Source organism: Arboricoccus pini, assembly GCF_900187945.1.
Taxonomy (GTDB): Bacteria; Pseudomonadota; Alphaproteobacteria; order Geminicoccales; family Geminicoccaceae; genus Arboricoccus; species Arboricoccus pini.
Genome location: NZ_FYEH01000001.1, coordinates 451,731 through 567,073, shown reverse-complemented (window position 1 = coordinate 567,073; position 115,343 = coordinate 451,731). Strand labels below are relative to the sequence as shown.

Here is a 115,343-nt window from a genome sequence, read left to right as displayed (position 1 = left end):
GTGGCGCGGGACAACCGGGCTGAGTTGAACCGGCTGGCGGACAAGCTGGCGTCGGAAGCGGAGCGGATGGGTACGGGCCTTGGTCCGAACGCCTTGCCGGCGTTGCGCCTGGAGGCGGTGGCGCGAGGTGTGGCGCGGTACTGGCACGAGCGGCCGGCGGAGAGCATGCAGGCGGCGATACGCTTGCAGGGTGCGAGGAAGATCGGCCGCTACGGGACCGGCCCGCCCTCGTGATGGTGGCCGGGTAAGACTCATTCCTCACCCGCACCAACAACCCCGCACCAACCCGGGTCCAGGGGGCGGTGCCCCCTGGCCGCCGGAGGCATCCTCATCCAAACCGCCCTCAATGCGATGCGAGAGGTTTCTTTGGGCTGGTTGTCGTTTCGGGCTGTGCCGGGGCTATCGTCTGTTCGAGCAGGCTATTGGCTGCTGCGAGGGCCGCTTCGGTGATTCGGGCGCCGGCCAGCATGCGGGCGATTTCGGCTGGTCGCTCGGCCGGGGCGAGGGTGCGGACGAGGACGCGCACGTTGCCGTCGACGAGGTTTTCCTTGGCGACGGTCAGGTGCAGGCCGCCGCGAGCCGCCACCTGGGGGGCGTGGGTGACGACCAGGATCTGGCGCTCCTCCGCCAACCGGCTGAGCCGCTGGCCAACGGCGTCGGCGACGGCACCGCCGATGCCGGCATCGACCTCGTCGAAGATCATGGTCGGCGCGGTGCCGAGCTTGGCCAGGACGACCTTGAGCGCCAGCATGATGCGGGAGAGTTCGCCGCCCGAGGCGATCTTGCCCAGAGGTCCGAATGGCGAGCCAGGATTGGTACTGATCTCGAAGGCGACGCGCTCGAGGCCGGCCGGCCCGATATCGGCGGGCTCCAGCGGCAGGAGGGCCACCTTGAAGCGGGTGCGTTCGAGTTTCAACGGCGCGAGTTCGGCCATGACGGCCTGGGCCAGGCGTTCGGCGGCCTGTGCGCGGCCCTGACTGAGGTGCCGAGCCAGATCGAGATAGGTGGCCTCGCGTTCGGCCACGAGACGATCCGCCGCCAGGAGCTCCTCGCTGCCATGGTCGATGCCGGCGAGGAGCGCTTGCGTCTTGGCCAGCAATGCCGGCAGTTCGTCGGCCGCGACGCGGTGCTTGCGCGCGGCATCGCGCAACGCGAAGAGGCGCCCTTCCACCGCGTCCAGCGTGTCGCCGCCGTCCTCGGCTTCGCGGACCACGGCCTCGAGCTCGGCTTCGGCCTCGTCCAGCTCCACCAGAGCGCGAGCCAGGGCGGCGGCGGCCCCCTCGAGCGAGGTCTCCGGCTCCATCTGGCGCTCGAGGCGTCGAAGGGCTGTGGTCAGGCGCTCGCGCGCGCCGCCATTGCCGACCAGCAGTGCTTGGGCTTCTGCAAGGCCACCCATGAGCTTCTCGCGATTCATCAATTTCTGGCGCCGCTCGGCCAGTTCGCCTTCCTCGCCCGGCACGGCGGCAAGATCGGCCAGCTCGGCCTCGCGATGACGAAGATAATCCTCCTCCTGGCGGGCGGCGACGAGCAGGGCGTGCTGGCGCGCCCGATCCGCCGCCGCTTCCTGCCAGGCCCCATAGGCGGCCTCGGTTCGGCGTACCAGCGCCTCCTGACCGGCGAAGGCATCGAGCAGCCAGCGCTGTCGGTTGCCCGAAGCCAGCTCGTGCTGGTCGTTCTGGCCGTGCACCTCGATGAGCGAATGGCCCAGCCGGCGGAGAAACTGGGTCGAGACCGGCTCGTCATTGACGAAGGCGCGGCTGCGTCCGTCAGCGGTGAGGATCCGCCGCAGCACCACCTGCCCCTCGCTCGCGGCTTCCTCCTGGCCCTGCTCCTTGAGCGCTTCCCAGAGCGGATGGTCGACGGGCGGCTCGAAGGCCGCGGTGACCACGCCCTGGCTGGTTCCAGGGCGGACCAGCGCCCGGTCGGCCCGCCCCCCCAACGCCAAGCCCAGCGCGTCGAGGACGATGGACTTGCCGGCGCCGGTTTCGCCCGTGAGCACGCAAAGGCCAGCGCCGAAGGAAAGATCCAGCCGATCGATCAGGACGATGTCACGGATCGAGAGGCCTCTCAGCATGCGCAGCCTCGGCCGGTCGGCAAGGGCGGCGCGATGAATGCAAGCCTGATGCGGTCCCTCATGGACCAGAGATGGTATGCCCGGGCCGGATCAGAAGATCCGGCTGAGCCACGAGCCCTGGTCGCGCTTGGGTTCAAGATTCTGTCCCTGGAGGAGGCTATAGGCACGCTCGTACCAGACCGTCTCGGGGAAATTGTAGCCGAGCACGGCCGCGGCGTTCTGGGCTTCATTGCGGACACCCAAGGCCAGATAGCATTCGACCAGACGCATCAACGCCTCGGGCACCTGCGTCGTCGTCTGATAGCCCTCGAGGACGGCGCGAAAACGGTTGATGGCCGCCACGTACTCGCCGCGATCCTGATAATAGCGCCCGATCGCCATCTCCTTGCCGGCAAGATGATCTTCCGTCAGATCGACCTTGAGCTTGGCATCGCGGGCATAATCAGAATCGGGGAAGCGGCGAATGAGCTCATTGAAGGCATCCCGAGCCTTCTGCGTCATTTCCTGGTCGCGCCGGACGTCCGAGATCCGCTCGTAATAATCGACGCCGATGAGATAATAGGCGTAATCCACGTCCGGGGCGCCCGGATGCAGGTCGATATAGCGCTGGGCCGCATCGACCGAGGCATCGTAATCGTTGGCCTCGTAATAGGCATAGGCCGACATCAGCTGGGCGCGGGTGGCCCATTCCGAATAAGGATGCTGCCGGTCCACTTCCTCGAACGCAGATGCCGCCGCAGCATAATTGCCCTGCTGCAGCTGATCTTGCGCCTTGTTGTAGAGGTCATCGACGGGTTGCTCGATATAGGGCGCCTCCTTTTTCGTACAACCGGCCACCGCAAGCGTCAGGACGAGGAGCGAAGCCGCGATCCTCCCGCGCGTGCCGTTCCAGCCGTTGCGCTTCGCGTCCCGCCTTGCCGGGCGCACCGTTTCGCCGACGATGGCGGACCTTGCGTCCGCCCTCAAACGTTCAATCATGAATAGTTCACTTGCCCCCATCTGGCGCCGGGCTTTGCCTTACCTTGCCGCCGACCATACTCAAGACGACGGATCGCCGCCATACGGGCATCGCCATCGATGCGTTATGCCTCGTCCTCGATCGCGCGCAGAAGAGGTCGCCATTCGGCCCTAATCTGCTCGCCTTGCAAGGATGCCCGGCCGGCTTGTGGATCGAAAACGGTGAGGCCTTGCGTCGCAAGCTCCGCATAAAGCGCCCGATCCGCCAACCTTGCCACCGCCGGCATGCCGATTTCGCCCAGGAACATCTCCAGCCGCTGCGTTGCCCGATTGCGGCTGCGCAGCCGGTTCGCCACCAGGAGCACGCCCTTCTTACCCTTGCGGATCGGCTTAATCTCGTCCAGCCGGCGCACGAAACGTCGCGTGCTACCCTCGTCGAAGATCGAGGGGAGGACCGGCACGATGACGATGTCTGCCTGGGCAATCAGCAGTTCGACCTCCTTCATGCGGAGATTGGCCGGTGCATCGATCACCAGGCGCTGCACACCCGACGACTCGTCGCTCACCGATTTGCGCCAGTCCAGCGCCTGGATGGCGGCCGCTTCGGCGGGCCGCAATTTCAGCCATTCGAGGCTGGATTGCTGCCGGTCGACGTCGGCCAGCGCCGTCGCGAGGCCGCCGCGGGCGAAGGCACCCGCCAGATTGGTCGCGATCGTGGTCTTGCCACAGCCACCCTTCAGATTCGTGACCAGCACACGGATCAAGAACGAGCCTCCCGCCAGAAGGGCGTCGTCTGCCTGAAGGCGCGCCAATTGATACTCGCTCGCCGCTTGTGGCCGTCCGCCGCGGCCGCGTGCCAGCCGACGACGATGCCGGCACCGATCGCCGCATGGCGAGCGCCGGGACCGTCCCGCCGCCCAGCGAGCGAAAGGGCCAACCCCGCCGCTACCGCCACGTCGTTCAGATGGCCGAGTTCGTCTTGAAAATCGGCCAGTTTGCGCGCGAAAGCCCGCATCTGCTCAGACTCGAAGAGACCGCCAAAATATTCGACGCCGTAGCGCAGCTTCTTCAAGGTCTTGCGCATCTCGTGACGCGACTCATCGCCCAGATGATCGAAATGCCGGCCGCGCTTCAACAAACGCCGATAGCGCTTTTCCAGCGTCTCCACGGCAAAGCCACCAAGCGGCGTCGCGAAAACGGCTGGATCGCCGCCCTCCTCGCGCCATTTGGCCAGCTCGACCCAGAGCGCGAAGCCCAGCGCCATCTCGGCATAGCGATCACCTTTGAGTGTCGCGCGAACCTGATCATAAGCCTTACCGCGGGCCTCGGCCGTCAGTGCCTGGAGGGTAGCCAAAGGCACTTTGCCCGGCTCGCCGGAATCGATCGACGCCAGCATGTCTTTGTCGAACACGTCGAGATCGCGCGCAGGGCCCAGCCTACCGATCAACCAGCGGAATTCCTCGTTCCAACGCTGTGCCGCCGCTTGGCCGATCGCCGGCTGGAAGATCGTCAGGGCGGAACGTAGCCGACGCAGGGCGACGCGCATCTGATGCACGCCTTCGGGATCACGGCCAATTTCGGCCGACTGCTCGTTGTCGAGCAAATGGCTAAGGGCGCTGCGAAAGATTCGCCGCATGCCCTCCTCCACCTGCATGTCCTGGTCAAGCTCAGGGCTGCCAGCCTTGCGGGGACCGGGTGTCAGACCAGCGACCAGGCCATAGCCCCTGCCCGCTTTCGAGACCGTCTCAATCGCCAGCGGGGCTACACCGCGTAGGGCGTCAGCCAACTCGTAGAGGGCCTGAGAGCTGCCTTCCTTGAGCTCCAGCTCCAGCTCACTAAAGACCTGGCGTCGGCCCTTGCCGACGATGCTGCCGTTGTCGAAGGCGACCTCGATCACGGCACCCCGCCCAGCCTGGTCGGTCCAGTCAAGCAAGGTACGAGAGCGCTCGACCACCGACTCGAAGAGCGCTTCCAGTTCCTCGGGAAGAACCACACCCACCCGATCGAGCAGAGTCCCGTCGCCGAAGGCCTTGAGGTCGGGTCTTGCTTCCTTAAGATCGACTTCCCATTCCGGCCGATCTTTCGCGATCGAGCTTGTGATCGCCTCGCCCTTGACGGTCTGGATCAGGCGGCGGCCGTCCTTGCGGATCCTGAGCGCCAGACCCTGCTGCGCCAGCCGAAAATCCGGCGTATCGAAATAGATACTCTTGAGCTTGCCCCGCTTGAGTGGCGTACGGCTATGGCGCGTCAGCAATTCGCAGGTGGCAAGGCTCGCCATGCCGGCCTCGGTCGACCGCAGCTTCAGCTCGACTTCCAGAGGCGGCTCCGGCAAAGGCGAATCCGGCGACATCGACCCTTTATCCGTTGCGACAGAGAGGCTCGCCTCTCTCTCGGTCTAAGGCGGGTGCCAAAACCACACGGGGCCTGGCCGATAGCCATGGCCCTTCTATCGCCGGGAAGTGCAGCGAACGCAAGGCGACTTGCTCATGACCGAGATTCCTCGTGAACCAAGGCGGCCCGGGCAAAGGGCAGGATCGCGCACATCAGGACGAGCGGGAGGCGCCTTCGCGCGCCCGAGTAGAAAGACGAAAGGGACGGACCCCTCCGGCCCGTCCCTCAACGTTCTCTATAGCCTCTTTTGCGACGCTAATCAGACCGACATGCGTTCGCGCTTCAGGAAGGCCGGCATGTCATCCTCGTCGCGCTCGGAAGCGGGATTGAGCACGGAAGACTTGACGGTTGCCTCGCTCGGCTCCTCGGCGGACTGTGCCGCCGCTGCTGCGCCGCGCGAGAAGGCCAGGCCCTTCATGCGATCGAACAGATTGGGTGCGCGCTCGCTGCTCTCGTGCCGACGGTTGTCACCGCCGACAGGCTGCGGCACGAAGCTCGGCAGACCCGAGGAGGAGGGCTCAGCCGGCAACTCGGCCGGCGCCTGCTGGCGCAAGGTCGAAGCCAGGCCCGGATTAGCGGCAGCCGGCCGCTGCGCCGAAACGGGAGCCGGCTGCGGGCTGACCGCGCGGGCGTTGAAGCGGAACGTCGGCATCGGCGCCGCCTCCGGCATGTTCGGCGTCTGGGCGGCCTGAGGGTAGGCCAGTTCGACGGCCTCGGGCACGTGGGCATCGATGCCGGTCGCCACCACCGAGACGCGCATACTGCCCTCGAGCGAACTGTCGAAGGTCGAGCCGAAGATGATATTGGCGTCCTGGTCGACTTCCTCGCGGATACGATTGGCCGCCGCATCGACCTCGTAGAGGGTCATGTCGCTGCCGCCGGTGATATTGATGAGGACGCCACGGGCACCCTGCATCGATACCTCGTCCAAAAGCGGGTTCGAGATGGCGGCTTCGGCAGCGTCGATGGCGCGGCGATCGCCGTCGGCCTCGCCCGTGCCCATCATGGCCTTGCCCATCTCGCTCATCACGGTGCGGATATCGGCGAAGTCCAGGTTGATCAGACCCGGCATGATCATGAGGTCGGTAACGCCACGCACGCCCATGTGCAGGACCTGATCGGCCATCTTGAAGGCCTCGGCGAACGTTGTCCGCTCATTGGCCATGCGGAAGAGATTCTGGTTCGGAATGACGATCAGCGTGTCGACATATTTCTGCAGCTCGCTGAGGCCGCTCTCGGCCAGGCGCATCCGGTGCGAGCCCTCGAACTGGAAGGGCTTGGTGACGACCGCCACGGTAAGGATGCCCTGCTCACGAACGGCGCGCGCGATCACCGGTGCCGCACCGGTGCCGGTGCCACCGCCCATGCCGGCGGTGATGAAGACCATGTGGCTGCCCTGGAGCTGCTCCAAGATCTCGTCCAGCGCCTCCTCGGCTGCAGCGCGGCCGACCTCGGGACGCGCGCCGGCCCCAAGGCCGTGCGTCAGCGTCACACCAAGCTGCACCTTGCGCTCGGGCAGGCAGTTCGCCAGCGCCTGCGCGTCGGTGTTGCAGGCCATGAACTCCACGCCTTCGAGATGCGAGGTGATCATGTTGTTCAGGGCATTACCACCAGCGCCACCAACACCGACGACGGTGATCCGCGGCTTCAGCTCGTGGGTCATGGGAATCGAGAGGTTGATCGTCATCCTGTCTTCTCCTCCGTCCGCTCTAATGGCGTCCGCTTATGCGCTTATGGCGCGTCCTGCAGATATGGCCGCCCCGGCCTGGACCAACGAACACGCAAGCTCGCTTGGGACCAAGAACCCGGCGGGGCTCGCGTCGCTCGTCAAACAACGCCGTGGGGCAAGCACGGCGCAGGACCTGTCGTGGCCGGATGAATCCCCGGCTCCCGACTATAGAAAATCTCCGACTGTCCCGTTTCAGCAACCGTCAAAGACCCTTTAGGGAGCGGCACCTTGACGAAAACTGGACGAGTGCCGCGCTTCTGCAACAATCGACGCCCCCGCCAACGCGGGGTTCTCCTTGCTGCATAACCGAATTTCATCGGAATGGCAGGGGCAAAGATGAGCAGCACAGAAAAAAACTCGCGGAATTTACGCGATATTTTATCTAAACTTTCGATCTTTGGTTTCTGCGCAGCGGCTGCTGCTAGAAATTCTGCCGCAGCCACTCCCTCAGCCGGGCGATGCCATGGGTGATGGTCGGCTGGTCGTCGACCTCCCACCAATTGACAGCCGGAGTCTCGCTGGTCTTGAGCATGAGGCCGCCCGCCGAGGCCGCACAGCAGGGACTTTCGCCATTGCCGCCGGGCTCGCCCAGCGTGGTCGGTCGCCCCACCCTAGCCTCGATGCCGAACAGCTCCTCGCATAGCTCCGTCATGCCGTCGATCTGGGCGGCACCGCCAGTGAGGACCATTGTCTTAGCGGTGCAGCCGCCCAGCATCGCATGCGCCTTGTCCATCCGCCCCATGAGCTCGCGGAGAATATCCTCCATGCGCGAACGGATGATGAACGTGAGCCGCGTACGCGAGACCTCGCCCGAGGGCTCGTCATCGCGATCGCCCTGCATGGGATACTCGATGCGGACATTATCGTCGGAGGCCCGCCACGCTACCGAGCCGTGCAGGTTCATCACCCGCTCCGCCGCCCGGCGGCTGGTCGAAAGACCATAGGCGATGTCACCGACGATCCGATCCCCCGCCTTGGCTATACGGTCCAGCCAGATGAGCCGGCCCTGCGCGAAGAACGCCATCTGGGTCGTGCCGGCACCGATATCGAGGACGACGCAGCCGCGATCCAGCTCCTCGTCGCCGGCGGCACCAAGGGCCGCCGCGTAGGAGGAGGCTACGAGCGAGGTCACATCGACGTGACAGCGCTCGATACAGTTGACGAGGTTGCGAATGGGGGCGGCGTCCGCCACCACGGCATGCGCCAGGATCTCCAGCACCTGGCCCGAGATGCCACGCACGTCGCGTAGTGGCCGGCCGCCATCGATGGCCATCTCGACCGGCACCAAGTGCAGGACGACGAAGTCCGGATCGGTCAGTTCCTCTCGCACACGCTGCAAGGCGGTGCGGACATCTTCGGCGGTGGCCGCCCGACCGTTCAAGGGACGCTCGACCCGGACATGCACCGAGCGGGGCCGGCCGCCACCGACGACGGCCGTGACCTCGCGGATCTGCTCGCCGGTGAACTGCTCGGCCTCGTGCAGCACCGCCCGGATCGAATCCTCGACTGCGTCGGCATCGATCACCTCGCCGGCCTTGATGCCATCGGCGATCTGATAGCCCCTGCCCATGACCTCGAGGCCGCGGCCGCGCGTCGGACGGGCGATATAGCAACAGATCTTGCTGGTGCCGATGTCGAGCACCGTCACGGGCTCGCCCCGCGCCCGGCTGGCCTTGGCTTCGACCTTGCGGCGTCCGGCTGTAAGGATGCTCATGTGCCACGCTTCTCCGCGGCCGCCATGATCGGGGCGGCGTTCGTTTCTTTCTCGTCGCTCTTGAGATGCACGGCGGTCCAGCTCGGACTGCGCATGTCGATCGAATCCACAGCCCTGGCCAGGATCTTGTTACGCCGCTCATAGTCGGCCAGGCGGTGCCAGGCGGTGGCAAAATCATGCTCAGGCAGCCTGACCTCGATCCTACCGTCCAGGAAGATGTTCCAGCGCCGCTGGCCGACCCGGCCGGCTGCCGTGACACGTGCGGCCAGATCGGGCTCGGACTTGAGCACGTCCAAGAGGTCGGCCGCCGCCGCCGGGGCACCCTCGCCATGCAGGAGGGTAAGGTCGAGGAAGGGCCGCAGATCCTTGACCGGCAGGACTTCGCCGTCGCTCGAGACCACCTTGGTCTCCTGGCCGTCGAACCAGAGGGCCACGGCATTATATTCCTCGATATGGACGAAGATCGTCGAGGGCAGCAAGCGCTTGACGGTCGCGCTGTGCACCCAGGGCAGATGCTCGACCTGCTCGCGCAGCGCCTCCGTATCGAGAAGAACGATGCTCTTGCCGATGACGGGCTGGATCACCGCCGCCAGCGCCTCGGCATTGGTCGAATGGCGGCCCTCGGAATAGGCATCTTGGACAGAGAGCCCGAGTTTGGCGCTCAGCACCTCGCCACCATCGCGCAAGCCACCCTGCAGCTTGGCCAACACCCCCTCGTCGATCGCAACGTAACCGCCGCCTGCGACGATGCCGACGGCCGCCAGGACAATCCCAAAGGTGCGCAGCCGCTTCACCCAACGCGGTGTGGGCTTTTGCCGCTCGGGCACCCGGTTCTCGCGGACCACCGATCTGACGGGTTCCTCGACCGGCGGCGCGCTCGGACGCATCAATGGTCGCATCGGGCTTCCTTCACCAAACGATCAACGAGCTCGTCGAAGTCGATACCGCGATAGGCCGCCTGCTCCGGGACCAGCGAGAGTGGCGTCATGCCAGGCTGCGTATTGGCCTCGAGGAGCGAAAGCCCTTCCTCAGCCAAGCTTGGATCATAGCGGAAGTCACAGCGGGCGACGCCCCGGCAGCCCAGCGCGTCATAGGCCCGCTGCGACCAGTCCTGGACCAGGGCCTCGATCGCCGGCGGGATCTCGGCTGGAACGACGTGATAGGCAAAGCCCTCGGTATATTTGGCGCGATAATCGTAGAATCCGTCCTTGGGGACGATCTCGGTCACGGCCAAGGGCTCGCGGTCGAGCACGCCGCAGGTGAGCTCGCGGCCGGCAATGAAGCGCTCGACCCGGACCCGCTTGGCGAGATCGAGGGCGTTGCGGCTGAAGATCGGCCGCGTGTCGCCGTCGGGCAGGATGAACACGCCAACGCTCGAGCCCTCGGCCGCCGGCTTGACGACGAAGGGCGCATCGATCCGTGGACCCGCGCGGCCAAGTTCCTCGAGCGTCGTTTCGTAGCCCTCGGGCGTACCTATCCCCGCCTGGCGGAACAGCCGGATTGCCATAGTCTTGTCCATGGCCACGGCGGAAGCCAGGACGCCCGAATGCGTATAGGGAATGCCCATGATATCGAGGACGGCCTGGATCCGCCCGTCCTCGCCGAACGCGCCATGCAGGGCGTTGAAGCAGACATCCGGCTTCAGCGCGGCCAGGACCGCCATGACGTCACGCCCGACATCGATGCGGGTCACCTCATAGCCCCTGCGTTCGAGGGCATCGGCGCAGGCCTTGCCGGAAGCCAGCGATACCTCCCGCTCGGACGACCAGCCACCAAGGAGGACAGCCACGTGCGGCTTCCTGGCACTCATGCGGGAACTCCCTCGTCGATCAGGCCCTGCAGGGCCGGCAGCTCAGTACCGACGCGCACAATCTCCCAGGCCAGAAGAATGCCGCTGGTCGCGAAGACCTTGGCGCGCACTTCCTTGCCCAACGCCTCCATTTCAGCCGAGCTCGCCGCCCCGGTATTGACAAGAAAATTGCAATGCTTGTCCGAGACCATGGCCTTGCCACGTCGCAGACCTCTGCAGCCGGCCTTGTCGATCAGCTCCCAGGCGCGCCTGCCCTCGGGATTATTACCGTCCGGCCCCGTCTTGGGGGGATTCTTGAAGGTGCTGCCGCCCGTGGCCACCCTTTGCGGCTGCGTGGCCTCGCGCGCTGTCCGGATCTCGTTCATCCGCTGCGTGATCCGCCCCTGGTCGCCCGCCACCAGGTCGAAGCAGGCCCTGAGCACGATCCAGTCCGCCGGCAATTCGCTATGCCGGTAGCTAAAGCCCAGCTCCGCCGGCTTGACCCGATGCACCTTGCCGCTCCGGTCCATGGCCTCGACCCAGAGCAGCCGCTCCGCCGTCTCACTGCCAAAGCAGCCCGCATTCATCCTGATCGCACCGCCGATCGTCCCCGGGATGCCGTTCATGAATTCCAGGCCCGACAGGCCCGCGCGCGAGGCCACCTGAGCGGTACGCTGATCCAGCGCCCCGGCCCCGACGATGACGACATGATCGTCGATGATCACCTGCGCCATTACGCCGCCCAGTCGCACGATCACGGCATCGAGGCCGCCATCGCGGACCAGAAGGTTCGAGCCCACGCCCAGGGGCATGACCGGAACCTCGGGCCCGAGTTCGTGCAGGAGCAGGGTAAGGTCCGCATCGTCGGCGGGATTGGCCACCACCGAGGCCGGCCCGCCCACGCGCATCCAGGTGAGCGGACCCAGCGGTACGCCGCGCCTGAGCGAGCCGCGAAAGGACGGCAATTCCTCAGCGATGTTGCTGCTGCTTTTCAAGGTCAGTGGATCGACGAGCGCCGGGCCAGCATTCACCGCCTGGGTCATGGGCCCTCTCCTTTGGCACAGCGCATCAGGCGGCCCCCTCCCGGCGACGGCGCGCCTCGAGCTCGGCCGGCAGCGCGTTCGCCCACTGGCTGATCGAGCCCGCCCCCAGGAAGACGACATAGTCGCCCATCCGCGCCATGCCGTCGACGAGGGCCGCCAACTCCTCCGGCCCCTCGATCTGCAGGACCTCGCGCTGGCCATGCTGCTTCAAGCCGGCCACGAGTGCCGCCGCATCGACGCCAGGGATCGGCGCCTCGCCCGCTGGATAGACCGGGGCCACGATGACGGCATCGGCATTGATGAAGGCCGTGCAGAATTCGTCGAAGAGATCGCGCAGACGCGTATAGCGATGGGGCTGCACCACGGCCAGGACCCGCCCCTTGGCAGCCCTTCGCGCCGTATCCAGGACGGCCTTGATCTCGACCGGATGATGACCGTAATCGTCGATGATCGCGATGCCGTCGACGAGGCCGGTCCGGGTAAAGCGCCGCCTGACGCCCTCGAGGCCCGCCAGTGCCTTGCGCATCGGCAATTCACCGATGCCAAGCTCGCGCCCGACGGCGATGGCGGCCAGCGCGTTGGCGACATTGTGCCGGCCGGGAAGGGCCAGGCGCATGCCCTCCAGCCGCCGTTGGATGCGGCCCTCGCGGTCGCGGAAGGTGATGTCGAAAACCATGGCGCCATCGTCGAAGACGGGCTCTGAGGCCTGAATGTCGGCCTGCGGACTGAAGCCATAGGTGACGACGCGCCGATCGGTGATCCGCGCCATCAGCGCCTGCACTTCCGGATGGTCGATGCAGAGCACCCCTAGGCCATAGAAGGGCAGCCGCTCGATGAAGGTCTGGTAGGCGTCCCGCACCGCATCGAAGGAAGCCCAGTAATCCATGTGCTCGGGATCGATATTGGTAACGACACCGATGGTCGCCGGCAGCCGCAGGAAACTGCCGTCGCTCTCGTCGCTCTCGACCACCATCCAGTCGCCCTTACCCAGGCGCGCATTGGTGCCCCAGGCATTGATGATGCCGCCATTGACGACCGTCGGGTCCCGTCCGGCCGCGTCCAGGACGGCCGCCACCATGGCCGTCGTCGTCGTCTTGCCATGCGTGCCGCTGACCGCGACGCCGCGCTTGAAGCGCATGAGCTCGCCCAGCATGTCCGCGCGACGCACGACCGGCAGACGCAATTGCCGCGCTCGCTCCAGCTCGGGATTGCCGGGCTTGATGGCCGTGGAGACGACGACGACCCCGGCCTCGCTCAAATTCTCCGCCTGCTGGCCGATCTTGACCTCGATGCCGAGCTGCCGCAGCCGCTGCACGTTGGCGTTCTCGCTCGCATCCGACCCTTGCACGCGATAGCCCAGCGAGACCAGGATCTCGGCGATCCCGCTCATGCCGATGCCGCCAATGCCGATGAAATGGATCGGGCCGATCTCGAGCGGCATGAAGCTCATGAGTGGCTATTCCTGATGGTTGGGGCCGAGGAGGAGCGAATGGCGGGCTCGGCAACGCCCGCCAGGACGGCGTCCGCTAGGCGGGCGGCGGCATCGGTCCAAGCGATGCCGGCCGACGCCCGGCGCATGGCATCGAGCCGCAGGGGTTGAGCGATCAACATGGCCAACATCTCAGCCAGACGCTCGGGCGTGGCCTCGCTCTGCGGCAGGCGCAGGGCCGCCTCGGCCCTCTCGAGCTCGACGGCATTGGCATCCTGGTGATTGTCCGCGGCAAAGGGATAGGGAATGAGGATCGCGGGCTTCCCCAGCATCAAGAGCTCGGCCACCGTCGAGGCGCCCGAGCGGCAAAGCAACATGTCGGCTCCGGCCATCCGGGCCGGCACATCGTTGAAAAAAGCGGCCAGCTCGGCTGCGAAACCCATCTGCGCATAGGCCGCACGCACGCGCTCCAGATCCTCCGGCCGGCATTGTTGCTGGAGCCTTAATCGCTGACGCAGCGCATCGGGCAGAAGTGCAATGGCCGCCGGCAGCACGTCGCTAAAGACTCGGGCCCCCTGACTTCCACCCAGAACGAGCAGACCGAAACCCGTCTTGGGCTCGAGGGACGTTGGCCTGCCGAAGCCTGGGCGCACGGGGTTGCCGGTGACGCGGACACGATCACCCTTCGGCGCCGCCCGCGTCTGCGCGAAGCTAAGCGCCACGATCCGGGCCACCTTGGCGATCATCCGGTTGGCGCGGCCAAAGACAGCGTTCTGCTCGTGGACGAGAAGCGGCGTGCGCGTCAGGGCCGCCGCCAGAGCTGCGGGTACGGAGGCATAGCCGCCAAAGGTGGCTGCCGCATCGGGCCTGACCTCGGACCAGAGTCGGCGCGCCTGCCTTGCGCCGCGCATCAAGCGCCAGGTCCCCTTTAGTTTCTGCAAGAGGCTGCCGCTTGGGCTGGCAGCCTCGACGATCCGGCATTCCCAGCCATCCGGCCCGTCGGTACCGACATAGCGGGCACCCCGCCTGTCGGTCAGGATGACGACACGGCAGCCGCGCTCGCGCAGTTCCGCCGCGACGGCCAGCGCCGGAAACATGTGGCCGCCCGTGCCGCCGGCGGCAACGACGATGGTTGGCGAAGCACTCATCCGGGCGTTCCGAGCTTGGCCCCTTTGCGGGTCAGCGCCAGCAGCATGCCCATCCCAATAGCCAGGGCAAGCATCGAGGACCCACCGTAGCTGACAAAGGGCAGAGTCATGCCCTTCGTCGGCATCAGGTTGAGATTGACCGCCATATTGATCAAAGCCTGGCTGGCGAAGACGACGATCAGCCCGGTCGCCGCCAGTTGGCAGAAGCGATCGGGCGCTTCGGTCGCCCGGTTAAGGCCGCGAATCAGCATGAAGGCAAAGAGCGAGACCAGCATAAGGCAGGCAAGAATGCCGAATTCCTCGGCCGTGGCGGCAAAGACGAAGTCGGTATGGGCGTCGGGCAAGGTGAACTTGACGAGGCCCTCCCCTGGCCCACGGCCGAAAAGGCCACCCGAGGCTACGGCACGGAGCGCCTTCTCCACCTGATAGCCGGTCGAGTTCGGATCAAGGAAGCTGACAACGCGATCATGGAAATGCGCGAAGATATGGAAGGCCGAATAGAGCCCGAGCACGGCCGCACCGCCGATGCCGACGAAGATGAACCAGGGCAGCCCGGCCACGAAGAGCTGAGATGAAAAGACGATCACGGTAAGGGCCGTCATGCCGAGATCGGGCTGGCTCAGCAGAAAAAGGAGGACGAATGCGACCGGCATGGCCGCCAGGACGAAGCCCAGGAAGCCCGGCTTGCGGCTCAAGATGAAGGCGCTGACGACTACCAGTGCCGGCTTGACGAACTCCGATGGCTGGACGGGCGTGCCCAGCACCGAGATCCAACGCCTGGCTCCCTTGATCTCGGTGGCCATGATCGGCGTTACCGCCAGCATCAGGCCGAAGATCACGAACATGCCGATCGCCAGCCTGAGAACGCCGCGCGGCGCCAGCAGCGAGGTACAAAAGAGCAGCCCGATCGCCGGCAGGAGAAAGAGGATGTGCCGGATGATGAAGTGATCATGCGGCAACCTGAGCGTCGCTGCCACGGGCGGGCTGGCCGCGAAGACGACGATGATGCCGACCAAAGCCAGGACGCCCAGGCCAGAGAGCATCACACGGTCGACGGTCCACCACCAGGTGGAGACGACCGACCGATCGGTACGGGCAAAGCGCATCATGTGACGATCTCCCGGACTTCAGCCCTGGTGCCAAGGTCAAGTGCCAGCTCACGAAAGCGCTCACCGCGCGCCTCGTAGCTCGTGAATTGATCGAACGAGGCGCAGGCGGGCGCCAGGAGGATCGTTGCCTCCAGGCCCGACGAGCGCGCATCGTCGAAGGCGGCGGCCAGCGCCCGCTCCAGGGTGCCGGCCGACGTGGTCGGGATTTTGCCCTGGAAGGCCGCGATCATCTCGGCTGCCGCATCGCCGATGAAATATCCGTGCCGAACATTGGCGAGGTAGGGATCGAGGCTGGCAAAGCCGCCGGGCTTCGCCTTGCCACCCGCGATCCAGAAGATGTTTTCGAACGCGGCCAGGCTCCTGGTCGCCGAATCCGGATTGGTGGCCTTGCTGTCATTGACGAGGCAGAGATTGCGGAAGCGGCGCACTTCTTCCATCCGGTGCGGCAGCCCCTTGAAGCTCGCAAAGCCCTGGACGAACCGCTCGGGCGGCAATCCCAGCCCCCGCAATGCCGCATAGGCCGCAGCGGCATTCTGCCAGTTATGCGTGCCGCGCAGGGAGGGGATTCCCGCAAGGTCGGCCACGGGCTCGTATCCGATCGTAGGATCGTTGATCTGTCCCGCCTGCACGAAGATTTCATCGCCCGCGGGTTCTCCCACACGCACGCGCATGAGCCTCGGGCTGGACTGCGCCCGGTCATTGGCGAGCTTGGCCGAAATCGCATCGTCGACGGCAACGACAGCGATGTCACCTTCGCCCTGGTTCATGAAGATCCGCTTCTTGGCCGCCAGATAGCCTTCGATGGACCCGTGCCGATCCAAATGGTCGGGCGTCAGGTTCAGCCAGACGGCAACCTTGGGCCGAAAGCGGCTGATGAGGTCGAGCTGGAAGGAGGAGAGCTCGAGGACAAAGGGCTGGCCCGGTGCGGGGCTGAGTTCGAAGACAGCCTTGCCAATATTGCCGCCCAGGAGGGATGGCAGGCCAGCCTCTTCGAGGAGGTGATGGATGAGCGCGCTGGTTGTCGATTTACCGTTGGTGCCGGTGACTCCGATGATCGGTCCCGTTTCGTGCGTCCGGCAAAAGAGCTCGACATCGCCCACGATCTCGACACCGGCCGCCCTCGCCGCCTCGAACACCGGGTGTGGGGCCGGATGGGTAAAGGGTATGCCCGGGCTAGCCACGAGGAGGCTCAACGAGGAGATGTCAGCCAAGGCACCCTGGCGCGCGCCCAGACCGACGGCAGTTGCCAGGGCAGATGGCCGATCGTCGAAAGCCACGGGCTGGGCCCCAGCCTCGACAAGCGCCCTGACTACGGCAATGCCACTCCGCGCTAGGCCGATAACGCCGACCGGCCGGCCCTGCCAGGCAGCAAGAGCGGGGCTGGCGCTCATCGCAGTTTCAACGTCGAAAGACCGACAATGGCCAGGATCATGGCCAAGATCCAAAAGCGGATGACGATGGTGGGTTCCTTCCAACCCTTCTTCTCGAAATGATGGTGAAGTGGCGCCATGCGGAAAACGCGCTTGCCGGTCAGCTTGAAGGAGGCAACCTGAACGATGACCGAAACCGCCTCGAGAACGAAGAGGCCGCCTATGATGGCCAGCACCAGCTCGTGCTTGACGATAATGGCGATGGCACCAAGCGCACCGCCGGCCGAGAGCGAGCCTGTATCGCCCATGAAGACCATGGCGGGTGGCGCGTTGAACCAGAGAAAGCCCAGGGAGGCCCCGGCCATGGCGCCGCAAAAAACGGCGAGCTCGCCCGTTCCCGGCACATAAGGAATAGCCAGATACGCGGCGAAGATCGCGTTGCCAACCAGGTAGGCGATTAGCGCGAAGCAGCCGGTGGCTATCAGAACCGGGACGATGGCCAGGCCATCCAGCCCGTCGGTCAGGTTGACGGCGTTGGAGGAGCCCATCATCACGAAGGTGGCGTAGAGCGGAAAGAAATAGCCCAGCGGGATCAGGACTTCCTTGAGGACTGGCACTGCAATGCCCGTCGCCAGGGGGCCCGGCGTCATCAGCATGACGGCGATCGCGGCGACGAGGCCGATCACCGCCTGCCCCAGAAGCTTCAGCCGGCCTGATAAACCGCCCGTGTGCCGCTTGGTCACCTTGAGCCAGTCATCGGCAAACCCCAGGCCGCCGTAGCCCAGCGTCACGAAAAGGACGATCCAGACATAGCCGTTCCTCAGATCGGCCCAAAGAAGGGTCGAGACCGCGAGCGCCGCCAAGATCATCATCCCACCCATGGTGGGCGTGCCTTGCTTGGTAAGCAGATGCGATTCCGGCCCGTCCAGGCGGATCGGCTGACCACCGCGCTGGACCGTGCGCAGCCAGCGGATCAAAGGCGGGCCGATCAAAAAACTCAGGAACAGGGCCGTCATGACGGCGCCGCCGGTCCTGAACGTCAGATAGCGAAAGAGGTTGAAGAAGGTGACGTGCTCTGCCATCGGCAGGAGGAAATAAGGCAGCATCAGGCGACCTCCTCCTTCCCGGCGAGTGCATCGACAATCAACTTCATTCGGCTGCCGAGCGAGCCCTTGACCAGGACCGTGTCGCCGGGCTGGAGCACCGCCTCCACCGGATCAACGAGTTCTTTTGCGGTCGGGCGGTAAGCGCCGCGCCGATCGGTCGGCAGGGCATCGAAGAGGTGGCGCATCAAGGGTCCGGCTAGAAAGACGAGGTCGACATGCGCCTCGCTGAGTAAGGGGGCGAGCCCGGCATGCAGGTCGGGTGCGCTGGCGCCCAGCTCCAGCATGTCGCCGAGCACGGCGATCCTCCGGCCCGGGCGCTGGCCCAGGACGTCGATCGCCGCCTGCATGGAGGTCGGATTGGCGTTGTAGCTTTCATCGAGGAGGAGGGCCATGCCACCCTTCACCTTGATGGGTCGCCGTTGGCCGCGACCGCCGGGCGGCTGAAACTCGGCCAGGGCCAGGGCCGCGGCCTCGACGTCGCCACCCAGGGCGTCGACGGCTGCCAGGACGGCCAGGGCATTCTGCGCCCAATGCCGGCCCGGGGCACCCAGGGCAAAGCGCAGCGACCTATCCTTATGGCTCAGTTCGACATGCGAGCCCTCGGCCGTTGGCTCGAAGGCGAGCAAGCGCCAGTCGGCCGCCTCGTGGCTGCCGAAGCTGACGATATCGGCACCGTTCTCGCGGGCCGCCCGGGCCAGCCGGTCGAACTGCACATCGTCCCGGGGCAGCACGGCCACGCCGCCTTGCTCCAGCCCCGCGAAGATCTCGGCCTTGGCATCGGCGATCTTCTCGAGCGTGCCGAAATATTCGAGATGAGCCGGTGCGATGCGGGTGATGATCGCCACGTGCGGGCGCACCATGCGCGTAAGCGCGCTGATCTCACCCGCGTGGTTCATGCCGAGCTCGAAGACACCAAAGCGCGTGGCCTTGGGCATCCGCGCCAAGGAGAGCGGCACGCCCCAGTGATTATTATAAGAGGCGATGCTCGCATGCGTCCGGTCCTGGGCGGCCAGCACATGCCGCAGGGCTTCCTTGGTGCCGGTCTTGCCCACGCTGCCGGTGACGGCCACGATGCGCGCATCGGTCCTGGCCCGCGCCGTCACGCCCAGCGCTTCCAGCCCCTTCAGCGTGTCTTGCACGACGAGGCGAGGCGCGCCGGCGGGCAGGCCCTCCTCGCGCGCGACCATGACGACGGCACCGGCCTGGCTGGCCTCGGGGGCGAAGGCATGGCCGTCGCGATTTTCGCCGGCCAGCGCCACGAAGAGCGTCTTCTCGCCGAGCGCCCGGGTGTCGATCGACACTGCTTGGACCGACCAGTGGCCCAAGACCTTGCCGCCCGTGGCGGCCTCGGCCTCGACAGCGGTCCAAAGCGGCGTCATGCGGGCACTCCGTCGGCCATCGCCACGGCCTCGCGCGCCACCATCTCGTCATCGAACGGGTAGACAGTCCCAGCGATCGTCTGGCCGCGCTCATGGCCCTTGCCGGCAATGACCAGAAGGTCGTCCGGCCCAAGGTCGGCCACCGCCTGGAAGATCGCCTGGCGACGATCACCCGCATCGATGCCGCCGGGGCAGCCCGCCAGCACCGCCTGGCGGATGGCAGCCGGATCCTCGCTGCGCGGATTGTCGTCGGTCACATAGACCCGGTCGGCCAGCCGCGCCGCCGCCGCGCCCATCAAAGCCCGCTTGCCCGGATCACGGTCGCCGCCCGCGCCGAAGACGACGAACAGCCTACCGCGCGTGTGCAGCCGCAGCGCCTCCAGCACTCGCTCCAGGGCATCTGAAGTATGAGCGTAATCGACGAAGACCGGGGCGCCATGCGCGCGCGCGGCCACGCGCTCGACACGCCCATGGGCGCCTTTGACGGCCGGCAGCACGGCCTGGATGCGATCGAGCTCGATGCCAGCTGCCAGCATCAGCCCCACGGCGGCCAGGAGATTATGCGCCTGGAAGCCGCCGACGAGGCTGCTTTCGATCGTCACGGTCCGCCCCAGCGCCGTGAAGGACAAAAGCTGGCCGTGGGCTGTCGGTGCTTGATGGACGAGCTTGAGGGCGCCGGCCTTGTGGCCAAAGTCCATGACCTCGAGCCCGCGCGCGCGCGCGATCGCCGAGAGCGGCTCGAACTCCGGGATGTCGGCATTGAGCACAGCCACGCCCGTCCGCGGCAGCAAGTCCCGGAAAAGGCGCGCCTTGGCCGTGAAATAGGCCTCGAAATCGCCGTGATAGTCGAAATGATCGCGCGTCAAATTGGTAAAGGCAGCGGCGCGCAGACGCACGCCGTCCAGTCGATACTGGTCGAGCGCATGGCTGGAAGCCTCCATGGCCGCCAGCGTCACGCCGTCATCGGCCAACCGCTGCAGGATCCGGTGGATGGCGATGGGTCCGGGCGTCGTCAGGCCCAAGGTCTCGTCGATTCCAGGCGCCTGCACGCCCAAGGTCCCGATCGAGGCGGCGGCGATGCCCAGCGATTGACCGATCTGCCGCACGAAGCTGGCAATGGAAGATTTGCCGTTCGTACCGGTGACCGCAACCATCGTCGCCGGCTGGCGCCCGTAGAAACGGGCGGCGATCTGTGCCAGCGCCAAGCGCACGTTCGCCGCCTCGAGAATGGGCAGGTCGTCCGTGTCGTTGGCGGGGGCCTGGCGCAGGACCGCCACAGCACCGGCCGCGCGCGCCGCCGCGATGAAGCCGGCGCCATCCGCCTTGACGCCCGGCACGGCCGCGAACAGGTCGCCTGCCTTGACCTCGCGCGAATCCGCGGCCAGCCCGTCGATCCGCACGGAGCCGTCGCCGATCAACCGAACGGCTTCAGTCTTCAGCTCCGACAGCAGCAAGCTTCGTGCCCTCCACACTCTTGAGGCCAATGCCGCGCGTCTGCGGGAATTTGTCCTGATAGCTCAATATGGTGTCTGGCGCCGATGGCGGCACGCCCAAAAGCGGAGCGATCCGGCTGATGATGTTACTCACGGCCGGAGCCGCCACCCAGGCCCCCGCTTTGTAGCCGTAGGTGCTCTTGTCGCCCTTGGGCTCATCCTCGTTAACCATGACGAGATAGCGGGGGTTATCGATCGGCAAGGCCGCCAGGAACGAGGCGAAGACCTTGTTGTGGTCATAGCCCTTGTGCCCAAGGATCGCCTTGTCGGCCGTGCCCGTCTTGCCGCCCAGGAGATAACCGTCGACCTGGCCACGCGTGCCCGTGCCCTTGGCGACCGTCAGATACATGATCGAGCGCAAGTCCGCGGCCGTCTTCTCTTGAATGAAACGCTCCGGCGTCGGCATGTCGCCCGGATCACGCCTGAGAAGGGTGACCGGCACATGCGTGCCGTCGCCGGCCAGACCGGCCACAGCACCCAGATATTGCAAGGGCGGCATCGAGATGCCGTGCCCGAAGGAGACGGTGGCCGTCGTGATATCAGGCCAGCGATGCGGCCGCATGGGCTTGGCGACCTCGGGAATCTCCAAAGGCAGCTTATCGTAGAAGCCCAGCTTGCGCAGGAAGGAGTCGAGCGCCGGACCGCCGCCGGCCGCAAAGGCCATCCTGGCCGTGCCGATGTTGGAGGAATACATAAAGATCTCGGGCACCGACATGACCCGGTTCTTGGCGTGGTCGTCGCCAATCCTGAAACGCCCGATCTGCAGCTTGCCGGTCGCATCGAACGTGCTTCGCAAGGTCACCTTGCCCGTGTCGAGCGACATGGCGTGACTGACGACCTTGAAGAGCGATCCCAATTCGTAGGAGCCGCCGCTGCAGCGATTACGACGCTGCTCCGGCCCGGCGGCATTGGGATAATTGAGGTCGTAATCAGGCATGCTGACCATGGCCAGCACCTCGCCGGTCACCCGGTCGAGCACGATGCCGCAGCCACCGATAGGACGGAACTGGGCCATCGCCTTGCCCAGTTCGTCGGCAACGATCTCCTGCACCCGCAGGTCGATGCTGAGGCGGACCGGCACGTCGGGGTCGATGGAGCCCACCATATTATGGTCGATCCCGTACTCGATCCCGGCCAAGCCTTTATTGTCGATGTCGACGAAGCCCACGATATGGCTGGCCGAGCGACCTTTGGGATAGACACGGTGCTCGGCTTCCTTAAAGCCGATGCCCGGAATGCCCAGTTGAAGGACCGCCTCCTCTTCCTTTGGCGAGACCTGATGCTTGATCCAGGTAAAGCGCCTGGCCTTGTCCAGTCGATCCTGCAACTCGGCCGCTGTGGTGCCCGAGAGCACCTTGGCCAGCGCCTTGGCCGCAGCCGCATGATCGGGGATGAGCAAGGGATCGCCAAAGACCGATGGCAGCCGCAGGTCCGTCGCCAGCAGGACCCCGTTGCGATCGACGATATCGGGACGGCGATGATCCGCACCCTCCGCCTCGTCGCTGGCCTCAGCCGAGCTGATGGCCGGCTGCGGCGGCAGCATGTCGACCAGGCGCAGCGCCACGCTCACAAAGGCAAGTCCGAACCCGAAACCCAATATCTTGAGCCGTCGTCTTCCTTTCAGAAGACTGGGATTCGACTTCAGACCCAAAAGGTCCAGCGAAGGGCTCATCGAGCCTACTCCTCCTCCAACAACAACCTAGCAAGCCGCCCGCCAGTTTATCAGGGCAAATTATTCTGGCGTGGCGGGGATCCGGCCCACATCGGAGCCGGCGACGATTTTTGCGGCGCTACCGTCGTGGCACTGCGCCGCGCGGTCGCCTGGGCAATACGAGCGGCCAGGGCGGCTTGCGCCGCCTTCGTGGCCTTGGCGGCTTCAGCGGCTCGGCTCGAGGCCGACGACTCCGCCTTGGCGGAGGCCGGCACCAACTTTGAGGGTGTCGCCGATGCCACCTGCTCCCTCTCGGGCTGTGCCGGCGGCGCCTGCGTGCTCGAAGATTCCGCCGACGCAGGTGGGGCATCTTCCTGGCCGATCGCACCGGCGTCTCTTGCCACATAGCCGACCGAAGCCGGCTTGAAGCGAAGCTCCACCGTCTCGCCTCCCGGCAGGGTGACGGGGACAGCCCGGTCGGCGAAAGCCACCTGGCTGTCTAAGGCGATGGCCGATATCTGCGTCATGGCCTTGGTCGATGCCGGCACCATGCCAAGCTGCGCTGCCTGCATCGCCAGCCGCTCAGGCCGCGTCAGATAGGCGTAATCGGCCCGGAGCGTCTGCAAGCGCCACTTCTGCTGCTCGATCTCACGGCTGGTCGAGACGATCTGCCGATCGATCGTGCGAACCGTCCCCTTGAACTCGAAGACGACGACCGCGCATGCGAGGGCGGCCATCCCGGTGAAGATGGTCAAACGCCAGCTCATGCGGCCATCCTCCAGCGAGCATCTCGCCCCAATGGGCCATCCTCCGTTGCGTCGTCCGCCTGGCGAATGGCGACGCGCAGCTTGGCCGAGCGCGCGCGGGGGTTGGTCGCGGTCTCGCCTGCGGCTGCCACCGTCACGCCACGCTTTGCCCAGGCAAAGACGGGCCGCCGCTGTGTAACCGGCGGCAAATGGCGCGAGCGCCCGGTCACCTTGCCACCGGCCTCGTCGACGAAGCGCTTGACGATCCTGTCCTCACCCGAGTGGAACGTGACGAGAACGAGCCGGCCGCCTGGCTTCAAAAGTCCGGCCGCCGCCTTGAGCAACCGCTCAAGCTCGCCCAGCTCGTCATTCACAGCAATCCGCAAGGCCTGGAAAGCCTGCGTCGCCGGATCGATCCTGGCTCCCTTGCGTCCCCCCTTGGCGCGACCGACGACGTCGCGAAGCTGACTCGTCGTCAAGATCGGGTCTTCCGCCTGCCGCCTCAGGATGGCGCGCGAGACGCGGCCAGCTTGCGGCTCGTCGCCATAAAGCCTGAGGATGCGCGCCAGCTCCGCCTGCTCGATATCGGCCAGGAGCTCGGCCGCAGTACGCGAATGGCGATCCATCCGCATGTCGAGCGGCCCCTCGTGGGAGAAGGCAAAGCCGCGCTCGGCCTGGTCGAGCTGAAAGGACGAGACGCCCAGATCGGCCACGATGGCGTCGATGGAGGGAACCGTCGGATCGAGCAGGCCTGCCTGGAGAAGAAGATCCGGCAAGTCGCCAAAGCAGCCCTCGAGCATCTTGAAGGACGATGATTGCCCCTCGAGCACCCGCCCCCGCGCAACCGCATCCGGATCCCGGTCGACGCCGATCACGCTGCAGTCAGCCGCCTGGAGAAACGCGCGGGCATAGCCGCCGCCGCCAAAGGTCGCATCGACGATCCGCGCACCGGCCGCAGGCTGCACGGCCGCGACGACCTCCGCCAGAAGAACCGGCAGGTGACCGATCGATGCAGGGCGCGTCTTATCCACAGGCGGCTTTTTCCTTAAGGGCAAGAACTTCCGCGGATCATACCGCCGGGAGCCCGAGAGCAAGTTCGGACAATCAACGTTCGATCTGCCTTAACGACCATCGCCCATATCGCGATATAGGCGAATTATCCGGCTCGATCTCTACCAAAAGTTTCTAGTCTACAGCCACGACCAAAGAAAAATACCATAAGGGCGGTTGATCACTGTGTTCCGTTTGCATCGGCGGGCCAAAATTGTCCATGTGCAATCGACATCCCAAACCCGCCACAGCGCCAAGCCCGCTGCCAATTCAGCGCCGCCGGCGCGAGCCGTGGAACTCGATGCCGCAAGCTTGACCGAAGCTTAGCAAACTTCTTCAAGCGCTTGAAGCATATTGGAAAACAAAGTTACACGCCTTTTGTGGGTAACTTTGTTGGTAAAATGGTGGGTAGCGCTGGATAAGGGCGGCGGGAGGCAGCCTGTAAGCCGGGTTCTGTCCCTGCCGATTAAGATTCCGCCATGGAAATCCCAACAGGCGATGGATGGCCATTCCTCTAGGGCGCCCGTTGCCGGACGCCTCGCGCGACCTACCCGAACGACCGGCCCGTGGACAGGCTGCGACATCAAGATGTCGCCATCGTTCCTATTCGGTCTTGCTCCCGGTGGGGTTTACCATGCCGGCATCGTTGCCGACGCCGCGGTGCGCTCTTACCGCACCCTTTCGCCCTTGCCCGCAGCCGGCCCCTTGCGGAACAGGCCCGGCGGGTGGTCTGCTTTCTGTGGCACTTTCCCTGGGGTCGCCCCCGCCGGGCGTTACCCGGCACCGTGTCCATGTGGAGCCCGGACTTTCCTCCCCCGCCCCCGTCGCCGGGGACGGCAGCGGCCATCCGGCTGCCTCTCGCCTGCGCGCTTCCTAAAGGCTAGCGGGGCTCGCCGCAAGCCACACGCGAGACAGCATCGGCCACGGCAGCCAGCCGTTCGAGCGTGGATTCGTCCGCCTGGCCGTCGACAGCGTATGGATGCCAGTGGCGCTGAAAGGCCACCAGCGCGGTACGCAGCGATACCGGATCGTGGGGCCGCCTATAGCCGATCGCCGCCAGGAGGTCGGCCACGTCTCCCCTTGCTCCGTCACCGGCCCCGACCTCCGGCCAGAGGCCGATGCCCGCGCGAGCCAGTACCTGCCAGTCGAACAATTCCCCCGGATCTTCCTTGCGGTCCGGCGCGATGTCGCTATGCGCCAGCACGCGGTCCGGTCTGATATGGAAGCGCGCAACCAGGTCGTCCAGCAGGGTCCGAAGGCGCCTCATCTGGACGTCAGGAAAAGGCCGATAGCCGAATTCATGGCCGGGATTGACGATCTCGATACCGATGGAAACATCGTTTAACCGCTCCTGGCCCTGCCAGTAGCTGACGCCCGCATGCCAGGCACGCTCGGTCTCGGCGACGAGGCGAAAGAGGCGGCCATCCTCTTCGAGCAAGAAATGCGCGCTGACTTTGGCGACAGGATCGCGCAGCCGCGCCAGCGCCTCGGCTCCGCTCGGCATGCCGGTATAATGAAGAACGATCATGTCGATACGTCCCTGCTCGCGTGCGTCCCAGTTCGGCGAGGGGGCCTCGATCATGAGCATCGGCGTTCAGAACCGATCGAGCAGCCGGTTATAATACTCGAGTTCTTCTGAGGGCCGGCTGCGCTCGCCCGAGCGGCGATAGAGCTGCTCCAGGACCTCCCGTGCCCGTCCGGCGCCGTTATCCTCCGGTACGGCCGCACCCTGCGGGTCATTACCGCCATTATTGTATTGCGCCCGCCCGAGAGGATCCCGGCCCTGCTGTCCTGGCATCATCGACGCGCCGGCATTGGGCTTGCCCTTGCCCGGCTGGTTGCCGGCCTGCTGCTGCAGTTGCTGCATCATGGCCTGACCGCCCTGCTCCATAAGGTCGAGCGCCTGCGACTGGGACTCGGCGGCATCGCCGGGCATGCCTCCCTTCAGATTGTCGCGGGCGTCGCGCATCTGCATCTCAGCCTGGCCAAGTGCACGCGGGATCTCCGTACCCTGCTCCCCCATACGGCGCATCAGCTCGCCCAGGGCACGGCGCAACGCCTCCTGCTCGGCAGCCGACCGGCCCGTCTGCTGCTGCTCATTGCGCTGACCGTCACGGCCGGCTTGCGCCTGTCGATCCGGCTGAGCACTCTGCTGCCCCTCCATCTGCTGGCTGTCCTGATCCTCCTCGTCCTCGTCCAGTTGCTCCTCTTCCTGCTGCTGACGGCGCTGCATGTCGAAGCTGCGATCCATCAATTGCTGCTGCATCTTGATCATCTTCTGCAAATCGGAGAGCGACTTTTCCTGGTCGCTCGGCGGCTGCGGCTGACCGTTCTGCGCCTGCAGGTTCTCCAGCATCTCCTGGAGCTGCGAGAGCATCTCCTTGGCCTGATCCTTGGCACCCCCGCGCATCATCTGCCTGGCCTGGTCCAGCATCTTTTGCAGATCCTGCCGGTCGACGGCTTGCGCCTCGCCCTGCTGACGCATCTGCTCAAGCTGCTGGCGCTGCTCGGGCGTCATGTTCTGCGCTTGCTCCGTGGCCTTTTTCTGCAACTCGTCCAGATAGCGGTCCATCGTCTGCTGGAGTTGCTCGGCCAGCTCATTCAGTTCCTTGTCATCGGCATTCTGGTCGAGGGCTTGCTGCAGCTTCTCCTGCAAGGCGCGCATCTCTCTCTCGGCGCTGGAAAGTCCGCCATCTTCGATGAAGAGGGCAAGTTCCCAGAGCAGGCCGATCACCGCCTGGCGCTCCTCGAGGGTCCCGGCCTCGGCCACGCGACGCCCAGTGACGTGAAGGCTGAGCGGGACGCCCGGCCCCAGCGTTTGCGCCAGTTCCGAGGCACCGAGATCGGAGAGCTTGGCCGCCACTTCCTCCTGGCTCCCCGGATCGGCGACGAGGCGCTTGCGCTCGGCGATCACCGCACGCGCCAAAGGATGACGGAAGGAGCGTTCCGGCAGGACCAGATCGATGGTCTCGCTGCGCCCGGCCTGTCCTTTGCCGTCGGTCGCCTCCAGCGTCAGACGCATCGGCAGACCCGCTCGGGGATGGGCGGTAAGGTCGAGATAGGCGGCATTCTTGGCCTGCATCGGCTGGGCGGACAGCTTGGCCAACGGAAAATGCTCGACCGCCTGGGCATCGTCTGGCGGACTCATGTCGAGTTGGATCGTCGCCAAGCCGTAATCGTCGCTGGCGTCATATTGCAGATGCATGACACCTCGGGCGGTGGCGACGGGCTTGCCGTCGAAGGCGATCTTGGGCGGCTGATCGCCGATCACACGCATGTCCCAGGCGCGAATCTGCTGACCATCGGCAAGCCTGATTGCGAGCCGGCCCGGCGCGTCCAGCGCCTGGCGAAGCTCGACGCTGCCGTCGCCCAGCTGTTCCACCTTTAAAGGTTTGTCGCCCAGCGTGATCCTCAACCCCTCGGCCAAGTCGGTCGGCAAGTGATGGACCTGAAGCAGGATCTGACTGCCTGTCGGCATCTCTAGGGCGTCGAGCCCCGCCGTCTGCTCTGCCAGCAGCGGCGGCCGGCGGGTGTAATCGGGGGGCGTCACCCAGAGGCTGACGGCCGGATCGAGATGCGGCACGACCGACGTTTGCCAGGGCCGCAACGCGGCCGTCAGACGCGAGAGGTAATCGCCGTGGGCACTGACCAGCGCAACGACGAGAAGAAGGAGCGCCAGAACGCGGAAGGCGAAGGGATCGCGGCTCGGCATCGGCGATCGCGGGGCTGCTAGCCGAACCTGCTCAAGCGAGGCCACCAGACGACGACGATGCGCCCGCCAGAGCGCTGCCGTCGTCGGATCGGCGGCCTCGTCCTCCGGCAACTGGTCACCCAGCGCCCGCAGGGCCTGATGCCTAAGCTGACTGTCGCGCTCGAGCCGGCCTAGCCCATCATCGACCGTCGCGGCCGTCCAACGGCTGGAGCCATGCCAAAGCGCGACGAGGAACGCCACCAGGAACAGGACCAGCAGAAGCGCATGAATGAGGCTGGGCAGCCCGCTGAAGATATCGAGCCAGGCAAAGACGAGAAAACCGATGGCAACGCCCAGGGCTGGCCAATAAGCGGGATAGATGCGCTCGAAGCTTACGAACAGTCGGGCCAGACGCAGCCGCAGACGAAAGCCCAGTCGCCGGCGCGGGTCGGTATCCTGCATCTGCGGCATCGGCTCCTGACTCCGCCTGGATCCCCCCTTAAGCGGGCCCGCTCAAGAGGGAGGATGGGGCAGCCAGTCGGGGATCCTGTCGTCGGCGAACTGTTCCTCGACCGGGCGCATCGCCTTGACGATAGCATAATCGGGGCCATCGATCAGCACCTCTGCCGCGCTGCTTCGCGAATTATAATCCGACATCATGACTGCCCCGTAGGCACCAGCCGATGTCAAGGCCACAAGATCGCCACTTTCCAGGGGCGGCAAGGCGTAGGCGCGGCCGAAAATGTCGCTCGATTCACAGATCGGCCCGACCACGTCGACGAGTTGGTCCGCCGCGCCGTCCTGCCGCCTGACCGGCAAGATCGCATGCCTGGCGCCATACATCGCTGGGCGCAACAGCGTGTTCATGCCTGCATCGAGAACGAGGAAATGCCGCTCCTCGGCCATCTTGGGGTAAAGGACACCCGCAACGAGGATGCCAGCCTCGGCAACCAGCCAGCGACCGGGCTCGAGCACGAGCTCGGCATCAAGATCGCCCAGCACATCGCGGAGCATCAAACCATAGGCCACCGGATCTAGCGGCGTCTCGTCATTGTAGCGGACCCCCAGGCCGCCCCCCAGGTCGAGCCGCTCCAGCGGCACGCCCGATCCCTTGAGCTCGCGATAGACGCCTGCCGCGCGGGCGAAGGCGGCGGCAAAGGGCTCGAGCTCGGTGATCTGCGAGCCGATATGCAGATGCAGCCCGACCGGCTGGATGCCGGGCAGCCGCATGGCCTCCCCGAGCACCTGGCCCGCCTCCTGGTAGGCAACGCCGAACTTATCGCCCTTGCGGCCGGTGGAGATCTTGTCGTGCGCGCCGGCACCGATGTCGGGATTGATCCTGAGTGCCACCGGCGCCACCCGCCCCATCGCCGCAGCGATACCGGCGATGCGCCGCATTTCCTCGACCGATTCGACGTTGAACTGCAAGATGCCCAACTGGAGGGCGCGACGGATCTCGTCGTCGCCCTTGCCGACACCAGCATAGACGATCCGGCCGGGCGCCACGCCCGCTTGGTGCGCACGGGCGATCTCGCCCCAGGAGACCGTGTCCGCCCCCGCTCCCTCGGCCGCCAGCGTGCGGATGACGGCCAGGTTATGGTTCGCCTTCACGGCATAGCAGATACGCGCGCGCAGCCCGGTCAGCGCTGCCGCCAGGCTCCGATAGCGCGCCCGCATGGCCGCTGCCGAATAGATATAGACCGGCGTTCCGGCCGCAGCCGCGATCTCGTCGACCGGCACATCCTCGGCGTGGAGGAGGCCCGCTCTGTAATGAAAGAAAGTCATGGCCGACGCGGGCTCGCTTCCTGGAACGAAGAAGGGGTTAGAAGGTCGAGCCGCCGCCCGAAGAGGGCACGTTCGCTTCGGTATTGGGGATATCGCCACCGCGATAACGGCCGCCATCGGGATAGCGCACCATCGAGCTGCGGCCGCAGGCCGCAAGGCCGCCCGTGGCCGCGCCGAGGAGCAGCCAGCGTTGCAAGAGGGCGCGGCGCGAGGACTGCCTCGAGTTGCGCGTCTCCGCCGCCGGCTCCGGTCGCCACATGAGCCTCATGGACCTTCCTCCAGATAAAGCCGACGGGCTGCGGCCACGGCCTTTGCCACGTTCTCCGGCGCGGTGCCACCCATGCTGACCCGACTAGCGACCGACTGGTCCACGCCCAATACCTGCTGGACCGACGCATCGATCCTGGCATCGATCGCTTGCAGCTCCGCCACCGTCAGGTCCTCAAGCCCGACGCCTCGGCCTTCCGCCAACTTCACGGCCGAGGCGGCCACGCCGTGGGCCTCGCGAAACGGGACGTTCTTCGCGCGTACCAGCCAGTCAGCTAAATCGGTAGCCGTCGTATAGCCGACGTTGGCCGCCGCGCGCATGCGCGCGGCATCGACGCGCATGCCGGCAATCATCGCCGCCGAAGCCGAGACGCAGAGCTCCAGGGTATCGACGGCATCGAAGACACCCTCTTTGTCTTCCTGCATGTCCTTGGAATAGGTGAGCGGCAGCCCCTTCAGCATGACGAGCAAAGCCTGCAGATGGCCGATGATGCGGCCAGCCTTGCCACGCACCAGCTCGGCCGCATCCGGATTGCGCTTTTGCGGCATGATCGAACTGCCGCTGGTGAAAGCCTCGGCCATCTTGATGAAGCCGAACTGGAAGGTCGACCAGAGTACCAGCTCTTCCGCCAACCTTGAGAGATGGATGGCGCAGATCGAGGCCGACGCCAGATAGTCGAGCGCGAAGTCGCGATCCGAGACGGCGTCGATCGAATTGCGCATGGGGGCATCGAAGCCAAGCTCTGCTGCCGTCATCTCCCGATCGATGGGAAAGCTGGTGCCGGCCAGCGCCGCCGCTCCAAGCGGGCTCTGGTTCATCCGCCGCCTGGCATCGGCAAAGCGCGAGCGATCGCGCCCGAACATCTCGACATAGGCCAGCAAATGATGCCCGAACGTTACGGGCTGGGCAGCCTGGAGATGGGTAAAGCCCGGCATGACCGTGCCCGCATGGATCGCAGCCTGATCCAAAAGGGCCGCTTGAAGCGATCGCAGCAGGTCCTGAGCACGATCGAAGGCCTTGCGCGTCCAAAGCCGCATGTCGGTCGCGACCTGATCGTTGCGCGAACGGCCCGTGTGCAGCCGACGGCCCGCCTCGCCCACCTTCTCGGTGAGGCGCTGCTCGATGTTGAAATGGATATCCTCGAGCGCCCGCTCGAACGAGAAGGCGCCCCTGGCGATCTCCTCGCCGATCTCGCCAAGGCCGGCATGAATGGCCACCTTGTCGGCCTCGCTGATAATTCCCTGCCTGGCCAGCATGCGACTATGCGCCAGCGAACCCTCGATATCTTCGGCCCAGAGGCGCTTGTCGAAGTCGATCGAGGCGTTAATTTGCTCCATCAACGGTGCCGGGTCGACGTCGAAATGTGCGCCCCAGAGACGTCGGGCACCGCTGGTGCCGCCTTGTGGCGCCGCCGTCCCCTTCCTCTCGTCCGAAGAGCCCATCATGTCCCGCTTTCTCATCAAGGCCGCAGCCTTGGCCATTGCCATTCAGTGGGGCGCCACGACCGGTGTCCTGGCCCAGGAGGCCGCACCCCTTGCGATCGGCCCTGCCGCCACGCGCGCATCCCTCCCGGCTCTACCCTTCAAGCGCCTCGACGGCAATCCGGCCAGCCTCGCGGATTACAAGGGCAAGGTCGTGGTCCTCAATCTCTGGGCGACATGGTGCGCACCCTGCAAGAAAGAGATGCCAAGCCTGGCCAGGCTGCAGGCCGGCTTCCCCAAGGACCATCTCGTCGTCCTGGCGGCATCGGTCGATCGCGGCGACGACAGCAAGGTCGAGAATTTCGTCGATGCGGCAGGCCTTACTGATCTGGAGATCCTGCGGGATGCCAAGATGGCCGTACCACGCGAACTGACCCTGCCCGGCATCCCGGCTACACTGATCATCGACAAGGAGGGACGCGAGGCCGCGCGCATCCTGGGCGACCGGGACTGGGACGCGGCTCCGACGATCGCCACCTTAAAGGCCCTCGTCGACGAGGCTCCGCCCGGCTGATCGAGAGGCTCCCGACGCCGCTCGGCCTAGCGCCGCCACAGTCAGACGACGTCGCTCGTCAGCGCGAAGGGAATGAACGCCTTGGGCAGTGCATCTGGATGCCTGCGCTGCGCTGCCTGGAGATAATCACTGCTTTGCATCTCCATCAGTCGGCTTACCGTTCGTTCGAACTCGAAAGCCCCCTCGCCCTCGAGATAGAGTTCGGCCGGGGCGGCCGCCATGCTCATGACCAGGACGACCTTCCGCTCGTAGAGCGCGTCGACAAGGGTCATAAGGCGCCTTGCCTCATTCCGCCGGGCAGGGCTCAAGAGCGGCACGTTTTCGATGACGATGGCGGCAAAGCGCTCGGTTAGTGCCAGATAATCGGCTGCTCCCAAGGGACGATCGCAAAGCTCCTTGAACTCGAAGGCCGCAACTGCACCGGCTGCGCGCGCGACGTCGAGAACGCGGCCTCCCACCGGCAGCTGGAGCGGTGCTGCCGGCTTCCCGTCGGCCAGCTTCGCGAATATCTCCTCGATCTTGCCAGCGGCGGCGGCATCAAGCGGGCTTACGAAGATCGGCAGGTCGGGGATTTTCTCGAGCCGATAGTCGAACGGCCCGTTCAAGGAGAGCACGTCGACCTTGCTTAGGAGGAGGTCGATGAAAGGCAGGAAGCGGTCGCGGTTGAGGCCATTTTCGTAGAGACGCTGGGGCGGCCAGTTGGAGGTCGCGACGACGACCACACCTGCTGCGAACAAGCCCTCGAACAGACGCGCGAGGATCATGGCATCGGCGATGTTGACGACGTGGAACTCGTCGAAGCAAAGGAGCCTCGCCTCCTTGGCGATCTCCCGCGCCAAACGCTGTAGCGGCTGCTCGCCTTCCTTGCCGCGCAGGGCCGTGAGACGGCGCTGCACTTCCAGCATGAATTCGTGGAAATGCACGCGGCGCGAGGCTTTAACGTCGGCGGCGGCGAAGAACAGATCCATCAGCATCGATTTGCCGCGCCCGACATCGCCGTGGATGTAGAGTCCGCGCGGTGCTGACGGCGACGGGGAGGGGCGGCCGCCCACCAGCCGCTTCAGCCATCCACCGCCCGAGGCTGGCGCCGGCTCCTGCGCGACCGTGGCCAGCGCCTCGACCAGGGCGTCCAGGCGTTCTGCCGCCGCCATTTGCTGCGCATCGGCAAGGAGATCGCCCTTCTCAACGCGACGGCGTACTTCTTCGACGATCGTCATAGAGAATGAATACCGGCTGCTAGATCTCTGAAGGCCCCGGCGACTCGAGCGGGAATATGAGTTGTACCTTCGTGCCCGCCTCGCTGGATGCGATGTCGATCGTGGCCTCGATCGACCCCGCCATCGTGCGAACGATGCGAGTTCCCATTCCGCTGCCCCGAGCCGGCGCATCTGGGGAATAGCCCACCCCCTCGTCTTCCACCACCAGCCGCAGCGCCTCATCAGCCATGCGATCGAGCGTGACACGGATGGCGCCCGCTTCGCCCTGCGGATAGGCATATTTGGCAGCGTTCGTGACCAGCTCGCTGACAATGACGCCAAGCGAAATCGCCATGTCCGTAGGAAGACGGATCGGCATGATGCTCGAAGTAACGCTCTGAGTCTCCAGAGAGGCGGCCAGTTCCTCCACAAGGGGTCCTAGATAATCCGCCGCATCGACGAAGCGGACATCGCCCGAGCTATAGAGCCGCTTGTGCACCTGCGCGATCGCCAGGATTCGATGCTCGGTCTCCTGAAGGACGTGATGCGCGGCTGGGTCCGCGACGCCGGACGCCTGCAGCCGGACCAGGGACGAGACCAGTTGCAAGCTGTTGGCGACGCGATGATTGACCTCGCTCAGCAATGCCTCGGCGCGATCCCGTGCCTCGCGAACGGCCTGTTGAGCTGCCTCGTGAGCACGCCGAAACGCACTCTGCTGGATGGCCAGATCGATGGCGCGACGCAAAAGCGGCAGGAAATTACCACCGACATCCTTGATGACATAATCGACGGCGCCGGCCTTGAGCGCAGCCACGGCGATCCTCGCCTCATCGCTGCCGGTAAGATAGATGGCCGGTGGCGGATCCGCGAAATCCTTGAGCACCTCCAGCGTAGCGATGCCGTCCTGATTGGGCATGATGTGATCGAGGACGATGACGTCGAACGCCTGCTCTTTGATCAGTCGCATGCCTTCAAGGGCGTCGCCGACGGCGATGACTTCGCAATGATGACGCTGCAGATCCTTGGTAACCAGACGACGCAGGCCCTCGTCATCGTCGATGAATAGGACGCGCCGTACCTGTCCGGCATAGCTATCGATCATGAAGGTTCAGGCACCTGGATCACCGAGATAAAGAGGCCGAGCTGCCGGATTGCCTGGCTGAAAGCCTCGTACTCGACGGGTTTGGTGATGTAGACGTTACACCCGAGGTCATAGCATCGCTGGATCTCGAGCTTGTCGTCCGTGGTCGTCAGGACGATCACCGGCGCCCGCTTCAAATTATCGTCGTTCTTCAACCGCACCAGAATGTCGGTGCCGTTCATGTCGGGCAGATTGAGGTCGAGCAGGACGAGGACCGGTCGGGAGGCATCGTTGCCTACCCCAAAGAGGTACGAAAGTGCCGAGGTGCCGTCGACGAAATGCTCGACCGGATTATATACGCCAGCACGTCGGATATTCTTCATGATGAGTCGGGCATGACCTTCGTCGTCCTCGACCATGACGATGGTAACGGCCGCTGGATTGATGGCGCTCATGAGGTGGTTCCCTCTTGTGTTGGCATGATTTTCGGCAGGATCAGCGTAAACTTGGTTCCCTCGCCAAACCGCGACTCCAGTCGAATATCACCCCCCAGTCGCCGTACCGCCGCACGCACGAATGCTAGCCCCAGGCCCTCGCCGGGCTTGTCCTGCGTCCCGGCACGACGAAAAAGCTCGAACACACGCTCATTATCCTTGGCCTCAATACCACGTCCATTGTCGGCGACAGTCAGTTCGACGACGTCGCCGGCGTCTATTCCCGACAAGGTGATACGTCCAGGCCGAGTATTGTCCAGATACTTGACGGCGTTGTCGAGAAGATTGCCGACGATCTGCTCGAACGTCAGCCTGTCGGTCACAATCTTAGGAAGCGCACCTTCGATGGTGGCGGTGGCGCCGGCGGCATCGAGCTGGAATTGCAGGCTCTGGATCGCGTTGGTGAATACTTCAGCCGTGTCCAGCGATTCGGGCGTCAGCACCCGCCTTCCGTCGCGCGACAGGCGCAAGATCGCATTGATCAGCCGGTCCATCTTGCCCGTCGCCGACCTGATAAAGGCGATGGCCTCTGGCATCTCCTCCTCGATCACCTGCTTCGCCTCGGGATCGACCAGTGAGGACGCCTCAGCCTCGATCACCGCCATCTGGCGCTGCAAGGCCGCAAGTCCGGCATTAAGCTCACTCGTGAAGCCCATGACGTTGACGAGCGGCGAGCGCAGATCATGGCTGACGATATAGGCAAAGCGCTGGATTTCCTCGTTCGCGGCCCGCAGATCGAAAGTTCGCTTGTCGACGATGCCGGCTAGGCTGGCATTCAAGCGTGTAAGATCGCTGCGGGCCCTCTCGAGCGTGCTCGTGTCGCGCCGCACGATGTAGATGGCAGCCCCCGCCAGGCCCACCAGCAAGACCGCTGCGAGAAGATTGCCCCAAATCAGCCATTGGCCGCTGCTTCTCGAACTGCGACTGAGCGCGGAGAGCTGCTGATCCTCGGCAGTGATCATGTCAGCGACTTTCTTACGGATCGCATCCATGAGTTGCATGCCGCGGTTCGAACGGATAGCGGCCACGGCTTGCTCGAGGTCGCCCCTGCGGCGCATATCGACACCGGCGGCCAATCCGTTCAACTTGGCATCGATCGCCTTCTCGAGTTCCGCTTCCCTGGCCTTTTGATCGGGAATATCAGCCACGATGGCCTGGAGGGTTCCTCGTGCCGCAGGCAAAGCATCAATCGCCTCGGAGTAGGGACGCAGATAGTCCGGATCGCCAGTGATGATGTAGCCGCGCTGACCCGTCTCGGCATCCTGCATGAGACGTAAAACAAGCCAGATTTGCGTCTTGCGTTGCTCCATTCGCTCAACGCTGCCAGTGCTCTGACTATATTGTCCGACAATCCAAACGGTGGCAGTAACGATAGCTAGAAGGGCAGCGCAGCCGATGACCATGACGACAGCGTTGGTGGCGAACCGCGGCAGGACCAGCCCAGCAAGGCTGTAGGTCCGCGCCCGTGCCCGATCAAACCGAATAGCGGCACTACCGCTGTTCCGCGCAACACCGCTCAATCTTTCCTCCGGTTCGGCCGCCGATTGGCCCGAGCCTCCCCCGAGCCTTCAGAACAAATCTAAGCACGAACACGGGCTGATGGCGATATACGCCCGTCGCCCCCACTCCCCTTCGATGTCGATTCTCGCTTTGTGTCGAAATCGACACAGACATTGGGCATACTTGTTAGAAGAGTATGGTCAAGCAAACTGTCAGGCACATCTCTGCAAGCCAGCGAATCCCCGCCCCCCCGCCACGCGAGGTCTATTGGCAACGATGTCGGATGCACGCGAGCCAAAGCCGGCCGGCAGCATCTTCGACCGTGACATCGATCGCGATGCCAGGCGCATATCGATTGACTGGGGTCGCGCCTTCGTCTCGGCAAGCCGACATTTCGTCCTTGAGGAAGGCCCGGTGATCGCCGGCTATCTGGCCTTCACTTGTGTCTTTGCGATTTTCCCTTTCCTCATCTTCCTCCTTTCGCTCGCAGGCTTCATCGGCCAATCTCAAGCCGCCAGCGAATCGATCCAGATCGGCCTCGGCCTCGTGCCTCCCGAGGTGCAGGACGTCTTGCGCCCGACCATCATGCAGATCATGTCCGGCACCACGCCCGGCCTCATGACGGTCGGCATCGCGGTCGCCCTCTGGGCGGCCTCCTCCGGAGTCGAAGCTGCGCGGCACGCACTGGACAAAGCCTATGGCTCGCTTGCCAATCAGCGCAATTTCATCGTGCTCCGGCTGCAAAGCATCGCCATCACCATCGTGGGCTCGGTGCTCGTCCTCGTGGCGGTCCTCGTCCTGGTGGCCGCTCCCTTCATCCGCTCGCTGCTGGAGTGGGCGAACACTCAAAATTTCTTCTATTCCGACCTGACGACATTCACGCGTTTCGCGCTTGGCCTCAGCATCATGATCAGTGTCACCCTGGCCATGCATCTGATCCTGCCAGCCGCCCGGCTCAGGCTGTCCGACGTTTGGCCGGGGGCCATCGGCTCGGTCCTGATCTGGGCGATCTCGGTCAGCCTCTACTCGCTCTATCTCCGCAACCTGGCACGCTATAATCTGACCTATGGGAGCCTTGGCGGGATTGTTCTAACCCTTTTCTTTTTCTACGTTTCCGGCGCCATCTTCATCTTCGGCGCGCAATTGAATGGGGCCATCAGGCGCCAACGCCTGCGTGCCGCCGGCCTGATTCCCCTGGGCAACGACGGCAAAACGCTCGATCGATCGCCCTGAACCACAAACCAAGATGCCGGCTCACGTAGCCCGCGCACATTCAACCCGGACTTGATAGCCGAAGCCTATGCCCGATACGATGACACAATCTCAAGCACAGATCCCAAGCGGGACGCTGATGGCCGGCAAGCGCGGGCTGATCATGGGGATCGCCAATGAGCGCTCGCTCGCCTGGGGCATTGCCCAACAGGTCCATGCACAGGGCGCGGAGCTGGCGATCACCTATCAGGGCGAGGCACTGAAGAAGCGGGTCGGCCCCCTGGCCGAGCGGGTCGCCGCAGCGCATCTTTTGCCTGCCGACGTGACCGATCCCGCAAGCCTGGATGCCCTTTTCGCCGATCTCGAGGCAAAATGGGGCCGGCTCGACTTCCTGGTCCACGCGATCGGATTCACCGACAAGGAAGCGCTACGCGGGCGCTATCTCGAGGTCACGGCCGAGACGTTCAAGATGACGATGCACGTCTCGGCCTTCTCCTTCACCGATCTCGCCCGCCGGGCCGAACCGCTCATGACCGATGGCGGCAGCCTCCTGACGCTGACCTATGCGGGGGCCGAGCGCGTCATGCCGCACTATAACGTCATGGGCGTGGCCAAGGCAGCGCTCGAGGCCTCCGTCAAATACCTGGCGGTAGACCTGGGCCAGAGCCGGATTCGCGTGAACGGAATCTCGGCCGGCCCGGTCAAGACGCTGGCAGCGTCCGGCATCGGCGATTTCCGCTATATTCTCAAATGGAACGAGTTGAACGCACCGCTCAGGCGCAATACTACCATTGAGGACGTGGGCGGGGCAGCGCTCTATCTCCTCTCCGATCTTGGTGCTGGCACCACGGGCGAGATCCTGCATGTCGACAGTGGCTACAATGTCGTCGGCATGAAGGCGATCGATGCGCCGGACATCGCGCTTGCCAAGGACTGACCCTTGCGGCCGACTTGGGTCTGCCCTACCACCCCCGCCGATTTCAACGGCAGCAACCTGGTAATTCAAGCATGGCCGGCTCGAGCTTCGGCACTCTCTTTCGCTTCACCACCTGGGGAGAAAGCCACGGGCCGGCCATCGGCGTCGTTGTCGATGGCGTTCCCTCGCTGATCGAGCTCGGCGCAGACGACATCCAGCTCTGGCTCGACCGCCGCAAGCCCGGTCAGTCCAAGTTCACGACCCAGCGCCAGGAGCCCGACAAGGTCGAGATCCTCTCGGGCGTGTTCGAGGGGCAGACGACCGGCACGCCGATCTCGTTGCTGATCCGCAACGAGGATCAGCGCTCGCGCGATTATGGCCAGATCAAGGACAGCTACCGGCCGGGCCATGCCGACATTACCTACGAGGCGAAATACGGAATCCGCGACTACCGGGGCGGCGGCCGATCCTCGGCCCGCGAGACGGCGTCACGCGTGGCTGCGGGCGCCATCGCCCGCAAGATCCTCGGCCCGGAGGTGGCAATCCGCGGCTATCTGATCCAGATCGGCCAGGATCGGATCGACCCCCTTCGCTTCGACCCGCACGAGATCGAACGCAATCCCTTCTGGTGCCCGGACGCCGCTGCAGCGGCGCGCTGGGAAGAACAGCTTCTGGAGATTCGCAAGGCGGGATCGTCGGTCGGTGCCGTAATCGAAGTGGTCGCCGAGGGCGTTCCGGCCGGCTGGGGCGAGCCCATCTACGACAAGCTCGACGCCGACCTCGCCAAGGCCATGATGAGCATCAATGCCGTCAAGGGTGTCGAGATCGGCGACGGCTTTGCTGCCGCCGGCCTGCGCGGCGAGGACAATGCCGACGAGATCCGTATGGGCAATGACGGCCCGCGATTTCTCTCCAATCATGCGGGCGGCATCCTGGGCGGCATTTCCAGCGGTCAACCCATCGTCTGCCGCTTCGCCGTGAAGCCCACCAGCTCGATCCTGACGCCCAGGCGCAGCATCAATCGCGATGGCGACGAAATCGAGGTTGCAACCAAAGGCCGCCACGATCCCTGCGTGGGCATCCGTGCCGTGCCGGTGGGCGAGGCCATGATGGCTATCGTCCTGGCCGACCACCTACTCCGGCACCGTGGCGTCTACGCCCGCGGCTGAGAGATCTGGCAGCCTTAGGGCTGAATCGGCGCGCTGCTCGCCAGAAGCGCCTGCCATTTGTCGATATCGGGTTTGCTGGCCGCACGGGCCTCGCCGAGCTTTGCCTGATCGAGAACGGCACCGGGCGGGCAATTGGGCGGGTCCATCGCAGCCAGCGTCGTGCGCAGCCGCTCTTCCATGACGCCCACCGCCAAAAGCGCCTTCGATGCCGCCTGACGCTGCGCCTCGGTCGGCTGCTGCGGCGGACCTTCGACGACATTCTGCCTGACGGGAGCCTCGCGCCCATAGCCCATATAGGCCAGCGCCGCGCAGACGAGGACCAGCAACCCGGTCACGCCCAGGAAGGCAATGCCGCCTTTGCGCGACGCCTGTCTTCTTTCGCCTTCCGCCATCGCCGGTCCACCTGCTTTAGCCCTGTTCTAGCGCGGCTTAGCCATCTTCTGGCAGCCACACGCGCAAACTCAAGCAAAGCTTCACTCAAACCCGTCTTGCTTTCAATGGGCTGGTCTGCTGGCATAGCTCGGCATCGCTGTCGGCCGTGTCCGTCGGACAGCGATGTGGAACGGACGACCAGCGTCCGCACCAGCCAGATAAGGCCATCTCTCCCGGTGGTCGATGGCGATGACCGAGGAACGATGGCGCAGGACGGACCCGAGGACAGTGAACTAGAGCAACTGCGGACGCTCGATCGTCCGGTCGTCCAGAGCCATGGGCGGTTGGCCGCTTTGCTGCGTGGCCGTCTCGGTGAAGCCGATGCGGCACTGCTCGGCGTTCCCGTCTTCGATGCCGCGGGGCGGATCACCGGCTGGAGCGGCAGTGATGGCCGCCCGCTTCGTTCGCTCTCCGATCTGCCCGCCGCCACGCGGGCCGATCTTCAGGGCAAGGCCGCTGTCGCCATCCGCAACATCGATGCCCTGGCCGACAAGCTGGACGAGCAAGGCGATGCCGGCCGGGTCGCCGCGCACATGCTGCGCTCGGCCCTGGTTACCCCAACCGGGGTCGCCGCATTGACGACGGACGGGGTCAATCCAGTGCTGACCTATTGGGGGCATGCGCGCCCCGGGCAGCCACGCCCCGACCCGCTGCCCGCGGCCATGGTGCCGGTGTCGCAAGCCTCGGCCAGCAGCGCCCCGACGGCCGCCGAGGCGGCGGTGGAAACCGTAGCCGCGACGGAAGATGAAACCGCCGCCGCACCGGCGAGCAAGCCATCGGCGCCGACGACGCACGTGTCGGGCCGAGGCGTTCCCGCCTGGGCCTGGACCCTCCCACTTCTCCTCATCCTGCTGGCGGGCTGGCTCGGCTGGCGCGCCTTCGCCCCCCTGGAGCCAGTGACGGTCGACCTCGTCAAGCCCGGTCCGTCGGCCACCGATCCGTCGCTGGCGCCACTGGCTCGACTGGAAGCGCTGCGGCAGGCCCTGCTCGCGACAAAGCCTGTAAGCGATCGGTTTCTTCAGGCCTGCGTGGCACCACCGCCGCCGGCCGCCTCGGTGCAGACGCCACCGCCCGAGCAGACGCCGGTCAAGCCCGAGCCGCAAAAAGTCGAGCCGCCGAAATCGCCGCCGCCGGCCCCGAAGCCGCCCGAGGAACCATCGAAGCCGCGCGAGGAGAAGCCACGTCCGGTCGAGCCGGCGCGGCCGGCGCCCCCTAAGGCGCAGCCCGCTCCCCCGCCTCCGGCCACGCCACCCAAATCGTCAACCGCGGCAGCCTGCAATCCGCCTTGGAAGCCCGAGGACCCGCCGCGCGTCGTCTTCGTCCTCGACGGCTCCGGCAGCATGAGCGAGGACCTGCCGGGTGGCGGCAGCTCGAAGATCGGCGCCGCCAAGAGCTCGATCAGCCGCGTCGTCGACCATCTCCACCCCTCGATCCGGACGGGCATGGTCTCGTTCAGCGACTGCAATGCGACGCAGCGCACACCGCTCTACAGCTCGGCCCAGCGGCCGACCCTGATCGGGCAGGTGCAAGGTGTGCAGCCCACGGGCGGCACCTCGCTCGCCGCCTCGATCACCCGTGCCGGGAATGCCGTCGTCTCGACCGCCAACCTCCCCTCGACGATCGTCGTTGTGAGCGATGGCGAGGATACCTGCGGACGCAATCCCTGTGAGGCCGCTGCCGCCATCCGCGCAGCCCATCCAAACGTGACGATCAATGTCATTGATCTTGCCAATGACAGCGCCGGGCAATCAGCATTGAGCTGTGTCGCCAGCCGCGGTGGCGGCCGCGTGTTCACGCCGCAGACAGCCAGCCAGATGCAGGTTCAAGCACAGCAGGCGAGCGGCTATCCCGACGCCAGCAGCTGCAAGTAGGATAAAGAGGCGCGCATGCGACAGGGCGACATTCTTCTGGAAGGCAGCGCTTCTGGTTATCAACCACTGGGCGCATTCGGCCAACCGGTACACCAATCCTATGTTCAGCTGCGGGCGGCCATCGAACGGAAGCTTGGTCCCCGCTATGCGAATTTCTTCGCCCGCCCCCAGACCGACGAACGCAGCCAGACGATCCGATGGGTGGCGCCCATAGCAGGCAAGGCCGTGAGTTGGCGAGATCTCTCGCCTGCCGAGCAGGCCGACCGAGCGCTGGATCTGCAGATCATGCGGGCCGAGTTCGAACGCTATCGCCAGGAATTGCTGCGCGAGGCGACGCCCTCGGCCAATGGCCGACCGAGTGGCGGCCAAGCCTTTGCCGCCGTGCTCGAGCAGGCGCTCAAGACGCCCAACGATGCGCATCTCCATTTCGTCGACGACCAGCCGGTCGCCACCTTTTGGGGCTTCAGCGAACCTGGGCAAAAGCCCTTCGAGCCACTTGGCTTGGCGCCAGCGGCGGCCCGATCGACCGAACCACCCCCGGCCTCGCCTGAGCCCCCGCTTGTGCCGCCGGTGGCCGAGCCAACGCGGAGACGCTGGTGGTCGTGGCTACTCTGGCCGCTGCTCCTGCTCCTGTTGCTGCTGCTCCTCCTCTTTCTCTTCTGGCCACGCGATACCGAGATTGCCGGCTGGAAGCCGCCGGTTACGTTGCAGTCGGTGCTGCATCCAAAGGAACCGGAGCGAAGCTTCCGGACGATCGATGGCCGTATCGTCAAGGAACGGGGGGGCCTCTTCTACGATACGAACGGCCGACTCGTGGACCGTGGCCAGGTCGTGCTCGATGGCAACGCTGCCGGCACAAGCGCGGACAAGGGCGCAGTCACGCCGGGCAGTGCCCCTTCGGGCGACGACGCAAAGGGCGATCGAGCACCGTCTCCCAAGGACGCGGGTGAAAAGGGCGATGGCCAACAGCCGACAACCCCGAAACCAGACGCCAAGACGCAGGATCAGCCGAACGGCCAGCAGGACAAGCAAGACAAACAGGATCAAAACGGGGCTGGCACGCCGCCCAATCCGGCGACACAGCCACCTAAACCCGAGACGGGGCAAAACGGCAGCCCGCCCGACGGCACAAAACCTGGGGAGGACGCCAACGCGCCAGCCGGTCCGCCTTTGTCGATCCCGAGCGATGCCGCTGCCGGCGCCGGGACTGGTCCTGCCGACTTCCTTGCAGGCCAATGGCGAAGCCAGAGCGGGCTGGTCGACCAGGACACAGGGGCGAAACTCAACCAGACCTATCAGTTCGACAAATCCGGAAATGGGCGTTCGGTCGTGCGGCGGTCCAACGGCATGGAGTGCAGCGCGCCGGCGCGCGCGCTCATGGAAAACGGCAAGCTGCAGGTACAGGAACTGGACAATCTCCGCTGCCCTGACGGGCAGGCCTTCGAAAAATCGACCACGACCTGCACCCGCGATGCGAGCGGCCAGACCGCCTGCATGGGTGCCAATGCCGGAGGAACGGGCTACGAGGTGAAGATTGACCGCGCGAGACCATGAGGTTACCCCCAGGCCTCGCAGGAAAAGCGCGCATGGCGCCAGACGCCATGCCAAGGGAGTGACGGCATGAGCCTTGGACAGGTCATCAAGTGTCCGCCGGTCGTCTGGCTGGTGCCGCAAAGCGGCGTGCAGTTCATCGATCTGGGCTTCACGATGGCCCGCTCCAAGGAACTGCCGACCCAATGGTCGTTCTATGACGACCCAGCAAGCCATCCCTCGCCTCTCCTCGTCGCCCGCGGCGATGCCCCACCCTCCGGCCGTGTCACCTACGAGGTCGACTGGCGCCGCGTCGTCGAGACGCTGGACCGGGTCTGGGTCCCCTTGCCAATGTTCCGCCGCGAGAAGGCGGGCGGTCATGAGCAGGGGCCGATCAACTGGGCGCGCGCCTATCTGGCCCGGCTGAACGAGCCCGACCAGGACGGCTATGACCATCGCCTCGTCATTGCCTTCGACACCGATCTCGCGCCGCGTTCGGCCGATACGGCCTATCTGGCGCCCGCCCCCGAGGATGCGCAGCGCGGGGCGGAATTCTCGCTGGCGGCCAATCCGGAGAAGCTTTCCTGGTTTGCCCAGCAGAACTGGGTGACGGCATGGTGCCGGAGCGCCTTTACCGACATGATCCAGCGGGAAGAGCGCGCCCGGAGCCGGATCGAACCCGTGCTTACCGAGGCCATGATAGCCGAGCGGCTGGAAGGCCCGCGCGAGGACGTGGCGCGCTATCTGGCTCTCATCGACCTGATTGACGCTCTGAAGATCCTGCCGAGCTTCCGCTTCGTCGACCGCTACACCCGGCCTCTGGCCACGCCGATCGACGTCGATCTTGTCCTCGATGTCGGCAACTCGCGAACCTGCGGTCTCCTGATCGAGACCCACCCCGATCAGCTGAGCGCCGACGTGACGCAAGCCGTCAAGCTCGCCATGCGCGACCTCTCGCAGCCCGAGAACGTCGATACGCTCCCCTTCGACAGCCGCCTCGAATTCAACAAAGCGAGCTTTGGCGCCGACGACATCTCGTTCCTCTCGGGTCGCTCCGATGCCTTTTCCTGGCCAACGGTGGCCCGGGTCGGCACCGAGGCCCAGCGCCTTTCAAGTCAGAGGCGCGGCAGCGAGGGCGCCACCGGCATGTCGAGCCCGAAGCGCTATCTCTGGGACGAGGATGCAAGGCGGGACGGCTGGCGCTTCAACGGGCCGATAGGCAAGCCTGACCAGTCGGGCTATGCCACGGGCGTGGAGTTCACCACGCTCATCAACGATTTGGGCGAGCCGCTCTACAGCGTGCCGGAAGGTGTTCCCGCGCATGACGATGCGCGCTTCCCGTCGATCAGGGCACTCTATGCCCGCAGCCATTTGATGACGATCGCACTCTCGGAGATCTTCCTCCACACCTTCTCGATGATGAACGCGCCGGCCCATCGCCTGCGCCGCCGCAATGCCGACCTGCCGCGCCGGCTGCGGCGCATCATCATGACGATGCCAACCGCCATGCCGCTGGCCGAGCGGCAGATCCTGCGCAAGCGGGCAACGGCGGCCCGCGATCTCGTCTTTCTCTGCCTCGGCCTGGCCCGCATCGAGCCGCGCGGCACGGACGGCAGCGGCGAGGTGGTCGCTGTCGAAGGGGCGACCCTACCAGACATCGTTATCGAGTGGGACGAAGCCAGCGCCACTCAGGCAGCCTATCTCTACAGTCAGATCGGCATAGCCTATCAGGGCGACGCACGGAGCTTCTTTTCCCGCTCCCGGCTGCCAGTGAACCGCGCCGACCCGGAGGCCGGCAACTCGTTTCGCCTGGCCACCCTCGATATCGGCGGCGGGACGACGGATCTCGTCGTGACCGCCTACCGGGTGGAGGGGCAAGGCGCCAACGTCACGCTTTTCCCCGAGCAGGTCCTCCGCGAGGGAATCAGCGTGGCGGGCGACGACGTCGTCTTCCAGATCGTCCTCGACCACGTGCTGGAGCCGATCCGCAAAGCGCTGAACGCGCTTGGGCTCGGTCCCCGCACCGACTATCTGATGCATCGGCTCTTCGGCGGCGACCGCGGCGATATGGACGTCGAGGAACAGCTTCGCCGGCAGCAATTCGCCGCCCATATCGGCGCGCCGATCGCGCTCAAGATGATCGAGGCCTACGAGAACTGGGATCCTCTCTCGGGCGAGGATCGGCTTGAGCCGCTCAGCCTCGATTCGGTCTTCGGCCACGGTCTGAACAAGAGCCTCGTCGCGGCTATCGATGGCGAGATCCGCAAGCACGGCGCGCCCGATTTCAGTCTCGCGTCGGTAAGCTTTCCCGTCGACCTCAAGGATATCGACCGCACGGCGCGCAGCGTCCTGATCGACGTCCTGCAGGCCTTCGCGGAGCTCGTCCGCCGCTCGGAGGCCGATCTTCTCATTCTCTCGGGACGGCCCTCCCGCCTGCCCGCGGCCTTCGGTCTCCTGGCTGAAACCAGCGCTCTGCCGCCGCACCGCATCGTGCCGCTGCACGAGTTTCGGGTCGGCCCCTGGTATCCTTTTCGCGATTTCGAATCGCGGATCGCCGATCCCAAGACAACGGCAGCTGTCGGCGCCATGATCTGCCTTCTGGGCGAGGGCCGCCTGCGCGACTTCAATTATCGCTCGGATCACCTGCGGCCGCGCTCGACCGCACGCTATTTCGGCAAGCTCGACACCGACAATCGGCTGCGCGAGGACAATGTCATCTATCGCGAGCTCGACCTCGACAACCCGGACTACGAACTGCCGGAGACGGGCTTCGAGTTCCGCGGCCCCTTGACCCTGGGCTTTCGCCAATTCGGTGTCGACTGGTGGCCGGGCTCGCGGCTCTACTGGCTGGACTACGCCACACCCGAGGCTGCGGCCACGCTCAATCCGCGAACGCCGCTCAAGGTCGAGATGCAAAGGGCCAAGGGCCGCGAGAGCAAGGAAATCGTCGATGCGTTCACGATCCGCCGCATTGAGGACGCGCAAGGCCGCACGATCAGCAGCAATCAGTTACGCCTGCGATTGCAGACGATCGACAATGCCCAGGGCTACTGGCTCGATTCCGGCATTCTCTTGAAGAGCTAGCGAGCAAAGGAACGCCGGATGAGCGAGCCCGACATGGCGGACCTGACGACGGCCGTCAACGACCTCGAACAAGGTGCTGCCGACGCCAAGCTCTGGATCGAGCAGGTCAGCACGCACGCAGCCAGCGTGGCCAACCAGGCCGACAGCGTCACCGACGCCACGAGGCGCGCTCGCTTGGCCGCAAGACGTCTCGCCAGCGCCGCTGCCCGCAATAACTGCGTGGGCGTCTTCGGGCCCAGCCAAGCCGGCAAGTCCTATCTCGTCTCGGCCCTGGCGCGCCCCCAGGGTGAGCGCCTGGACATCGTCTTCGGCAGCGAGACCAGGGATTTCCTGCGGGAGATCAATCCGCCGGGCGATCGCGAATCGACCGGCCTCGTCACCCGCTTCACCATTCGCCAGGATGGGAGCGACCCAGCCCACCCGGTCATGTTGAGGCTCCTTACCGAGACCGATCTCGTCAAGATTCTGGCCAACAGCTTCTTTCTCGACTTCGACCCGAACAATATGACGATCGAGCAGCCGGACGAGGCGGCCATCCGCGCTGCCGTCAAGGCAGCCGAAGCGGCCGCGGGTCCGAACACGCTACCCCATCTGGACGACGTCGTCCTCTTCGATCTCGCCGACTATTTCCAGCGCAATTTTGGCTCGCGCATCGGCGCGTTCACCCGGGCCGACTACTGGCAGGGCCTGATCCGTACGGCAGGTCGGCTCGGTCTCCGCCAGCGGGCAGAGCTCTTTGCCCTCCTTTGGGGCAAGCAGGAAGCCTTTACCGAACTCTTCTTCAGCCTGGCCACGGCCCTGGATCAGGTGGGTCAGGCACCGGACGCACGCGCTGCCCTTGGCGGGCTTATCCCGCGCGAGATCGGCTCGCAGCCCAACAGCATCATCGACGTGGCGGTACTCGGCCGGCTTGGTTCGGAGGCCGACCGCAACGATACGATCGAGATCGTACCGATCGACAAGCAGGGTCGCGCGCAGGCGACCACGAACCTGCCGCGCGCCACGTTGACGGCGCTGATCGCCGAGGTCAGCCTCGTCATCGCCAAGCAGCCCTGGCCCTTCTTCGAGCATACCGACCTGCTGGATTTCCCCGGCGCCCGCTCAAGGCTCAAGCTCACCGCCCTGCCGCAGGATCAGAGCGACCGCCAGGCCCAGACGCGCGAGCTCTTCCTGCGCGGCAAGATCGCTTATCTGTTCCAGCGCTACACGGACGAGCTCGAACTCACCTCGATGCTGCTCTGCATGCCGCCCAGCGTCGCCGAGGTTAAGGATCTGGCCGGCATGGTCCGCAACTGGATCGCCGCCACGCACGGCGCGACACCGGAACGCCGCCGACAAGTCAAGAACGCGCTCTTCCTGGTCCTGACCAAGCACGATCTCGAATTTCTCGAAAAGGGTGGCGAGACAGCCGAATCCCGCGCCGGCAAATGGGACCGGCGCCTGCACGCCTCGCTTTTGGAACTCTACGGCAAGGATGGCTGGCCGTCCGACTGGGACGGCAAGCCTTTCGCCAACACACTTTTCCTGCGTAATCCCGGCCTCAAGCAGGTCCATCTCATGGACTATGTGGATGCCCGCACACTTGAGGAAAAAGGTCCGGCCCAAGCCTCGGCGGACCTCATTGCGGACTACCGTGCGGCCTTCATGAACTCACCCGAGGTCGACAAGCATTTCGCCCGCAAGGCAGAGGTATGGGATGCGGCGATGTCGCCCAACGATGGCGGCGTGGCCTTTCTCGTCCAGCGGCTGGGTGAAGTTCTGGATCCGAACCTCAAACGCCGCCAGGCGACCGAGCGCCTCCTGGAGGCCGCCACCGCGCTGGAGCGGCCACTGCGCAGCTTCTATCATGCCGATGGCGATGCCGGACGGCAGCAGCGCGATGAAGCCTTGCAGCGTGTCCGGCGCGAATTGCATGCCGCGCTGCGCGAACATGATTTCAAGGCGCTCGCGCATTTTCTCCATCGCCTGATGCTGGCCGATGCCGACATCAGAGGCGTCTTTCACAACGTGGCGGCACTCAGGGAGGACGAACTCGATGCGCCGCCAGCCGTGGGCGACACGGCCGATGCCGGCAAAGCCCCCCCCGTCGTCGACGATCCATGGGGGGCCGATCCCTGGGCCGCCGCACCGGCCACACCCGCCGCTGCCTCGGCGCCAGAGCGTCGACGCGTCGAGCGGCCGGATGTCTTTGCCACCCGCATCCTCAATCTCTGGGCGGCTCATTTGCGTGAGCTGCAGCAGAACGAGACGGCCTTGGCCAAGATGCACCTGCCAGCGCCCCTCGTCGGCCAGATCGTCGATGAGCTGCTGGTCGGTGCTGGACGCGTCGGACTGGATCGCCAGATCGCCGATGACGTGAGGCGGGAGACCCTCTCGATCGGTGCCCGCTGGGTCGATGCGGCCGATCGGGTCATCGAGATCGCCACCTTCCAGATCAATGATTTCGTCGCTTATCTGGGATATGGTGATCTAGCGCCCGAAGCGCGGCCGGGTTTTCCCGAGGCGCCGCAGGAACGCCAGCGCCCCGTCTTCTCGCTGGCCTCGCTCCGGCAGCCGGGTCGGGAACTGGGCGCGCAGCGTGAGCGCATGGACATTGCCTTCTTCGTCGACTGGGGCGTGGCTCTGCGCCAATTCGGCAATGACAATGTCGGTCACGCGGCCGGTCGTGACATCAGCGATGCCGAGAACCAGACGCTGGGCCAGGTCCTCAAGCGGATCGATCCGACGTCCCTGGCGCGTCTCGCCAGTTGATCAGATAAGAAGAGCGAGGAGCATCAATGCCGACCCGGGTCGAACAGACCGCTGCCATGGAAGCTGGCTACGTCCGGCTCACCTGCCTGCAGCCCTTGGATCTCGATCCGGCGACGCTCGAGATCGGCATGGCGCGGCTGGACCGCGGTACGCCGCATTTCCTCGATCCCCTTGCCCGGAGCGAGCCGCACTGGGTGGCGGGAGAACGCTGGTTCAAGCCCGGCAATGCGCGACTTGAAGGCAAATCCCTGACCTTTGAGATGGGGCCGGCGCTGACTTGGCGACTGAAGCCGCATACCGCCTATCTGCTCCACCTGCGTGACGCATCGGGCAATCGCGTCGAAGACAGGCTGGCGTGGCTGCCCCTGCGCCTGCCATCGACGCCGCCCGACCCCCAACCTGCCGATCCGCCAGCTGAAACGAAGCCAGAGCCCGCGAGCAGCCCGACCTCCGAGCCCGACGATCTGTCGAGTTTCGCCGACATGGCAGCAGTCCTGCCCGAGCCCGTTGCCGCCCCCCCGCCGGAGCCACCGCCGGAACGGCGGGCCCCTATGCCGCCCGTCACGACGACCGGCCGATCCTATGTGCTGCCATTGCTCCTCGCGTTGCTCGTGCTGCTGGCGGCCGGCGGGGGGGCCTATTGGTGGTTCTTCATGCGCGGCAAGGGCGAAGTGGAACAGGCAGCGACACAACCCCCGCCGGTTGCTGCCGATAGCGTGCCGCTCACGCTGGATGGTGCGCGTGGCTATATCAGCCAGAAAAAGCCCAATGGCGAGGATGCCGCTCGCGAGGCGAAGCGCTTTGCCGACGCCGGTCAGGCCGACGCTGCCTTCCTCCTTTATCGTCGGGCCGCCCAAGAAGGTGACGTTCCCTCGATGCTGACGATAGCGCGCATGTACGATCCGCAATCCTTCAAGCCCGGCCAGGGTCCGGTGGCCAAGGCCGATCCCGACGAGGCAAGCACCTGGTATGAGAAAGCGGCTGACAAGGGCAACGCCGAGGCGATGCAGCGCCTGGGCACGCTCTTGAAGGATCCCCAGATCACGCGCCCCGATGCTGCGGAGCGAGCCACCTACTGGGCCCAAAAAGCGGCCGACGCCGCCAAGGCACAGGCGCCAGGCGCGAACGGAGCGGCCCCTTGATGCGACACCTGGCACTCTGCTTTTGCATGACTTTTTTCTTTGTCCTCGGAGGCACGCACACCTCAGTAGCGCAGACAAAAACGCCGCTTCTCATCCCGGGCAAGACGACGCTCTTTGAGCGGGTCCTGACCCGCCCGGGTGCCAAGCTGGCTGCCACGGCCGGTGCGCCCGGCACGGAGGCGATCCCGGCCTTCACGCCCCTTTTCGTCTATGCCCGGACTCCCGGCGCGAACGGTCAGCCGGGCTTTCTCCAGGTGGGTACCGACGCCAAGGGCAAGATTACGGGTTTTATCGCCGAGGATGCGACGATTCCCTGGCAGCACGCCCTGGTCCTAGCCTTCACCGAGCGGGCCAATCGTGACCGGGTGCTCTTCTTCAAGGACCAACAACCACTTCTCGATTGGCTGAACGACAAGGACGTGGCCGCCAAGGCCGCAGAGGCTCGCCAGGAGATCGACAGCGGCAAGCTGCCACCCGCATCGCCCATCGTCTCGATCGAGCCCGAGGTGCCGGTCGATTTCGAGAAGAATTTTTATATGCTGCCAATCCTGGAAGCGCAGAATCGCCGTCTGGCAACAGGCTTCCAGGTGCGCACCGTCAAGGTGGCGAGCGTCACCAAGAATGCCGATGCGGCACCGGTCGAGCAGCTTCGACGACGGGTCAATCCCTCGGCACTCGAGAACTTCCGCGCCGGCGTCGTCTTCGTCATCGATGCCTCGTCGTCGATGCAGCCTTATATCGACCGCACGCGCGAGGCGATGGACGGCGTCCTGAAGCAGGTCGAGCAGGCCGGCCTCGCGGACAAGGTCCGCTTCGGGCTCGTCGCCTATCGGGACGATCCGACCAAGGTCAAGGGGATGGAGTATCTCACTAAGACCTTCGCCGATCCCAACAGCATCAGGAGCGACAAGGACTTCGAGACCGCCACGCAGGATGTGAAGGCCTCGAAGGATTCGACCCGCGCCTACGCCGAGGACGGCTATGCCGGCATCGACAAGGCGCTTAGCGGCGTCGACTGGAAAGGCTTTGGTGCCCGCTTCATCGTCATGATCACCGATGCGAGCTCGCGCGAGGGCAACTCGCCGCTCTCCAGCACCAAGATGAACACCGATCAGATCCGCCAACTGGCGCAATCCCAGGGCACGGCGATCTATACCTTGCATCTCAAGACAGCTTCGGGGGCAAAGGATCACGCGACGGCCGAGGCGCAATACAAGTCCTTGACCCAATATCCGGGTGTGGGCTCGCTTTATTATCCTGTCGAGGCCGGCAATCCCGACGCCTTCAAGTCGACGGTGCAACAGCTGGCCGAAGCGCTGGTCAAGCAGGTAGCGGACGCGCAAAAGGCGATCGCTCAACCTGGCGACGAACCGGCCCCCGCCGCGAAGACGAGCAAAGGGGCGCCCACCATCGACCAGAGTGCCTCCCAGGTCGGTCGCGCCATGGCGCTCGCCTATCTGGGTCGCGAGGCTGGTGCCGAGGCACCCTCGATGTTCGAAGCCTGGGCGTCGGATCGCGACTTCGCGCACCCGGACATCGCCCCCTTCTCGGTACGCGTGCTCTTGACCAAGAACCAGCTCTCCGATCTGCAGCGCACGTTGCAGACTACAGTTGATGCCCTGGAGGCAGCACAGGTCGACCCTGGCGACCTCTTCAACCAGTTGCGCAGTGCCGCGGCCGCTGTCGGTCGCGACCCCTCCAAGATCGGCCAGGGACAGGCCAAGAACCTGGAGGCCACGGGCCTAATGGGCGAATATCTGGACGGACTACCCTTCGAGAGCCAGATCATGACGCTCAGCCAGGATGACTGGACAGCCATGAGTGTGGGCGAGCAGCAGGCCATCATCGACGGCATCAATTCAAAGATTCGCCTCTACCAACGCTATCACGACGACACCACGCACTGGGTCGCATTGAATCCCGGCGACGATCCGGGCGACACCGTGTTCCCTGTTCCGCTCGAGTCGCTCCCCTGACGACCCGGCCGGCGGCCTTGCTCACCCTCGACGACGTCGCGCTCCGGCGGGACGCCAGCTTCGAACTCGTCGTGCGACATTTCGCGGTGGCACCGGGCGAGGCGGTGGCCATCGTCGGGCAAAGCGGCTCGGGCAAGAGTACCTGCCTCGACATCATGGCGGGAATCCTCAAGCCCGACCGCGCCCAGCGCTTTACTTTTCATCATGCAGAGGATGCGCCGATCTCCCTGGCCGATCTGTGGCAGCGACACGATCGCGGCGGGCTGCGCAACTGGCGAGCCCGCCATCTCGGCTATGTGCTGCAGACCGGTGGCCTCGTACCCTTCCTCTCCCTGGCCGATAATGTCGGCCTTCCCCTCCGGCTCCTGGGGCGGCGCGAGCCCGGGCGCGTGCAAGAGCTGTTGCAAGCCCTGGGCCTGGACGGCCTGGGGCGGCGCAAGCCCCGCCATGTTTCGATCGGACAACGCCAGCGTGCCGCCCTGGCCCGTGCTCTGGCCGCCCGCCCGGCGCTCCTGCTGGCCGACGAGCCCACCGCCTCGCTTGACCGCGATAGTGCCGAGACAGTCATGGGGCTCCTGACAAGCGCCGCGCGCCGCGAGAACGCCGCCCTTGTCATGGTGACGCATGATCGCGACCTCGCCGTCCGTCATGGATTGCGCATCGCGACCTGCGCCTCCGGCGGCGCGCTTGGCCTCTCCGTTCTCGACGATCGCGAGACCAACTGATGCTCCGCCCCTTCCAGATTCTCAAGCTCGCGCTGGCGGACCTCCTGGACGAGTGGCCCGTCTCGCTCGCCGCCTGCCTGGCCATCACAGCCGTCGTCGCGCCGATGCTGGTCATTCTGGGGTTGCGCGAGGGCATTGTCGGGCAGATCTTCGCGAGCCTGCGCGCCGACCCGGCGATCCGCCTCGTCACCCTCGATGCCACGGGCTCGGCCCGCTTCGACGATTACTGGTTCACGACCCACCGGGCCTGGCCCGAAGTGGGCTTCCTCCACCCTGCTACACGCTTTGCGGCAGCCCAAGGCGCCGTTGCGAAGGAGGACGATGCCACCCACGAGGAGCGGGCCAGCCTCCTCCCCTCCGACGTCGGCGATCCGGTTTTTCCACCGTCCTCACCGTCCCTGGCCGACCCCTTCGCGGTCAAGCTCTCGGCCGATCTGGCGGATCGATTGGGTGTCGCCAAGGGAGATCGGCTGCGACTGGTCGTCGAACGGCAGGTCGCCGGCGGCCGACTCGAGCCCATCGTCTTGACGCTGACGACGACCGAGATCGCGCCCTCCGCCAGCTTTGGCGGCCGCGCCGTCTTTGCCCGCTTCGACCTCTTGATGGCCATCGAGGATTTTCGCGACGGTTTTACCGTTCCTCTCCTTAATGTGACGACGGGCCAACCCGCGACGCCCCGCAGCTATTATCCGAATTTCCGTCTCTATGCCCGCGATCTGCAAAGCGTGGAGCCGCTGGTCCAGAAGCTTCGCGCCGAGGGACTGAGCGTCTCCGCGCAGACGGCAAGGATCGCCTCGGCCATCAATCTCGATACCAATCTGACTTCGGTCGTTCAGGCTTTGGCGATCCTTGGCATTCTCGGCCTGGGCGGCGGATTGGCGGCGATCCAGTGGAGCATGGCGGCCCGCAAGCGGCGCACGATAGCGCTCTTTGGCCTCATGGGCTTTCCTCGAAGCTGGCTCATCGGCTTTCCGACTGCGCAGGCGCTCCTGGTCGGCCTGGCGGGAGGGGCTCTGACGATCGTTGCGGCCCTGGCGTTCGCCTATTGGATCAACGCGCATCTCGCCGCCAGCCTGGGGGCCGCTGGTCGCGCCTGCGTGCTGACGCCCGGCTTGATGGGCGGCTGCCTGCTCGTCATTCTGACGCTCTCGATCCTGCCGGCCTTACGCATCGGCTGGAAATTCGCAACCCTGGAGCCGGCCCATGAAATCCGCGAGGCTTAGCACCTGCCTGGCCTTGATCCTGGCGTTCTCGTCCATCGCCAGGGCAGCGGACACGCCAACCTGGCCTGAGCGCTACGTCAATAACAAGCCTGACAAAGACGATCTCATTCTGCCCATGCCTTGCGGCGGAAGTATGGCCTTTCGCAAGGTGGCCATCCCCAGCAGTGGCGTGCTCGACGACTACAAGGTGACGCTGGGCGACCATGACGATGCCCGCGCCTATATCGAGAACGCGCACGTGGCCTATATCAGTGCGCCCTTCACCGACCCAAAGGAGAAATCGGAGCGTTACTATTACCTGGGCAAATACGAGGTCACCGCCCTGCAATATGCCGCCATGAGCGGTGGAGCCTGCCCTAAGGTCGACGATGATGGCTGGCTCCCTGCGGTCAACGTCACCTGGGCCGAGGCCGCGTCCATGGCAGAGCATTATTCGGACTGGCTACTCAAGAATGCAGCGGCGAAGCTGCCCAAGGTGGATGGCGCGTCGGCTTTCACACGCCTGCCGACCGAGGCCGAATGGGAATATGCGGCACGCGGTGGCATGTCGGTCTCGCAAAGCGACTTTCAGGCGCGATTGCCGCCGATGAACGGACCGCCGTCCGGCTATATCTGGTACGGGGCGTCCGAATCCTCCAACCGTCAACTCAACGTCACCGGCCTCTTGAAGCCCAATCCGCTCGGGCTCTACGACATGCTTGGCAATGTGGCGGAATTGACCATGGACCCGTTCCGTCTCGATCGTGTCGGCCGGCCACATGGACGTGCGGGCGGCTTCGTCAAGCGTGGCGGCGATTACCGGACGCCGCTCGAACAAATCAGCTCCGGCTCACGCGAAGAATTCAGCCCAACCGATCAGAAAGGCTCCAGGCGCGAGCCGACGACCGGCTTCAGGCTGGCCCTGGTGGCCCCCTCGCTGACCAGCCGGGCCGAACTGCAACAGGTGCAGGCGGATTGGACCAAGCTTGCACAGACGCCACCCGAACAGGAGGATCTCGGCCGCGACCAGGCCGATCCCGTGGCCGAGGCCAAGACCCTGGCCGAGCACGCCGACAATCCCGAGATGAAACGGCGGCTCTCGAACCTCGCCCAGGTGATCGAAACCAACATCGCCACGCGTAACGAGGAGCGCGAGCGGGCCGCGCGCGAGGCGCTGCGCTCAGCCGTATTCGGTGGACGCCGGTTCGCCCAGCATTTTGCCGCCCTCGATCGATGCACGAAACTCCTGGCCCTCTCCGACGATGCCAAGGCCCGTTACAAGGATGCGTGCGATCGCGAAAATCAGGACTACGCCTTCGACAGCAATGCATATATCGAGTTGATCACACGTGTATCAGCCGAGTATCCAACAACAATTCTAAAGGCGCAGAGCGACGTTCTGGTAAGCGAATTGAACGGCCTCGGGCTGAAGGATGCGGCCGCCACTGTCGGCCGCGTGCGGGACGATGTCGAAGTGGTTCGTAATAAGGGGTCGGACGCCAAGGCGACGATCATCAACGGCTGGCGGGCGGCAATAAAATGAACCCAGGGGCGACGATGACAGGGACAGACAAGGCGCAAGGCGGGCGCAAGGGATTAGCCCTGCTCCTATGCGCAGCGCTCTTCTTGACTGGCTGTGCTTCCACCGGCGTCTCTGACAGCCCGACCGATACGTCGGCCAGCGATCCCACGCTGACCCCTGCCGAGCGCGCGCTGCGCGAACAGTCGAACTCCTATACGGCCGTCGTCGCCGGTGGTGCCGGTGTAGGCGCCGCCATTGGCTGCGGCGTGGGCGCGGGCGTCTCTCTCCTGGGCGCTTTCCTGGGATCGGGCCGCAATGGCAATCCCCTTGGCAACGCGGCGATCCTCTGTGCTGCCGGTGCGGTGGCGGGCGGCATCCTTGGCGGCATCGACGGCTACAATACCGCCAAGGAGCGCGGCGATCAGCAAGGTCAACTAGCGGCGATCCAGAAAACCACGGACCAGCTCAAAGCCGACAATGCCAAGCTCGAGGATTCGATCCGCACGGCGCGGACCGTCATCGACCAGACGCGAGACCGGCTGAGCAAGGCGCAGGCGCAATACAAACGCAATGAGATAACGGCAGCACAGCTTGCGCGTGAGAATAGCCGCGCGCAGGCTAATGTGGCTGCCCTTGATACGTTGATTCAAGGCGCGCAGCAGCAAAGGGACCAGGCGGTGGCCGCCGCCAAGACGATGCAGTCCAGCGGGCCGCAGGCGACGGCTGCCCTCGATACCGAGATCGCGAACAACGCGGCCAAGCTGACCGAATTGCAAAAGCAGCGCGACCTGCTGGCGCAGGATATCGCTGTCGGCCGTATCGGCTAAGGGCGACGCATGGACAACGCGACTTTCGCCCGTGTGGCATAAGCAATCCAGGAGGCCAGATTTGAAGAAGACCACCATTGTTATGCTCGCGGCGCTGATCCTTCTGGACGGCTGTGCCTATTTCGATGCGAAAAACGACGTTAACGCCAACCGCGCGCGGATTCAGACGGCGAAGGATGCCCAGCAAGCCGAAGAGGATAGGCGTGCCGGCTTGCAGGCCGAGCAAGAAGACGTGATGAACGCGCAGACGCAGGTTAGCTCCGATCTCAACACGGAGTTGGCCAAGCTCGACGCGCAGCAGGCAAAGCTGGCTCGACTTCGCGCCTCGTCCCAGGCTTCCAAGCGAAAGGCCGGGCTATTGCAGAACCGGCTGAACGAGTTGAAAGCCGATTACAGCGATACATCGATGCAACTGCAGACCAGCCAGGCAGCGAATGATCCAGCCGCCGTCGCCGCACGTCAGTCACAGCTGCGCCAGCTCAAGCAACAGATCGACGCCGCCGCCAGGGAGGTCGACGCCCTCACCAACTGATGCGGCCTCCACGGCAGGGGTAGACAAAGGCAGTGGGGGCTGGCTAACCCGTCCGCCCTCTACCTCGACTACACCTGGACGCTCTTATGACAGCCGCCTGCGGTCTCGATTTCGGGACATCGAACACGACGCTGGGTCTTGCGACAGCCTCGCTCCCCCAGATGACGGCGCTGGACGAAGGCGAGACGACGCTGCCAAGCGCACTCTTCTTCGATTTCGAGGCACATCGTCGACTCTTCGGCCAAGCTGCGATCCAGGCCTATGTGAGCGGCACCGACGGCCGGTTCATGCGGGGCCTGAAATCCGTCCTCGGCACCAGCCTGATCGACGAGGAGACCGAACTCGGTGCCGGCCGCATCGGCTTTCGTGACCTGATTGCGATCTTCATCGGCGAGGTGAAACGGAGGGGCGAAGCTGCGAGCGGCCGCAGCTTGACCCATGTGGTGCATGGCCGCCCCGTTCACTTCGTGGATGGTGATGAGGAAGGCGATCGGCGGGCCGAGAGTGCGCTGCGTGAGATCGCTCAAGCAGTCGGGTTTAAAGAGATATCCTTCCAGCTCGAGCCGATCGCGGCGGCACTCGACTACGAGGCCAGCGCGGTGGTCGACGAGGAACTGGCGATCGTCGCCGATATCGGCGGCGGCACGTCCGACTTCACCGTCATCCGCCTGTCTCCCGTCCGTCGCGAGCTACCGGATCGCACCAGCGACGTCCTGGCCAGCACCGGCGTGCGGATGGGCGGCACGGATGTCGATCGCCATTTGTCGCTCGAGGCGATCATGCCGCATCTGGGCTATCGCAGCCCGATGCGCCGACCGGGTCTCAAAGCGCCGGCGCAACTCTTTACCGATCTTGCCACCTGGTCCCGGGTCAACCTGCTCTACAACCGAAAGGTCGTGAACCGGGTCCACGAGCTAGTCCGCGACTCGGCCGCCCCCCACTTGCTGGCACGACTTCTGAAGGTCCTGGAAACCCGGCGCGGCCACACCTTGGCGATCGAGAGCGAACAGGCAAAGATCCAGCTGACGACCAACGATCGCGCATCGATCGATCTCAGCTGGCTCGAACCCGGCCTCCAAGCCGCCGCCGATCGCTGCCTTCTTGAGACCGTGACCGCGACGATGAGCGAGCGGATCGGCAATTCACTACGCACCTGCCTGAGCCAGGCGGCGATTTCACCCGACGCGATCAACGCCGTCTTTTTGACCGGTGGCTCCACGCTGCTGCCGACGGTGCGTGCTGCCATTCTGCAGTATTTACCTGCCGCCCGCGTGGTCGATGGCGACCGTTTCGGGTCGGTCGGCCAGGGGCTGACCCTCGAAGCGTTACGTCGCTACGGCTGTTGACCCGAGGCCCAACGACGGTTCGGCACCGGCACCTAAACTTCCACGATCTTACCCAGTAAGGCCGGTCGGCTAGCGCCCGTAACGCCGGGCAGGTTGGCAGGCACGCCATCGACCCTGGCCGAGGCTAGGAGCGCAAAGGCAATCGCCTCCTTCATGTCCCCATCCAGACCCAAGCGGTCGGTCGTGCCGACATCGACGCCCGGCAACGCTGCGGCCAGTTCCGCCATCATGACCGGATTACGGGCGCCACCGCCGCTGACCAGGACACGGCCGATCGACATGGTCGGCAGCACGAAATCCCGGATTGCCACGACGACGGCCTCGACAGTGAAGCGGGTGACGGTACGAAACAGATCATACCAAGCCTGCGGGCCGTCCGGAGCCACTGCCTGCAGCAGCCGATCGACGAAGCTCGCACCGAACTGCTCGCGGCCTGCCGAACGGGGTGGAGGGGCGACCAGAAAGGGATCCCGCATGAGATGGGCGAGGAGTTGGCGATCGACCGCGCCCCGCGCCGCGAACTGGCCGTCCCAGTCGATCGGCTGCGGGCCGCCCTGCAGATCGGCGGTAAACCGCTTGGCCAGTTCATCCAGGATCATGTTGCCAGGCCCGCAATCGAAGCCCACCACGGCGAGCCTCTCGGCACAGGCGGCCGGGATGGCGGTAAGGTTCGAGATGCCGCCAATATTGAGCGCCACGACGCCCATCTCGGGCTCTTGCAAGAGCCACTGGTCGACGATGGGCACGAGCGGCGCGCCACAGCCGCCCACAGCGACGTCGCCCTGGCGGAAATCGGCGATCACCGGGCAGCCCAGTCTTGCCGCCAGATAGGAAGGCTCGCCGATCTGCAGCGTCGTGACGCCATGCTCATGATAGATGGTCTGGCCATGCACGCCGATCAGGTCGAGGTTGAGGCCATGCGCAAGCGCGAGCTGATCCAGCTCGACCGCGTACCAAAGCCCTAGATCGCGAGCGACGCGGGCCATCTCGGCCGCACTCATCTGACCTTGCGGCTCAAGACGCCGGCGCAGATCCTTAGGCATCGCTACCGCCGCCTGGGCCAGCATCTCGAAGCGACGCGGCACACCGGATGGCACGCGCAGGATCGCCATGTCGAGGCCATCCAGCGACGTGCCGGTCATCAATCCGGCCACAATCCGCTCGGGCTTGCAGACGATCTCCGCCAATCGCAGCGGCCTGTCTAAACGCTCCATGCCCTAACTCTCGCTCAGCCTCTCAAGACGAGACGCCGCATAGCCGACGCTGTCCCAGCCCGCCAGCCAGCATGCCGGCCACGACATAGACGCCCGCGATCAACAGCATGGTCAAGCCGAAGGCATGGCCGACATCCTCGGGTCGCATCGCCGGTCCCCATGCCGTGAAGAAGAAGCCGCCGATCAGGGCAACGCTGCAGGCGGCACTGACCTGCAGTGTCGAGTTGAAGACGCCGCCGACGAGGCCCGCGAAGGCTGGATCGATGCGTTCGACCACGACCCGCATCATGGTCGGAATCGTGATGCCCATACCCAGGCCGAGGCCAAAGAGCGACATCACGAACGGAATGGCCGGCGGTGCGGCCGGCGCCGCCGAAAGAACGGTGGCGGCCATGGCCGCGGTGGAGACCGCCATCAAGCCGTAGCCTATGGAAGGCCCATGGCCTCCAGCCTGCCGCGCCACGAGGCCGGTCACGAAGGGGCCGATGAAATTGCCAAGGCAAAAGGGCAGGATCATGAGGCCCGCTTGCATGGTCGTCTGCGCCAGACCGACCTGGCAGTAGATGGCCACGGTCAGGAAGAACGTCGCCAGCGCATAGATGAGCGCCACGGCACCCAGGGCCCGCAGCAATCCAGGCGAGGCGAAGATGGCAAGCGGCACCAGCGGCTCGCCGCCTTTGAGCGCCAGCCTGATCTCGTAGCGACGGAACATCTCGACCAGAAAGGGGGTGGCCGCGAGCATGGCGATGGACCAAAGCGGCCAGCCCCGATCGCGGCCCTCGGTCAACGGAATGACGAAGGCCAGCAGGGCAAGGGAGGACAGGACGACGCCGACGATGTCGAGTGTCGGACTGGGTCCCTTCCGGGTCTCGCGCAAGAATGGAATGGCCGTGGCAGCAGCGACCAGGGCCACTGGAAGATTGATGAGGAAGATGACGCGCCAGCCGAGACCGCCCAGATCGAGCGCCACCAGAACACCGCCCGCCAATTGGCCGACAACGCTGGCCAGGCCAAGCGTGGCACCATAGATCATCAATGCTTGGACGCGCTCATGCGGCGGGAACAGCGCATGAATCGATGCCAGCGCCTGGGGCGCCATGGCAGCGGCGCTCAAGGCCTGCAGCGTCCGCCCGAGGATCAGCATGTCGGTCGAGGTCGCGAGGCCGCAAAAGCCCGATGCCAGGGCAAATCCGCCAAGGCCCAGGAGGAAAACCGACTTACGACCGTAAATATCGCCGAGCCGCCCGCCCGTGATGAGGAAGGAGGCATAGATCACGGCATAGCCCGAGATCACGAGCTGCGTGTCGGCAGAGCTCGCCCCTAGTCCTTTTTGGATCGAGGGGAGCGCCAGGTTGACGATGAAAAAATCCAATGGACCTAAAAAGGCGCCCGTCAACAGAATGGCCAAGGCGAACCATCGCCTAGAATCGGCTTGAGCCGTCAATTCAGGGCGTGCCGCCGCCATGATTTCCCCCAAAATGGAACGTTCGTTCCCAAATATCTAGTCCAGCGCCCGCATAGCCAGCACCACGACCTCGTCGATGGCGGCTTCGTCCGGGCCAGTCTTGCCCAGCACGCGAAGTCCCTGCACGACCGTTAATAAAAATCGCGCCACCGCCCGCTCATCGAGATCACAAGAAATTTCCCCGTTTGCCTGCCCACGAATGATAGCGGCCGCGAACAGATCCTGGATGCGGCGGAACATCCGGCCGATCACGGCGTCGATTTCGGGATCCTGCGGCACCATCTCCATGGCCGCGGTTGTAAGGATGCAGCCTCTGCGCCCCCGCCAACTGACGCACCGTCGCCCATAGCCGGCCAAGGCGCCCCGGATCGCTTCCTTGACCGGGCCCGGCTGAACCAGCGCCTGCGCCAATCGGTGCTGCGATTGCAGCGTGTAATGCTCGAGCGCCTGCATAAAGAGATCACGCTTGTCGGCAAAGGCCTTATAAAGGCTGCCGCGCGCCAGTCCCGTCGCTTCGGTGAGGTGCTGCACCGACGTGCCGTGATAGCCATGCAGCGCAAACGTCTCGACGGCGCGCTCGATCGCCGTATCGAAATCGAAACCGCGCGGCCGTCCGGGCCCGGACCGGGCAGCCGCTCTCCGGGAGACAAGTTCCTCTGACATGCGGTTATTTTGGAAACGTTCAGTTCCAAATACAAGCGCAAAGTTCGCATACCGAGAACGATATGGGCATCAGCGTCCGATCAGCTCGAACTCCTCGGGCGCATGATCGGCTGGGGCGGCGGTGGCTTCATCGCGGAGCATGGCTAAGACGTCGCGCGCCAGTGTCAGGCGGATCGGGCGACGCGCCCTCAAACTGGCACGATCGAGGGCCGTGACGAGGAGGCGCACGGCTGGGAACGAGCGTTCCATACGGCTCACAAGGTAATCTACAACGCCCGGGTCCACGCGCAGCTGTCGATCAGCGAATTGCTTGATCAGAAGCGCTGCCAAGAGGGCATCGCAAGGCGGATCGATGCGCACGTGCCAAGCCGTTCTGAGGCGTGATCGAAGATCGGGAAGCCGGATCGGCCACTCGGCAAGCGGTCGACTGCCAGTCAGGAGAAGATGGCCTTGCCGCTCCGCCAAGGCGTTATAGAGATGAAAGAGGGTCGCCTCGTCCGTGATGTCATCGGCGCCGTCCACGACCGCGGCCTGCCGCCGGCCCAGGCGACCCAATGGACCGGCCGCCTCCCAAAGATCTGCCGCGCCCAGGATGACGGCGCCTGCCCGTTTTGCCCAGATACGCGCCAGATGGGTTTTGCCAGCGCCTTCGGGGCCTGCCAGCAGCAGCGCCGTCGCCGGCCAGTCAGGCCAGACCAGGATGGCATTCAGCGCTTCGCGATTGGATGCGGCTGGCAGAAAGTCGGCGAGCTCACTGCCTTCGAGATGCGGCAAGTCCAGCGCCAACTGGTCAGCATCGATCTTCACGAGCGGACCGAGCCGGCTACTGGCGTCAGGACGACACCAAGATAGACCACTGCAGAAACAGCGGTCATGGCCGCGACAGCGGGGACCAGAATCTGAGCCGGCAACGCCGTGATCCAACCAGCTTGCGCCATCAGGGCCGCCATCGCCAAGGCGAACTGAAGGAAGGTCGAGAGCTTGCCAACGACGAGCGGCCGCACCTTGCGCCGGTCATCCTTCAGATTGACGAAAAGACCTCCCGACAGAATGGCTAGATCACGCGACATGACCGCAATGAACAGCCAGAACGGCAAAGCGCCCTGGACGGCAAGGAAACCGTAGAGACCGTTGACCAAGAGCTTGTCGGCCAGTGGATCCAGCGTGGCGCCGAGCCGGCTCTGGCTGGCAAAGCGCCTAGCGATGAAGCCATCCAGCCCGTCGCTTGCAGCGGCCGCCACGAATAGCAACAAGCCAAGCACAAAGTGGCCATCATGTATCGCGTAAAGCAAGGGCGGCACGATGCCGATCCGTGCCAGCGTCAGGAAGTTGGCGACATAGAAGGGCAGCAGTGACAGAAAACCGGAACGCGTTCGTTCTAAAGTGCTCCCGGGTTCGCCACACCCGCTCGTTGCAATCGCCATTGCCCATTCTCCGAGAGCAGCTCGAAGCCGCGCCCGTTCAAGTTGCTCTGCAACGTGCCCACGTCGCCGGCATAAGTCAGCGTGATCTGCGCTTGCGAGCGCGAGAAGCTGTTGACCTGGACCGCTTTCACCTCGTGCACATCACCGAGGCCGCGCTTTATTTGCACCCAGGAGGCCAGATCGACAAGCGGCACCAGGACACTCATGGACTGAGTGGGTCCGGCGGCGACGGCAACCGCCGGCTTACCTGCGTCACGGAGCGCGCTTACCACCGCATTGGCAGCGGCGGCCATGGCATCGTCGCCAGCCGGCACTTGCAGATCGGTATCGCCACGCAGCGCGCCGCCCATGATATTCTGCAGGCTGACAGCGGTTGGTGCACCGCTAGCATCGGTCTTGAGGATGGCCAGGACAACGTTGCTGACCTGATAGCGCGTCCGTAGCTTGCCAAAAGCATCGGCGTCCTTTGCCTGCGCCTGCGCAGGCGTCAGGTCGGCGAGGTCCTCAGCATCGCTCAGCGGAAGATTGAGCTTGAGTCTGGGATCACTGGCCGCCGCTGTCCCGAGCGCACCTCGCCAGACATCGGCATCGAACCAGAGCGCAAGGCCGTTATCCCCGCTCATCGCCGGTACGATCAGCGTCGGCTGCGTCTGATGCACCACAGAAATATTGTTGCGGCTCATGATGTCGCGCACCCGCGCGGGGACGTAGGCGACGTTGAGCGTGCCCTTGTAGCTCTTTGCCCCGACCTGTTCGCTCGCGATCTCGTAGCTCTGCACGACCCTGTCGATCGGAACGCTATCTAGCGAGGGCGGCTGTCCCCCGTTCGAGAGGCGACCGATCAGGATCTGCAAACCCCGCCGCTCGGCATCGGCGATGGCCTGATCGCGGGCTGCGACCGCGTCAGCCGCATCGGCCGACATCGCAATGTTCTGAACCGAGTAGTCATCCTGTTGCGCCAAAGCCGGCAATGGAATCAAAGCGTAGGCGACGCAGGCCATGAGCAAGCCGCCAAGCAACGCTCCGCCCGCGGCCAGCCCATGCCTCCGGGCGTCGCCGCCAGTGAATGGCGTCCGAAACCCGTAGCGCATTGCAATACCCCTCAGCTTCATCGTACTTCGGCCCTGAAGACTCTATAGACGGCTTGGCACATGGCCGGACGCCCGAACATTAACGTCCTAGGAAAGATGCAACGCTCGTGACCGATCGACAAGGCAAGCCCCGGAACGACCGCTATCGCGAGTCAGGGGTGGACATCGACTCCGGCAATGCGTTCGTCAAGCGTATCAAGCCGCTCGCCGCAGCGACCAACCGACCCGGCGTGGGTGGCGGTCTCGGCGGTTTCGGCGCACTCTTCGATCTGAAAGCGGCGGGCTTCATCGATCCCATGCTCGTGGCGACGACGGATGGCGTCGGCACCAAGCTGCTCGTGGCCGAACAGGCTGGCGATCTCTCAGGTGTGGGCATCGATCTCGTGGCCATGTGCGTCAACGATCTGATCGTCCAGGGCGCCACCCCCCTCTTCTTCCTCGACTATTATGCGACCGGCCGCCTGGATCTCGAGGCCGCAACCTCGGTCGTTGCAGGGGTTGCCGAGGGCTGCCGACAGGCAGGCTGCGCCCTGGTTGGCGGCGAGACAGCCGAAATGCCCGGCCTCTATGCGCCCGGCCAATGTGACGTCGCCGGATTTGCCGTGGGAGCCGTCGAGCGCGGCCAGACCTTGCCGCGCGACGATCTGAAGGAAGGCGACATCGTCCTGGGCCTTGCCTCCTCCGGTGTGCACAGCAACGGCTTTTCCCTCGTCCGTCTCATCCTCAAAGAGAGCAAGGCAGACCTGCAGGCAGCAGCCCCGTTCTCCAATAACAGCACGCTCGCCCAGGCCCTCCTCGCACCCACACGGATCTACGTGAAGAGCGGTCTGGCCGCGATCGCGACAGGCGGTGTGAAGGCAATGGCGCATATCACGGGCGGCGGCCTCGTCGAAAATCTGCCGCGCGTCCTGCCCGAAGGCTTGAATGCGCGCCTGGACGCGCATGCTTGGCCCCTGCCGCCGGTGATGGGCTGGCTGCGTGATGCAGGTGGCCTTGATGCCAGCGAGCTGGCTCGCACGTTCAATGCCGGCATCGGCTTTTGCATCGTCGTGGCCCAAGAGCGCGCCACCGCCGTCATCGGCGCCCTGGAAGCGCATGGCGAACATGTCCATCGCATCGGCAGGTTGGAGCGCAGTGCCGGCGAGGCCCGAGTTCTCATCGACGGGCTGGAGGAAGCGTGGGTTAAAGGGAAGCGCCCATGAGCCGTGCCGTGGCGGTCCTTATCTCAGGCGGCGGCAGCAATCTGCAGGCCCTGATCGAGTCCTGCGCTCTTCCGGATTCGGCCGCGCGGATCGTCCTGGTCATCAGCAACCGGCCGGATGCCTATGGTCTCGTGCGAGCCCGGGAGGCTGGCATTCCGACCGCCGTCGTCGACCATAGGAAATTCATCGATCGTTTCGATTTCGAGAGCAACATCGACGCGTTGTTGCGCCAGGCCGGCGTCGAACTCGTCTGCCTTGCAGGCTTCATGCGCGTCCTGACCCCGCATTTCGTCGATGCGTGGCGCGATCGGACATTGAACATCCATCCCTCGCTATTGCCGGCCTTTCCGGGATTGCATACGCACGCAAGAGCGCTTGATGCGGGCGTGCGCCTGGCAGGCTGCACGGTTCATCTCGTGCGCAGCGAAGTCGACATCGGACCCATCCTCATGCAGGCCGCCGTACCGGTGCTGGAGGACGATGATGACGCGAGCCTAGCCGCCCGCGTTCTCGAGGTTGAACATCAGGCCTACCCACGGGCACTGCAGCTCTTGGCGCGAGGCGATCTCGTCATCGAGGGCGAGCAGGTACGCCCGGCTGATCCGATCGTGCCACCTGCGCGTCTTTTGCTGCATCCGCTCCTGCGCAGTTAAGCACCGAAGCGGGCCGGACAAGCTTCAGTTTGCCTTCAATGTTGGCTGTAGTTCGTCGAGCCCACCGCTCATGACGCCCGCCGCCAGATCGATCAACGTCACGGGTTGAGAAGGCCTGAGCGTCAGCGTAAGTACCTGCGGCTTGGCAAGAAACGCCTCCATCTGATCAACAACATCGGTCTGCCAAGGCATCAACTGGGCCAAAACCGGCAATTGCTGCCGAATGCCAAGGCGTACCTCGTCCGGCTTGATGCCGTTATCGGTAGCAGCCCGCTCAATGATGCGATCGACCAGCGTCTGATTGTCGAAACGAAGAACGGCGTCCGTCAGACGCGCGCGCTGTAGGAGCGTCAGCCCGTCCATCACGGGGTTGTCCACCAGCCCCCCGGTGTCGTCACTCATATCCAGGCCCTCAAGCCGAGTCTTGAGAGTAAGGGCTCCAGCATCGTTCAGAGCCACGCGAAGCCGTTCGATATCGAGTGCCTGCTTAGATGGTTCGAACGAATAGTCGAGGTCTACAGCGAGATCGGCCTGCGCGCCGATGATGGCCGCGGCCATAGGCGGCAAATCCATGATCTGAGGTTGCTCAGACGTTGGCATGGGCACGATCAGATGCCGAACCGCCAGCCTCGTTTGCACGGCGTCGTCAGCGCCATAGTTGTTGCTGGCTTCGATCCGCGCGATCGTAAATGGCAGGCCATCCGGTGTTCCGCGATAAGAAAAATCTTCAAGCAAGGCATTTGAAATACGCACTTGGCGCAGATCTCTCTCGACGTCGTTCGACGCGTGGTCGGCACTCTGGGCCTGCAGCAAAGCCGACAGGTCAGCGTTCTCGGTCTTCAAATGGCGAATACCGAAACTGCTACCGTCGACATTGCTGACGAAGCCACTATCGGTCATGTCGAAGAGGCCGATCTTGCCGGCGTCGAACCGTTCAAGCGCGAGTCGACCCAACTGCACCTGCCCATCGGCTGCGTCGTGCTCGTCGTCAGTCGATTGCAGATCCATGTCGGTGACTACAAGAGCCTCCACAGCCATCCTTGCAAGCGCCGCTGCAAAGCAGCCCTCGTCATCACTGCAAGTCGGCAAGGCCGTGGACGCCTGCCAACCCTTGAGTTCGATCGAACCCACATGGTCCCCTTGATCGCCGGATTTTCCGGTCGCGATATCGCGCAGCACTATGTTGCCTGCCAGAAGCCGCCTGACCTCACCGCCTTTTTCCGAGCCCTGGCCGAGAAGCGCCACGAGACCATCAAGGTCGAGGTCGGCCGCATCCGCACTGGCGATTCGTGTTGCAGCCTCGGCGCCATCTTGGATCGTAATACCGCTCGCGCTGAGCGCAGCCACTTTGCCGTCCGTGATTCCCTGCAACTGCAACTTGCCGAGCACCCCCTCAGCTGACGCCAGATCGCTAACTTCGATCGAGGCGGCCTTCAGCACGCGCAGTCCCGTCAAGGCCGCAAGGGGCGTCCCACCAGCGGGATCGGCGTAGGCTAGCAGATCACGCGCGACAACGCGGCTAACGCGTTGCGGTGCATCAGGAGCACGACCAACGATGCCGTTCAGCGCCAGAGCCTCGGCCTGCCAAGGGTCGGAGGGTGTGCCCCTCCCGTTCGGCTGGACAAGGACGATCTGAGCCACGTCAAGCCAGGGTTGGCCGCCGCGGACAAGCGCTAAATTATCCACGGTCAAGGCGCGCCCGAAAATGTCATAATGCGTGCGGCCCGCCGTTCCGGCAATCCCATCGGGCAGACGAGCCAGAGCATCCTCGACGGCCCGTTGCGCCCGCCATTGGATGGCGTAGTAGCCGCCCAAAAGGACGGCGGCCACCACCAGGACGACGACCAATGTGAGCTTGGTGAGCGATCTGGCCTTCAAGGGTTCTCTCTTTGGCTAAGGCTGCGGCAACGACTTGGGTCCCCAAGGGGTCGCCTTGCCGTCGGCAGCATGCTGGCACCTACCTCAACCATTGACCTGGTCGGACGGACGCCCGAACAGATCAAAGTGGCGAGGAAGACAAATGAGCTCAGCCGACGATCTCGTCGCTACTGAAAAAGAAAGCGATCTCGGTAGCGGCATTTTCGGCGCTATCGGAACCATGTACCGAATTCGCCTCGATGTCTTCGGCAAAATCCTTGCGGATAGTGCCCTCGGCTGCCTGAGCGGGATTGGTGGCACCCATCACCTCGCGGTTCCTGGAAACCGCATTCTCTCCTTCCAGGACCTGCACCACGACCGGACCGGAAGTCATGAACGCCACCAGGCCATTGAAGAAGGGGCGCTCCTTGTGGACGCCGTAGAACTGTTCCGCCTGCTCCTTGCTCAGCTTGATACGCTTTTGTGCGACGACGCGAAGGCCAGCCTTTTCAAAGCGGTCAACGATCGCACCCGTCAGGTTGCGACGGGTAGCATCGGGCTTGATGATCGAGAGCGTTCGCTCTGTCGCCATGGGGTCGTCCTCTTCCATTCTAGGGTCGGCGAAGCTCTGGCTCCGCCCTCCGGGGTCGGCGGGCTTATAAAGCGCCCGTCTAGCCCTGGCCAGATGGCCTAGCGGCTAACGCGTGCGCCATCCTTTGGGAGTCTGCTCCCAGTATGTCAGGATGTGGCCGCCGGCCCGGGCAATCTTCCAGCGCTCACGGGCCGAGCGAACCGACGCCTCATCCTCGCCGTCGAACATATCGACCACGCGCTCATAGGCTTCCGCACCATCGGCCATAGCCCCCTCGGTCAGGATAAGGACATCGGCATCGTTCGGCCGGTCCAGCCCGGTAGTGAGCCAGATCGGCTGCGAGGATGCGATACTGTCCTGATAATGCGCATCATTGCTGCCTGCATGCGGCAGGAAGCTGGCCGGCTCGTAGGACCAGAGCGCCCGGTCCAGCCCCTCTAGACGCTCCGCACTCGAGCAGCGGATGACGGCGCGCCGCCCACTGGCCAGCAACTTCTCGAGCAGGCGCGGCAGCGCCCGTTCGAGAGAATCGCGGGTCAAATGGTAAAAACCGAACTCGGGCATCGCGCTCGAACGACCTATTCGAAGTTTTCAGCCACCAGTCGGTCTAGGAGGCGAACGCCGAACGCCGTGGCACCCTTGGGCGACAGCGGCAAGTCGCGGTTGCTCCAGGCGGTTCCGGCTATGTCCAGGTGCGCCCATGGCGTCTCGCCGACGAAGCGCTGCAAGAAGACAGCACCCGCCGTCGAGCCGGCCTCGCGCGACCGACCGACATTCTTGATATCGGCGATATCGCTCTTGATGTGCTTGTCATAGTCGCTGCCGAGCGGCAGGCGCCAGAGCTTCTCGCCGGTGGCGTCGCCCGCGGCGAGAAGCTGGGCGGCCAGCTTGTCGTCATTGGCAAATAGCCCCGCCCGCTCCTTGCCAAGGGCAACCACGACCGCACCCGTCAGCGTTGCCAGATCGACCATGAAACGCGGCTTGAAGGTCTCGTTCGTGTACCAAAGGACGTCCGAGAGCACGAGCCGCCCCTCGGCATCGGTATTGATGACCTCGATCGTGGTTCCCGACATCGCCGTGACGACGTCGCCCGGCCGCGTCGCCGTGCCCGAGGGCATGTTCTCGGCAAGGCCAATGACGCCCACCACGTTGACCTTGGCCTTGCGACTGGCCAGGAGCTGCATGAGGCCGATGACGGTGCCGGCACCAGCCATATCCCATTTCATCTCCTCCATGCCGGCCGCGGGCTTGATCGAGATACCGCCCGTATCGAAGGTGACGCCCTTGCCGATGAAGGCCAACGGCGCCTCGTCGGCGCCGGCACCGTTCCAGCGCATGACGACCACCCTGGAGGGGCGAGCGCTACCCTGACTTACGGCCAGCAAGGCCCCCATCTTGAGCTCGGCCTGTTTTTTTTCGTCCAGGACGTCGACCTCGACACCGAAAGCCTTGAGTTCCAAGCAGGCGAGAGCGACCGTCTCAGGATATTTCACATTGGAAGGCTCGCTCACGAGGTCCTTGGTCCGCACGACACCGTCTGCCACGTGCCGGGCCGCCGTCAAAGCTGCCTCGGCAGCCGATGGCTCCCAACCGGCATCCGACGGCAGCACGAAGGTCAGCTTTTCGAGTCGGGGGCGCTGATCCTTCTTCTCCGGTCGCTGATACTTGCCGAAATGGTAGCTTCGAAGGGCTGCGCCGGCGGCCAGCGCCTCGAGCAAAGCCGGAGCAGCCGTGGCGGCAAAGCTTGCCTCGGGGAGCGCGAGGCTGGCTTCGGCCACCTTGAGCGCCCCGAGCTTCTGAGCGATGACCGCGCCAAGCTCTTCGATCTCCAGTCGCTTTGGGGCACCCGCTTCCTTTTTTCCCAGGACCGCGAGGAGGAGATGGTCGAGCTCGAGGCCGCCAGGTGCCAAAAGATGCAGGACTGAGCCCGACTTCGGGCCATCCGGGCCCTGTGCCTTCAGGGCACGACGAACAATGCCGCCCGCCTTGTCGTCGAGTTGCCGTGCCGGCGCGGATAGACCGCCATCGGCATCGACGAGCACGACGAGCGTACTCTCCACGGCAGGCGACGTTTTGCTCAGGATCAGATCCATCAAACTTTGACTCCAGCTTTTGCGCGAGATTAACGCCTTGCCGCCGATCGCAAAAGACGAAGCGGTGCAGAGGCTTGGCCTCGGACGCTCAACTGCGGACGGGACCTCGTTGGCCTCGGCGGCAGGATGCGTGCCAAATGCGACACCCTGGCGAGGAAGAATGCAAGAGGAGCCGGGCGCCGCTGTGGACGCTCACCGCGCCGGTCACTAAAGATGCTCGCCGCAAGAGTCTGTCGATTTGCCCGACAGTGTTTCGAGCCATTTGAAGAGAGCGCCCTTGGAGCCGTTCAAGACCGCTAGCAGGAGGGACCGCACCTTGAGTGCTGAATGGGGCGAGCGCATGGCTCGCAACGAGGGAGGACGGTGGTGAAACGTCGCCCCTCCCCATCCCTGGCTCTCTTAGTCTTGGGCCTGGCTTCCGCCTTCTTGCCTGCGGCCGAAGCCTTGGCCCAGACCCTTGGCTCGCAAGGCAATAGCGGTAATCCCTCGCAACCGCTGCCCAACAGCCAAGATACCAGCGACGGCGTCTCGACCGATAAGCCGCCACTGGCGATGGCGCCGATCGGCTCGGGCAGCAAGGAGCCCACGGTCATTACCGCCGACCAGCTGGCATTCGACCAAGGAGCCGACAATCTGACGGCGACCGGGCATGTCGAACTCAGCCAGGGCGACCAGCGCCTGCGCGCGGACAAGGTCGTCTATGATCGGCGCACCGACCGCGCGCATGCCTATGGCAACGTCATCCTGCTCGATCCGAGCGGCCACACATCCTTTGCCGACGAGATGGAGGTCACGGGCGATCTCAAGACCGGCATGGCGCAAGGCATCAGGACGCTGACGCAGGATCAACTGCGGATCGCGGCGGTTCAAGGCACGCGTACGGACGGGACGATCAACACCTTCGACAAGGTCGTCTACACGCCCTGCCCGGTCTGCAAGCAAGAAGGCAGCCAGCCACTCTGGCAGATCAAGGCACAGCGGGCAGTCTGGGATGAAACGGCGCGCGAGATCGTCTTTCGGGATGCCCGGTTCGAGGTGCTGGGCATCCCGGTCTTCTATACGCCCTTCTTCTCGCAGCCAGATCCGACGGTGACGCGCAAATCGGGCTTTCTCGCGCCCACTGGAGGCACCAATTCGGAATTGGGCCTGACGTTCGAAACACCCTACTTCGTCAACCTCGCGCCCAACCGCGACATAACATTGACGCCGATGTTTACGACGAGTGGCGGTGAAGCTCTCTTCGTCACGGGACGCGATCTTGAGAATTTCGGCCTCACGACGCTTCAGGCCAGCGGTGCCTACACCCAGAAATACGCGAAGACGGCCCAGGCTAGCAAAGACGACGAGTTCGACTTCCGGGGCAATATTTCGGGCACGGGTCGCTACAAGTTTTCTCAAGATTGGGTAGGCGGCTTCGATCTCAATCTTTCGAGCGACAATACCTATCTCGACCGCTTCAACATCTCCTCAGCCGACATTCTGCAAAACGACGTCTATGTGCAGCGCATCGTCGACCAGGATTTCTTCGGCCTGTCCGCTTACGGCTTCCAGTCACTGCGGGAGGGCGAGCAGCAGGGCACCATTCCGCTCGTCTTGCCGGTCATCGAATACAATACGCGCTCGGCGCCGCTGCGTTGGGGCAGCACCGCTACCTATGATGCGAACTTCGTCGCACTTACTCGCGACGAGGGCCTGGACACGCGCCGGATCTCCAACACGGTCGGCTGGGAGCTTCCGTGGGTCGACCAGATCGGTGGTGTCGGCCGACTGAGATTGAGTGGTCGCGCGGACTTCTACGACTATGCGGGCGATCCGCGAAATCTGACCTCGACCGACAATAGCAACGGTACGCAAGCTCGCGCTTTTCCCAAGGCGTTTGGCACCTATAGCATTCCGCTCATCGGTGAGACGGGATCCTGGCAGAATTTCCTCGAGCCGGTCGTGGCAGCGCAGCTAGCCCCCTACGGGCTAAACAGCAGGCGTTTTCCGAACGAAGACAGCATCGAGTTTGAATACGACGAGACGAATATCTTCGAGGAAAACCGCTTCACCGGCCTAGATCTCGTCGATGACGGGACACGCGTCTCCTATGGTCTTCGATTCGGCTCGCTTGGGCCTGGGGTCGTCGACATTGACGGGGTCATCGGCCAAACCTATCAGCCGAAGGTCAACGACTATTTCCCCAGCGGCTCGGGGCTCGACACGACCTTCTCCGACTATGTGGGCCGAATCGACTTTCGGCCGACGGAACTCTTGAACTTCCGCTATCGCTTCCGGCTGGACAAGGACAATTTCAAGCTTCGGCGCAGCGATATCAAGGTGAGTTTCGGGCCACCACGGCTGCGTTTCGACATCGGCTATCTGAAACTCTATGACGACGCGGTCGATCTGACCGACGACACCCGCGAGGAAATTACCGCGGGCGTACGCTATCAGATGACCGATCGCTTGGCGGTGGCCTCGCAATTTCGCCGTGATCTGACCAGCGATTCCGAGGTCTCCAACCTCTTCGGGCTTCTCTATACCCATCCTTGCATACAGATCCTGGCCGGCTTGGAGCAGAGCTTCGTCCAGCAAGGTGAACTCAAAGACGAGGTATCATTCAAGATACGCGTGTCCCTTGCCACCATTGGCAGCGTATCTTCAGGCTATTGAGGATGGGAGAAGGCCCTAGGGTCGTATTCGGTAAAACACGCATTGAAGGCCGCTTGGCCTTGAGGCGGAAGCAGTTCCCCGTTAGTCAACGATGCGTATCACACTCGACGGGCGAGCCATGCCGCATTCCTTCTTGATCCAGTCTGCCGGTCACGCCAGCAGGCGTCCGCTACGAAGTGGCATAGCGCTCTGCCTTGCGTGTGTCCTTGGCTCGGCTCCCTCCTTGGTTCCGCACCAGGCCCAGGCCCAGGCCCAGGCCCAGGCCACCACGGTCCAGCGCATCATCGCGGTCGTCAATAGCGAGATTATCACCGAGCAGGAGTTGCGCGCACGCATCCTCCTGGCGATCGTGATCTCCGGCTTGCCCGACACGACGGACACACGACAGCGAATTGCACCGCAAGTGCTACGCGCGCTCATCGACGAACGACTAGAGATTCAGGAATCCAAACGCCTGAAGCTGGATGCGGACGAGACTGATGTCGATAAAGCGTTCGACAACATCGCCCAGCGCAATAATATGACACGCGATCAACTCACTCAGTTCCTGGGCAGCCGAGGGGTGGCCGCAGGGTTGGTGCGCGATCAGCTTCGTGCGCAGATCGACTGGATCCGCGTGGTCCAGCGTGAGGTCAGACCCAAGGTGGTCGTCACCGAGGATCAGATCAGTCTCGCCATGCGAGCCCCCAACACCGCCAACGAAGAAGTCCGTCTCTCCGAGATTCTACTGCCCGTCTATGAGCCCGGCCAGTTGAAGGCGGTGATGGAGGATGCGCGACAATTGACGCAGGAGGTTCGTAACGGCGCCAATTTCAATTCCGTGGCGCGCCAGTTCAGCGCAGCGCAGAGTAAGGACAATGGCGGCGATCTCGGCTGGGTGCCGGTATCATCCGTCCTGCCCGATCTCCAGCCGATCATCGGCCGACTGCAGCCGGGCCAAGTCTCCGACCCAGTCGAAACACCCGTCGGCATCCATATCTTCTACGTCTCGGAGCGTCGAGCGGCTGGCGCGCAGGCCGGACAGAACGACCGAAATGCCGTACGCCAACAGCTCTCCCAGAGCCAGCTCGAGCGGCTGGCGGAGCGCTATCTTCGTGATCTCAGGCGCAACGCCTTCATTGACATTCGCGCAAGTGGCTGAGCAGCGGCCGGACGGGCTCGAACGGAGCTGCTACTTGCGCCGCGGCGCGCTCTTCTTGCCGCGTCCCATGCGGATATTGGCCGGTCGGCCGGATCGATTGCGGCCGCAAGCGCCACCACGGCCCGCCGAATAACCTTTCGACCAGGTGTCGCGTGCCAGTTCCGCCGTCGCGCCGGGCTTGTGCTCGACGATACGAAAAAGCAGTGCACCCGTGGTCGTGTCCGCCAGGGCCAGCACCACCTCGACACGGTCGCCCAAGGCAAAAACCTTGCCCCAGCGCCGTCCGACCAACGCATGGTGGCGCTCGTCGAACTGAAACATGTCCTCGCCCAGCGACGAGACCGGGACCAACCCCTCGGCGCCGATCTGATCTAGAACGACGAACAGGCCGAATCGCTGGCAACCTGTAATCTTGGCAGCGAAGCGACTGCCCTCCTTGTCCGCCATGTAGAGGGCGACAAGTCGGTCGAGCGCGGCCCGCTCGGCCTCCATGGCGCGCCGCTCGCAACGTGAGAGATGAGCCCCCTCCTCGGCCAGCGCCTCGACGTCCGTCTCGGGCAGCGCGCCTTCACCGAGCCTGCAGACCTTGATGAGGGCCCGGTGCACCACAAGGTCGCTATAGCGTCGGATGGGCGAAGTGAAATGCGCGTAGCGCCGAAGGTTCAGGCCGAAATGGCCGATATTGCGCGGACTGTAAACGGCCTGCGCCTGGCTTCGAAGAATGAAGCCCGATACGGTTTCTCGCATCGCTGGCTCGCTGATCTTTTCGAGAAGAGCCGTGAAATCGCCGGGCCGCTTGGCGCCTCTGGTCCAGGGCACGCCGACGCGCTCGAGGAACTCGGACAAGGTCTCAAGCTTGAGCGGATCCGGCTTGTCGTGGACGCGATAGAGCGCTGGTTGGTTCGCTTCCTCAAGGACGGTTGCCGCCGCCACGTTGGCGAGGATCATGAATTCTTCGATCAACATATGCGAGTCCAGCCGCACGCGCCGCGTGACCTCGGCCATCTGACCCGGCTCGGCGAAGATCACACGACGCTCGGGCAGATCGAGATCGATAGCCCCTCGCTTGCGCCTGGCCGCAGCCAGGATCTCATAGGCCGCATAAAGCGGTCCGATCACGGGCTCCAACAGGGGGGCGATCTCGTCATCGGGAAAGCCGTCACGCGCCGCCTGGACGCGCTCATAAGTCAGCCTCGCGCGCGAACGCATGAGACCGCGCCTGAAGCGCTGATCAAGCAAGGATCCGTTGGCATCGATGCGCATCTCCGCCACGACACAAGCCCGCTCGACCTCCGGCTTGAGCGAGCAGAGCTCGTTCGAGAGCTCCTCCGGCAGCATGGGAATGACGCGGTCCGGGAAATAGACGGAATTCCCGCGCTCATGCGCATCACGATCGAGCGGATCGCCCGGCCGGACATAATGCGCGACGTCAGCGATCGCGACGACGATCCGGTAGCCCCCAGGATTGGATGGGGCATGATCGGCAGCGGCCCAGACCGCATCGTCGAAGTCGCGCGCATCCGCGCCATCGATCGTGACGAGATCAAGATTGCGATAATCCGTCCGCTTGCCAAGCTCGACCTGAGTTGCGGCCGCGGCCAATGCCAGCGCCTGAGCGGAGAAGGCCATGGGCAGCCCCAGCCGCGTTGCCACCGCGAGGCTGACGATGCCGGGATCGTCAGCTCGGCCCAGCCGCTCCAACACGCGAGCGCGTGGTAAAGCCAAGGGCCGTGGCGACTGGACCACACTGGCTTTGACCATATCGCCGAGACCGGCTCCTCCCAGATCCTCTGGTCCGACGCGGTATTCCATCTTGGCATTACGGTCGGTTGGCCGTAGCCGGACGCCATCCTCGCTTTGTTCGAGGACACCCACGACCTCGTTCTCCAGGCGCGGCAACAACCGCATCAGATGCGCGTCATAGCGCTCGGCACCGCGGGGATAGAGTCGAACGAGGAGACGATCGCCCACGGTAGGCGCCTTGCCATCCAGGGCCTCAACCGGCAGAAGGATCCTCGCCGCGGCGGCCATGGCGCTCTGGCATACGAGGTCGCCATTCTCGTCAATGGCAGTGACGTCGACGACACCGACGGGCGGCAGACCGTCCAGCGCGACGTCGCGTGGCTTGCGGCCACGCCTGCTGACGATCAGCCCTTCGCTCTCGAGCTCCCTCACCATCCGCTTCATCAACGGCCGGGCAGTAGCCTTGAGGCCGAAAGCCTTGAGCAACTCATTGGTCCTGGGCCGCTCCTCGGCTTGGCTCAAAACGCGCAGCAGTTCGTCCCGCGAGGGCATTCGCTCGGGTTTGCGTGGCGGCGAGGCCAAATGCGTCAGCCCTTCCGCCGGGCGGGAGCCTTGCTGGCCGGCTTGTCCTTAGATGCCTTCTTGGTCGCGGTCGCTCCTTTAGGCTTGAGAGCGGAGGTGGCTGTTGCCGCCTTGGTCTTCAAAGCCGGTTTCGCGGCAGCTTTCCCTCGACCGCGGACGGGTTTGCCTGAGCGCGCCGCTTTAGCGCGCAAAAGTTCAACGGCCGCCTCGAGTGTGAGGGTCGCCGGATCCATATCCTTCTTGAGGGTCGCGTTGACACCGTTCGCAGTGACGTAGGGGCCGAACCTACCATCAAGGAGCTTGACCGCCTTGCCGGTGTCGGGATCGGCGCCAAGGTCGCGCCCCTTGGTCGGACCGGCCGCACGCCGCGGCGCAGCACCCTTGCCCGGATTCTCGGCAAGCAGGGCCAGTGCCCGGTTGAGACCGACGGTCAAGACATCGTCGTCGGCGTCGAGCTTGCGGCGTTGGGCACCCGATTGAACGAAGGCGCCATAGCGATTGAGGATTGCTTCGACGGGCTCGCCGCTATTGGGATCGGTGCCGATCTCGCGTGGCAAGGCCAGGATTTGCATAGCCGTGGCGAAGTCGATCGTCGCGGGCTCGTAGCCAGGCGGCAACGAGGAGCGACGGGGTTCCTCTCCCGTGCCGCGCTGCAGATAAGGCCCAAAACGACCAGCTTTCAGCCAGACTTCCTCGCTCGTGCCGGGATCGACGCCAAGGAGTCGCTCGGTTGCACCACCCTCCAGCGTCGTCACGCCCAGTTGGCGCGTGTAGCGGCATTCAGGGTAGTTCGAACAGCCGACAAAGGCGCCGAACTTACCGAGCTTTAGTGACAGCGTGCCTGTACCGCAATTGGGGCAGCCGCGTGGGTTCGCGCCGTTCTCGCGCTCCGGGAAGAGGAAACTACCCAGCTTTTCGTTCAGATTCTCGATGACTTCGGCGACGCGCCGCTCCATCACCTCGTCGATCCGCCCCTTGAAGGGGGCCCAGAACTCCCGCAGCACGTCCTTCCACGAAAGTTCGCCCGCTGCCACGTCGTCGAGCTTGTTCTCGAGGCCAGCCGTAAAGCTGGGCTCGATATAACGGTCGAAGAAGGAGAGGAGGAACGCCGTCACCAGACGGCCTCGATCCTCGGGCACGAAGCGCCGCTGCTCGAGCTTCACATATTGGCGGTCCTGAAGGACCGAGATGATGCTGGCATAGGTGCTGGGGCGCCCAATGCCCAATTCCTCCAGCCGTCGGACCAGCGAGGCCTCGGTAAAGCGCGGCGGCGGCTCGGTAAAATGTTGTCTGGGCTTGACGTCGCTCTGACCCAGGCCTTCGCCTTCCTTGATATTCGGCAGGAGGCGGTCATCGTCCTCCTCCTCGTCGGCCTGGCGATCGTCGCGACCCTCTTGGTAGAGCTTGAGGAACCCGTCGAAGGCGATCGTCTGGCCGGTGGCCCGCAGCCCGATCTGCTGCCCGCTGTCACCGATCTCGACAACGACACGATCCAAAACGGCGGCCGCCATCTGGCAGGCCATCGTTCGCTGCCAGATCAGCTCGTAGAGCCGCTTCTCGTCCGCCGCCAGATAGGAGGCGACATCAGCAGGCACGCGAGCTGGATCGGTCGGCCGGATCGCCTCATGCGCCTCCTGGGCATTCTTGGCCTTGGTCTTGTAGACGCGAGGACTGGCCGGCAGATATTGTTCGCCAAAGCGAGCAGCGATGACGCGGCGGGCGCCGCCGATGGCCTCGCTCGAAAGATTGACGCTGTCGGTCCGCATATAGGTGATAAGGCCCACCGTCTCACCACCGAGCTCGATGCCCTCGAATAGCCGCTGCGCCACCTGCATCGTCCGCGAGGCCGAGAAGCCCAGCTTGCGCGACGCCTCCTGTTGTAGCGTAGAGGTTGAAAATGGCGGGGACGGCGTACGCTGCACCTGCTTGCGTTCGATCTTGCGCACCGAAAGCTCGGCCTTGCGTACGGCCGACGTCGCAGCCTCTGCCGCCTTGGCGTCACCGATATCGAATTTGCCCAGCTTCTTGCCGGCAAGCTCAGTCAGGCGCGCGGTGAAACGATCCTTGCCGCTCGTCTCGAGGAGCGCCTCGACAGTCCAGTACTCCCGGGCAACGAACGCTTCGATCTCATTCTCACGCTCACAGATGAGCCGCAAGGCCACGGACTGGACTCGGCCAGCCGAGCGGGATCCTGGCAGCTTGCGCCAAAGGACAGGGCTGAGCGTAAAGCCCACGAGATAATCAAGTGCCCGACGCGCCAGATAAGCGTCGATGAGGTCGGTATCGAGTTGCCGGGCATTCGCCATCGCCTCGAGGACGGCGCGCTTGGTGATCTCATGGAAGACGACGCGCTCCACGGGCTTGTCGGCGATCGCCTTCTTTTTCGCCAGTACCTCGAGAAGATGCCAGGAGATCGCCTCACCTTCGCGATCCGGATCGGTCGCCAGAATCAGTTTGTCGGATGTCTTGAGCGCTGTCTGGATATCGTCCAGCGCCTTCTTCTTCCGATCCAGCACCTCCCATTCCATGGCGAAGTCGGCATCGGGCTGCACGGCCTCGTCCTTCTCCGGCAGGTCGCGCACATGCCCATAGGAAGCGAAGACCCGATAGCCCGGGCCCAGATATTTTTCGATCGATTTGGCTTTGGTCGGCGATTCGACGACGACGACGTCCATGCTCTCTCTGCTACGCGGTCCGTGAGTTCAGGTCGGTCTCGCAAGCGATGGCCGCCCATCGTTCTTTACGAACCGCGCTCTATCCTATGGGTGGAAGAAGGCCACGCTGCAACTGCGGCAAAGGTTCAAGCAGCACGGCGGGACACGCGATTACCGGAATGCCGGTCGATGCGACCATCCAATTCCAGTTCCAAAAGAACCTCCTGCACATGAGCGACGGATGCTTGGCATTGGCGCACCAGTTCGTCAACCGCAACGGGCTCCATGGCTATCAGTTGCAGAAGCTGCTCTTCCAGCGTCAGGACTTGGCGCCGCGGCGAGGCCATCGTCGCCGTACCTCCAGGTGCAAAATGCCTGCGGCTAGCCGCCGACTCGGCTTTGGAGGGATGGATCGGCCTGTCTGGCCCCATCCGGGCGTCGCTCAAGGGGCGGAGAAAAGACAGGATGTCGGCGGCATTCTCGACCAGGGTGGCACCTTGTTTGAGAAGATGGTTGGTGCCGCCATGTCGTGGGTCCAACGGGCTGCCCGGCACCGCCATGACCTCACGCCCCTGCTCGGCGGCGAGACGCGCCGTGATGAGCGAACCGGAGCGCAACGCGGCCTCGACCACCAAAACGCCCTTGGCAAAACCGGAGATCAAGCGATTGCGCCTTGGAAAGTCACGTGCCCTCGGGATGGCACCAAGCGGCCTTTCGCTGATTACACAGCCACACGCCGCGATCTTCGCGGTCAGCTCGGCATTTTCCGGCGGATAGATCACGTCGGCGCCCCCACCCACGAAAGCGATCGTCGTCCCCCCGCCGTCAAGGGCGCCTCGGTGCGCGAAGGTGTCGATGCCGCGAGCGAGCCCGGAGACGATCGTCATCCCCGCTTCCGCCAGATCAAAGGCAATGCGGCTCGCAAGCGTGCAGCCGTTTGCGCTGGCATCCCTGGCACCGACGATCGCAACGCCCTCGCCCGTCAGCAATGCCGGGCTGCCGCGAACGATGAGTGCCACTGGTGGATCGGCGATCTCGCGCAGTGCGGCTGGCAGGCGCGAATCGCCATAGACCAAAAGATGGGCGCCGCTCCGCGCCACGGCATCGCGTTCGCGGTCGGCCTGCCCGGCGGAGCAAAGCACACAATTTGGCCATCGATCCGTGGAGATCAGCCTGGGCAGAGCAGCTACCGCCTCGACGGCGCTGCCGAAGCGATTGAAAAGGCGTAACGCATGTGTAGGCCCGATCCCACGCGAGCGGGCCAATTGTAGCCAAGCGCGTTGCTCGTCCGGATCGATGGTCGATAGCTGCATCAGTCGCCCGTTACGTGCAGAATATGTCGCTGTAATCAACCCTAGGCCATGGTGTCCAGGAGAATGAACGAACCGATGCCGGATCGCTGGCAAGGCTATTACGATGCCACTGCGGGTAGGCCGCCTCGCCATACCCTGGTGACCGCACTGCAAGGCTTCGAACGCGAGGGCATTGGGCCTGCCCTTGCACTCGATCTTGGTTGTGGTGCTGGCCGCGAGACGTTGCCAATGCTGCGAGCCGGCTGGCGTGTGGTTGCGATCGATTCGACATCCGAGGGGCTGGAGAGGCTGAGGGCAGCTCTCGAGCCCGGCCTTCAGGCACAACTGACGCTGCGCGAGGATAGGCTGGAGACGGCAGACCTACCCCTGGCCAAGCTCGTGAATGCCAGCTTCGTTCTTCCTTTCCTTGAGAAGGAAGCATTTCTCGACCTTTGGCAACGGATCAACCGGGCGCTGGAAAAGGGCGGTCGCTTTGCCGGGCAACTCTTCGGGCCAGACGATTCGTGGGTGCGACGCGGCACGTGCCACGGCCATGACAGGCTGGAGATCGACCGATTGACCAAGGACTATGCGGTCGAACTTCTCGAGGAAGAGTCGCACGAAGGGATCACGCCGCGCGGGACAACGAAATATTGGCATATCTGGCATCTGGTGCTGCACAAGCCCTAAGGGCTTCAGCGCCGGCTGGAAAAGCTGACCTTGCTCTCCGTGCCGCCGATGAGACGGCCAAGATTGGGCCCGTGCTTCGCTACGATGAGGAGGGCCAGCCCTAGGAAAAGCAGGGCTGGTCCCTCATGGCCGAGAAGAAGTGCCACGATTGGCGCCAACGCCGCCGCCAGCATCGAGCCTAGCGAGACGTAGCGAGTAAGCCAGACCACGATGATGAACACCGCGAGGATCGGCACCAGGACAAGGGGCGTCAAGGCCAGGATGACGCCGGCCGCCGTAGCCACGCCTTTGCCGCCTTTAAAGCTCAGCCAGACCGGAAAGCAGTGGCCGAGCACAGTGGCGGCGCCGGCCGCAAGTCCGGCCTCCGGACCTAGCAGCCCGAAGGCGACCCAGACGGGGACGGCCCCCTTGAGGAGGTCGGCCAGCAACGTGAGCAAGGCCAGGGACTTGCGGCCCGTGCGCAGCACGTTGGTGGCGCCGATATTGCCAGACCCGATCGTCCGAATGTCACCGGCGCCGGCAAGACGAGTGATCAGGAAGCCAAACGGGATCGAGCCGATCAGATAGGCGACGACGAAGGCGATCGCTACCGGCCAGCCCCAGGCCATTCCTTGCTCACCCATGCTCTCCGTCCACTAGTCAACGATGGTTCGCCAGATAGAAGCTTAAGCATCGGAAGGCCAGAGGGGTGGCCTGTTCATGCGAAGGCAGCCCTAAATCCAGCGCGCAGCGCCCGGCAGGACTGCATTATGTGGCGTCGCGCGGAACGGACGGCCCATGGCCTGCGCGCAGGCGCTTGCCGAAACCGAGACATTCCATGTCGCGAGACGGCACCCTAATTGAACTTTGAACGAACATCGCAGCAACCCCGCTCATGCCTCGGCGGCGGTGTAGATCGTCCGGCCATCGACGATGGTTCGATGCACCTTGCCCTGGACGAGGCGGCCCTCGAAGGCGCTGTTCTTGGAGAGACTGAAAAGCGCCTGCTCAGTGATTTTCCAGGGTGCGTCGGGATCGAAGAGAACGCAATCGGCCGGGCTGCCCTTGCGCAGCCGGCCGGCATCGAGGCCAAGCAGATCGGCAGGAGCCGACGTCATGCGGCGCAGCAGATCCAAAAGCGGCATGCCATCCTCATAATGCAGACGCATGGCGACGGGCAGCATTGTCTGCACGCCGATGACACCCGGCTCAGCCTGAGCGAAGGTTTGCCGCTTGCTGTCCTGGTCCTGCGGGCAGTGGTCCGAGGCAATGACGTCGATGGTGCCGTCCTTGAGTCCGGCGACGACGGCACGGCGATCTTGCTCGCTTCGCAAGGGCGGGCGCACCTTGGCAAAGGTACGATAGCCTTCGATCTCAAGCTCATTCAGAGCCAAATGATGAGGACTGGCATCACAGGTGACGCGCAGCCCCCTGGCCTTGGCAGCGGCGATGGCCTCGATCGCTGCTGCCGTCGAGACGTGCGCGATATGCAGCCGTCCCCCGGTCAGTTCCAGTATCCTAAGGTCGCGCTCGACCATGATGATCTCGGCAGCTGCGGGAATGCCAGAGAGACCCAGCTTCGATGCAAGCGCCCCCTCCGTGACATAGCCATAGCGCGCAAGCTCCGGCTCTTCGGGATGCTGGACGATCAAGCCATCGAATAAAGTTGCATAGGATAGAGCGCGACGCAGCAGCCGGGCGTTGGCAATGGTCCTGTCGGCATCGGTGAAGGCAACCGCTCCGGCTGCCTTGAGAAGGCCGAGTTCGGCTAGCTCCTTACCTTCAAGCTTCTTCGTTAGAGCGGCGTAGGGATAGACCTTCACCAGCTTCACGAGCCGAGCACGTCGCGCGACGAACTCCAGCATGGCTGGATTATCGATCGGCGGATCGGTGTTGGGCAGCAGGGCAAGACTGGTCACGCCGCCAGCGGCAGCCGCCATGGCGCCGCTGTCGATGCGCTCCTTATGCTCCGCGCCGGGCTCGCCCAGTTGCACGCGCATATCAACCAGTCCCGGAGCCAGGCAGAGCCCTTTAGCATCGATGATCTCGGCACCACTGGGCGCCATCGCTGCGGTGACCTGCGGGCCCAATTCAGCGATGCGTTCACCGACGGCCAGAAGGCCGCCTTTGACATCGAGACCGGTTGCTGGATCGAGGAGGCGAGCATTGATGATCAAAAGGGGACGGCTCAAGCGTCGGCTCCCCGAAGGCTTTCTGTCAGAATATCGAGGCAGGCCATGCGGACCGCCACCCCCATTTCGACCTGATCGAGAATGGCGCTCCGATCAATGTCGTCAGCGACGACGCCATCGATCTCGACACCTCGATTCATTGGCCCAGGATGCATGATCAAGGCGTCGGAGCGAGCGGCGCGCAGCTTGTCGTAGGTGAGGCCGAAGAGATGAAAATATTCGGCCAGCGACGGCACGAAGCTCCCCTGCATACGCTCAACCTGCAAGCGCAACATCATGACGATATCGACGCCCGCCAAACCGCGAGTCATGTCAGTGTACACTTCGACGCCGAAATCCTCGAGTCCCGCCGCCAGGAGCGTGGGAGGCGCCACGATGCGCACCCGAGCCCCCATGGCCAGGAGGAGATGGATATTGGAGCGCGCGACCCGGCTGTGCAGGATGTCGCCGCAGATCGCGACGGTCAGACCCTCGATGCGTCCCTTGCGACGTCGGATGGTAAGCGCATCGAGAAGGGCCTGGGTGGGGTGCTCGTGCGTTCCGTCGCCCGCATTGATGACGGCGCAGCGAACATGGCGGGCGAGAAGGGCCACGGCGCCGCTGTCTTGATGCCGCACGACCAGCACGTCTGGATGCATGGCATTGAGCGTCATCGCCGTGTCGATCAGCGTTTCGCCCTTCTTCATGGAAGAATTGGCCATCGACATGTTGACGACGTCGGCGCCCAGGCGCTTGCCAGCAAGCTCGAAGCTGGTCTGGGTCCGTGTCGAGGCTTCGAAAAAGAGATTGATGTGCGTCAACCCCTTGAGAATCGATAGCTTCTTGTCATTGCGACGGTTCAAATCAACAAAACCGTCGGCGCGATCGAGAACGGCGGCGATCTCGAAGGGCTGCAAGCCCTCGATGCCAAGGAGATGCTTGCCACCGAACCCCCGGCCAACGTCCATCGCCAATTCTCCCGCTCGATCCGTCGCCGGCCCGCCTTGTAGGCAGGGCGCAAACGGCGCGGACTATGCCGCCAGCGCGCATCCGGAGCAAGACGCTGGCTATCAACCATTGGCACATGCTCTAAAACAAAAAATGAACGAGGGGTGATCTATGCGGTGGAGCCTTCAGCCGTTGGCGTTCCTGGTCCTCTGGCTCTGCATAACAGGAGCAGAGGGCGTCGCGCTCGCAGCAAGCCTGCCGCAACTCAAGGCAGCGCCAAGCTCGTCCACCCAGGAGAACAGCATCGACTCGCTGCTCCAGGCTTTCCCCGACGGAATGAGCGAGTCCCAGATCGAGGCGATCACGCGCTCAGCCGACCCCTTACTCGGCCGCGAGGCCTTACGCCAAATCCTCACCGCCCAGACGGCGCGACATCAGGTCAGTTCCCAAAATTCAGAAGAAATGATGCTGGAATTCTATAGCCGGCGTCTGCGTGAAGTGCTTGCCAGCTATGACGGCCTGTCCGAGACCGTCAGCCACGCGTTGCGCAATCCTCGGGGCGAAGCCATGAACGCCCCGCCCGGCGCATTCATTGCAACCATCGTGGTTATCGCCTTGGCCTCGATCGCGGGCTCGATCATCATGCGCCGCTGGCTGAACGCTATCTTGCGCCGGCGTCATCCGAACCTGCGTGGATTCCGGCTACGCGCTGTCCTCCTTGCAAGCACCATCGCCGCCATCGCCAGCTACGCTCTATTGATCGTGCTGCCCTACTTGGTGCTTCATCCGGGCAACCCCGCGGCACCGATTGCCCTGGAATTGCTGCTCCGCCAGGGCATCACGTTTTGGATCGTCATCGCGCTGACGGGGATGACGCTCGCACCGAACGAGCCGACCCTACGCCTCCTACCTGTCGACGACCGGACCGCGGAGGTTCTCTCTCGCGCCATCACCGTGACGATGGCCTTGATCCTCATTCCGTCCGGCTTCCTTCTGCTGCTCTGGCATGTAGGGCTGCCGCTGAACTCGGCACTCGCCTTGTGGCTGCCGGCCAGCGCCCTGCCCTTTCTCTATCTGCTGGCTTTCCTCATCGCGCATCGTAAGGACGTCGTCCCGAAGCTATTGGCGCGCTTTGGCATGCTCCACCATGATGGCGTGGCCGCCACGCTCATCCCATTGGGAATCGGGGCCTACCTGGTCGCTATCTGGCTTCTCGTCGTCGATGCCTCATTGAAAGGGCACGCCGCGGCGGTGCCGCTCGCCATCGCGAGCTTTGCCATTCTTCTGGCTATCCCGCTGGCCGGACGACTCATCAATTATCTGCTCTTAACGTTCTTCATGCGCGCTGAAATGCAGCAGACCGAGGCTGCCGCAACTGGCCGCGCGGCGCATGTCGAGCTTCCCGACGCCGCGGCGTCTCAGCCTGCTCTGAGTGCAGAGATGCACGTCGCCAAGCTGATGCGTGCGGTCTGGATCATGCTCATTCTTCTGGGCATCCTCGTCGTCGCCTATATATGGGGTTTCGACCCCGCGCGTATGGGCCTTGCGGACTATGGGCTGCGCATCTTCGCCAATGTGGGGATCGTCATCCTTCTGGGCTATGTCGGCTGGGCCTTGATCCAGCGCTGGATCGACCGGCGTCTCGAACTGGCCAGCAGAGACATGGACTCCAGCCGGGCTCAGCGCATGCAGACCCTGTTGCCGCTCTTTCGCAACTTCCTGCGCATCGCGCTCACGGCCATCGTCCTCATGATCGTGCTCTCCTCGCTGGGCATCGAGATCGGCCCCCTCCTGGCAGGTGCCGGCGTGGTCGGCATCGCGATCGGCTTGGGTGCCCAGCAGACGATCGCCGACATCCTGGCCGGCGTCTTCTTCCTCTTCGAGGATAGTTTTCGCATGGGCGACTATGTCGAAGTTGGCAACATTCGCGGCACCGTCGAGGGGATCTCGCTGCGCTCCCTGAAGCTGCGCCATCAGCGAGGAATGCTGCACACCTTGCCCTTCGGGCAGATCAAATCGCTGACGAACTACATGCGCGACTGGTCGCTGATGCGATTGGAATTTCGCCTGCCTGTCGGCACCGATCTCGATCTGGTGCGCAGGCTGGTGAAGCGCGTTGGCGAAGAGCTGGCTGCGGATCCCGAGATGGGACCCGATTTCATCCAGCCGCCAAAGTCACAGGGTGTTCGGAATATCGAAGGCAATGTGCTGGTCGTCGGCGTGAAGTACATTACCCGGCCAGGTCGCCAGTTTGTCATCCGCCGCCAAGCCTACCAGCGAATCCTGGCCGCTTTCGAAGCCAACGGCATCGAGCTCATGGGCAGCGGCGTCGTGGTCAGGGTGGAACGCGTAGCCGACATCGAGCACGCAGTTTTGGGGGCCGCAGCGAGCGCGGCCGTCGAGTCAATGCGAAGCGGCGAGACGAAAGCCGCGAACTGAGCGGCCTTCGTCGTCGTCACGATGCGCTCAGGCCGAGAGGGCTGCCTCGGCATCGAGGACGACGGCTACAGCATGCACGACCGAGGCGACGCGGACGGCGGCCTGCACCTGCTCCGTGTTGAGACCCGCCTCTCGAACGACATGCTCGTGGCTTTCAAGGCACATGCCGCAGCCGTTGATGGCGGAAACGGCCAGCGACCAGAGCTCGAAATCGACTTTCTCGACGCCGGGCCTGCCGATGACGGTCATGCGCAGCTTGGCGGGCAGCGTCTTGTAGTCAGGGACTTCGACCAAATGGGTGAAGCGATAATAGATATTATTCATGCCCATGATCGCAGCCGCTGCCTTGGCGGCGTTCAGTGCCTCGGGCGACAGCTTGGCGCCGTACTCGGCCACCACCGCCGATGTAAGAGCGGCATTGCGCGAGGCAATGGCGCAGGCGACAAAAGTGCCGGCCAATTGCTGAGCCGAGAGAACCTGCTCATTCGCAAGTGAAGACAGGTTGAGTTTCAGATCCTTGGCATAGTCCGGCAGGCTGGCGCGCAGATCTTCCAACGACATGGTTCGTCATCCCGGGCAATGATTGGGCAAGCGCCCGTTAACTGGGCGAGGGCAGAAATGCAAAGCCCGGCCGTTGCCGGCCGGGCTTTGTCAAAACCGCCCGGGGGTAAGGCCGATCAGGCGGCCTTCAGGACATCGTCGCCCTTCTGCCAATTGCAAGGGCAGAGCTCGTCGGTCTGCAGCGCATCCAGCACGCGCAGTACTTCCTGCGGATTACGGCCGACATCGAGATCGTTGACCGAGGCGAAACGGATGATGCCCTGGGGGTCGACGATGAAGGTGGCTCGAAGAGCCACGCCCGCTTCCTTCTGGAGCACCCCGCAAGCGACCGTGAGATCTTTTTTGATGTCGGCCAGCATGGGAAAGGGGATGCTCTTCAGGTCATCGTGGTTCTGGCGCCATGCCAGATGCACGAATTCGCTGTCGGTCGAAACGCCATAAACAACGGCATCGCGGTCGTTGAATTCGCCGTTCAGCTTGCCGAACGCGGCGATCTCGGTCGGGCAAACGAACGTGAAATCCATGGGCCAGAAGAAGACGATCTTCCATTTGCCCTCGTCCGAACCTTCCGTGACACGGGTGAACGCCGTTTTGGGGTCAAGGCCGATGACGGCCTTAAGATCGAAAGAAGGAAATTTATCACCCACGGTCAGCATCTGACGTTTCTCCATGCTCAAAATCAAACGTATTTCTGGGCGCATAGTAGTTCGCCCGGCGGGCGAGCGCACGTGCCATCATGCCGCGCTGGGGTATAGGTGTCATGCTAGGTTGCAACGCAGCAGGACGCCCTGCGACTTTCCGCCCAAGGCGTTAACCGACGCTTAACCCATCGCGTCGATAGTCGATGCATGAACAGGCCCCACCGATCCCCATTCATTCTGCTCCACCGGCTCCTCCGGCTAATGGTCTGCTGCGCGATTAGCGCCTGCAGCTTCGATGCGCCGCCGCCCTACTTCAGCGCAGCCGCGCCGAGCGGGCCGCAAGTGCCGGTCTTTTGCTACCAGACGCTGGCCGATGCCGATTGCTATCCGACGCCTCAACCCGGTCAGGAGAACCGGTTCACGGCCGTTTATCAAAAAGATGTGCTGGACAAATCGAGCCTCGAATACTGGACCTCGCCAGAGACGGACGAACTGGGCAATCCCATCGGACCGCCGCGCTATCGCCGCGTCGTGACGCCGGCGGGCAAGCCAATCAACGTGCCCGCCGCCGCGGCCGCGGCGCGACAACAGAGCTATCGCAGTGTACCGGCCTCAGTACCGATCGCCGATCCTACCGCTACAAAAATGCAAAATCGGCCGGGCAGGATCGGCACCGCGTCGCTCGACGCCTACACGGCCCGCTCGGCCAGTCCCTATGCCTTGACGACACAACAGAATGTCGCTGGAGCCGCTTCTACGAGCATCGAGACGTTTCCCCTATCTGGAACTCCTATACCCGCGCAGCCCTCGCCCATGCCGCCTGCCTCAACGGCTTCAGCCACGCAGCCTCGCTCCTTGTTCATCCGTTGAACTCGCAAATCGTGGCATGACCAAGGCAAGTGACCGAACGCCGGCCATTCAGTATGGCTCGCCTGCCTTAGGAATTTGCGCTGAGCGGCCGACAGGCGGCGCAAAGGCCGCGTAATTCGACCGTCTCGACCTCAATGGCGAAGCCGGCCCGATGGGAAGCGTCGGCAATCGCCGCATCGAGTGCCGTGTCGGCGAACTCAACCGCATTGCCGCAGTGACGACAGATAAGAAAATAGGCCTTGTGGCCGACGCCGGGCCGCGAGCAGCCGATAAATGCATTGAGCGTATCCAGCCGATGGATGAGGCCATTGTCGGCAAGGAAATCGAGCGCGCGGTAGACGGTCGGCGGGGCGACACGCGAGCGCTCGCCCCGCATCATTTCCATGATCTGGTAAGCCCCTATTGGCGCATGGCTGCTCCAGACAAGTTCAAGCACACGCCGCCGCAACGCCGTCAGCCGGGCGCCCTGATGCGCGCAGATAGCGACGGCCCGGCCTAAGGCTGTCTCGATGCAATGATCATGATCATGCGACGCACTTAGGAATGGATCGTCCAGCGCCACCTGCGCATCCTTTGCCAAGCCTTCATGGTCTATACATAGGCGATGGGCCGTCCGTCGGCACCCGCTTGCCGTATCCACCCCAAGCGGCTCCAGGCAACCTGGCTGATCTGGGCTAGATCATGGCCTCAATCAGATAGGGACCTGGCGTAGCGAGGCCTCGCTCCAGGGCAGCGGCAAATCCGGCGACGTCATCGACTTTCTCCGCCTCGAGGCCCAGGCTTCGCGCCAGGCCGGTCCAGTCCAGCGCAGGTCGATCGAGTTCGGTCAGGTGTTTTGAGGCCTCGCCGATCGCAAGACCTGCCCGTTCAAGCTCGATCTGCAGGATCTTGTAGACGCGATTATGGCAGATGATGGTCGTGACATCGAGGCCTTCGCGGGCCTGTGTCCAGAAGGCCTGCAGCGCGTAGGCGCCGCTCCCGTCCGCCTCCAGATTGACGATTTTTCGCCCGGGCGCGCCGATGGCGGCGCCAACCGCAAGCGACGGGCCCATACCGATGGCTCCCCCGGTAAGCGCCAACTGAGTATGCGGTCGCGCCCGACCTGCATGAGCTGCGAAGGCGAAGCCTGTGGTCACCGCTGTCGGAATCAAAATCGCGTCCTCGGGCAATCCAACGGCTAGAACCTCGACCAGAGTCTCGGCCGTGAGCGGCCCGCCGCTCGGCATCTGCGCCATTTCAGCGTCGTATCGAGCAATCGGCTCCTTGGCATCCAGCGCCTGAACGAGCGCATCCAGGAACGGCAGGGCATCCTCGTGCAGGCCGGACAGCCAGATGACACCCTCGCGCCCTTCGAGATAGCGCGAGGGCTCGCCCGGCCAGCCGAAGAAGGAGACCGGCCGATCAACGCCACAGCCCACCACATGAGTGAATCCGTCGAGATAGGCCTGCGCTGCCGTCGCGAAATAAGGGAGCCTATGAATCGTCGGCAGGCCGCGTCCGACCTCGAGGCGATTATAGCTCGAGGGAGCGATCAGCGTGCAGCCCGTTGCAGCGGCGACACGGCCAGCGCGCTCGAGTCCGACGCCGAATAAACCCGCCCCACCAAGATAGAGTGCGGCTTTAGGCTGGCGAAGGGCAGTGGCCGCAGCCTCGATCATGGCGAAATCCACCGAAGGTCCGGCATAGCGGGGCGGCGAGAAAGACCGGGCCTCTACCTCGATGGCCTGCAGATCGTGCGGCGCGATAAGTGTGGCGATCGCGCGACGTCCCTTGGCGATTGCCACAGCCTCGGCCGCCAGCCGCCCCATGTCGTCGGCCGATGCCGCTGTCCCGACCCACGCGGAGAAGGTGCGGGCCAACCCCTCGATATCCATCGCGAGCGGGGCATCCGCACTCTTGTGCCAGGTCGCATGCTCACCCACGAGATTGACGACCGGTGATACCGCGCGACGCGCGTTGTGAAGGTTGGCAGCCCCATTGGCGAGGCCTGGACCCAAATGGAGCAACGTGAGCGCTGGCTTGCCGGCGACCCTGGCATAGCCATCGGCAGCGCCGGTGCACACGGTCTCGTGAAGGGCCAGCACCGGCCGCATCCGCGGAGCACGATCCAGCGCTGCCACGAGGGGCATCTCGGTCGTGCCGGGATTGGCGAAACAGACTTCTATGCCCTGGTCCAACGCTGTTGCGATGATCGAATCGGCGCCGTTGGTCAAATGATTGCTCCCCGATTAACTAAAATTCGTTCCTAAGTCTCGGCAATGGAAAAGTAAGCGAGAGGGTTCATGTCTTGCCTGCATGCGTGGCATGCGGAAACACATACTTACACATAGCATTGGCCTACGCTCCTAAGCCCGATTGGGCTTGGCTCGCAACTTCAAGACGAGGCTGCTCGACAAATGTCGACATTTGGAGTGGATTCAACTTGATCGTCGGTTGCTTCGGTCCATTTCTCGAAGTGACGGTGCATTGATGCCGTCGATCACAGTTTCCCCCGCAGCTTCTCGCCTCGGTGGTTCGCCACCGGGGCGTATTTTTTACAGTCCTACACCAGGTGGTCGCGGGTCGCGCTTCATGCTACCGCACTTGAGCATGACGACGCGGCTAAAGAGTCAGGCCTATTGGACGACCGGACCGCTGATGGGTGAGATCCGGCAGGCCGTGCTGCCGGATCTCAGCGACGGGCAAGTGCGCGTTCAGGCCCTTTTTTCCGGGATCAGCCGCGGCACGGAATCGATGGTCGCCCAAGGGTTGGTGCCGCGCCGGGAATGGGCGCGCATGCGCTGCCCCGCCCAGGAAGGCGCGTTCCCGTTCCCCGTCAAATATGGATACAGCCTCGTCGGCATCGTCGAGGCCGGACCGGCGCGTTGGTTGGGACGCACGGTCTTCGCTCTGCATCCGCACCAGACCCGAGCGAACATTGATGAGGCGTTGGTGCAGCGCATACCGAGTGGTCTGCCGCCAAGGCGCGCCGTCCTGGCAGCCAACATGGAGACCGCCTTGAACGGACTCTGGGATGCGGGAATCCTGCCGGGCGACCGTGTGACCATCGTCGGCGCCGGAACGGTAGGTCTGCTCGTAGCATTCTTGGCGGCACGGATGCCCGGCGTTCAGGTCACGATCGTTGACAAGGACGAGCGAAAGGCACCGCTGGCTCGCCGCCTTGGCTGCGCCTTTGCCTCACCAAGCTGGACCTTCGACAATGCCGATCTCGTCGTCGAGGCCAGCGGTAATCCCGAGGCCCTGGCCTTTTGCTTTGGCAGGGCGGCCTTCGAGGCCACCATCCTGGCCCTTGGCTGGTATGGAACGACGAGCCCGGCTTTACCGCTGGGCGAGGATTTTCACGCCAAGCGGCTGCGACTCATCTCCTCCCAGGTCGGACAGGTGGCGAACGTCCAGCGGGCCCGCTGGACGCATGGACGCCGCCTTTCGAAGGCTCTCGAGCTTCTCCTGGACGACCGACTCGACGCGCTGCTGACGGGAGAGAGCTCGTTTGCGTCGCTACCGGCCACGATGCGCCAACTGGCCATGGACGGTACCGGCACACTTTGCCATGTGGTGCGTTACGACGAGGGCTGACAGGAGACAAGGATGTTCAATGTGCGGGTTCGCGATCACATCATGATCGCGCACAGCTTCAAGGGCGACGTGTTCGGACCTGCCCAAGCTCTTCATGGAGCCACCTTCGTCGTCGACGTAACGTTCAGACGCAAGGAATTGGACCGGCACAATATCGTCGTCGACATAGGTCTTGCGACCATGACGTTGAAGGCGATTCTGGCAGAGATCAATTATCGCAATCTCGACGATGTGCCTGCTTTTGCTGGAGAGAATACCACCACGGAGTTCGTGGCGCGCTGGATACATGGCCAAATGGCCGAGGCTATCAAAGCCGGCAAACTGGGGCCAGACGCCAATGCCGTCGACGCGCTAGGCGTCGAATTAGGCGAGAGTCATACGGCCTGGGCAGGGTTCGAGGGGCCGCTTAGTTGAGCGACGAGCGATCCCTCGTCTTTGCTGTTCCAGGTGACCCCGCCCAGCGAACGGGGGGCTATCTCTACGACCATCATCTCCTTTCTGCCCTGCGCGCTGGCGGACTGACCGTCCAGTCGCTCCGGCTCCCAGGCGGCTTTCCCTCTCCCGGGCCAGACGAACGCGCACGGGCGGCAGCCATGCTTGCGGATCTGCCCGAGCACACCACTTTGCTCATCGACGGCATGGCCTTCTCGGTCATGCCCGAGATTATGGCGCGGGAGGCTCAGCGCCTGCGGATCCTGGCGCTGATCCACCACCCGCTTGCCTATGAGACCGGATTATCGCCGGTCAACGTTGCAGCATTGAAGGCAAGCGAGCGGGCCGCCCTTAAATTCGCGCACAAGATCGTCGTCACCTCACCTGTTACACGAGATGCATTGGTCGCTGATTTCGACGTGCCGGCCACACGCATCCAGGTGGCCCTTCCCGGGACAACGCCCTCACCGCTTTCCACCGGTGGTCCTGGCCCATACCTGTCGCTCCTGGCTGTCGGCTCGGTCATCCCGCGCAAGAATTTTCCGAATCTGATCAGAGCGATGGGCAGGCTGGGCGATCTGGATTGGCGACTCAACCTCGTGGGATCGATGATCCGTGATCCCGTCGAGGTTGGACAACTGCGCGAAGCCCTGGGAAATCTTGGCACACTCGGAGGACGTGTAGCGCTTTTGGGCGAGCTTGACGGAGACAGCTTGGCAAGAGTCTATGCCTCGAGCGATCTCTTCGTTTCGAGCTCGCTCTACGAAGGATTCGGCATGGCCGTCGCCGAAGCGATTGCTTGTGGTCTCCCGGTAGTGGCCGTACGTGCGGGCGCAATAGGCAATTGGCTGTCGCCTGATGCCGCCTGCATGATCGACAGCGGCGACGTCGACGCGTTGGCCTCGGCATTGCGCCGAACCATTGGGGACCCCATCATGCGGCTGAGGCTTCAGGCGGGCTCGAGAATCGCGCGGCAGGCCCTGCGCGACTGGCCGACAACCGCTGCTGAAGTGGCTGCACTTCTGGAGGACAAGGGATGAGCTTTGCCAGCGCATGGCTGGACCTGCGCGAACCTTATGACCAGATGGCACGTGACCCCGAGACGGCCATCCGGATCGGTGCGTGGAGCAGTGGTCGCAGCCACCTCAACATCGTCGATCTGGGCGCCGGGACCGGAGCCAATCTGCGCTACCTCGCGCCACGTCTTCGCTGCGCGCAAAGTTGGACCCTTATCGAGAACGACCCGGAGCTGATTTCCGACGGCAGTTCGCGGCTCATGCCCGATGTCGAATGGCGCTATCGTGAGCTTGATCTCGCAAGCGACCTCGAAGCGGCTTTTCCTGCCGATACCGACCTCGTCACCACGTCAGCCCTTCTGGATCTGGTGTCGGCCGAATGGCTGGATCGGCTCTTGCACCTCCTGGCGCAAAGGCGCCTACCTTTCTATGCAGCCCTAACATTCAATGGCGAGATCGAACTCCACCCGCCGGTCGAGGGCGACCAGGAAATGATTTCGCTTTTCAACGAACATCAGCGACGTGACAAAGGTTTCGGTCCGGCGCTCGGTGGCAATGCGCGGGATCATTTGAGCCAGGCAATCGATTTCAGCGTGCTGCCTGCACCGTCCGAATGGGTGCTGGGCACCAAAGACGGGCCGATGATCGTGGCGTTCATCGAAGGGATGGCGGAAGCGGCCTGCGAGGCCAATCCGAGTGCCACGCCCCGCATCCTGGCCTGGCTCTCGGAGCGCCGGGCTCTAGCGGAAAAGGGCATCGGAGGTGCTTTTGTCGGCCACGACGATCTCTTCGCTGGCGACGGCGTAAGGCTCCGCGCCTTCACCTGAGACGCGCTGAACTGGAAGCGGTCGGCGCTTGAGGTCGCAGTCAAAAAGCCAATCGCTGCCCATCGGTATCACGACAGGTTTTAGCCGCAGCGCCTCGTCCATGGTGGCAACAGCTGGAAGGCGAAGCGCCTCGCGTCCGGAGCCGATGACCACCGGCGCTATGCAGAGCTGCAGACGGTCAAGACACCCGGAGGCAAGGAAGCGCGAGACCGTGATGCCGCCTCCTTCTATGAATATGCGGCGGATGCCGCGGCGGCGCAGCCAATCTAGAATGGTAGCGGGCGCGAGGCTGCCGTTCAGTTCACTCGGCAGGCCTAAAAGCTCGGCGTTGCCGAGCTCAGGGCCTTCCTGCCGATCCTCTCGGCACAGCACGAGGGTTGGCGGCCCGCCCCGAAAGAGCCGACAAGTCGACGTCAACTTGCGTCTCGTGTCGATGACCACGCGCAAGGGCGACGGGCCTTCGACCAGACGCACCGTCAGTTGCGGATCGTCGCTCGCCACCGTGCCCCCGCCCACAAGCACGGCATCAGCCAGTGCGCGCAAGCGATGCATATGGACGAGATCAGCCTTGCCGGTCACGTAGGTCGAATGGCCGCTCGATGTGGCGATTCGACCATCTAGGCTCTGCCCCAGGTGGGCGAGAACGCTCAGTCCATCCGCCGCGGGCGTGAGGAAATCGAGATAGCTCTGCGCAAGCTGTCGTTCCACCGCTGTCAGGGTAAAGCCCGCCAGATCTGGAATCGACCCGTCATCTCTGGCGGCGAGTAGGGCCGGCCAGAATCGCGTGATGCCGCATTCCGGCTCGAGTGGCAGCGATCCCGGCCCGCTCAGGCGCCGATCTCCTCGCCCGGCCCGCCACGCAGGATGCGGGCAAGATCGCTGGCCACGTCGCCTTTGCTGCCGCGAGCCCCGTCGATGACGCGAAGAAAGTGCCCACTTTTTTCAAGCTTCGTCTGGAGATAGGCGCGGTTATGGCAGTTGGCGGCAAAAAACAATGGCACGCGTTCGACGACCTCGATGCCGTGTTGGGCGATGATCCGGACTTTATCGGGATTGTTCGTCAATAGCCGGATCCGCTTTACACCCATCAGACTCAGGATGCGGGCCGCAATGCGAAAATCCCGTTCGTCAGCCTGAAAGCCCAGATGCATGTTGGCGTCGACCGTGTCGTAGCCCTGGTCCTGCAGGCGATAGGCACGGAGCTTGTTGATGAGCCCAATGCCCCGCCCCTCCTGGCGAAGATAGAGGAGGATGCCGGCACCTTCATCGGTCATATGGGCGATCGCTCCTTGCAATTGCAGGCCGCAATCACAGCGCAGCGAGCCGAAGAGATCCCCTGTCAGACACTCCGAATGGAGGCGGACCAAGGGGGCCTCGCCGCGCTCAAGCGACTCCTTGAGATTGCCGATCGAGAGCGCAACCTGATCGGCAGTGCCGATGGGCGAGCGAAAGACGGCGATCCTGCACGATTCCGACGCAGTGATCGGCAAACGGGTCTCCACGACCCGAACTAGGCTCGACAGCTCGCTCTCGGCCTGCGCGAAGACGAGAGCGGCGTCGAGCTCCAGGACGGCATCAAGGGCGCCAGACTCCGAGGTCGAGAGAATGGCAGGCAGGAGTCCGGCCCGCTTGACGAGTTCGATTCCGGCCGTCTCAGCTTCGCTAGCAGCGGCAAAGAAGCCTGGACGGACTTCCCCGGCCAGGGCTTCGAAGCCAGGCTCGGCAAGCCCACGCACGGCATCGAAGCCGATATCAGCCGGCAGGGCCATGGCAAGGCTGCCCGTACTCCGAGGCGCTATGCCCAGATGCTGGGTACGCTCGCCCGTCAGCACGAGACGGCAGGGGCCATTTGCCCCGTCGCGAAGGAGAGTGAAACGCTCGGACGTCAGCCCGTCGATTGCCTGGATGAGGCACGCCTCGCGCCCGTCGCGCACGCGCACCGCGGCGCCGGAAGCCAGCACTGCACGGGCCGCGGCGACCAATGGGCCCGCGTCCATTGTTTTAGCGGCGCTGCTCATCGAAGACTGGTCTCCAGCGGCAATGGCTTCCCCTCGTCAGCTTCCCAGATGCCTAAACAGCCATCTCACTGCAGGCAAAGCACGTCAGCAGACATGGGGTCGACCTGGGACGATTGCCACGCATCCACACGCCGACAGGGCAATAAACAACCGCTTAAGTGCAGAAACCATCCCTGAATGTCGAGCGGAGGCTCGCATTGTTCACCTCGGTCGTCGCGTCGCGCGGCAAGGCATCTACGATGAAAAGGCGCCGGGTCAACTTGAAGCGGACAAGCCTTCCTACGAGCGCCTGCGTCATCTCTTCAAGCGTCAGGCTGGCAGCCGGTCGCAACACGACCACGGCCGCGACACCTTCACCCGGCCCTGGTGCGGCAAACCGATCAAGGCCGATTCCTCGCCTGCCGCTAAGGCGTCGATCAACGTCTCGATCTCGCTTGGGTAAATATTGGGCCCACCTGCGATGATGGCATCTTTCGACCGACCGACGACCTACCGTCACATGGTAAAGTGACAGTGCGTGCAGGAGCACGTCAGCCGGAGAAAAGCGCCAGAGGTCCTTTAGCGTCACAGCGTTGCCGAGAAGATTCTCGATAATGAGCATCGCCCCGTTGGAGCGGCCGGTCGTGCCGGAGACATACAGCAAAGCTGCGAGACCGGCAGGGCCCCACGATCCACTTCAACAAAACGGGGCGAGGCACGCCTTACCTGCTTCATCCTCTCCCCTCCTCCTCTCTCCCTCCATCAGGCTGCGATGATCGGCTTCGCCAGCTAAGATCGCGTTCCTGGGGTGGGCGACCCACTACCAGCTTTGGTTGGCTATCAACGATGCCCGAAGCGCATCCACACGGCTCTCCGACGCACACGGGCAAAGCGCAATTGCGACGCGGTGCCGCCCGGATCCCCCGCCAGAAGATAGCGACGATGCCGGCGGCATAGTCAGGTCGAAAAGACACGGCCTCCTGTCAGGTAAAACTGAATACTTCAGGTATTATAACACCACCATCCTACATTTACTTATGTTTATAACGATATGGTCTACTTCCGCGCGCCGACGACACGGCCAAACCTTATTTTGCAAGCTTCCATTTCTTCGACCAGATGTTCCTGGGGTCGTATATTCATGACCGGACCAGCGTATCCGTCCCGTCTACCTGGTGGTCACATGTGCTATGGCCGCCCCGACAGGCTGAAAGCGCTGCGTGATGACGCGTCACAAGTCTATGCCGGGCTCGGCACACGACCGCCAGGCTGAGTTTCGCCCGATTCAGGCCGACCTACATGCTCAGACACGACACGTGACAGCGTGCAGGTGTCACGCGAAATGATATTCAAGCGCATAAGATGGCAGCCGATCAGGCGCGGATCTTAGATCCCGACTCGAAACTCTATGAGGGATAGCAGTACCTTGCGACGCGCCTTGTGAGGATGCGGAGATTTGCGACGAAGATCCATGCCTCCGCGCTGGCGATGGTTTTTTCGTAGTCCTTTGCGAGCCTACGGCAGCGACCGAGCCAGGCGAAGGTGCGTTCAACGACCCATCGCCGCGGCAAAGCCTCGAAGCCCTTGGCGTGATCGGAGCGCTTGATGATCTGAAGGGTTCATTGGCCGAGCTTGGTCAAGCGCCCCTTCAGTTTGTCGCCGCCGTAGCCGCCATCGGCGAAGACATGACGCAGTCAGGGATAGCGAAGGCGGATCGAGGCCATCGACGGCCCCGTCTCGATCCTGAATATCGGCGCCGTGGACGACGAGCCCGACCAGATGACCGAGCGTGTCGGTGACGATGTGGCGCTTGCGGCCCTTGATCTTCTTGCCGGCGTCGAAGCCGCGAACACCGCCGCTTTCGGTGGTCTTGACGCTCTGGCTGTCAATGACGCCGGCCGTTGGACTTGCCTCCCGGCCTTCCAGTTCACGCGCCGCCGTGACGAGATGGTGGCTGATCGTCTTCAGAACCCCACGGTCGCGCCAATCGTAGAAGTAGCGCTGGACGGTCGTGAAGGGCGGAAGTCCCTTGGGCAGCAGCGACCATGCGCAGCCGCTCGACGCCAGATATAAGAGCGCATTCACGACCTCGCGAAGGTCCGTGGTCCGAGGGCGACCAAGGGGCCTCGGCTTGGGTAGGAAGGGCGATCTCAGCGTCCATTCCCGATCGGTCAGATCACTTGAATAGCGCAGCCCTCGGCGTGCATGATCACGCCGAGCGGTTTCGATCCAGGACATCGTGACCTCCATCAAGTCTCGCAAACTGACGGAATCACAACCTGGTGAAACTGCTCAACTCTTTTCGGGTTAGGCTCTAAGAGGCAAGAAGGCGACTGCGGCCCGAACTGTATTTAGGGTCGCCGGGTTCGATAGAATCCTGCGCGAAGCGGGCCTTACGCATGGCGGATCTAGGGAAATTTCCGCCGTAAGAATTTTCGGGGCCTAACATGAACGAAACCATTGTCATAGAACCAGCACGGATTGCGGACGTTGAGGCGATCCAAGCGCTTACGCGCGCAGCATATGCGCCTTGGGTTGCAGTGATTGGCCGCGAGCCTCTGCCGATGATAGCTGACTATGAACGGGCGCTTCGTGAGCATCGCATCGATCTGGTACGCCGAAACGGCGAAATTCTTGGCCTCATCGAGATGATTTTCAAGACCGATCATCTGCTGATAGAAAACGTCGCGGTACAGCCGAAATGCCAAGGCCAGGGCCTCGGGCGACGGCTCCTGGCGCATGCGGAGGCGGTGGCCGCAGCCGAGGGCTACGGGACGATCCGTCTATTCACGAATAAGCTCTTCAGGGTCAACCTGAAACTCTATGCCGGGCTCGGCTTTGGCACTGACCGCGAAGAGCCGTTCAAGGGCGGCACCAAGGTCTGGATGAGCAAGGCCATCAACGTCGCTCCTTGAAGAAGGCCTGCAGAAGAGCCGCGGACGCCGTCTCGCTGATACCACCATAGACCTCGGGCCGATGGTGTGCGCTGGAGGAGTCGAGCACGCGTGGACCGTGTTCGACCCCGCCACTCTTGGGATCGGCGGCACCGAAATAAAGCCGGCGGATGCGGGCTGTGCTAATCGCGGCAGCGCACATCGGGCAAGGCTCGAGCGTGACGTAAAGATCGCAGCCATCGAGACGGGGGCGGCCGAGTTTTGCGGATGCCGTCCGGATCGCCAGAATTTCGGCATGCGCCGTCGGGTCGTTGTCGAGATAGACACGGTTGCCGGTGATGGCGAGGGCTGATCCATCGGGCCCCAGAATGACGGCACCGACCGGCACCTCGCCAAGCCGACCGACGCTCTCGGCTGCCGCCAACGCCACGGTCATCGGCGCCGTCGGTTGGGCTGGAGCACACCCTTTGGCCTCTGGCGAGATGGGCCGCTTTACCGGCGGATCATCCACTGACGCTTGCCAAGCCGCACTGGCTTTGCCATCTGCGGCAGGCTTGCTCATGATTCATGGCCCCCATGTCCGATCCTACCGATCTCGGTCCCCCCGATGTTCCAGCACTGCCCGGCTCCTTTGGCCAGCGGCTTAGGGCCGGCTTGTTCACTGTCGCCTTTGTCGTCTGGACCACGATTCTTTGCATTGGCTGGCTACCATATGCTCCTTTCTCCTCCGGAAGGCAGATGCGGCGTCTGGCCAGCTTCTGGCAAAGGGGAACATTGTCGCTTCTGCGCTGGATCGTCGGCTTGCGCCACGAGGTCAAGGGCTTGGAAAATCTACCGTCCACGCCGGTCATCCTGGCGTCCAAGCACCAGTCCGAATGGGAGACACTCTTTTTCCACACGGTCCGCCCGGACATCGTCATCCCCTTAAAGCAGGAGTTGCGTAAGGTGCCGATCTTCGGCTGGTATCTGGGCATTGGCCAGAACATCTTTCTTGATCGGGCAGGCGGTTCCAAGGCGTTGCGTGGTATGATCCAGGACGCCCGCGCGGCCATCGCCGATGGTTGTTCGATTTTCATCTACCCAGAAGGCACGCGCAGGCCGCCCTCGGCACCGGCCGATTACAAGCCGGGCGTGGCGGCCCTGTATTCGGGTCTGGACGTACCCGTCGTGCCGGTCGCGCTCAATTCGGCCCGCTTCTGGCGCCGAGGTCAGCCGCTAGGCAAGTATCCGGGCATTGTCACGGTGGAGTTCCTGGAGCCGATTCCGCCCGGGCTCGATCGCAAAAGCTTCATGCGGATACTCGAGGAACGGATCGAGACGCGGATGGCGGTTCTCGAGAGGGAGGCAGCACGCCAGTTCGAACATTAGAGCCGACGTCGCACGGGCTGGCCCGAACGGACAGCGACCCTTCGAGCAACCAGGCCTTCAGCGGACATAGGTCGTGGACATGACGGGATGCGGGCGGCAAGGAATCCTGCTTGGCCTCGGGTTGAGCGTATTGTTGACGGCGGCCGCCAACGCCGATCCCGTTAGACTCGATTTCCTAGGCTCGGTCGAAATGCCCAAGGGCCTGAGGGTGGGCGATACCGTCGTCGGAGGCCTATCGGCTTTGTCCTACGATGCATCGAGCGGGATGTTTCAGGCGGTCAGCGACGATCGCGGCGACGATCCGACACGCGGACCGGCGCGGCTCTACAGCCTGCGAGCCACCCTGGCCGAAAGGGGCGGCCTCGAGAGCGTCAGCATCGTAAGCGTGAGTCCGCTCAAGGACGAGACGGGGCAGCCCTTCAAACCGGGGACGGTGGACGCCGAGGGCATGGCGCGCCTGCCGGGGGATCAAGGCCTCGTCATCACCAGCGAGGGCGATCTCGAGCGAGGCGTACTTCCTTTCATCGGCATCTTCGATCGGGGGCTGCAACTGAAAAGGCGGCTGCCGCTGCCGCCTGGATTCGCCCCCTCGCCCGATGGCCAGCGTGGCGCGCGCGATAATCTCATCTTCGAGGGTGCCAGCTTACTGCCGGGCAGCATGCGACTGGCCATCTCGCTGGAGAACGCACTTCGCCAGGATGGGCCACAGACCTCGGTGACCGACGAGAGTCCGTCGCGGATTTCGCTCTACGATCTACCCTCGGGGCGCCTGGTCGCTCAATATGTCTACACTGTCGGCCGCATTCCGGTCGTGCCGCCCGATCCCGGGAGGCCGGGCGACAATGGCATAGCAGATATCCTGGCCCTGGACTCCACGCATCTTCTGGTGATCGAGCGGGGCTACACGCCGGGCGTCGGCAATTCCATCCGCCTCTATGCGGCAGACCTCGATGGGGCGAGCAACGTCCTGGATCTAGGCTCGCTCAAAAATGAAACCTATAGACCCATGCGAAAGACACTGCTTCTCGACATGGCCAGACTGGGCGTGCGCCTCGACAACGTCGAAGGCATCACCTTTGGACCGAAGCTCGGCGATGGTCGCCGCACGCTCCTCCTCGTCAGCGACGACAATTTCAACCCGTCCCAGCGCACGATCTTCTATGCGCTGGCAATCGAAACTGCGGCGCCCTAGAGCGGCCTAAGCCCCGACTTCGGCGGTGACCTCGTCCAGCGCCTTGGCGAATCGATCGAACATCTCGTCAACTTCCTCGATCGTAATGACGAGAGGCGGCGAAAAAGCGCAGCTGTCGCCGGCCGGCACGGCGCGGACAATGAGCTTTTGACGCTCTTCGGCATGATCCCGCAGGCGCTTGGCGAACGAGCCCGTGGGCACGAAGCTCGTCTTGTTCGCCTTGTCGGTGACGAACTCGATGGCCCCCATAAGGCCAATAACGCGCACATCGCCTACTAGTGGGTGATCCTTAAAAGCGAGAATGCGCTCTTTGAAGCGGGCGCCCACGGTCTCGACATGCGCCTTCAGGTTCCGACGCTCGACGATCTCCAGCATCTTGAGGGCGACAGCGCAGGACACCGGATGGCCGGCATAGGTAGCAGCATGACCGAAGACGCCGACTTCAGTCGAGCCTCTCTCCATGGCATCGTAGAACCAGGACGGCAGGGCCAGCGCCGACAGCGGCATATAGGCGGACGTAATGGCCTTGGCCATCGACATGGTGGTCGGCCTGATGCCCATGGCCTCGGAACCCCACATCTTGCCGGTGCGCAGAAAGCCGTTGATCACCTCGTCGGCATGGAAGATGACATCGTAGCGGTCGAGCACGGCCTGCAGCTTGGTGTAGTAGCCGGCAGGCGGGATGACCACGCCGCCTGCCCCCGTCACCGGTTCTGCGACGAAAGCGGCCACAGTATCAGGGCCTTCGGCCAGGATCAGCGCTTCGACCTCGCCCACGAGCCGATCGACGAATTCGGCCTCGCTCTCGCCAGGCAAGCCGTTTCGATAATAGTGTGGATCGCTGACATGCAGGATGTTCGCGATCGGTAGATCGAACAGCTTATGGTTGGCGGAAATGCCCGAAAGACTGGCGCTGCCCAAGGTCGCGCCGTGATAGCCGTTCTTCCGCGCGATGATCTTCTTTTTTTCAGGCCGACCCAGCGCATTGTTGACGTACCAAGCGAATTTAATGAACGCATCGTTTGCCTCGGAACCCGAAAGCGCGAAATAGAGGTGTGCGTTCTCAATGGGCACGAGCGCTGCAAGCTTCTCCGCCAGCTCGGCTGCAGGCGTAACCGATTTATAAGCAAGCGTATGGTAATAGGGCAGCTTGCGCATCTGCTCGGTAGCCGCTTCGATGAGCTCCTCCTCCGAGAAGCCCAGCGCCGTGCACCACATGCCGGCAGCAGCCTCGAGATAGGGCGTACCGTTCTCGTCGAAGATGAAGATGCCCTTGCCACCATTGATCATCGTCGGCGGGTTCTGGCGCTGGCGTGCGAGATCGACGCTGCCATGCACGAGATAACGGATATCGCGCGCCGCTATCGAGTTTTCGATCATCCCATCCATACCACCCGATCCTTTGCGCTTAAGCTACCAGGTCCAGAGCACCCGCCCTGAGCGCACGCCCCAGAGCCTGAGCAAAGCCCTCGACGATCGCTTCGTCCATCACTGTCGAGAGGAAGCCCATGCCCTTGGTCGAGATGACATAGCCCTCCTTAACGAGCCGTGTCTGGAGCGCGAACATCGCCTTGGCCTGGGCGGGCGTCCGCCATGCGCTGCGATAGTCCTCGATCGGCTGTCTCGTGAGGTGCAAATTGAACATCGAGCCCACACCGGAGGCATGGCCCTCGACCCCGACGGCGGCAAAGGTTTCGTCGATCCGCCTCCTTGCCAGGTCGCCCAGAGCATTCAGCCGGGCGAAGACTGCGGGCGTGAGGAGTTCCATCGACACTCGCCCGGCCGTCATGGAAACAGGATTGGCGCTGAAGGTGCCGCTCCAGGGCAATGCGGGACGGCCCTGGCGATGATCGAAGACCTTCATCACCTCGCGCCTCCCGGCAACAGCACCGACTGGAAAGCCGCCACCGATAATCTTCGCCAGTGTCGTCAGATCTGGCTCGATGCCGAAAAGCGTCTGCGCCCCGCCCTCATGCAGCCGAAAGGAGATCACCTCGTCCAGGATCAAAAGGGCGCCAACGGCGCGGGTCGCCGTCTGCACCGCCTTGATGAAAGGCTGAGTAATTGGCGTCATGCCCATGTAGGTGGGCGTGGCGTCGATCAGGACGGCCGCCAGGCTGGGACCATGTTCGCGGATGATCCGGTCCGCGGCTTCGGGATCATTGAAAGGGATAACGATGACGTCATCGGTCACGCCCTTGGGCGTACCCTTGGCGTAAGGGACGGAAGCTGGCTCATTGCCCCAGTTCGTCGGCGAGGAATCGAGGCTTACTTCCACATAGTCGTACGACCCGTGATAGGCCCCTTCCATCTTGACGATCTTGGATCGACCGGTGAGTGCCCGAGCCGCCTTGACTGCCGACATGACTGCTTCCGAACCGGAATTCGAAAAGCGTACCCATTCAAAGCCGGACACCCGCTCACAGAGAAGCTCCGCCAGCTGGATCTCACTCTCGGTCGGCATCGTGAAGGCCGTGCCCAACCCGATGCGATCACGCACCGCCTCGACGATCGCCGGATGAGCATGGCCATGGATCAGCGAGGCAAAATTGTTGAGCAGATCGACCCGCCTAGTACCATCGACATCGATGACATAGGGGCCCTCACCGCGGGCTGCATAGACGGGAAAAGGCTCCTGCCAGGGCTGGATGCGCGTGATGCCACCCGCAAAGACCTTGCTGCCGCGCTCGTAGAGCTTTCGCGACTGGCTCTCGGGATCCGGCCACTCCGTCATTTCCGCGCACTCGCCATCGATCGTCAATATTCATCGAAATAACCCGATACATATCCTGTGATCACAATGTCAAACATGAAATATTTGCCCAGTATAGCGCCATTAGGGCCATAATTTCATCGCCATCTCCGAACGTCGATATCGTCGCCGCTAGGTTCGAGTTCGCGACCGAGCGCAGCAAGGGCCGAAGGTCAGTACGGCTGCAGCCGTCGCCGGGATAGAGCATTGCAAGCACGCATAGGCGAGGAGGGAGACACGCCGACCCTGCCGTCGAGAAGCGTGACGCAACCACGGCAAGGCCCGACCCGTCGAAGAGATCCCGGATCTTAGACAGCGGCAGCGTATGACGGCCATCGCGGCAGCCGGGCCGAGTGCCCCTGGCCAGAAGGTTTTTCAGTAGCGCTGGTGACGAGGCTTCGAACACGAACTTCCCCCACGCAAACTTATGGTGCGGGTTAGCTTTCGCGCTCTAGTCCGGACGAATCGTCAACCGGCCGAGACCAATCGCTTGAGATGATCCAGCGTAGCAGGCGCCACCGCCTTCAGAGCCACCACAACCGGCGGGAAGTCGGTAGCCGTCGCCACCCCCGGAACCGCCACCTTGAGATTAGCCACGGCTTTCGTCGCAACAGCCGTCGCCGTCACACTGTCGGGTCCGTCGCCCGCGATCAACTCGAGGGCGGCGATCGCCAGCATCGTGCCGATCTGTCGTTTGATGCAGGCCTGCCGCCGGGCCTCCGGAGTAAAGCCGGCAAGCTCACGTCCTGCCCTTGCTCGCGCCGCCTCGCTGGTCATTGGAACCTCCCATCATCCCTGCGCTTCCGGGCCTCAGGAAGGGGGAAGCACACTGGGTCCGTCAAGGTGCGGCAAGCCACCAGTGTATTTGACCAACGTCAACGAACTGTCCATCGAGTGCCGCCCCGTGAAGCACATGGGCCGGCGCTCCCGGCTCCACGGGACTGTCCAACACCGAGAGCGCTCCAGAAAAGAATGTCTGACTGTTTATAGGTGCTGACCGCAACCAAGGTTGAACTGTAGGCCGACCATCGCCGGCCTCAGGCCGTCTCCGAATCCTCCAGGTCCAAGCTTGCCTCGCGCGGCAGGCCTAGCGCTCCAGGGCGAGAATATAAACGCCAAGCGCCGGCTTCTCGGCAGCAATCTCATCGCCACAAGCCGATCATTTCGAAGAGCGGTTTTCACTCGAACCCGAAAGTGGCCTGCGAGAGAGCATCGATGTTGGCCCGGCTAGTCGTCATCGCGATCTCGATCTTAATGCCTGCGGTCCTTGACCTAGCGGATCAGACGCTCCACGCCCGGCCTCAAGGACAGTCCCCTTTCCCAAACCAAAGCAGTAAACGGGCCGTTTTCTCACGATGTAGCGAGGCAGTGGTGGCATCGTCGAGGTCGGGATGTCATGCCTTGCGGAGCGATGAGGAAGCGCATGCCTCCTTACCACCCTTGACCTTGAGGAGGGCCGCATAAGGGGGCTGGTCCCAATGCCACCCAAGACCGGCCGAGGCGAAGCTATCGTTGAACGCTGCACGGTGCGCCTCCTCGGTTTCGGCAAACGTGCCTTCGACGACGAAGATGAGTACCTCAAGCAAGAAACCTCCTTGATCATCATGCCCAAGATGGGCGTTGAGAAAGATTACCTTGCGAACTCGCGTTCGATGACCGCTCGCGACCGATGGACCCCATCGGCGACGGAACCGCCCCCGATATTCGTTGAATGGAGGTGAGATCCTGCTTCGGGATCACTCTTGCGAGACAAAGCGATGACGTTCCTGAAAAGGCGTTTTGCCGCTCCCTTGGCGCTACTGAGCAGCCTTGCTGCGGTTTCGGCCGCGGCGCAACCCGCTCTGCCGGGCCCCTGGGGGCCTGACTGGCATCGGCCACCGTCCTGGCACGAGACCGCCGCGCCGCAACATTGGCATGGTGGTGGCCCTAGCTGGGTCGCACCGATTGCAGGGGGTGTCGTCGGCCTAGCTGCAGGGTTGGCGATCGGCAGCTATGTCGCGAACCTGCCAGCGAAGCCGCAAACGATCGTTGTCGAGAATGCCCCGACACCGCTCTATTATGCGGGCGGCACCTACTTTGTACCGTCCGGCCAGCAATATCAGGTAGTGGCGCCGCCAACCTATGGGGCGCTGCCGACGGGCGCGCAGCCGGTGGTCGTACGTGGGGTTACCTATTTTGTTGCCAACAATACCTGGTTCATGCCCTTCACGGCGCCGACCGGCGGCGTGATCTATCAGCCCGTACCCTCGCCCACAGGTTGAACAATGACGGCCCGCTATACGGGCCTGCGGGGACGTAGCCAGACGAGGACGGCAAACGCCAGGATTGCCAGAAGGTTCAAGGAGACGACGAAACTCTCGACATTCTGGGCTGGACCGATGGTCACAGCGGCGTTGAAGCCGCCGCCGAAGGAAAGATTCAAGGCGCCAAGATGCGTGGCCTCGGTAGAGAGCCTCAAATAACAGCCGAGCACGAGCTCATAGAGCAGCACGCTCGTCTGGATGGACAGGATCTGCAGGCCTTGGACCCACAAGGATAGATTCCAGCCCTGCGGCCGACCGTCCATCAAAAGAAGACCTGCAATGATCGCCACCGCAAACAGCACGATGCCCAGGAGAATGAAGCCCTGGTTGACGACAGGGATGAAGCGGGCGACGCGCAGATATTCCGGCAACGAGACATAGAGCCCAATGGCCCCGCCGAGCAATTCGTTCAACCCGATTACCCAGCAGAGGACGACACGCGGCCAGTCCGACCGCGTCATCGCCTGGGCAAGCCTGAGGCTCAGCTTTTGGGACCGTCAGCTGCGACATAGACCTTGAGCATCTTGCCCGGGTCACGGGGCGGCTCGCCCGTCGGGATCTTGTCAACGTTGTCCATGCCGCGAACTACCTGACCAAAAACGGTATACTGGCCGTTTAGATGCGGTGCGGGGGCAAAGCAGATGAAGAACTGGCTGTTGGCACTGTTGGGATTCATCGTTCGTGCCATGCCGAGCGTGCCACGCTCGAAGGGCGTCTTTGAGAACTCCGCCTTGAGGTCGGGCTTGTCTGATCCACCCGTACCGGTCCCCGTCGGATCACCCGTCTGCGCCATGAAGCCGGGAATGACGCGGTGGAAGACGATGCCGTCATAGAAGCCAGCACGCGCCAGTTCCTTGATTCGCGCAACGTGCTTGGGCGCCACGTCGGGCAACAGCTTCACGATGACTGGGCCATTTTCCAGGACGATCACCAGCGTGTTCTCAGGATCGAGCCCGGCCGGGATCTCGACCGCGGGGGCAGCACTGGCGCCCCCGGCGCCGGCTTCGGCTGCCATCATCGCCGCCAAGCCCAAGGCTGCCTGTCTCCGTGTCATCACGTTCCTCTCCCATGCTAGCGAGCGACAGCTGGACCAGATGCCGCTCTCGTCGCGCACAACTAGAAGGGTTTGGCAGCGGACGAAACCACCCGCCACTAATTTCCTTACTCGTCGCCTCGGTATTGCTCTCGAGCGCAATCGGACATGTCGCGATTCGTCATGGACGACAGGCTGAAGAGCCGGCCTCCATGCGCTTGGCGTCAGGTGATCCTTGTCGCAAAAACCCGACGCGGACTAATGGCGACCGACCCGCACAAGATAGCCGGCCAGCATGATGGGTTGATCGGGCGAGATGCGCTTCGGCTCCGTCCACATCCCAACGCGCGCTCGAACAAGCCGCGACGGGATGATCGGGGCTGAAATCACCTTGCGATCTGTCCAAGGCCAGCGCGCCCATTGATCGCAACGTGTGAGAGTTCAATCTCGCTCAGCACCGACGGGAGGAAGCGAAAGTTCGTCGAGATAACGGCGGCCGATGTCGAACTGTAACGTATCCCTCCCTCCAAGGCGGTCTCGGCGACACCAAGGCAATCTTCGACGAAGGCCATGGGCCCTCTCGTCCCCAAATGTCGGCACGAAACCTCTCAGCGCTACGTGTCGGTCCGGGCCAGGACATACTCGACGCAGCGCAGCAAGGCCGCGATCGGGGCGATTTCGATCCGATAGGCGAGCGAGAACGGCCGGGAAGCTTGTTCCATGCGGCGTAGCGTCTCCATGCCTTCGGCATTGCGAGAAAGCTGCACGACCATCGCCGGATTGAGGGTTCGACGAGCCCAGTTCAATAAAGTTCCCTTATCCATCGCGTGCGAAACCAGTGATGGCTTGGTACCAACTACACTCTTGGTTTCGATCATGGCGGGATCACCGTCTTAAAAACTGATTACGGGATGGGATTATTAAGGTCGGGCGACGTGGCGCAATACCGGCATTGACGATGTACGCATCAGGCTATGGCAACGGACGCTGGCCACCGTAAGAATCTGCGATTTCGTGCGTGGCTCGCGTCCCAGGATATGACTGTAGTTGAGATAGCATCAACGAGCAGCGCTTTGGTGCACGTGCCATGGGACCACCTGATCCACCGTCGCCGGTGGGGTATCGACCATCCCCCCGCTCTTCGGCACTCGCCATCGCCGCCAGAGTTACGATCGGCAACGAGAGCTGGGGAAGTCGATTAGCGTTTATCGCCTAAGCGGGACCGCTGCGGCCCGCCGACGAGCGACGCGGTTGCCGGTCCCATCAAAGGGCTCTTTGCAATAGGCCGCTGACGACGACGATCCCCGAAAGGCGCTCTTTTGCCAGGATCAACCATCCACACGGACATCCGAGACAGGATAATGCCGAGCAAGAGTGAAAGGTTGGTTACGCGAGGAGAAATCAGGATCGGTCCGACATCACCACGTCGATCGGCGATTGGACCCGGCCGCCGATACCAGCATACCGGGCTTAGGCCGTGGTGCATTGGCAGGCTCTCTAGAGCGCGAGAGGCCGAGCATGAGCCGCCATGACGCGACACTCTGACCCACTCGACGTGCTGCGGCCAGAACTGTGTAACCGAGCAGCCATCTGCAAGCGTCGCATCCCTTCTCTTATTCGTTCACCGGGGCGGACGGACGGTCCGGAAGTGTCGGGGCATCGGCGCCACGCGAAACGAGCCTCTCCAAAGACTGGCCGAGTGACGGAGAACGAGGCGCGGTTTGCCCCAGGGCAACACATCCCACTACGGGAAGGCGGAACGGTCCGCAGAAAACCGCTTTGGCCCCCAGCCATCGATCTCTTAACCGCCTCCAGCGCAAGGCTTTTGGTCACGCGGCATGCCCGAGGAGCTGCCAGCACTGACCATCCTTTGGAGCACACCGCCTCGGAGGATCGCCTTCGAGACGGCGCGGCAGGTCGCTTCAGCCTCGCGGGCGCTTGGCGAAATTTGGGTCGGCGGCTCCCTGTCAGCGCAACGCTCCCTGAATGACTGGAGGCAGGATCGCCTTTAGCGGCGCACGGTGACATAGGGCCCACCGAGAGCGGCGATGTCGCTAGCCAGCAGCGTGACGTCCCGACCTTGGCCGTCATAGGCCCCCCGGCTCTCGAGATAGGCGGCGAGACGCGGATCGACGGCAGCTACGGCCGCAGACATCAGGCGAGTCTGGCCGCCCAGGCCGACGAAACGCCAGGCCGGGTCACTGATCAGCGCCCAGCGCACCGCGTGGAAGAAGAAGACACCATTGCGATCGGCGATGCGGGTCGGCGCCGCGGCCCAAATGATCGTGCAGGAGCTACCGCAGCGGGCATCTGCCGACAACTCCGCTCGGATCGGATGGTAACTGGTGAGAAAGCGTGTCCAGGCGGCCATCAACCGCGCCGTCGCAAAGTCGCCGCCACCGCTGTTGAACCGGAGGCGAATCGGCTCGACGTAACGTATGGCAAACCAAGCGGTGGCGCCAACATAAACAATGCCGCCAATCGGATGGATGTCGCCGACATGCACCGCACCTTGGCTGGGATAGATGCAGAGCCCGCCGCAATCATCGACCTCGGCCCAAAGGCTCCAGCCTCCAAGAACGAGGAGCAGGAATCCGACCAGCAGGCCGAATCGCCGTCCACGCCGCATCCTCGATCCTCCATTTGGCCATGATTTTTCTGCCGCCCGACAACCGAAAAGTCGAGACGGCTAAACTCCATTGCCAGCGAAACCCGTTTCTACCTCGGGCATGGCGGGCGGCAGTTCAAGACGTCATGATCGGACGGGAGGCAAATAGCCTGAAAGCAAGGTCCGACCGATCCTTCCGGGCGAGTAGCGGCGTAGGAACGTTATCTTTCGGTCCTGTCAAACAAGGCACGCAACGCCGCCATTTGCCGCGATGAAGCCCAAACTGAGGGGATGATGGCAGCGTCTCAGGGTGCCAACGGCGATGAAGAGGAGGGCGTTTCGCGCGCCGCTGCCAGGACCGCATGTGCAGCAGCGATTTCCCGATCCAAGGCGGCGGCGATGGCGTCGGGCTCGCCCGCTACCTTACCGATAGGTGGTAACGCCGCGCTATCAACCATCGCAGCAACGTTGAGGACAGCAGGCTTGCGCGGCGGGGGCTCGATCACGATCTTGCGATCGTCTGCGGTCGACGCGGCAGCCGCCGGATTCGATGGCGACTCGAATTTTGAGAAGTTGCCCGCCAGGGCCTGTAGCGGCAGTCCCATCGTCTCGGCCTGATCCTTGGCGATCGCCCTCACGCGGAGACCATCACCTGCCCCCTCGGCCAGTTGTGGCTGCATGCGCACATAGGCCATCACGCGAAGCTTTGCGCCCAGGTCGTGGCGATCGACCGCAGCCAGCAGCGCGGCACGGACAGCAGCCAAAGCGCGATCGTGATCCTCCGCGTTGGCCGCTGAACTGGCAATCTCGCTCAGCACCGCCAACTGGCGATCCACCAGACCGGCCTGATCGGCGATCGACGCCAGATCATCCATGAAGCTCTCTTCAAAGTCCTGGCCTCTCCAGAGCGGGCGTTGACGATCCAGGAGGATGAGAGCCGCGGCTAGGTTAAGCCGTCCAGCAGCGACATCGGCATCGACGAGATATTTCCGCGCAGCCACTGCCGAAGCGAAGTCGGCGCTGCGGGCCACGACCTCGAAAATATTGCGCGCCTTATCGGTATCACCAGCCGCGAGATGCACCCGCCCCTGCAGAAGCTGGATGGCGGGTTCTCCGGCAAGCTCAGGCCACTTCAAGGGAATGAGTTCGGCAAGTCGTGCGGCATCGCTCAAGGAGCGCTTGGCCAACATCGCGTCGAGGATAAGCGGGACGAAGCGCCGGGCAATCTCCTTGGGATAGGCAAGGAGCGTGCCTATGGCGGCGCGTAGCGCTGCGGGATCGACTGCGCGGCTCAGGCGCAAGGCTGCCACCGTCCGCCAAAAGCCTATTTCGGGCTCGGCATCGAGCGCGCGATCAAAAACCAATACCGCATCCGGGCGGTCGGCCAAGCAGGCGGCTGCCCCCTTAAGAAACGGATAAGCGCGGTCGAGCGGGTCAGCCTGGCCCAGCACGGCCAAGGCTTCCGCACCAAGCCCCAGTGCGACTAGGCGCCGAGCACGGTCGATCGGGCTGCCATTGATTGGTGGGAACGCCCCGGCCGCCAGCGCTCGGAAATCCACGCCCGGCCAGTCCGCTGCCGCCGTTGCCGCCGGCTGGCTCAGGGAGGCAGCCGAATTGGGCCCGCCCTGCCAAGCAGTACCCGGGGCCTTGTCGGCACGCCCCCCACCCTTGCCCCGGGCCGTATCGTTTGCCGTCACCGACGACACCTCGCTCCCCAATGCTGACACGGTTTGGCCGGTTTCGCTTGCCGGTTGGGCGGAGGTCTCGGCAGGGGACATAGACGGAAACGAATTCACTGTGGGAACCAACACGCCTCCCGACTGGACAGTCGCTGCCGCATGTGCCGCCTCCTCGACGGCAGTCCGTCCGATGGCAACGCGGACCTTGCTGGTCGCAATGCTTGTCGCGTTGGCTGTGGCGCCGAGAATGGCCGATGCGTGCTGCGAGCCGCCGTCGACTGCAGCCGCCGCATTTCCTGGCCCTGCAATCCTCGCCCGCGCGCGGTCGCGACCAGAGGCGGCCGCCGTCCATGCCGTCCCGATGAGGGCCGGAATTGCTGCAGACGCAGCTCGTCCGGGCTCGCTACTTTGTGCCAATCCCATAGATGTCGAGCCGGCGAAAATGCCAAGGCCGATCAGGATAACAACCAGCGACGAACCGACATGCAATGCGCCGCCTGAACCTAGGGAGGGCCGCTCATCGAGCTTGACGGCCGGACGATCAGCTCCCTGTGCGCCGAGCTTGCCCGCCTCGCCGCAAGAGCGTTGCTGTCGCTTGGGGTCAAACGGGTCCCGCCATTGGGGTAGCCTCCCGGGCGATTCCGCTCCGAGCATGACAGGCGAGCACCTTTCCGCTCGCTCGCGCTCAGGCCGCACTCATGACGGCCGCAATCTTGGCGCGCAGGGTCTCGGCATTGAATGGCTTGACGATATAGTTGCTGACGCCGGCTGCCTTGGCGGCGATGACATTCTCAGTCTTGCTCTCGGCGGTGACCATGATGAAAGGGGTATGCTTCAGATCCGAATCAGCCCGGACCTTCTGTAGAAGCTCGAGACCGGTAACGGGCACCATGTTCCAGTCGGAAATGACCAGCCCGTACGGGCGCGCCTTCATCATCGAATAGGCCATTCCACCGTCCGTCGCCTCGTCGACGTCGGCAAGGTCGATCTGCTTTAGAAGATTGCGGACAATGCGCAGCATCGTCTTGTAGTCGTCGACGATCAAGACGGGCATGTTCTTATCGAATTGCACGGGGCTCTCTTTCCTTGGGGCGGCAAGGCCGGCCTTGATCCAGACCGGTTCACTCACAAAGATTACCCTCGTGCGACTTAACAGCCGGTTAACGCCACGGATTGCGCTGCAGCAAAAGACCCGATGGGCCCTGCCTCAGTGCGCTCCGGCAGAGGAACTGAAATCGGGCGCGTCGACGCCCGCTTTGCGCAGATTGGCGACGACTGCGGCTTTGAGCCGCTCGAGCCCTGCCTCGCTCGTCGATTCCGCGCGAGCCACCAACACCGCCTGGGTATTTGAGGCCCGCAACAGCCACCAGCCGTCGTCCGTCTTCACGCGCACACCGTCGACGTCGTCGACATTCGCATTCTCAAGGGCAAGGCTGGCCTTCACGTTCCGCACCGCCTCGAACTTCCTATCCTCGGCGCATTCAAAACGCGTCTCAGGCGTGGTGAAGGTCTCGGGCATGGCATCCCTGAAATCCTTGAGCGTCCTGCTGCCACGCGCCAGGATGTCCAAAAGCCGTACGGCAACGTAGAGCGCGTCATCGTGACCGTAGAAGCCGTCCTTATAAAAGATATGCCCGGACATCTCACCCGAGAGCGGCGCCCCCGTCTCGATCATCTTGGCCTTGATCAGCGAGTGGCCGGTCTTCCACATCAAGGGCTTGCCGCCCATCCGTGCCACCTCGTCGAAGAGGACCTGACTGGCCTTGACATCGGCGATGATCGTCGAGCCCGGCAGCCGCTCCAGGACGTCGGAGGCAAGGATCTGCAAGATCTGATCCCCCCAGACGATACGGCCATCCGAATCGACCACGCCAATCCGATCGGCATCGCCATCGAAGGCGATGCCGATCTCGGAGCCGGTCTCCTTGACCTTGGCGATAAGGGCCTGGAGATTTTCCGGCACGGTCGGATCCGGGTGGTGATTGGGGAAGGCGCCGTCAATCTCGGCGAAGAGGCAGACATGCTCGCCCGGCAGGCGTGCCGTCAGAGCCGCCATCACTGCGCCCCCGGAGCCGTTGCCAGCGTCCCAGACCGCCTTGAGCGGACGCGTGCCATGATAGTCTTGCAGCAGACGGCCGACATACCGCTCGAAAAGATCGATCTCCTGGACCCGCCCCTGCCCGTTGGTGAAGTCGCCTGCGGCCGCGACCCGGCCCAGTTCAACGATGTCCTTGCCGAAAAACGACTTCTTGCCCAGCATCATTTTGAAGCCATTATGCGTGGGCGGGTTATGCGAACCGGTCACCATGATCCCGCCATCGGCGCCCAGCTCATTGACGGCAAAATAGAGCATCGGCGTGGGGCCTAACCCCACATGCAAAACTTCGATGCCGACGCTTATCAGCCCATCGATCAAGGCTGCCTCGAGCGCGGGCGAACTCAGCCGGCCATCGCGACCGACCGCGACCGTCTTCCCCCCCTGGCGCACCAGGATCGTGCCGTAGGCCCGGCCGATAGCCGCGGCGTCGGCAGGAAACAACGTCTCGTCGACGATGCCGCGGATATCATACTCACGTAGCACGGAGGGATGAAACCGGTGCGCCAAATCACTCATCTTTAGG

96 protein-coding genes, 1 other RNA gene and 1 pseudogene (1 of these 98 only partly in view) are annotated in these 115,343 nt (G+C 63.8%); 32 read left to right on the top strand and 66 right to left on the bottom strand.

Features of this window, described 5'->3' with window-relative positions; all coding sequences use genetic code 11:
• Positions 1–234, top strand: partial view of a hypothetical protein gene (locus tag CFB17_RS02660; RefSeq protein ID WP_088559818.1) — the final stretch only. Its footprint begins 537 nt before the window's first position; only the last 234 of its 771 coding nucleotides appear in the window; its start codon lies beyond the left edge, outside the window; the stop codon is at positions 232–234.
• 109 nt (positions 235–343) lie between these two features.
• Here CFB17_RS02660 and recN read toward each other — a convergent pair whose 3' ends face one another.
• The 25 genes from recN to argH all read right to left on the bottom strand — a co-directional run bounded on the left by recN (position 344) and on the right by argH (position 31,382).
• Entirely contained in the window at positions 344–2,074 is a 1,731-nt protein-coding gene (gene recN, locus CFB17_RS02655; protein ID WP_088559817.1) for a DNA repair protein RecN, read from the bottom strand.
• A gap of 90 nt (positions 2,075–2,164) precedes the next feature.
• The gene (locus CFB17_RS02650) at positions 2,165–3,052 is read right to left on the bottom strand and encodes an outer membrane protein assembly factor BamD (RefSeq protein WP_088559816.1); all 888 of its coding nucleotides are present in this window, start codon (positions 3,050–3,052) and stop codon (positions 2,165–2,167) included.
• Positions 3,053–3,156: 104 nt separating this feature from the next.
• The gene (locus tag CFB17_RS02645; protein WP_243389692.1) at positions 3,157–3,786 is read right to left on the bottom strand and encodes a ParA family protein; all 630 of its coding nucleotides are present in this window, start codon (positions 3,784–3,786) and stop codon (positions 3,157–3,159) included.
• A 5-nt stretch (positions 3,787–3,791) separates the two neighbouring features.
• Entirely contained in the window at positions 3,792–5,381 is a 1,590-nt protein-coding gene (locus CFB17_RS02640; RefSeq protein ID WP_088559815.1) for a CYTH and CHAD domain-containing protein, read from the bottom strand.
• Between the two features lie 300 nt (positions 5,382–5,681).
• Positions 5,682–7,109, bottom strand: coding sequence for a cell division protein FtsZ (gene ftsZ / locus CFB17_RS02635; protein ID WP_088559814.1), 1,428 nt, complete (start codon positions 7,107–7,109; stop codon positions 5,682–5,684).
• Positions 7,110–7,572: 463 nt separating this feature from the next.
• On the bottom strand, positions 7,573–8,865 hold the full coding sequence (gene ftsA / locus CFB17_RS02630; RefSeq protein WP_088559813.1) for a cell division protein FtsA: 1,293 nt from the start codon (positions 8,863–8,865) through the stop codon (positions 7,573–7,575).
• Positions 8,862–9,764 carry a cell division protein FtsQ/DivIB gene (locus tag CFB17_RS02625; protein WP_088559812.1) on the bottom strand — a complete coding sequence of 301 codons (903 nt, stop codon included), beginning with the start codon at positions 9,762–9,764 and terminating at the stop codon, positions 8,862–8,864. The genes ftsA and CFB17_RS02625 overlap by 4 nt, the downstream gene beginning before the upstream one ends.
• Positions 9,752–10,675 (bottom strand): D-alanine--D-alanine ligase, encoded by a 924-nt coding sequence (locus tag CFB17_RS02620; RefSeq protein WP_088559811.1) that lies wholly within the window; start codon positions 10,673–10,675, stop codon positions 9,752–9,754. The genes CFB17_RS02625 and CFB17_RS02620 overlap by 13 nt, the downstream gene beginning before the upstream one ends.
• Positions 10,672–11,697 carry a UDP-N-acetylmuramate dehydrogenase gene (murB, locus tag CFB17_RS02615; protein ID WP_088559810.1) on the bottom strand — a complete coding sequence of 342 codons (1,026 nt, stop codon included), beginning with the start codon at positions 11,695–11,697 and terminating at the stop codon, positions 10,672–10,674. Before murB ends, CFB17_RS02620 begins: the two co-directional genes overlap by 4 nt.
• A gap of 25 nt (positions 11,698–11,722) precedes the next feature.
• Positions 11,723–13,147, bottom strand: coding sequence for a UDP-N-acetylmuramate--L-alanine ligase (gene murC / locus CFB17_RS02610; protein ID WP_088559809.1), 1,425 nt, complete (start codon positions 13,145–13,147; stop codon positions 11,723–11,725).
• Complete coding sequence (murG, locus tag CFB17_RS02605) at positions 13,144–14,274, bottom strand: undecaprenyldiphospho-muramoylpentapeptide beta-N-acetylglucosaminyltransferase (RefSeq protein WP_088559808.1); 1,131 nt, start codon at positions 14,272–14,274, stop codon at positions 13,144–13,146. Before murG ends, murC begins: the two co-directional genes overlap by 4 nt.
• Positions 14,271–15,383 carry an FtsW/RodA/SpoVE family cell cycle protein gene (locus CFB17_RS02600; RefSeq protein ID WP_243389680.1) on the bottom strand — a complete coding sequence of 371 codons (1,113 nt, stop codon included), beginning with the start codon at positions 15,381–15,383 and terminating at the stop codon, positions 14,271–14,273. The genes murG and CFB17_RS02600 overlap by 4 nt, the downstream gene beginning before the upstream one ends.
• Positions 15,380–16,774, bottom strand: coding sequence for a UDP-N-acetylmuramoyl-L-alanine--D-glutamate ligase (gene murD, locus CFB17_RS02595; RefSeq protein WP_088559806.1), 1,395 nt, complete (start codon positions 16,772–16,774; stop codon positions 15,380–15,382). Before murD ends, CFB17_RS02600 begins: the two co-directional genes overlap by 4 nt.
• Entirely contained in the window at positions 16,771–17,859 is a 1,089-nt protein-coding gene (gene mraY, locus CFB17_RS02590; protein ID WP_088559805.1) for a phospho-N-acetylmuramoyl-pentapeptide-transferase, read from the bottom strand. The genes murD and mraY overlap by 4 nt, the downstream gene beginning before the upstream one ends.
• Positions 17,859–19,238: a UDP-N-acetylmuramoylalanyl-D-glutamyl-2,6-diaminopimelate--D-alanyl-D-alanine ligase gene (locus tag CFB17_RS02585; RefSeq protein WP_088559804.1), complete on the bottom strand. Its 1,380-nt coding sequence runs from the start codon at positions 19,236–19,238 to the stop codon at positions 17,859–17,861. The genes mraY and CFB17_RS02585 overlap by 1 nt, the downstream gene beginning before the upstream one ends.
• A complete protein-coding gene (locus CFB17_RS02580; protein WP_243389679.1) occupies positions 19,235–20,692 on the bottom strand; it encodes a UDP-N-acetylmuramoyl-L-alanyl-D-glutamate--2,6-diaminopimelate ligase in 1,458 nt (485 codons plus the stop codon). The genes CFB17_RS02585 and CFB17_RS02580 overlap by 4 nt, the downstream gene beginning before the upstream one ends.
• On the bottom strand, positions 20,667–22,403 hold the full coding sequence (locus tag CFB17_RS02575; protein ID WP_088559803.1) for a peptidoglycan D,D-transpeptidase FtsI family protein: 1,737 nt from the start codon (positions 22,401–22,403) through the stop codon (positions 20,667–20,669). The genes CFB17_RS02580 and CFB17_RS02575 overlap by 26 nt, the downstream gene beginning before the upstream one ends.
• Positions 22,404–22,453: 50 nt before the next feature.
• Complete coding sequence (gene ftsL / locus CFB17_RS02570; protein WP_088559802.1) at positions 22,454–23,149, bottom strand: cell division protein FtsL; 696 nt, start codon at positions 23,147–23,149, stop codon at positions 22,454–22,456.
• Complete coding sequence (gene rsmH / locus CFB17_RS02565) at positions 23,146–24,159, bottom strand: 16S rRNA (cytosine(1402)-N(4))-methyltransferase RsmH (RefSeq protein ID WP_207761892.1); 1,014 nt, start codon at positions 24,157–24,159, stop codon at positions 23,146–23,148. The genes ftsL and rsmH overlap by 4 nt, the downstream gene beginning before the upstream one ends.
• 445 nt (positions 24,160–24,604) lie before the next feature.
• Positions 24,605–25,037, bottom strand: an RNA gene (gene rnpB / locus CFB17_RS02560) — RNase P RNA component class A.
• A gap of 21 nt (positions 25,038–25,058) precedes the next feature.
• Positions 25,059–25,766 carry an N-acetylmuramoyl-L-alanine amidase gene (locus CFB17_RS02555; protein WP_088559801.1) on the bottom strand — a complete coding sequence of 236 codons (708 nt, stop codon included), beginning with the start codon at positions 25,764–25,766 and terminating at the stop codon, positions 25,059–25,061.
• A gap of 6 nt (positions 25,767–25,772) precedes the next feature.
• Positions 25,773–28,331, bottom strand: a complete 2,559-nt coding sequence (locus tag CFB17_RS02550) for a TIGR02302 family protein (protein ID WP_165769383.1) — start codon at positions 28,329–28,331, stop codon at positions 25,773–25,775.
• Between the two features lie 51 nt (positions 28,332–28,382).
• Complete coding sequence (lysA, locus tag CFB17_RS02545) at positions 28,383–29,654, bottom strand: diaminopimelate decarboxylase (RefSeq protein WP_088559799.1); 1,272 nt, start codon at positions 29,652–29,654, stop codon at positions 28,383–28,385.
• Between the two features lie 37 nt (positions 29,655–29,691).
• The gene (locus tag CFB17_RS02540) at positions 29,692–29,922 is read right to left on the bottom strand and encodes a hypothetical protein (RefSeq protein WP_088559798.1); all 231 of its coding nucleotides are present in this window, start codon (positions 29,920–29,922) and stop codon (positions 29,692–29,694) included.
• Positions 29,919–31,382, bottom strand: coding sequence for an argininosuccinate lyase (gene argH, locus CFB17_RS02535; protein ID WP_279311692.1), 1,464 nt, complete (start codon positions 31,380–31,382; stop codon positions 29,919–29,921). Before argH ends, CFB17_RS02540 begins: the two co-directional genes overlap by 4 nt.
• On the opposite strand from argH, the gene CFB17_RS02530 reads away from it, so the two are divergent.
• The gene (locus tag CFB17_RS02530; protein ID WP_088559797.1) at positions 31,366–31,917 is read left to right on the top strand and encodes a TlpA disulfide reductase family protein; all 552 of its coding nucleotides are present in this window, start codon (positions 31,366–31,368) and stop codon (positions 31,915–31,917) included. The two genes, argH and CFB17_RS02530, sit on opposite strands and share 17 nt — an antisense overlap.
• 41 nt (positions 31,918–31,958) lie before the next feature.
• Here CFB17_RS02530 and zapE read toward each other — a convergent pair whose 3' ends face one another.
• Genes zapE through CFB17_RS02510 form a run of 4 tightly spaced genes read right to left on the bottom strand, consistent with a single transcriptional unit; the run spans position 31,959 to position 36,208 of the window.
• Positions 31,959–33,134, bottom strand: a complete 1,176-nt coding sequence (zapE, locus tag CFB17_RS02525; protein ID WP_088559796.1) for a cell division protein ZapE — start codon at positions 33,132–33,134, stop codon at positions 31,959–31,961.
• 19 nt (positions 33,135–33,153) lie between these two features.
• On the bottom strand, positions 33,154–34,215 hold the full coding sequence (locus tag CFB17_RS02520) for a sensor histidine kinase (RefSeq protein ID WP_088559795.1): 1,062 nt from the start codon (positions 34,213–34,215) through the stop codon (positions 33,154–33,156).
• On the bottom strand, positions 34,212–34,649 hold the full coding sequence (locus CFB17_RS02515; protein WP_088559794.1) for a response regulator: 438 nt from the start codon (positions 34,647–34,649) through the stop codon (positions 34,212–34,214). Before CFB17_RS02515 ends, CFB17_RS02520 begins: the two co-directional genes overlap by 4 nt.
• Positions 34,646–36,208 (bottom strand): sensor histidine kinase, encoded by a 1,563-nt coding sequence (locus CFB17_RS02510; protein WP_088559793.1) that lies wholly within the window; start codon positions 36,206–36,208, stop codon positions 34,646–34,648. The genes CFB17_RS02515 and CFB17_RS02510 overlap by 4 nt, the downstream gene beginning before the upstream one ends.
• 256 nt (positions 36,209–36,464) lie before the next feature.
• Here CFB17_RS02510 and CFB17_RS02505 point away from each other — a divergent pair, with 256 nt between their 5' ends.
• From CFB17_RS02505 to aroC, 3 genes are all read left to right on the top strand, one after another.
• Positions 36,465–37,421, top strand: a complete 957-nt coding sequence (locus tag CFB17_RS02505) for a YihY/virulence factor BrkB family protein (protein ID WP_165769382.1) — start codon at positions 36,465–36,467, stop codon at positions 37,419–37,421.
• Between the two features lie 79 nt (positions 37,422–37,500).
• The gene (fabI, locus tag CFB17_RS02500) at positions 37,501–38,337 is read left to right on the top strand and encodes an enoyl-ACP reductase FabI (protein WP_243389678.1); all 837 of its coding nucleotides are present in this window, start codon (positions 37,501–37,503) and stop codon (positions 38,335–38,337) included.
• A gap of 71 nt (positions 38,338–38,408) precedes the next feature.
• Positions 38,409–39,485, top strand: coding sequence for a chorismate synthase (gene aroC, locus CFB17_RS02495; protein WP_088559790.1), 1,077 nt, complete (start codon positions 38,409–38,411; stop codon positions 39,483–39,485).
• A 14-nt stretch (positions 39,486–39,499) separates the two neighbouring features.
• Here aroC and CFB17_RS02490 read toward each other — a convergent pair whose 3' ends face one another.
• Positions 39,500–39,877 (bottom strand): hypothetical protein, encoded by a 378-nt coding sequence (locus CFB17_RS02490; protein ID WP_088559789.1) that lies wholly within the window; start codon positions 39,875–39,877, stop codon positions 39,500–39,502.
• A gap of 243 nt (positions 39,878–40,120) precedes the next feature.
• Here CFB17_RS02490 and CFB17_RS02485 point away from each other — a divergent pair, with 243 nt between their 5' ends.
• The 12 genes from CFB17_RS02485 to CFB17_RS02430 all read left to right on the top strand — a co-directional run bounded on the left by CFB17_RS02485 (position 40,121) and on the right by CFB17_RS02430 (position 58,425).
• Positions 40,121–41,788 carry a VWA domain-containing protein gene (locus tag CFB17_RS02485; protein ID WP_165769381.1) on the top strand — a complete coding sequence of 556 codons (1,668 nt, stop codon included), beginning with the start codon at positions 40,121–40,123 and terminating at the stop codon, positions 41,786–41,788.
• 15 nt (positions 41,789–41,803) lie between these two features.
• Positions 41,804–43,342: a hypothetical protein gene (locus tag CFB17_RS02480; protein WP_088559787.1), complete on the top strand. Its 1,539-nt coding sequence runs from the start codon at positions 41,804–41,806 to the stop codon at positions 43,340–43,342.
• Positions 43,343–43,408: 66 nt separating this feature from the next.
• A complete protein-coding gene (locus tag CFB17_RS02475) occupies positions 43,409–46,402 on the top strand; it encodes a virulence factor SrfB (protein ID WP_088559786.1) in 2,994 nt (997 codons plus the stop codon).
• Positions 46,403–46,420: 18 nt separating this feature from the next.
• A complete protein-coding gene (locus tag CFB17_RS02470) occupies positions 46,421–49,153 on the top strand; it encodes a virulence factor SrfC family protein (protein ID WP_243389677.1) in 2,733 nt (910 codons plus the stop codon).
• Between the two features lie 26 nt (positions 49,154–49,179).
• Positions 49,180–50,295 (top strand): tetratricopeptide repeat protein, encoded by a 1,116-nt coding sequence (locus CFB17_RS02465; RefSeq protein WP_088559785.1) that lies wholly within the window; start codon positions 49,180–49,182, stop codon positions 50,293–50,295.
• A complete protein-coding gene (locus tag CFB17_RS02460) occupies positions 50,295–52,271 on the top strand; it encodes a vWA domain-containing protein (protein ID WP_088559784.1) in 1,977 nt (658 codons plus the stop codon). Before CFB17_RS02465 ends, CFB17_RS02460 begins: the two co-directional genes overlap by 1 nt.
• 17 nt (positions 52,272–52,288) lie before the next feature.
• On the top strand, positions 52,289–52,996 hold the full coding sequence (locus CFB17_RS02455; protein ID WP_165769380.1) for an ATP-binding cassette domain-containing protein: 708 nt from the start codon (positions 52,289–52,291) through the stop codon (positions 52,994–52,996).
• Positions 52,996–54,219, top strand: a complete 1,224-nt coding sequence (locus CFB17_RS02450) for an FtsX-like permease family protein (RefSeq protein WP_088559782.1) — start codon at positions 52,996–52,998, stop codon at positions 54,217–54,219. Before CFB17_RS02455 ends, CFB17_RS02450 begins: the two co-directional genes overlap by 1 nt.
• Entirely contained in the window at positions 54,200–55,741 is a 1,542-nt protein-coding gene (locus tag CFB17_RS02445; protein WP_088559781.1) for a formylglycine-generating enzyme family protein, read from the top strand. Before CFB17_RS02450 ends, CFB17_RS02445 begins: the two co-directional genes overlap by 20 nt.
• A 14-nt stretch (positions 55,742–55,755) precedes the next feature.
• Positions 55,756–56,547 carry a coiled-coil domain-containing protein gene (locus tag CFB17_RS02440; protein ID WP_088559780.1) on the top strand — a complete coding sequence of 264 codons (792 nt, stop codon included), beginning with the start codon at positions 55,756–55,758 and terminating at the stop codon, positions 56,545–56,547.
• A gap of 61 nt (positions 56,548–56,608) precedes the next feature.
• Positions 56,609–57,079: a hypothetical protein gene (locus CFB17_RS02435; protein ID WP_133063823.1), complete on the top strand. Its 471-nt coding sequence runs from the start codon at positions 56,609–56,611 to the stop codon at positions 57,077–57,079.
• 86 nt (positions 57,080–57,165) lie between these two features.
• Complete coding sequence (locus tag CFB17_RS02430; protein WP_088559778.1) at positions 57,166–58,425, top strand: Hsp70 family protein; 1,260 nt, start codon at positions 57,166–57,168, stop codon at positions 58,423–58,425.
• Positions 58,426–58,457: 32 nt separating this feature from the next.
• On the opposite strand, the gene CFB17_RS02425 is transcribed toward CFB17_RS02430, so the two are convergent.
• The 6 genes from CFB17_RS02425 to CFB17_RS02400 all read right to left on the bottom strand — a co-directional run bounded on the left by CFB17_RS02425 (position 58,458) and on the right by CFB17_RS02400 (position 64,192).
• Complete coding sequence (locus tag CFB17_RS02425) at positions 58,458–59,639, bottom strand: anhydro-N-acetylmuramic acid kinase (protein ID WP_088559777.1); 1,182 nt, start codon at positions 59,637–59,639, stop codon at positions 58,458–58,460.
• 22 nt (positions 59,640–59,661) lie between these two features.
• Positions 59,662–61,047, bottom strand: a complete 1,386-nt coding sequence (locus CFB17_RS02420; RefSeq protein ID WP_165769379.1) for an MFS transporter — start codon at positions 61,045–61,047, stop codon at positions 59,662–59,664.
• 93 nt (positions 61,048–61,140) lie between these two features.
• The gene (locus CFB17_RS02415) at positions 61,141–61,767 is read right to left on the bottom strand and encodes a TetR/AcrR family transcriptional regulator (protein ID WP_088559775.1); all 627 of its coding nucleotides are present in this window, start codon (positions 61,765–61,767) and stop codon (positions 61,141–61,143) included.
• Positions 61,768–61,836: 69 nt separating this feature from the next.
• Positions 61,837–62,574: an HdaA/DnaA family protein gene (locus tag CFB17_RS02410; protein WP_243389676.1), complete on the bottom strand. Its 738-nt coding sequence runs from the start codon at positions 62,572–62,574 to the stop codon at positions 61,837–61,839.
• Positions 62,571–63,191, bottom strand: coding sequence for a CDP-alcohol phosphatidyltransferase family protein (locus CFB17_RS02405; RefSeq protein ID WP_088559774.1), 621 nt, complete (start codon positions 63,189–63,191; stop codon positions 62,571–62,573). The genes CFB17_RS02410 and CFB17_RS02405 overlap by 4 nt, the downstream gene beginning before the upstream one ends.
• On the bottom strand, positions 63,146–64,192 hold the full coding sequence (locus CFB17_RS02400; protein ID WP_165769378.1) for a DUF2066 domain-containing protein: 1,047 nt from the start codon (positions 64,190–64,192) through the stop codon (positions 63,146–63,148). Before CFB17_RS02400 ends, CFB17_RS02405 begins: the two co-directional genes overlap by 46 nt.
• A 197-nt stretch (positions 64,193–64,389) precedes the next feature.
• On the opposite strand from CFB17_RS02400, the gene purM reads away from it, so the two are divergent.
• Together purM and purN are read left to right on the top strand one after the other, a co-directional pair.
• Positions 64,390–65,484 carry a phosphoribosylformylglycinamidine cyclo-ligase gene (purM, locus tag CFB17_RS02395; protein ID WP_088559772.1) on the top strand — a complete coding sequence of 365 codons (1,095 nt, stop codon included), beginning with the start codon at positions 64,390–64,392 and terminating at the stop codon, positions 65,482–65,484.
• On the top strand, positions 65,481–66,137 hold the full coding sequence (gene purN, locus CFB17_RS02390; protein ID WP_088559771.1) for a phosphoribosylglycinamide formyltransferase: 657 nt from the start codon (positions 65,481–65,483) through the stop codon (positions 66,135–66,137). Before purM ends, purN begins: the two co-directional genes overlap by 4 nt.
• Positions 66,138–66,161: 24 nt before the next feature.
• Here the strand turns inward: purN and CFB17_RS02385 are convergent, their stop codons facing one another.
• The 4 genes from CFB17_RS02385 to CFB17_RS02370 all read right to left on the bottom strand — a co-directional run bounded on the left by CFB17_RS02385 (position 66,162) and on the right by CFB17_RS02370 (position 70,679).
• Entirely contained in the window at positions 66,162–67,577 is a 1,416-nt protein-coding gene (locus CFB17_RS02385; RefSeq protein WP_133063822.1) for a hypothetical protein, read from the bottom strand.
• A 586-nt stretch (positions 67,578–68,163) separates the two neighbouring features.
• Entirely contained in the window at positions 68,164–68,586 is a 423-nt protein-coding gene (gene ndk, locus CFB17_RS02380; protein ID WP_088559769.1) for a nucleoside-diphosphate kinase, read from the bottom strand.
• Positions 68,587–68,691: 105 nt separating this feature from the next.
• Positions 68,692–69,150: a DNA polymerase III subunit chi gene (locus tag CFB17_RS02375; RefSeq protein ID WP_088559768.1), complete on the bottom strand. Its 459-nt coding sequence runs from the start codon at positions 69,148–69,150 to the stop codon at positions 68,692–68,694.
• A 14-nt stretch (positions 69,151–69,164) separates the two neighbouring features.
• Positions 69,165–70,679 (bottom strand): leucyl aminopeptidase, encoded by a 1,515-nt coding sequence (locus CFB17_RS02370; protein ID WP_088559767.1) that lies wholly within the window; start codon positions 70,677–70,679, stop codon positions 69,165–69,167.
• A gap of 366 nt (positions 70,680–71,045) precedes the next feature.
• Between CFB17_RS02370 and CFB17_RS02365 the strand changes: the two genes are divergently transcribed.
• Entirely contained in the window at positions 71,046–73,334 is a 2,289-nt protein-coding gene (locus tag CFB17_RS02365; RefSeq protein WP_165769377.1) for an LPS-assembly protein LptD, read from the top strand.
• 91 nt (positions 73,335–73,425) lie between these two features.
• Positions 73,426–74,475, top strand: coding sequence for a peptidylprolyl isomerase (locus tag CFB17_RS02360; protein WP_088559765.1), 1,050 nt, complete (start codon positions 73,426–73,428; stop codon positions 74,473–74,475).
• Positions 74,476–74,505: 30 nt separating this feature from the next.
• Here CFB17_RS02360 and rnr read toward each other — a convergent pair whose 3' ends face one another.
• From rnr to dprA, 3 genes are all read right to left on the bottom strand, one after another.
• Positions 74,506–76,800, bottom strand: coding sequence for a ribonuclease R (gene rnr / locus CFB17_RS02355; RefSeq protein ID WP_088559764.1), 2,295 nt, complete (start codon positions 76,798–76,800; stop codon positions 74,506–74,508).
• Positions 76,801–76,805: 5 nt separating this feature from the next.
• The gene (topA, locus tag CFB17_RS02350) at positions 76,806–79,475 is read right to left on the bottom strand and encodes a type I DNA topoisomerase (RefSeq protein WP_088559763.1); all 2,670 of its coding nucleotides are present in this window, start codon (positions 79,473–79,475) and stop codon (positions 76,806–76,808) included.
• A 125-nt stretch (positions 79,476–79,600) separates the two neighbouring features.
• Positions 79,601–80,767 (bottom strand): DNA-processing protein DprA, encoded by a 1,167-nt coding sequence (gene dprA, locus CFB17_RS02345; protein WP_088559762.1) that lies wholly within the window; start codon positions 80,765–80,767, stop codon positions 79,601–79,603.
• A gap of 63 nt (positions 80,768–80,830) precedes the next feature.
• Between dprA and CFB17_RS02340 the strand changes: the two genes are divergently transcribed.
• Positions 80,831–81,436: a class I SAM-dependent methyltransferase gene (locus CFB17_RS02340; RefSeq protein ID WP_243389675.1), complete on the top strand. Its 606-nt coding sequence runs from the start codon at positions 80,831–80,833 to the stop codon at positions 81,434–81,436.
• 5 nt (positions 81,437–81,441) lie between these two features.
• Here the strand turns inward: CFB17_RS02340 and plsY are convergent, their stop codons facing one another.
• From plsY to CFB17_RS02325, 3 genes are all read right to left on the bottom strand, one after another.
• Entirely contained in the window at positions 81,442–82,059 is a 618-nt protein-coding gene (gene plsY / locus CFB17_RS02335) for a glycerol-3-phosphate 1-O-acyltransferase PlsY (RefSeq protein WP_207761891.1), read from the bottom strand.
• A 249-nt stretch (positions 82,060–82,308) separates the two neighbouring features.
• A complete protein-coding gene (pyrC, locus tag CFB17_RS02330; protein ID WP_088559760.1) occupies positions 82,309–83,607 on the bottom strand; it encodes a dihydroorotase in 1,299 nt (432 codons plus the stop codon).
• A complete protein-coding gene (locus CFB17_RS02325) occupies positions 83,604–84,554 on the bottom strand; it encodes an aspartate carbamoyltransferase catalytic subunit (RefSeq protein ID WP_088559759.1) in 951 nt (316 codons plus the stop codon). Before CFB17_RS02325 ends, pyrC begins: the two co-directional genes overlap by 4 nt.
• Positions 84,555–84,726: 172 nt before the next feature.
• Between CFB17_RS02325 and CFB17_RS02320 the strand changes: the two genes are divergently transcribed.
• Complete coding sequence (locus CFB17_RS02320; protein ID WP_207761890.1) at positions 84,727–86,973, top strand: mechanosensitive ion channel family protein; 2,247 nt, start codon at positions 84,727–84,729, stop codon at positions 86,971–86,973.
• Between the two features lie 27 nt (positions 86,974–87,000).
• Here the strand turns inward: CFB17_RS02320 and CFB17_RS02315 are convergent, their stop codons facing one another.
• Together CFB17_RS02315 and CFB17_RS02310 are read right to left on the bottom strand one after the other, a co-directional pair.
• Positions 87,001–87,534 carry a carboxymuconolactone decarboxylase family protein gene (locus tag CFB17_RS02315; protein WP_088559757.1) on the bottom strand — a complete coding sequence of 178 codons (534 nt, stop codon included), beginning with the start codon at positions 87,532–87,534 and terminating at the stop codon, positions 87,001–87,003.
• A gap of 116 nt (positions 87,535–87,650) precedes the next feature.
• Positions 87,651–88,190 carry a peroxiredoxin gene (locus tag CFB17_RS02310; protein WP_088559756.1) on the bottom strand — a complete coding sequence of 180 codons (540 nt, stop codon included), beginning with the start codon at positions 88,188–88,190 and terminating at the stop codon, positions 87,651–87,653.
• Positions 88,191–88,382: 192 nt separating this feature from the next.
• Between CFB17_RS02310 and CFB17_RS02305 the strand changes: the two genes are divergently transcribed.
• On the top strand, positions 88,383–89,045 hold the full coding sequence (locus CFB17_RS02305; protein ID WP_133063820.1) for a hypothetical protein: 663 nt from the start codon (positions 88,383–88,385) through the stop codon (positions 89,043–89,045).
• A gap of 67 nt (positions 89,046–89,112) precedes the next feature.
• On the opposite strand, the gene CFB17_RS02300 is transcribed toward CFB17_RS02305, so the two are convergent.
• Together CFB17_RS02300 and CFB17_RS02295 are read right to left on the bottom strand one after the other, a co-directional pair.
• Positions 89,113–89,625, bottom strand: a complete 513-nt coding sequence (locus CFB17_RS02300) for a Fur family transcriptional regulator (RefSeq protein ID WP_243389674.1) — start codon at positions 89,623–89,625, stop codon at positions 89,113–89,115.
• A 94-nt stretch (positions 89,626–89,719) separates the two neighbouring features.
• Positions 89,720–91,258 carry an acetolactate synthase large subunit gene (locus CFB17_RS02295; RefSeq protein WP_088559754.1) on the bottom strand — a complete coding sequence of 513 codons (1,539 nt, stop codon included), beginning with the start codon at positions 91,256–91,258 and terminating at the stop codon, positions 89,720–89,722.
• Positions 91,259–91,634: 376 nt separating this feature from the next.
• Here CFB17_RS02295 and CFB17_RS02290 point away from each other — a divergent pair, with 376 nt between their 5' ends.
• Genes CFB17_RS02290 through CFB17_RS02275 form a run of 4 tightly spaced genes read left to right on the top strand, consistent with a single transcriptional unit; the run spans position 91,635 to position 94,896 of the window.
• On the top strand, positions 91,635–92,621 hold the full coding sequence (locus CFB17_RS02290; RefSeq protein WP_088559753.1) for a zinc-dependent alcohol dehydrogenase: 987 nt from the start codon (positions 91,635–91,637) through the stop codon (positions 92,619–92,621).
• A 12-nt stretch (positions 92,622–92,633) separates the two neighbouring features.
• The gene (locus CFB17_RS02285) at positions 92,634–93,035 is read left to right on the top strand and encodes a 6-pyruvoyl trahydropterin synthase family protein (RefSeq protein ID WP_088559752.1); all 402 of its coding nucleotides are present in this window, start codon (positions 92,634–92,636) and stop codon (positions 93,033–93,035) included.
• Positions 93,032–94,093, top strand: a complete 1,062-nt coding sequence (locus tag CFB17_RS02280) for a glycosyltransferase family 4 protein (protein ID WP_088559751.1) — start codon at positions 93,032–93,034, stop codon at positions 94,091–94,093. The genes CFB17_RS02285 and CFB17_RS02280 overlap by 4 nt, the downstream gene beginning before the upstream one ends.
• Complete coding sequence (locus tag CFB17_RS02275; protein ID WP_088559750.1) at positions 94,090–94,896, top strand: class I SAM-dependent methyltransferase; 807 nt, start codon at positions 94,090–94,092, stop codon at positions 94,894–94,896. Before CFB17_RS02280 ends, CFB17_RS02275 begins: the two co-directional genes overlap by 4 nt.
• Here CFB17_RS02275 and CFB17_RS02270 read toward each other — a convergent pair.
• The 4 genes and pseudogenes from CFB17_RS02270 to CFB17_RS02255 form a co-directional block, all read right to left on the bottom strand.
• A complete protein-coding gene (locus CFB17_RS02270; protein ID WP_088559749.1) occupies positions 94,810–95,604 on the bottom strand; it encodes a RibD family protein in 795 nt (264 codons plus the stop codon). The two genes, CFB17_RS02275 and CFB17_RS02270, sit on opposite strands and share 87 nt — an antisense overlap.
• A gap of 119 nt (positions 95,605–95,723) precedes the next feature.
• Entirely contained in the window at positions 95,724–96,914 is a 1,191-nt protein-coding gene (gene ribA / locus CFB17_RS02265; RefSeq protein ID WP_088559748.1) for a GTP cyclohydrolase II, read from the bottom strand.
• Between the two features lie 154 nt (positions 96,915–97,068).
• The gene (locus tag CFB17_RS19900) at positions 97,069–97,515 is read right to left on the bottom strand and encodes a hypothetical protein (protein ID WP_322112116.1); all 447 of its coding nucleotides are present in this window, start codon (positions 97,513–97,515) and stop codon (positions 97,069–97,071) included.
• Positions 97,516–98,299: 784 nt separating this feature from the next.
• Positions 98,300–99,131, bottom strand: a pseudogene (locus CFB17_RS02255) (IS5 family transposase).
• 209 nt (positions 99,132–99,340) lie between these two features.
• Between CFB17_RS02255 and CFB17_RS02250 the strand changes: the two are divergent.
• The gene (locus CFB17_RS02250) at positions 99,341–99,808 is read left to right on the top strand and encodes a GNAT family N-acetyltransferase (RefSeq protein ID WP_088559746.1); all 468 of its coding nucleotides are present in this window, start codon (positions 99,341–99,343) and stop codon (positions 99,806–99,808) included.
• Here the strand turns inward: CFB17_RS02250 and CFB17_RS02245 are convergent.
• On the bottom strand, positions 99,792–100,223 hold the full coding sequence (locus tag CFB17_RS02245) for a nucleoside deaminase (protein WP_088559884.1): 432 nt from the start codon (positions 100,221–100,223) through the stop codon (positions 99,792–99,794). The genes CFB17_RS02250 and CFB17_RS02245 overlap by 17 nt on opposite strands.
• A 140-nt stretch (positions 100,224–100,363) precedes the next feature.
• On the opposite strand from CFB17_RS02245, the gene CFB17_RS02240 reads away from it, so the two are divergent.
• Positions 100,364–101,155 (top strand): lysophospholipid acyltransferase family protein, encoded by a 792-nt coding sequence (locus CFB17_RS02240; RefSeq protein ID WP_088559745.1) that lies wholly within the window; start codon positions 100,364–100,366, stop codon positions 101,153–101,155.
• 121 nt (positions 101,156–101,276) lie between these two features.
• The gene (locus tag CFB17_RS02235) at positions 101,277–102,347 is read left to right on the top strand and encodes an esterase-like activity of phytase family protein (RefSeq protein WP_165769376.1); all 1,071 of its coding nucleotides are present in this window, start codon (positions 101,277–101,279) and stop codon (positions 102,345–102,347) included.
• A gap of 6 nt (positions 102,348–102,353) precedes the next feature.
• Here CFB17_RS02235 and CFB17_RS02230 read toward each other — a convergent pair whose 3' ends face one another.
• The 4 genes from CFB17_RS02230 to CFB17_RS02215 all read right to left on the bottom strand — a co-directional run bounded on the left by CFB17_RS02230 (position 102,354) and on the right by CFB17_RS02215 (position 106,685).
• Entirely contained in the window at positions 102,354–103,736 is a 1,383-nt protein-coding gene (locus CFB17_RS02230; RefSeq protein WP_243389672.1) for an aminotransferase, read from the bottom strand.
• Positions 103,737–103,755: 19 nt separating this feature from the next.
• Complete coding sequence (locus CFB17_RS02225) at positions 103,756–105,081, bottom strand: aspartate aminotransferase family protein (RefSeq protein ID WP_088559882.1); 1,326 nt, start codon at positions 105,079–105,081, stop codon at positions 103,756–103,758.
• A 486-nt stretch (positions 105,082–105,567) separates the two neighbouring features.
• Positions 105,568–105,876 (bottom strand): hypothetical protein, encoded by a 309-nt coding sequence (locus tag CFB17_RS02220; RefSeq protein ID WP_088559743.1) that lies wholly within the window; start codon positions 105,874–105,876, stop codon positions 105,568–105,570.
• 617 nt (positions 105,877–106,493) lie between these two features.
• A complete protein-coding gene (locus CFB17_RS02215) occupies positions 106,494–106,685 on the bottom strand; it encodes an HAD family hydrolase (RefSeq protein ID WP_088559742.1) in 192 nt (63 codons plus the stop codon).
• 171 nt (positions 106,686–106,856) lie between these two features.
• Between CFB17_RS02215 and CFB17_RS02210 the strand changes: the two genes are divergently transcribed.
• On the top strand, positions 106,857–107,360 hold the full coding sequence (locus CFB17_RS02210; RefSeq protein ID WP_088559741.1) for a DUF6515 family protein: 504 nt from the start codon (positions 106,857–106,859) through the stop codon (positions 107,358–107,360).
• Positions 107,361–107,374: 14 nt separating this feature from the next.
• Here the strand turns inward: CFB17_RS02210 and CFB17_RS02205 are convergent, their stop codons facing one another.
• The 7 genes from CFB17_RS02205 to pgmG all read right to left on the bottom strand — a co-directional run bounded on the left by CFB17_RS02205 (position 107,375) and on the right by pgmG (position 115,336).
• The gene (locus CFB17_RS02205) at positions 107,375–107,863 is read right to left on the bottom strand and encodes a hypothetical protein (protein ID WP_088559740.1); all 489 of its coding nucleotides are present in this window, start codon (positions 107,861–107,863) and stop codon (positions 107,375–107,377) included.
• A gap of 20 nt (positions 107,864–107,883) precedes the next feature.
• Positions 107,884–108,456, bottom strand: a complete 573-nt coding sequence (locus tag CFB17_RS02200) for a peptidylprolyl isomerase (RefSeq protein WP_322112112.1) — start codon at positions 108,454–108,456, stop codon at positions 107,884–107,886.
• A gap of 593 nt (positions 108,457–109,049) precedes the next feature.
• Positions 109,050–109,313 carry a hypothetical protein gene (locus CFB17_RS02190; protein ID WP_133063817.1) on the bottom strand — a complete coding sequence of 88 codons (264 nt, stop codon included), beginning with the start codon at positions 109,311–109,313 and terminating at the stop codon, positions 109,050–109,052.
• Between the two features lie 1,130 nt (positions 109,314–110,443).
• Positions 110,444–111,064, bottom strand: a complete 621-nt coding sequence (locus tag CFB17_RS02185; protein WP_088559737.1) for a hypothetical protein — start codon at positions 111,062–111,064, stop codon at positions 110,444–110,446.
• 284 nt (positions 111,065–111,348) lie between these two features.
• The gene (locus CFB17_RS02180) at positions 111,349–112,740 is read right to left on the bottom strand and encodes a hypothetical protein (RefSeq protein WP_133063816.1); all 1,392 of its coding nucleotides are present in this window, start codon (positions 112,738–112,740) and stop codon (positions 111,349–111,351) included.
• Positions 112,741–113,407: 667 nt separating this feature from the next.
• Entirely contained in the window at positions 113,408–113,776 is a 369-nt protein-coding gene (locus CFB17_RS02175; RefSeq protein ID WP_322112115.1) for a response regulator, read from the bottom strand.
• A gap of 153 nt (positions 113,777–113,929) precedes the next feature.
• Positions 113,930–115,336 carry a phosphoglucomutase/phosphomannomutase PgmG gene (pgmG, locus tag CFB17_RS02170; RefSeq protein ID WP_088559734.1) on the bottom strand — a complete coding sequence of 469 codons (1,407 nt, stop codon included), beginning with the start codon at positions 115,334–115,336 and terminating at the stop codon, positions 113,930–113,932.
• Positions 115,337–115,343 lie beyond the last annotated feature (7 nt).

Excerpts from the sequence above, each read along its gene's own strand:
- recN (WP_088559817.1), bottom strand. The coding sequence starts at position 2,074 with ATGCTGAGAGGCCTCTCGATCCGTGACATCGTCCTGATCGATCGGCTG.
- CFB17_RS02650 (WP_088559816.1), bottom strand. The coding sequence starts at position 3,052 with ATGATTGAACGTTTGAGGGCGGACGCAAGGTCCGCCATCGTCGGCGAA.
- CFB17_RS02640 (WP_088559815.1), bottom strand. The coding sequence starts at position 5,381 with ATGTCGCCGGATTCGCCTTTGCCGGAGCCGCCTCTGGAAGTCGAGCTG.
- ftsZ (WP_088559814.1), bottom strand. The coding sequence starts at position 7,109 with ATGACGATCAACCTCTCGATTCCCATGACCCACGAGCTGAAGCCGCGG.
- ftsA (WP_088559813.1), bottom strand. The coding sequence starts at position 8,865 with ATGAGCATCCTTACAGCCGGACGCCGCAAGGTCGAAGCCAAGGCCAGC.
- CFB17_RS02625 (WP_088559812.1), bottom strand. The coding sequence starts at position 9,764 with ATGCGACCATTGATGCGTCCGAGCGCGCCGCCGGTCGAGGAACCCGTC.
- CFB17_RS02620 (WP_088559811.1), bottom strand. The coding sequence starts at position 10,675 with ATGAGTGCCAGGAAGCCGCACGTGGCTGTCCTCCTTGGTGGCTGGTCG.
- murB (WP_088559810.1), bottom strand. The coding sequence starts at position 11,697 with ATGACCCAGGCGGTGAATGCTGGCCCGGCGCTCGTCGATCCACTGACC.
- murC (WP_088559809.1), bottom strand. The coding sequence starts at position 13,147 with ATGAGCTTCATGCCGCTCGAGATCGGCCCGATCCATTTCATCGGCATT.
- murG (WP_088559808.1), bottom strand. The coding sequence starts at position 14,274 with ATGAGTGCTTCGCCAACCATCGTCGTTGCCGCCGGCGGCACGGGCGGC.
- CFB17_RS02600 (WP_243389680.1), bottom strand. The coding sequence starts at position 15,383 with ATGATGCGCTTTGCCCGTACCGATCGGTCGGTCGTCTCCACCTGGTGG.
- murD (WP_088559806.1), bottom strand. The coding sequence starts at position 16,774 with ATGAGCGCCAGCCCCGCTCTTGCTGCCTGGCAGGGCCGGCCGGTCGGC.
- mraY (WP_088559805.1), bottom strand. The coding sequence starts at position 17,859 with ATGCTGCCTTATTTCCTCCTGCCGATGGCAGAGCACGTCACCTTCTTC.
- CFB17_RS02585 (WP_088559804.1), bottom strand. The coding sequence starts at position 19,238 with ATGACGCCGCTTTGGACCGCTGTCGAGGCCGAGGCCGCCACGGGCGGC.
- CFB17_RS02575 (WP_088559803.1), bottom strand. The coding sequence starts at position 22,403 with ATGAGCCCTTCGCTGGACCTTTTGGGTCTGAAGTCGAATCCCAGTCTT.
- ftsL (WP_088559802.1), bottom strand. The coding sequence starts at position 23,149 with ATGAGCTGGCGTTTGACCATCTTCACCGGGATGGCCGCCCTCGCATGC.
- CFB17_RS02555 (WP_088559801.1), bottom strand. The coding sequence starts at position 25,766 with ATGCTCATGATCGAGGCCCCCTCGCCGAACTGGGACGCACGCGAGCAG.
- CFB17_RS02550 (WP_165769383.1), bottom strand. The coding sequence starts at position 28,331 with ATGCAGGATACCGACCCGCGCCGGCGACTGGGCTTTCGTCTGCGGCTG.
- lysA (WP_088559799.1), bottom strand. The coding sequence starts at position 29,654 with ATGACTTTCTTTCATTACAGAGCGGGCCTCCTCCACGCCGAGGATGTG.
- CFB17_RS02540 (WP_088559798.1), bottom strand. The coding sequence starts at position 29,922 with ATGAGGCTCATGTGGCGACCGGAGCCGGCGGCGGAGACGCGCAACTCG.
- CFB17_RS02530 (WP_088559797.1), top strand. The coding sequence starts at position 31,366 with ATGTCCCGCTTTCTCATCAAGGCCGCAGCCTTGGCCATTGCCATTCAG.
- argH (WP_279311692.1), bottom strand. The coding sequence starts at position 31,382 with ATGAGAAAGCGGGACATGATGGGCTCTTCGGACGAGAGGAAGGGGACG.
- zapE (WP_088559796.1), bottom strand. The coding sequence starts at position 33,134 with ATGACGATCGTCGAAGAAGTACGCCGTCGCGTTGAGAAGGGCGATCTC.
- CFB17_RS02520 (WP_088559795.1), bottom strand. The coding sequence starts at position 34,215 with ATGATCGATAGCTATGCCGGACAGGTACGGCGCGTCCTATTCATCGAC.
- CFB17_RS02515 (WP_088559794.1), bottom strand. The coding sequence starts at position 34,649 with ATGAGCGCCATCAATCCAGCGGCCGTTACCATCGTCATGGTCGAGGAC.
- CFB17_RS02505 (WP_165769382.1), top strand. The coding sequence starts at position 36,465 with ATGTCGGATGCACGCGAGCCAAAGCCGGCCGGCAGCATCTTCGACCGT.
- fabI (WP_243389678.1), top strand. The coding sequence starts at position 37,501 with ATGACACAATCTCAAGCACAGATCCCAAGCGGGACGCTGATGGCCGGC.
- aroC (WP_088559790.1), top strand. The coding sequence starts at position 38,409 with ATGGCCGGCTCGAGCTTCGGCACTCTCTTTCGCTTCACCACCTGGGGA.
- CFB17_RS02490 (WP_088559789.1), bottom strand. The coding sequence starts at position 39,877 with ATGGCGGAAGGCGAAAGAAGACAGGCGTCGCGCAAAGGCGGCATTGCC.
- CFB17_RS02485 (WP_165769381.1), top strand. The coding sequence starts at position 40,121 with ATGGCGCAGGACGGACCCGAGGACAGTGAACTAGAGCAACTGCGGACG.
- CFB17_RS02480 (WP_088559787.1), top strand. The coding sequence starts at position 41,804 with ATGCGACAGGGCGACATTCTTCTGGAAGGCAGCGCTTCTGGTTATCAA.
- CFB17_RS02475 (WP_088559786.1), top strand. The coding sequence starts at position 43,409 with ATGAGCCTTGGACAGGTCATCAAGTGTCCGCCGGTCGTCTGGCTGGTG.
- CFB17_RS02470 (WP_243389677.1), top strand. The coding sequence starts at position 46,421 with ATGAGCGAGCCCGACATGGCGGACCTGACGACGGCCGTCAACGACCTC.
- CFB17_RS02465 (WP_088559785.1), top strand. The coding sequence starts at position 49,180 with ATGCCGACCCGGGTCGAACAGACCGCTGCCATGGAAGCTGGCTACGTC.
- CFB17_RS02460 (WP_088559784.1), top strand. The coding sequence starts at position 50,295 with ATGCGACACCTGGCACTCTGCTTTTGCATGACTTTTTTCTTTGTCCTC.
- CFB17_RS02450 (WP_088559782.1), top strand. The coding sequence starts at position 52,996 with ATGCTCCGCCCCTTCCAGATTCTCAAGCTCGCGCTGGCGGACCTCCTG.
- CFB17_RS02445 (WP_088559781.1), top strand. The coding sequence starts at position 54,200 with ATGAAATCCGCGAGGCTTAGCACCTGCCTGGCCTTGATCCTGGCGTTC.
- CFB17_RS02440 (WP_088559780.1), top strand. The coding sequence starts at position 55,756 with ATGACAGGGACAGACAAGGCGCAAGGCGGGCGCAAGGGATTAGCCCTG.
- CFB17_RS02430 (WP_088559778.1), top strand. The coding sequence starts at position 57,166 with ATGACAGCCGCCTGCGGTCTCGATTTCGGGACATCGAACACGACGCTG.
- CFB17_RS02425 (WP_088559777.1), bottom strand. The coding sequence starts at position 59,639 with ATGGAGCGTTTAGACAGGCCGCTGCGATTGGCGGAGATCGTCTGCAAG.
- CFB17_RS02415 (WP_088559775.1), bottom strand. The coding sequence starts at position 61,767 with ATGTCAGAGGAACTTGTCTCCCGGAGAGCGGCTGCCCGGTCCGGGCCC.
- CFB17_RS02405 (WP_088559774.1), bottom strand. The coding sequence starts at position 63,191 with ATGGCGATTGCAACGAGCGGGTGTGGCGAACCCGGGAGCACTTTAGAA.
- CFB17_RS02400 (WP_165769378.1), bottom strand. The coding sequence starts at position 64,192 with ATGGCCTGCGTCGCCTACGCTTTGATTCCATTGCCGGCTTTGGCGCAA.
- purN (WP_088559771.1), top strand. The coding sequence starts at position 65,481 with ATGAGCCGTGCCGTGGCGGTCCTTATCTCAGGCGGCGGCAGCAATCTG.
- ndk (WP_088559769.1), bottom strand. The coding sequence starts at position 68,586 with ATGGCGACAGAGCGAACGCTCTCGATCATCAAGCCCGATGCTACCCGT.
- CFB17_RS02375 (WP_088559768.1), bottom strand. The coding sequence starts at position 69,150 with ATGCCCGAGTTCGGTTTTTACCATTTGACCCGCGATTCTCTCGAACGG.
- CFB17_RS02370 (WP_088559767.1), bottom strand. The coding sequence starts at position 70,679 with ATGGATCTGATCCTGAGCAAAACGTCGCCTGCCGTGGAGAGTACGCTC.
- CFB17_RS02360 (WP_088559765.1), top strand. The coding sequence starts at position 73,426 with ATGCGTATCACACTCGACGGGCGAGCCATGCCGCATTCCTTCTTGATC.
- topA (WP_088559763.1), bottom strand. The coding sequence starts at position 79,475 with ATGGACGTCGTCGTCGTCGAATCGCCGACCAAAGCCAAATCGATCGAA.
- dprA (WP_088559762.1), bottom strand. The coding sequence starts at position 80,767 with ATGCAGCTATCGACCATCGATCCGGACGAGCAACGCGCTTGGCTACAA.
- CFB17_RS02340 (WP_243389675.1), top strand. The coding sequence starts at position 80,831 with ATGAACGAACCGATGCCGGATCGCTGGCAAGGCTATTACGATGCCACT.
- plsY (WP_207761891.1), bottom strand. The coding sequence starts at position 82,059 with ATGGGTGAGCAAGGAATGGCCTGGGGCTGGCCGGTAGCGATCGCCTTC.
- CFB17_RS02325 (WP_088559759.1), bottom strand. The coding sequence starts at position 84,554 with ATGGACGTTGGCCGGGGGTTCGGTGGCAAGCATCTCCTTGGCATCGAG.
- CFB17_RS02315 (WP_088559757.1), bottom strand. The coding sequence starts at position 87,534 with ATGTCGTTGGAAGATCTGCGCGCCAGCCTGCCGGACTATGCCAAGGAT.
- CFB17_RS02310 (WP_088559756.1), bottom strand. The coding sequence starts at position 88,190 with ATGCTGACCGTGGGTGATAAATTTCCTTCTTTCGATCTTAAGGCCGTC.
- CFB17_RS02305 (WP_133063820.1), top strand. The coding sequence starts at position 88,383 with ATGAACAGGCCCCACCGATCCCCATTCATTCTGCTCCACCGGCTCCTC.
- CFB17_RS02290 (WP_088559753.1), top strand. The coding sequence starts at position 91,635 with ATGACGACGCGGCTAAAGAGTCAGGCCTATTGGACGACCGGACCGCTG.
- CFB17_RS02285 (WP_088559752.1), top strand. The coding sequence starts at position 92,634 with ATGTTCAATGTGCGGGTTCGCGATCACATCATGATCGCGCACAGCTTC.
- CFB17_RS02275 (WP_088559750.1), top strand. The coding sequence starts at position 94,090 with ATGAGCTTTGCCAGCGCATGGCTGGACCTGCGCGAACCTTATGACCAG.
- ribA (WP_088559748.1), bottom strand. The coding sequence starts at position 96,914 with ATGAGCAGCGCCGCTAAAACAATGGACGCGGGCCCATTGGTCGCCGCG.
- CFB17_RS19900 (WP_322112116.1), bottom strand. The coding sequence starts at position 97,515 with ATGCTCATTATCGAGAATCTTCTCGGCAACGCTGTGACGCTAAAGGAC.
- CFB17_RS02250 (WP_088559746.1), top strand. The coding sequence starts at position 99,341 with ATGAACGAAACCATTGTCATAGAACCAGCACGGATTGCGGACGTTGAG.
- CFB17_RS02245 (WP_088559884.1), bottom strand. The coding sequence starts at position 100,223 with ATGACCGTGGCGTTGGCGGCAGCCGAGAGCGTCGGTCGGCTTGGCGAG.
- CFB17_RS02240 (WP_088559745.1), top strand. The coding sequence starts at position 100,364 with ATGTCCGATCCTACCGATCTCGGTCCCCCCGATGTTCCAGCACTGCCC.
- CFB17_RS02230 (WP_243389672.1), bottom strand. The coding sequence starts at position 103,736 with ATGGATGGGATGATCGAAAACTCGATAGCGGCGCGCGATATCCGTTAT.
- CFB17_RS02225 (WP_088559882.1), bottom strand. The coding sequence starts at position 105,081 with ATGACGGAGTGGCCGGATCCCGAGAGCCAGTCGCGAAAGCTCTACGAG.
- CFB17_RS02220 (WP_088559743.1), bottom strand. The coding sequence starts at position 105,876 with ATGACCAGCGAGGCGGCGCGAGCAAGGGCAGGACGTGAGCTTGCCGGC.
- CFB17_RS02210 (WP_088559741.1), top strand. The coding sequence starts at position 106,857 with ATGACGTTCCTGAAAAGGCGTTTTGCCGCTCCCTTGGCGCTACTGAGC.
- CFB17_RS02205 (WP_088559740.1), bottom strand. The coding sequence starts at position 107,863 with ATGACGCGGTCGGACTGGCCGCGTGTCGTCCTCTGCTGGGTAATCGGG.
- CFB17_RS02200 (WP_322112112.1), bottom strand. The coding sequence starts at position 108,456 with ATGACACGGAGACAGGCAGCCTTGGGCTTGGCGGCGATGATGGCAGCC.
- CFB17_RS02190 (WP_133063817.1), bottom strand. The coding sequence starts at position 109,313 with ATGATCGAAACCAAGAGTGTAGTTGGTACCAAGCCATCACTGGTTTCG.
- CFB17_RS02185 (WP_088559737.1), bottom strand. The coding sequence starts at position 111,064 with ATGCGGCGTGGACGGCGATTCGGCCTGCTGGTCGGATTCCTGCTCCTC.
- CFB17_RS02175 (WP_322112115.1), bottom strand. The coding sequence starts at position 113,776 with ATGCCCGTCTTGATCGTCGACGACTACAAGACGATGCTGCGCATTGTC.
- pgmG (WP_088559734.1), bottom strand. The coding sequence starts at position 115,336 with ATGAGTGATTTGGCGCACCGGTTTCATCCCTCCGTGCTACGTGAGTAT.